We start from the raw sequence: 111,864 nt of genomic DNA on the forward strand, positions 1-111,864 counted from the left end.
CTGAAGGAAACCGAATACGAAGCGTTCTTCCGCGTGATCAGCTCGTGGGAACGCCGCCATCTGCTGCTGCACGTCTGAGCGCGCACAACCGAATACGGAATCACGGAGGAAACATGACTTACCGCAACGAATCTGCCTGGATCCAGCCGGCCGCGCCGGCCGCCGCGCCGCGCGCGACGCAGGCACGCTCGACCGCCGAATACCGCGCGCTCGACGCCGCGCACCACATCCACCCGTTCTCGGACATGGGCGCGCTGAACCGCGCGGGCAGCCGCGTGATCGTGAAGGCCGACGGCGTCTACCTGTGGGATTCGGACGGCAACAAGGTGATCGACGGAATGGCCGGTCTCTGGTGCGTGAACGTCGGCTACGGCCGCAAGGAACTCGCCGACGCCGCGTACCGCCAGCTGCAGGAACTGCCGTTCTACAACACGTTCTTCAAGACCACGCACCCGCCGGTGATCGAGCTGTCGGCGATGCTCGCGGAAGTGACGCCGGCCGGCTTCAACCACTTCTTCTATTGCAACAGCGGCTCGGAAGGCAACGACACCGTGCTGCGCCTCGTGCACCAGTACTGGCGCGTGCAGGGCAAGCCGCAGAAGAAGTACGTGATCTCGCGCAAGAACGGCTACCACGGCTCGACGATCGCGGGCGGCACGCTCGGCGGGATGGGCTACATGCACGAGCAGATGCCGTCGAAGGTCGAGCACATCGTGCACATCGACCAGCCGTATTTCTTCGGCGAAGCGCAGCCGGGCGAAACGCCGGAAGCGTTCGGTCTCGCGCGTGCGCAGCAGCTCGAAGCGAAGATTCTCGAACTCGGCGCGGAGAACGTTGCCGCATTCATCGGCGAGCCGTTCCAGGGCGCGGGCGGCGTGATCTTCCCGCCGTCGACCTACTGGCCGGAAATCCAGCGGATCTGCCGCAAGTACGACATCCTGCTCGTTGCCGACGAAGTGATCGGCGGCTTCGGCCGCACCGGCGAATGGTTCGCACACCAGCACTTCGGCTTCGAGCCGGACCTGATCACGATGGCGAAGGGCCTCACGTCGGGCTACGTGCCGATGGGGGCGGTCGGCATTCACGAGCGCGTCGCGCGGCCGATCATCGACAACGGCGAATTCAATCACGGTCTCACGTACTCGGGCCACCCGGTGGCGGCGGCCGTCGCGGTCGCGAACCTGAAGCTGCTGCGCGACGAAGGCATCGTCGAGCGCGTGAAGAACGACACGGGCCCGTACTTCCAGGCGTTGATGCGCGAGACCTTCGCGCGTCACCCGATCATCGGCGAGGTGCATGGCCACGGCCTCGTCGCGAGCCTGCAGCTCGCCGAATCGCCGGCCGATCGCCGCCGCTTCGCGAACGGTGGCGACGTCGGCACGATCTGCCGCGACTTCTGCTTCAACGGCAACCTGATCATGCGTGCCACCGGCGACCGGATGCTGCTGTCGCCGCCGCTCGTGATCACGCGCCAGGAAATCGATGAACTCGTGTCGAAGGCGAAGAAAGCCGTCGATGCAACCGCCCAGCAACTGGGTATTTCGTAACGGTTTTGCCTACAGGCGTGCGGCGGGCGCCGCACGCCGCCATAACCCAAGGGAATTCCACCATGCGTGCCTGCTTTCTTCGCCAAGCCTGTTCTGTTGCCGCCCTTGCCGCCGCGGCAGCGTTCACGTCGGTCGCCAGCCCGTCGGCGCATGCCGACGAGCTGAATGTCTACAACTGGTCCGATTACATCGCACCCGACACGATCCCGAACTTCCAGAAGCAGACGGGTATCCACGTCAAGTACGACAACTACGACAGCGACGACACGCTTCAGGCGAAGCTGCTTGCCGGCAGTTCGGGTTACGACATCGTCGTGCCGACGTCGAACTACATGGCCAAGCAGATCCAGGCCGGCGTGTACCAGAAGCTCGACAAGTCGAAGATTCCGAACCTCGCGAACCTCGACCCGCTGCTGATGAAGATGATCGCCGATGCCGATCCGGGCAACCAGTACGGCGTCCCCTGGGCCTACGGCACGGACGGCATCGGCTACAACGCGCAGGCAGTGAAGAAGGCGCTCGGCGACAAGGCGCCGGTCGACAGCTGGGCGCTGGTGTTCGACCCGGCCAACATGGAAAAGCTGAAGGGCTGCGGCGTGTCGTTCCTCGACCAGGCCGTCGACGTGTTCGCCGCGACGCTGCAATACATGGGCAAGAACCCGAACAGCACCAACCCCGGCGACTACCAGGCAGCATTCGAAGTCCTGAAGAAAGTCCGCCCGTACATTACCCAGTTCAACTCGTCCGGCTACATCAACGACCTCGCGAACAACGACGTGTGCGTTGCGCTCGGCTGGTCGGGTGACGTCGGCATCGCGCACCGCCGCTCGTCCGAAGCGAAGCGTTCGTACGACATCAAGTTCGCGAATCCGAAGGAAGGCGGCCTGCTCTGGTTCGACGTGATGGTGATCCCGAAGGATGCACCGCACCCGGAAGCCGCCATGAAATGGATCAACTACGTCTCCGATCCGAAGGTCAACGCGGCGATCACCAACACGGTGTTCTATCCGACCGCGAACAAGGCCGCGCACCCGTTCGTCACGCCGTCCGTCGCACAGGATCCGACCGTCTACCCGCCGGAAGACGTGCTGAAGAAGATGGTGCTGATGAAGCCGATGCCGGCCGACATCCTGCGCCTCGAGAACCGTCTGTGGGCCCAGCTGAAGACGGGCCACTGACCGTCATGCATCACGGCGGCGCAGGCATCGCGGTACGCCTGCCCGCCTGAGATCCGCGGACCTCCGTCCGCCCGCGCGCACCGCGCGCCCTGTTCCATCCGGCACGAGCCGTTGTCCGTGAGTCGCATTGCGCGCCTCGCGCGGGGACGCTCACGCCTGCAATCCGTGAAGAACGAATGGTGACTCCCATGCAATCGATACCCTCTTCCGCTGCTGCACGACAGACCCAACCGGCCGCCGTGGCCCGTCCGCAAAACGACGCGTTCGTACGCATCGAAAACGTCGTGAAGAAATTCGGCGACAGCACGGCCGTCGACAACGTGAACCTGACGATCGCGAAGAACGAACTGTTCGCGCTGCTCGGCAGCTCCGGCTGCGGCAAGTCCACGCTGCTGCGCATGCTCGCCGGGCTCGAAACGGCCACCTCAGGCAAGATCTTCGTCGACGGCGAAGACCTCGCGTCGCTGCCGCCGTACCGCCGCCCGGTGAACATGATGTTCCAGTCGTACGCGCTGTTCCCGCACATGACGGTCGAATCGAACGTCGCGTTCGGCCTGAAGCAGGAAGGCACGCCGAAGCATGAAATCAAGGAGCGCGTGGCCGATGCGCTCGCGCTCGTGCAGATGAGCAAGTACGCGCAGCGCAAGCCGCATCAGCTGTCCGGCGGCCAGCAGCAGCGCGTTGCGCTGGCCCGCTCGCTGGTCAAGCGTCCGAAGCTGTTGCTGCTCGACGAGCCGATGTCCGCGCTCGACAAGAAGATCCGCCAGAAGACCCAGCTCGAACTCGTGAACATCATCGAGAAAGTCGACGTGACCTGCGTGATGGTCACGCACGACCAGGAAGAGGCGATGACGATGGCCAGCCGCCTCGCGGTGATGAGCGAAGGCAAGATCGTGCAGATCGGCGCGCCGGGCGAGGTGTACGAATTTCCTAACAGCCGCTTCTCCGCCGAATTCATCGGCTCGACCAACCTGTTCGAAGGCCGCGTCGTCGAGGACGAGCCCGACCACATCTTCGTCGAGAGCGACGACCTCGAAGCGCGCATGTACGTGAGCCACGGCGTCACCGGCCCGCTCGGGATGCCGGTCGGCATCTCGGTGCGCCCGGAGCGCGTGCACGTGTCGCGCGAGAAGCCGGGTTCGAAGCACAACTGGGCGCGCGGCGTCGTGACCGATATCGCGTACATGGGCAGCTACTCGCTGTACCACGTGCGGCTGCCGAGCGGCAAGACGGTCGTGTCGAACCTGTCGAGCTCGCACCTGATGAGCGACAACGCGCCGGCGTGGAACGACGACGTGTTCGTGTCGTGGTCGCCGGCCAGCGGCGTCGTGCTGACGCAGTGAGGACGACACGATGAGAACCTCTGCTTCCACGCCTTCCGCGCCGGTGTCGACCGGCGCCGCGAGTACGGGCGCCGGCCGCGCCCGCCCGGGCCGCTTCGCCGCGCTGTCGCGCTTCCTGCCGTCGGGCCGCAGCGTCGCGATCGGCGTGCCGTTCCTGTGGCTTGCCGTGTTCTTCGCGCTGCCGTTCGTGCTGGTGCTGAAGATCAGCTTCGCCGACCAGGTGATGGGCATTCCGCCGTACACGTCGCTCGTCGAGATCAAGGACGGCGTCGTGCACTTCGCGCTGCAGCTGTCGCACTACGCGTTCCTGCTGCAGGACGACCTGTACATCGCGACCTACCTCAGCTCGCTGAAGATGGCCGCCGTGTCGACGGTGCTGTGCCTGCTGATCGGTTACCCGATGGCGTACTACATCGCGCGCTCGGAACCGAACCGACGCAACGTGCTGATGATGGCCGTGATGCTGCCGTTCTGGACCTCGTTCCTGATTCGCGTGTACGCATGGATCGGCATCCTGAAGGACGACGGCCTGCTGAACCACACGCTGATCGCGCTCGGCATCATCCACACGCCGCTGCGGCTGTACCACAGCGATGCGGGCGTCTACATCGGGATGGTCTATTCGTACCTGCCGTTCATGGTGATGCCGCTGTACGCGCACCTCGTGAAGATGGACCTGACGCTGCTCGAGGCCGCGTACGACCTGGGCGCGAAGCCGTGGGTCGCGTTCACGCGGATCACGCTGCCGCTGTCGAAGAACGGGATCATCGCCGGCAGCCTGCTGGTGTTCATCCCGGCGGTGGGCGAGTACGTGATTCCGGAGCTGCTCGGCGGCGCCGACACGCTGATGATCGGCCGGGTGATGTGGGATGAATTCTTCAACAACATGGACTGGCCGATGGCGTCCGCGGTGACGGTCGCGATGGTGCTGCTGTTGCTGGTTCCGATGGCGCTGTTCCAGTACTACCAGGTCAAGGAACTGGAGGAAGCGAAATGATCAAGCCGAGCAAACCGCTGTCGACGGGCGTTCTCGCCTTCGGCTTCCTGTTCCTGTACATCCCGATCATCAGCCTGATCGTGTACTCGTTCAACGAGTCGAAGCTGGTGACGGTGTGGTCGGGCTTCTCGCTGAAGTGGTACGCGGCGCTGCTGGAGGACGACGAGCTGCTGACGGCCGCGTGGCTGTCGCTGAAGATCGGCCTGCTGACGGCGACCGCGTCGGTCGTGATCGGCACGTGGGCGGGCTTCGTGCTCGCGCGCTTCGGCCGCTTCAAGGGCTTCACGCTGTACACGGGGATGATCAACGCGCCGCTGGTGATTCCGGAAGTGATCCAGGGCATCTCGCTGCTGCTGCTGTTCGTGGCGCTGGAGCAGATGTTCGGCTGGCCGAAGGGTCGCGGGATGGTGACGATCTGGATCGGTCACGTGATGCTGTGCGTGTCGTACGTGGCGATCATCGTGCAGTCGCGCGTGAAGGAGATGAACAAGTCGCTGGAGGAGGCCGCGCTGGATCTGGGTGCGACGCCGCTGAAGGTGTTCTTCGTGGTGACGCTGCCGCTGATCTCGCAGGCGCTGCTGTCGGGGTGGCTGCTGTCGTTCACGCTGTCGATCGACGATCTGGTGCTGTCGGCGTTCCTGTCGGGGCCGGGGTCGACGACGTTGCCGCTGGTGGTGTTCTCGCGCGTGCGGCTGGGGCTGAACCCGGAGATGAACGCGCTGGCGACGCTGTTCATCACGGCCGTGACGATCGGCGTGATCGTCGTGAACCGGATGATGATCGCGCGCGAGCGGCGCCGCATGGCCGACCTGAAGGCGGCGTTCGCGGCGGCGTGAGCACCGCCCTCCTGCTTCAAAGATAACAAGCACTGCAGACAAGCAAGACGCGCTGCCCCAGGGGGGGCGCGCGATTCGATCCCGATTTGACAGGCGCACGACAAGGAGAATCCGCAATGAAGAAGAAACTGATCTGCCTGCTGGTGGCCGGCGCGTTGCCGGGCATCGCGCTGGCCGGTTCCACATCCGCCGAGATCAAGGCGCTGCAGGCGCAGGTCGCGGCGCTGCAGAAGCAGATGAAGGCGATGCAGGCGCAGCTCGCCGCGAAGCCGGGCGGCGCGGCAGTCGCGACGTCCGGCGCGAGCGCCGGCACGGCGGGCGGCAGCAAGGCCGTCGCGGTGGCCGCCGACCCGGGCTCGCCGGATTACGGCAAGGCGCAGGCCGCGCTGACCAACGACGAAGTCAGCGAAATGAAGCAGCAGATCGCGAACCAGCAGCTGAAGGTCGATTCGCTGACCGACGCGGCCAACACGGGCCCGCTGGCCGGCCTGTCGGTCACGGGCTATATCGATCCGACCTACATGTACAACCGTGCGGCCGGCACGTCGTCGTTCCTGTTCGCGAACCACGAGAACGCGTACAACTACTTCAACAGCACGTTCGGCGACCTCTACCTCGACATCAAGAAGACGTTCGGCGTCGGCCCGATGGCGCCGTCTGCCGAGATCACGCTGATGCCGAACCGCGGCAACGGCATCACGCTGCTGCAGAACTCGCGCGGCTCGATCACCGACAACCTGCTGAACACGGCGGTCGTCAACGTGCCGATCACCGCCGAAACGACGCTGGTCGCCGGCCTGATCCCGAGCTTCGGCGGCTACGAGGTGCAGCAGTCGAACCAGATGCTCACGCTCACGCACAACCTGCTGTACGATTTCTCCGATCCGGGCAGCTACGTCGGTGTCGGCGCGAACTACACGAAGGGCAACTGGGCGTGGAAGTTCTTCCTCGGCAACGAGCAGTACCGCACGTACGGTTCGGTCACGACGACGGGCACGAACGCGCTCGGCGATCCGATCACCACCAGCAACAAGGTGCCGACCTTCACCGCGCGCGCGGACTACACGTGGTCGAGCGCGCTTGACCTCGGCGGCTCGTTCAACATCGGCCGCCAGACGCTGTCGAGCGCGATCGATGCGAACGGCGTCGTCCACTACGGTCCGGGCGGGGCGGCACCGAGCGGCTACGGTTCGTTCTTCTTCGGCGAACTCGATGCGACCTACACGCTCGCCGATATTCAGTACAACGCGGAAGTCGACTACGGCCGGCAACAGCATGCGGCGTTCAACGGCGGGCTCGCGCAGTGGTACGGCCTGTCGCTGCTCGCGCACCGCAAGTTCAACGCGCCGGTGGTCGGCCGCATGGGCGTGACGCTGCGCTATGACCTGCTCGCCAACTCGAAGAACGGCGGCGGCGGCGGCGGCATCGCGCTGAACGGCAACGGGATGGATCCGAGCAACGGCTTCGGCGTCGACGCGGACTGCCTCGCGCAGTCGAAGGCCGGCGGCGGCCTGGGCTTCGAGTGCAAGGGGGCGGTACGCCAGGATGTGGCGCTCGACCTGTTGTTCTATCCGACCCAGCAGATCACCGTGAAGGTCGAATACCGGCACGACTGGGCGAACAACAAGGTGTTCCTGCGCAACGACGGGTCGTACGGCAAGTCCAACGACCTGCTCGCCACGCAGTTCATCTATTCGTTCTGACGCAGCACACGCGGGACGCCGTGCCGCGCGCACGGCGTCCCGCGCCGTTTTCCGGGCGGCTGCGTGCAGGTTGCAGCCTTTTCGAGGGAGTCGTTTTCATGACGCAGTCTTTCACCCGCCGCGCCGATGCGCTCGCGCGCGACTCGTACTACGAAGCAACGGTCACGCGGCCCGATGTCGACGATCCCGCGGCCGGCGCGCCGGTGCTCGAAGCGGCCATCGACGTCGACGTCTGCGTGATCGGCGCCGGCTTCGCGGGCCTGTCGACGGCGCTCGACTGCCGCGCGCGCGGGCTGTCCGTCGCCGTGATCGATGCGCACCGGCCCGGCTGGGGCGCGTCGGGCCGCAACGGCGGCCAGGCGATCACGGGCTTCGCCAAAGACGAGGTGATCGAGCAGCAGCTCGGCGCCGACGGCGCGCGGGCCGCATGGTCGCTGTCGCTCGACGGCGTCGCGCTGATCGCCGAGCGCATCGCGCACTACGGAATCGACTGCGATTTCACGCGCGGCTACCTCACGGTCGCGACGAAACCGCGCCGCATCGACGACCTGCGCGCATGGATGAATGCCGCGACGTCGCGCTGGGGCCATCCGTCGCTCGAATGGCTCGACACCGGCGCGATCCAGGCGCGCATCGCATCGACGCGCTATCTCGCCGGCGTTCACGATCCGCTGTCGGGCCACCTGCATCCGCTCAAGTACTGCCTCGGCCTCGCCGACGCGGCGCGCCGCGAAGGCGTCGCGCTGTATGCGCACACGCCCGCGCTCGACGTCGTACGCGGCGCACGGCCCGTCGTACGCACGCCGTCGGGCGAGGTGCGCTGCCGCTACGTCGTGTCGTGCTGCAACGCGGGCCCCGGCGGCGTGCTGCCGGCCGCGACCGCCGCGCGCATCGCGCCGATCGCGTCGTACATCATCGCGACCGAGCCGCTCGGCCAGGCGCGTGCCGACGCGCTGATCGCGCGGCGCGAAGCCGTGTGCGACAACAACTTCTTCCTCGACTACTTCCGGCTGTCGGCCGACCACCGGATGCTGTTCGGCGGCCGCGCGAACTCGGCCGGCGCGTCGCCCGCCACGCTCGCCGAAGCGATCCGGCAGCGCATGGTCGGCGTGTTCCCGCAACTGGGCGACGTGCGCGTCGACCACGCGTGGGGCGGGTTCGTCGACGTCACGCGCAACCGCGCGCCGGACTTCGGCGCGCTCGATCCGAACTTCTTCTACGTCCAGGGCTTCAGCGGGCACGGCGTCGCGCTCACCGGCATCGCCGGACGCGCGGTCGCCGGTGCGATCGCGGGCGACACGCGCGCGTTCGACCTGTTCGCACGCATACGTCACCGGCGCTTTCCCGGCGGCGACGCGTGGCGGCAACCCGCGCTCGAACTCGGGATGCTGTACCACCGCGTGCGCGAGCTGTTCTGAACCCTCCTTTTCCGTTCTCCCGACCATGCAGACATTCGCCAACCAGCCGCACGTCGCGTCCTACTACGCGGCGACCGCCAACGATACGACCCGCTACGCGCCGCTCGCCGGCACGATCGACGCCGACGTGTGCGTGATCGGTGCGGGCCTCACGGGCCTGTCCGCCGCGCTCAATCTCGCCGAGCGCGGCCATTCGGTGACCGTGCTCGAAGCGTCGCGGGTCGGATGGGCGGCGAGCGGCCGCAACGGCGGCCAGCTGATCGGCGGCTTCGCGTGCGACATCGACACGTTCGGGCAATTCATGCCGGAAGGCGACGTGAAGCGCATCTGGGACATGGGGCTCGAAACGCTGTCGCTCGTGAAGTCGCGCATCGCGCGGCACGACATCGACTGCGCGCTGGTGCCCGGCTACCTGACCGCCGCCAACACCGAGCGCGACGCGGATGCCTTGAAACGCTGGCGCGACGAAGCCGCGAAACGCTTCGGCTATGACCGCTTCCATTTCGTCGACGCCGACGAACTCGGCGACTACGTGCAATCGGCCCGCTATTGCGGCGGCCTGTACGACCCGGACAGCGGCCACCTGCATCCGCTCAACTACACGCTCGGCCTCGCACGCGGGGCAATCGATGCAGGCGTGCGCATCCACGAGGACAGCTGCGTGACGCGCGTGCGCGACGTATCCGGCGGCCACGTCGTCGAGACGAGCGGCGGCAACGTGCGCGCGCGCTTCGTCGTGCTCGCATGCAACACCTACGTCGGCACGCTGGCGCCCGCGCTGGCGAAGAAGATCATGCCGGTCGGCACCTACGTGATCGCGACCGAGCCGCTCGGCGAAGCGCGCGCCGCCGCGCTGATGCCGGCACGCGCGGCGATCTGCGACAGCCGCTTCGTGCTCGACTATTTTCGGCCGGCGCCCGACACGCGGCTGGTGTGGGGCGGCAAGGTCAGCTATTCGACGCGGGAGCCGCGCGACCTCGCGGCGGCGATGCGTGCGGACATGCTGAAGACATTCCCGCAGCTCGCGGACGTGAAGGTCGACTATGCATGGGGCGGCTTCGTCGACATCACGATGAACCGCGCGCCGCACTTCGGCCGCATCACGCCGACGACGTACTTCGCGCAGGGGTTTTCGGGGCACGGCGTGAACACGACCGCGCTCGCGGGCAAGCTGATCGCCGAAGCGATCAACGGACAGGCGAGCCGCTTCGACCTGTTCGACAAGATCCGGCATCGCGACTTCCCGGGTGGCGAGGCACTGCGCACGCCGGCGCTGGTGCTCGCGATGAGCTGGTACCGGATGCTCGACGCGTTCGGCGTGCATTGAGCGGCGGGCACGCCAACGGGCCACGGCCGCGCCAGAACGCGGCCGTCCCTTCCCGCCGGTGCGCCGCTCCCGCTAGTCGGCCACCTTCTGCCGCATCGTCACGAACTCCTCGGCCGCGGTCGGATGAATGCCGATCGTGTCGTCGAACTGCGCCTTCGTCGCGCCCGCGCGAATCGCGATCGCGATGCCCTGGATGATTTCCCCCGCGTCGCGGCCGACCATGTGCGCGCCGACCACGCGCTGGCTGTCGCGCGCGACGACGAGCTTCATCATCGTGCGCTCGTCGCGCCCCGACAGCGTATGGCGCAGCGCCTTGAACGACGTGCGGTAGAGGTCGACCTCGCCGTGCGCGTGACGCGCATCGGCCTCGGTCAGGCCGACCGTCGCGACCTCGGGCTGGCTGAACACGGCCGACGGCACGTACGCGTGATCGGCCGCGACGCGCGACCCGCCGAACAGCGTGCGCGCGAGCAACCCGCCGTCGCGCGTCGCAACCGGCGTGAGCTGCGGCCGCGACGTGACGTCGCCGATCGCATGGATCGACGGCACCGACGTCGCCGAATACGCATCGACGGCAATCGCGCCGCGCGCGTCGAGCATCACGCCCGCCTGTTCGAGCCCGAGCCCGTCGACGTTCGGCACGCGGCCGGTCGCATAGAGCACCTGGTCGTACGGCCCGTGCCGCGCATCGCCGACGCGCACGCTCAGCGTGCCGTCGTCCGCGCGCTCGATCGACTCGACCACCGCACGCGCGTGGATCGCGACGCCCTGCTTCGTCATCTCGTCGGTCAGGAACTGGCGCACGTCGCCGTCGAAGCCGCGCAGGATCTGCTCGCCGCGATAGAACAGGTCGACATGGCTGCCGAAGCCGTTGAAGATGCCCGCGAACTCGACCGCGATATAACCGCCGCCAACCACCGCGATGCGCTTCGGGCACGCCGCGAGCGACAGCGCCTCGCGCGACGTGATCGCGTGCTCGATGCCGGGCCGCGACGGCAGCGACGGGCGCGAGCCGGTCGCGATCGCGATGTGGCGCGCGCGGATCGTGCGTGCGCCGATCGCGACCGTGTGCGCATCGACGAGCGTCGCGCGGCCCGCGTGCATGTCGACGCCCGATTGCCGCAGCAGGTTGATGTAGATGTCGCTGAGCCGGTTGATCTCGCGATCCTTCGCGGCGATCAGCGCGGGCCAGTCGAGCGTGCCGGCGCCGAAGGTCCAGCCGAAGCCTTTCGCGTCCTCGACTTCATGCGGGTAGTGCGACGCGTAGACGAGCAGTTTCTTCGGGATGCAGCCGCGCAGGACGCAGGTGCCGCCGATCTGCTCTTCTTCCGCTATGCCGACGCGTGCGCCGTATGACGCGGACATCCGCGCGAGCCTCACGCCGCCCGAGCCGGCGCCAATGACGAACAGGTCGTAGTCGAAATCCATCGCATTCCCTCATCGCAGTTCGGATGAAGGCACGATAGCAAGATTCGGGAATTCGTGCGGCGCACGGCGCGACGCGGGCGCGCCCCAATAAAAAACGGCGAGAGACGTGGCCTCTCGCCGGTCAAACCGACTGCCGGGTGTGCCATGCGTCACCGATCGACCGCATGCCCGACCTGCCGGCTGCGCGGCACCGGTCCGCCCGGGCGCGCGAAGGGCGCACCCGCGGCCGGACCAGCCGCCATGCTCATGCCTGCGACGTGTCGCTGCCGTCCGTCGCCTGCGTATCGTCCGCCTGCTGGGGCTGCTCTTCCTTCTTCTCGAGCATGCCTTCGATGGCTTCGGCGCCCTTGAAACCGGCGACGGCCGCGGCCGCCTTGGTCAGCAGGCCCGCATCCGGATCCAGCTTTTCCGCGCCTTCGACAGCTGCGACTGCGCCAGCGATTTCACCCACGGTGTTCAGGATACCCATCGTCATCCCCTTTCAAGAAAATCGTGAGCGCATCGTCCCACGAAAAAAACCGGCGAACCGCGATTGTCATCACCGGATACACAAGTTACGCACCAGGCCGGCCGCGCTCGCCGAGCGCCACCGGAACGACGCACGCGCGCGCCTCACGGCACGCAACGGGCGATGCACGCAGCGTAGCGGAAAGCCTTCGCGCGTACTGTAAAAGTATGTTCTGGAATGCCGACGGAACGCTTACGGCGCGGGACTTTCGCAATGGAGCGATTGCCGAATAGTCGGGCGCGCGTATGAAGGTCGCGTGACGAAAAAAAAGGCGCCTCGCGGCGCCTCTTCGATGCGCGCCGGGCGAATGCCGGCGCATGCGTTCCGACGTTCGTCAGAAGATATTGCGCAGACCGATCGCGATGCCCGTCTGGTTGCTGCGACCCGGCAGCTCGACGTTCGCCGCGCCGTTCGTCTTGTTGAAGTCGACGGTGCCGTAGACTTCGGTGCGCTTGCTCAGCGCGTACTCGGCGATACCGACGATCGCGTAACGGTTGCCGCTCGCGAGCGTGCCGTTGGTGGTCATCGCATTGCGCATGTGGTCGTAATAGAACGCACCCGTCAGCGTCAGCGGCGCGCTGACCTGCCAGCTCACGCCCGCGAACGGACCGTCGTCGATCCGGCCCGTGCCCTTCGCGACCGGAATCGTCTGCTGCGCGAGCAGGCTGTCGACGAAGCCGGTGTCGTCCTTCGAGCGCAGGTAGCCCGCGTAGATCTTCGCCTTGCTGAACGCGTACACGACGTTCGCGTGGTAGATCGTCTGCTTGCGTGCCGAGTTGTCGCTGTTCTGCTGCGCGCCGGCCGCGATGCTGAGCGGGCCCATCACGTACGACAGCGACACGCCCCACGCATTGCCCTTGCCGAGCGAGCCCGGGATCTGGCCCGAGAAGCCGCCGGCGCCGGTCGATTCGTAGTTGGTGCCGGTCGAGTACATCGCCTTCGCGGTCAGGCCTTCGAACTTGCCCGTGTACTTGATCTGGTTGTCCGCATACAGGCCGCCGCCGAGTGCGACCGGCAGCCACGCGTTTTCGAGGTAGTTGCCGACCGTCAGCGGATCGTAGGTATCCGACAGCAGGTCGAACAGCGGCGTCTTCTGGCGGCCGAGGGTCACCGTGCCGTACGGGCTCTGCAGGCCGACGTACGCTGCGCGGTTGAACAAGCGGCCGCTGTCGGCGAATGCGCCGTTCTGCAGGTTCACGCCGCTTTCGAGGTTGAACACGGCCTTCAGGCCGCCGCCGAGATCTTCCGTGCCGTAGATGCCGAAGCGGCTGTTCGTGATCGCGCCGTTGGTCATCGACAGCAGGCCGTCGTTCTTGGCGTTGGCGTTGGTGAGGTAACGAATGCTGGCGTCGGCGACGCCCCAGAGCGTGACCGAGCTTTGTGCGGCCGCGTACTGGCTGGCAAATGCGAGCGCGGCGCCCCCTGCGATGGCTGCGAGTCGGGTGGTCTGCTTCATGAGCTTTCCTTTTTGTAGGTGTCTCCATTCATGGCCGGCCGCGTGCGCAGCCGGGTGGCGATCGCTCACGTTCTTGGCGCGCGCGATGTGGCCTGAATCATATGACGAGTGCGATCGCTGAAAGAAATTGAAATGCGCGGCAACGGCGCGTTTGTCGTCCGGGAACAACGTTTCCCGCGCCAGGCCTGTCTCGCAAGGCGACGGGACAGGCGCGACGGCGCCGGCATGCGCGCGCGGCGCTGTAAGGATCGCCGAGGGTGCGGCGCGGGAACGTGGAGCGTGGAGCGTGGCGAAACAGCCGGCGCATTCGTTGCGACCGGCTACCGCGTGCGACGTGCCGCGTACCGTCAGGCCGTTTGCGCCGCCCCGTCGCCGCCGCCCTCGCCACCGTTCCCCGCGCGGCGCCACGCGCGCCGCACGATCTCCGCGAATGCGCCGACGAGCAGCAGCACCGCGCCCCACAGCGCGATGTCCGGTACGAGCCGCGTCACGAGGCCGCCGACCACCGCGCCGGCCAGGAAGCAGAAACTGATCGTCGCGAGCAGCGCCGAGTCGTGCAGCGCACCCGCGTCGTAGCGCGGGATCAGCCCGACGAACAGCTTCTGCGCGGCGCGCCGCAGGTTGCCGGTCGTCATCACCGACGTGTACGACAGTTCCTCGAGATGGGTGAACGACAGCGTCTGCAGCGTCGCGACGAACGAGATGCCCGGAATCAGCCACGCGCTCGATGCGCCGACGAGGCCGCTCGCGGCAACGCCGAGAAACGCAATCTCGACGATCAGGCTCGCGAACGCCGTATGCCGCATCCAGCCGCGTTGCGCGGCAAGACCGAGCAGGTGTGCGACGAACACCGCGATCACGAAGCCGACGAGCGGCGGCACGTGATGCAGCGCGGCCGCCCATTCGCCGGCCGACAGGTTGATGCCGAGCAGCGCGACGTTGCCGGTCATCGTGTTCGCGAACACGTGGCCGTGGCCGACGTACGTGTACGCGTCGAGGTAGCCGCCGGACAGCGTCAGCAAGGCGGCGACAGTGAGATTGCGGCTGGCGCCGTCGAGATCCATCGATCCTCCCGTGGTGCGCACCGCCGGGCCGCGTACGGCGGGCGATGCGAAATTCGGTCCTGCCGGCGGGCGCGAGCACCGCCGTCGGCGCCGCGCGGCCGGGCCTCGCCGCATGCCGCGCGCCAATATAATGCTCGTCGCAAGGGTACGGGCTCGCGCTGGATAGCGCAGCCGGCCTGAACGGGTCGACAGCGCGGGTTTCACCGCCGCAGGACCGGCCGAGTATACCGGGCCGACCGGACGCGACTGCAGCCTGGCCGCCCCCGCTTCTCTTCACCGAACCGTCGAATGACACTCGCGAAGTTCTTCCTGCGCTATACGGTCATCCCGTTCGCCGCGATCGTGCTGGTGGCCGTCTGGGCGTTCAACCGCGAATCGGGCGAGATCGATGCGCGCCAGTACGCGGCGCTGGTGGCCGCCTATCCGTCGTTCACGCCGAAGCTGAAGCACGAGGTGGCCGACGCGTTGCGCGACGGCCGGGTCGGGAAGGCCGATTACGGCACGCTCATGCGCGATGCGCTGGAGGCGGGTTTCGTGGTCGACTGGCCGACCGTGACGGACGACGTCGGCAGCGAGCGCGGCCGGCTGCTCGGCCTCGTGAACAGCGACCTGCCGGCATCGCGGTAGCCGGCTTGCCGCAGGCCGCTCACTGCCCGATGCCCGTGAGCCCGATCAGCGCGCCGCCGGCGAGCAGCCACAGCGGATGGATGCGCGTACGCCACGCGAGCACCGCGCACGCGGCCGTGATGCCCCACTGGATGGCCGTGCGGTTCGACGCCTCGGAGATCAGCACCGCGCTTGCCGCGACGAGCCCGGCCGTGACGGGCATCATCCCCTGCTGCACATAGCGGCGCCACGGCCGGTCGCGAAAGCGCTCCCACGCATGCAGCGCGAGCACGGTGACGATCGACGACGGCCCGAACTTCGCGAGCGACGCGACCAGCAGCCCCGCCCAGCCGGCCACATGCCAGCCGACCAGCGACACGATCATCATGTTCGGCCCGGGCGCCGCCTGGGCCAGCGCGAACAGCGCGGTGAACTCGTGCGCGCTCATCCAGTGATGCACGTCGACGACCTGCCGCTGCATCTCCGGCAGGATCGTGTTGCCGCCGCCGAATGCGAGCAGCGACAGCTGGCTGAAGATCGTCGCGATGGCGATCAGCGTATCGCTCATGGCCGCCCCCCCGGCTGCGTCTCCCGCGCGGCAGCCTGCGCCGGTTGCGGCGTGCCCGGATCGCGGCGACGCGACGCGAGCCATATGCTGACGGGCGTCAGCACGAGCATCGTCGTCAGCAGGGGCATGCGCAGCACCGCGATCGCGACGAATGCGAGCGCCGCGATGCCGGCCGTGGCGCGTGCGTGCCGCAGCGGCTTCGCGACCTTCACGGCCATCGCGACGAGCAGCCCGGCGGCCGCGGCGGCGAGCCCCGCGAACAGATGCTGCACGTGCGGATCGTTCTGCGTCTTCGCGTACAGCACGCCGAGCGCGACGACGACGAGCGTCGGGCCCGCGATCAGCCCGAGAATGCCGGCGAACGCGCCGGCCACGCCGCGAAAGCGCATGCCGACCGCGACCGACAGGTTGATCACGTTGCCGCCCGGCAGGAACTGGCACAGGCCGAGCAGATCGGTGAATTCATCGGCGGAGAGCCACTTGCGTTCGTCGACGATCGTGCGCCGCGCGAACGGCAGCGCGCCGCCGAACGACATCAGGCCGAGCGACAGGAAACCGGTGAACAGCTCGGCGAGGCCGACACTGCGGGGCGCCGCGGCAGACGGCGGGGATACGGATTGCATGGTGCGCCTCACTAAACGGTGAACCGAGGGTACCGCCGTTCCGGATTGTGGCAAAACGATTTTATCGGTGCGCCCTTGTGATCTAGAATCACAAGCATGGCACGCGACCTCCCGCCCTTTTCCGCGCTTCGGGCCTTTGAAGCCGCGGCACGTCATGAAAGCTTCAGCGCCGCCGGCGACGAGCTGCATGTGACTCACGGTGCCATCAGCCGACAGATTGCCGGGTTCGAGGCATGGCTCGGCAAGCCGGTGTTCCACCGCTACGGCAAGCGCGTGAAGCTCACCGACGAAGGCCGCCGCTACCTGGACACCGTGCGCGCGGCGTTCGACAGCATCGCGCATGCGACCGAGCAGTTGCGCAACACCGGCGCGGCGCGCGTGCTGCGCATCAATGCGCTGCCGACCTTCGCGATGAAATGGCTGCTGCCGCGCCTGTCGCGGTTCCAGCGCGACGTGCCGAACGTCGAGCTGAAGCTGTCCACGTCGAATGCGCCGCTCGACACGCTGAACGGTTTCGACGTCGCGATCCGCCGCGGCCCCGGCCACTGGCCGAACTGCACGAGCGGCCACTTCCTCGACGAAAGCGTGATCCCGGTCTGCAGCCCCGCGCTGCTCAAGCGTGCGCCGATCGCGCGCGCGGACGATCTCGCGCGGCACGTGCTGCTGCATTCGGATACGCGGCCGGAGGGCTGGCGCGACTGGTTCGCGGCGGCGGGCGTGACGATGAAGGGCCGCAAGCGGCAGTCGTTCGACCACTTCTACCTGGCGCTGCAGGCGGCCGTCGACGGGCTGGGTGTCGCGCTCGGCCCGTTGCCGCTGATCGACGACGAACTCGCGAGCGGCCGGCTCGTGATGCCGCTCGACGGGCCGCGCATCGCGACGCGCAGCTACTGGTGGATCGCGCCGCGCGCGCCGGCCGACGATCCGCTCGTCGCGCAGTTCTGCGCGTGGCTGCAGGCGCAGTCGAATACCGGCGCGTGAGGGCGCGCCGGCGGGCGGCGTTGCGCCGCCCGCACCCGGTCAGACCACCGGGCCCGGTTCCTTTTCCTTGCGCAGGATCGCGTACAGGATGATCGCGCCGAACGTCGCGGTGCCGATCCCGCCGAGGCCGAAGCCGCCGATCTTCAGCGAGAAGTCGCCGGCGCCGAGCACGAGCGTGACGGCCGCGACGATCAGGTTGCGGTTGTCGGAGAAGTCGACCTTGTTGACGACCCAGATCCGCGCGCCCGTCACCGCGATCAACCCGAACACGACGATCGACACGCCGCCGAGCACGGGGCCCGGGATCGTCTGGATCACCGCGCCGAACTTCGGCGAGAAGCCGAGCACGATCGCGATCACCGCGGCGACCGCGAACACGAGCGTCGAGTAGATCCGCGTGACGGCCATCACGCCGATGTTCTCCGCGTAGGTCGTCACGCCCGTGCCGCCGACGCTGCCCGACACGATCGTCGCGAGCCCGTCGCCGATGAACGCGCGGCCCACGTAGCGATCGAGGCTGGTGCCCGTCATCGCGCTGACGGCCTTGATGTGGCCGAGGTTCTCCGCGACCAGGATCACCGCGATCGGCGCCAGCATCAGCATCGCGTGCGGATCGAACACCGGCGCGCGGAAGCTCGGCACCCCGAACCAGGCCGCGTGCCCGACGATCGAGAAATCGACCGGCTTGCCGAGCCCCATCCCGTTGGTCGCGACCGCATAGATCGCGTAGGCGATCACCAGCCCGACGAGGATCAGCAGGCGCTGCACCATGCCGCGCGAGAACACCGCGACGCCGCCGACGCACAGCACCGTGACGAGCGCCATCACCGAGTCGAAGGTCGACGCCGACACGCCCTTCACCGCGATCGGCGCGAGGTTCAGCCCGATCACCGCGACGACCGCGCCGGTCACCACGGGCGGCATCAGCGTCTCGATCCAGCGCGTGCCGATCGCCTGCACCAGTGCGCCGAGCGCGACGTACACGACACCGCACGCGACGATCCCGCCGAGCGCGACCGGGATGTTCGGGTTCGGGCCGCTGCCGCCGTAGCCCGTCACCGCGATCACGAGGCCGATGAACGCAAAGCTCGAGCCGAGGTAGCTCGGCACGCGGCCGCCGACCAGCACGAAGAACAGCAGCGTGCCGATGCCCGACATGAAGATGCACAGGTTCGGGTCGAAGCCCATCAGCAGCGGCGCGAGCACGGTCGAGCCGAACATCGCGACAACGTGCTGCACGCCCATCGCGACCATCTGCGGCCAAGGCAGGCGCTCGTCGGTGCCGACCACGCGCGAGGCCGCGCCGGTCGATTGGACCCGCCAGCGCGGGAAATAGGAATCGGACATGGGGAAAGGGCTCCTGTCGGTCGCCGGCTGCCAAGGGTGCGCCGGTCTGGAATCTGGCGCGAGTTTACGGAGCGGAAATGGGGCTGGCAAGCGGACTGATACGGCGGGCCGTCATGCGCGGGGCGCGGCTTGCCGTGTGGGGAAACCGGTGCGCGACCGCGCGGCCCGGCGAAGCGCCCGTCCGCGCGCGATGCACGGCTGGCGGCTGGCGCCGGCGGCGAGGTAAGCATGCGCTCACATCGCCGCCGGCGCATCGTGCATCAGGGGTTGATGTACTGGAACAGCGACAGGTTCTGCAACTGCGCGTACGCCTTCTGCGAACCCGTCAGCGCGTTCTGCATCTGCAGGAACTGGCTGATCGTCGTCACCATGTTGGTGCTCGTCAGGTCGGCCAGGTTGCTGCTGACCTGCAGCGTGACGGTCTGGTTCACGGTCTGCATCGCCTTGATCTCCTGCTCGCGGCCGCCGACCGACGCCTGAACGGTGAGGACGTTCGTCATCATGTTGTTCAGCTTCGTCGTGCCGGTGGTCATCGCGTTCGCGAGCGCGGTCGCGGCAGTCGTGTTGCTGCTGATCGGCACCTTCAGTGCGGCGATCATCGTGTCGAGCGCGCCGAACACGTCGGTGCCGGCCTGCGGCGCCGGCGTGACCGTGTACGTGTCGCCCGGGGCCGGCTTGCCCGACACGGGCACCGACAGGCCGTTGCCGAGCGCGATCCCGGCGCCGTTCGAATACGGCTGCGCGGCGGTCGTGGTCGGCGGCACGACGGTATTGTCGGTGACCGTATAGGTCGGCGCGGCGGCGGTGCCGCCGAACGCGATCGTGAACTGGTGCGCATTGGTCGCGGCCGACGGGCTCGTGATCGTCACCCCGCCGATCGTGCCCGTGCCCGTGTTGCCCGCACCTGCGAGCGGTACCGGCTGGCTGCCGAGCATCGGCACCGACAGGAACACGTTCGCGCCGTTGTCGCCCTGCGAGATCGCGCGCGTGTCGGCGATCTGCACCTGGCGCACGCCCGTGTCGCCGCTGTAGGTCACGCCGCCGCCTGGCGCGTTCGAGAACGGCGGCGTGGCCGACTGGAAGCCCGAGAACAGGTAGTTGCCCGAGCCGTCGGTCGAGTTCGCGAGCGTCAGCAGCTGGTCGCGATAGCCCTGCAGCTGCGTCGACAGCGCGGAGCGATCGCTGTCGGACAGCGAGCCGTCGCCGGCCTGGATCACGACCGTGTGAATGCTGTTCAGCAGGTTGTTGACGCTGATGAGCGTCTGGTCTTCCTTCTGCAGCGACGACAGCGCGCTGTTCTGGTTCGACGCGTACTGCGACAGCGTCGCCGACGTCATCGACAGCTGCACGGCCTGCGCCGCGCCGAGCGGGTTGTCGGCAGCCGTCGCGAGGCTCACGCCGCTCGAGATCTGCTGGTACAGCTGCGAGAGCTGCGCCTGCTGATCGTTCATCTGCGCGACGTTCATCTGGTAGAACTGCGTGGTGGAAATCCGCATGGCTTCGATCCCCGAAATCAGTTGAACAGGCCGAGCACGGTCTGGAACAGCGTCGACGCCGTCTGGATCACCTTCGCGTTCGCCTGGTAGAGCTGCTGATACTGCATCAGGTTGGCCGCTTCCTCGTTCTGGTTCACGCCCGACACCGACTGCTGCGCCTGCGTGATCTGCCCGATCAGCGAAGTCTGCGCGGCGCTCGACGACTTCAGCTGGGACGTCGTGTTGCCGATGCCGTTCACGTAGTTCGCGTACGCGCCCGTCAGCGTGGTCGTGCCGTTGCCGAACGCCGTCGAATTGACGAGCTTCGACAGCGCGAGCGCGTTGCTGCCGTCGTTCGTGCCGCCCGTGTTCGGCGCGACCTTGAACGTGTCGCCAGCCGCCGGCGTGCCCGACACCGTCACCGTGACGCCGGCCGTCAGCGTGATCGGCGAACCGGACTGGTACGGCTGCGCGGCGCTGGTCGTCGGCGGCACGACCGTGTTGTCGGTGACCGTATAGGTCGGCGCGGCGGTGGTGCCGCCCATCGTGATCGTGTAGTTGTGCGCGTTGGCCGCGGCCGCCGGGTTCGTGACCGACAGCCCGCCGATCGTGCCGTTGCCCGTGTTGGTCGTGGCGGCCGACGGCACGTAAGGCGCGGCCGCCGCGATCGCGGAGCCGTTCGACGTCGTGAGGCCGAAGCCGTTCAGCGCGCCGCGCGTCGGCTGCACGGTGAACTTGTCGCCGGCGTTCATCGCGCCGGACGAGAACGAGAAGTTCAGCCCGCCGATCGATCCCGGCATCGACGTCGACGTGCCGACCACCGTGCCGCTCGCGCGGTCGGTCAGCGTGTATTTCGCGCCGTCGTACGCGAGCGTGTAGTCGCCCGTGGTCGGCTGCGACGCGTTCGCGAACGACACGGACAGCGCCGCGTTGCCGGTATTGCCCTGGTTCGCGTAGGTGATCGGCGCGCCGGTGGTGAACAGGTTGCCGCCGGGCTTGCCCGACAGGTCGACGCCGAGTGCGTTCTGCGCGTTGACCTGCGCGGCGAAGCTGGTCGCGATCGCGCCGAGCTGCGCTTCGGCCGGGTCGAGCGTCTGGCTGCGGAACGCGAGCAGGCCGCCGAGCGTGCCGCCCGACAGCGACGCGTCGGACAGGAACTGGTTCGGCCCCTGCGGGTTCGCGCCGGCGATGCCCTGCGACACGACGGTCAGCTCGCTCGGATCGGACGGCGACGCGACGGTCGCCAGCTGGTAGCTCTTGTTCGCGACGACGAGCGGCGTGCCGCCCGACATGAACACGCTGTAGCCGTCGCTGTTGCGCACCACCTGCACGCCCGCGAGGTTCGACAGGTTCGACACCGCGAGGTCGCGCTGGTCCATCAGCTGGTTCGGCGGCTGGCCCTGGCTGCTCGCGGACGCGATCTGCTGGTTCAGCTGCGCGATCTGCGCGGTGTACGCATTGATCTGCGTGACGGTGTTCGTCAGCTGCGTGTTCACGCTCTGGCGCAGCGCGTCGTACTGCTGGCCGGCCGCCGTGATCTGGTTCGCGAGCGTTTGCGCATTGCTCATCGCGGTCTGCCGCACCGACGAGTCGGACGCGCTGTTCGCGACGTTCTGCATCCCGGTGAAGAAGCTCGTGATCGCGGTCGAGATGCCGGCCGTCGGGCTGCCGATGTAGTTGTTCAGCTGCGTGACGAGCGAAAACCACGTCGACAGCGCGCCGCTCTGCGTCTGCGCGCCGTTCAACTGGTCGCTCAGGTACTGGCTGTACTGACGCTGCACGGTGACGGTGTTCACGCCCTGCGGCATGTAGCCGCTGCTCGTGTACTGGCCGCTTGCCTCGGCATAGACGGGCCGCTCGACCGAATAGCCCGGCGTCGCGGCGTTGCTGATGTTCTGGCCGGTCGTCGTGAGGCCCCAGAGCGCGGCATTCAGGCCGCTGACGCCGAGGTTCATGAGTGAATTGGACATGCGCGATCCTGATGAGCCGGCCGCACTGCGGCCGCCGGGTTGCGTGACTCCCGGTATAACGGCCGCGAATTGAAAAAATTGAGGAAAAAATGCGCGCGCGACGCACGCGCGTGCGTCGCCGGCCGAAGCGGCCGGCGGGAGGCGCCGGCGGCCGTGCGCGGGCGGCCCGTGCGGGGCCGGCCAACGCGTGCGCGTCAGGCCCGCGCGAGCGAGCGGCGCTTCATTTCGAGCTGCGTGATCAGCCGCTGCAGCGTGTTCTCCGCGCTGCCCGGCAGCGACATGTAACGGAAGCCCAGCTGGTAGCGCCGCGACCCGTTCGGCATCTGCGTCGAACGCTGCGACACGAGCTGCAGGTCGAGCGACAGCTTGCCGTGGCCGGTCAGCTCGAGCTCGACGTCCGGCAGCAGCGTGCCGACCTCGAGCGCCTCGACGCGCTCGTCGGCCGTGCGCAGCCCCACGCCGCCCAGCGACAGGTTGTGGACCTCGAACAGGAAGCTTTCGCCGTCCGGCAGCTTGCCGCGGCACAGGAACGGATCGACGATCGGCGCGTCGACGCGAAAATATTCACGGCGCTGGATGCAGACCAGCACGTCGGGGAAATCGGCGACGAACGCGGGCAGCCCCTCGTAGCGCGTCTCGCGCGGCGTGCCCGTGGTGAATTCGACCCGCACGCCCTCCGGCGCGGCCGCGAACGTGCAGTGCGACGCGCCGAGGATGCTGGCGTTCTGCTCGGACAACGCACCCCAGTCGAACGTGAAGGTCCGCGCGCCGACGTCGACCTCGAGCAGGCGCGTGACGAGCTGGCCGCCCGGATACTGGACGGTCAGGAAATCGCCGCGATTCACGAGGTTGCGCAACTGCACGCCGATTTCCAGTGGATTGCGGCGGGCATAGTCGGGCCCGGAGTGGCCTGCATCCAGGCTGGGGTCCGTCGACGTTTCGATATTCATGGCTAGCCGGTCTTTCTTGTCATGGGCGCCCGGGGCAACCGGGGCGCAGTAAAACCGGGCCAGAACGGGGGCCCGGTCGCAGGTCTCTCACACTTAGCGGCAGTGCTGACCGAAAGTTTAGATCGAATTGGCGATTTTTTTCGCGCAAACGTTGAAACCGCGCGCGGCGGGGTGCCGGGCGCGGTCCGAGAGAGCCATGAACCGGTTGCGGGCGGGCCCGTCAGCCGATCTGCTGCATGATCGAGATCAGCTTTTTCGCGTAGTTCGGGTCGGTCGCGTAACCGGCCTTCTGCATGCCGTGCGCAAACCCCTCGACGCTGCGGCTCGCGCTGAGCACGCCCGAGTAGCGCGGGTTGTTCTTCAGCAGGTTCGCGTAATCGGTCATCGCGTGCTCGTACGAGTCGTACGCGCGGAATTTCGCGACCACGCGGCGCGGCGTGCCGTTCACGTATTCGGTCGTCAGCGCCGATACCGTGCGGCCCGTCCAGCCCTTGCTCGCCTTGATGCCGAACACGTTGTAGCTGGTCGAACCGTCGGTCGCGCGGATCTCGCGCTTGCCCCAGCCCGATTCGAGCGCGGCCTGGCCGACGATGAAGCGCGCCGGAATGCCGGTCGTCGCGCTGGCCGCCTGCGCGGGGCCCGCGAGCCGGTCGACGAACGCGTCGGCGTCCTGCACGCCGCTCGCGCCCTTCAGCGGCGGCGTGAGCGCGCTGCCGGCCGAGTAGCCGCGCGCGCCGGCGAGCCCGCCGTTGTTCGACGCGTTGGCATACGCCTTCGCCATCGCGTTCATCGCGGCGAGGCTGCCTTCGTTGCCGGCCGTGCCGAGGCCGCCGGCACCCATGCCGCCCGCGCCGACGTCGGCCGCGGTGTCGCTGCCCGCGCCCACGCCCGCGTTGCGCATCAACTGCTTCATCAGCGCGTCGGCCACGCCGATCCCGTGCTTCGACATCTGCTGCGCGAGCTGCTGGTCGAGCATCGACGTGTACATCTTCGACGTGTGCGAATCGAGCAGCCCGCCGTCGGGCGTCGCGTCGCGCATGCTCTTGAGCATCATCTGCGTGAACATCGCGTCGAACTGGCCCGCGACCGCCTTCGCGCCGGCCTGCGGCGACTGCTTCGCCTGCGCGCGCAGCGCGTCGAAACCCTGCACATCGAGCGCGAAGCGCTGCGTGAGGTCGTTCGCGTTAGGAAGGTTCGCTGCCATTTAGATGACCTCCAGGTCGGCGCGCAACGCGCCGGCCGCCTTCATCGCCTGCAGGATCGACATCAGGTCCGCGGGCGTCGCGCCGAGCGTGTTCAGCGCCTTCACGACGTCGGCGAGGTTCGCGCCGGCCGTCACCATCTTCAGCGCGCCGTTGTCCTGCTTCAACTGGATCTGCGACTGCTGCGCCACCACCGTCTGCCCGTTCGAGAACGGCCCCGGCTGCGACACCACCGGCTGCGTGTTGACGACGACCGACAGGTTGCCGTGCGCGACCGCGCAGCTCTGCAGCGTGACCATCTGGTTCATCACGATCGAGCCGGTGCGCGCGTTCAGGATCACCTTCGCCGCGGCCTTGTCCGGGCTCACGTCGAGGTTCTGCAGCCGCGCCATGAACGCGACCTGCTGCGCCGAGTCGGCCGGCGCCGCGAGCTGGATCGTGCGGCCGTCGAGCGCCGTCGCGGTGCCCGGGCCGAAGCTCGAGTTGACCGCGGACACGATCCGCTGCGCGGTGCCGTAGTCCATGTCGTTCAGCTGCAGCTGCAGCACGCCGTTCATCTGCGCGATCGCGTTCGGCACCGAACGCTCGACGATCGCGCCGCCGACGATCCGGCCGGCCGCGAGCTGGTTCACCTGCACGCGGCTGCCGTTCGCGCTGGCGCCCGCGCCGCCGACCGCCATGTTGCCCTGCGAGAGCGCGTACACCTGCCCGTCCGCGCCCTTCAGCGGCGTGAGCAGCAGCGTGCCGCCGCGCAGGCTCTTCGCGTTGCCGAGCGACGATACCGTCACGTCGAGCGCTTCGCCCGGCCGCGCGAACGGCGGCAGCGTGGCCGTCACCATCACGGCCGCGACGTTCTTCAGCTGCATGTTGCTCAGCGACGACGGGCCGCCGTTCGCCGAACCGTTGTTGATCGAGATGCCGAGGTTCGCGAGCATGTTCGCGAGCGTCTGCGTCGTGAACGGCGTCTGCATCGTCTGGTCGCCCGTGCCGTCGAGACCGACGACGAGGCCATAGCCGATCAGCGGGTTATCGCGCACGCCCTGGATCTGCGCGAGGTCCTTCAGACGCTCCGCATGCGCGGGCGCCGCGCCGAGCACGCACGCGGCCGCCACGGCCGCGAACGCGACGGCGAGCCGCGCGGCGGCATGCACGCGGGCCGACGGGCGGTGGATCGGGGTCGTCTGCATCGTCATCACCACGGCGCGATGTTGAGGAAGAAGCGCTGCAGCCAGCCCATCGTCTCGGCTTCGTTGATGTAGCCCTTCGACGAGTATTCGATCTTCGCGTCGGCGACCTGCGTCGAGTAGACCGAGTTCGCGCCCGAGATCGTGTTCGGGTTGACGACGCCCGAGAAGCGCACGAATTCGTTGCCCTGGTTGATCAGCATCTGCTTCTCGCCGCTGACCACGAGGTTGCCGTTCGGCAGCACGTTGGTGACGGTCACCGTGATCGTGCCGTTGAACGTGTTCGCCGCGCTCGCGCCGCCCGTCGCCGCGAACTTGTTGTTGCCGGTGGCCGACAGGTTCGCCTTCGCGAACAGCCCGCCGAGGAAGCCGGCCGTCGGCACGTTGAAGTCGGTGTTGCCCTGCCGGTTCGTGTTCGCGCCCGACGACTTGGTCGCGTTGATGTTCTCCGCGATCATGATCGTCAGGATGTCGCCGATGTTGCGCGGCCGCTGATCCTCGAACAGCGGCCGCCCCGCGTAGCCGGGGTTGTAGATCGAGCCGGGCGCCTGCATCGACATCGGCGTCGGCGGCTGCGCCGTCATCGGCTGCTGGATGATCGGATCGCGCGGGATCTGCGCGCAACCGGCGAGCGCCGCCACCGCGACCGCGCACGCGGCGCGGACGGTGGCTGACGGGAGGAGGCGAACCTGCTTCATGGCGACGACGGGACTTTCCGGTTAGCTCTTCATCTGCGTGACGGTCTGCAGCATCTGGTCGGACGTCGTCACGGCCTTGCTGTTGATCTCGTAGGCACGCTGCGTCTGGATCATGTTGACGAGTTCCTGCACGACGTTCACGTTCGACGCTTCGACGTAGTTCTGGTTGAGCACGCCCGCGCCGTTCAGGCCCGGCTGCGACACGTTCGGCGCGCCCGACGAGGTCGTCTCGGAGAACAGGTTCTCGCCGCGCGCCTCGAGGCCGGCCGGGTTGATGAAGGTCGCGATCTGCAGCGAGCCGATCTGTACCGCGTTGCTCGAACCCGGCTGCGTGACCGACACGACGCCGTCCTTGCCGATCGTCAGCGACTGCGCGTTCTGCGGAATGGTGATCGCCGGCAGCACCTGGTAGCCGCTCGACGTGACGAGCTGGCCCTGCGCGTTGGTCTGGAACGAGCCGTCGCGCGTGTAGGCGTTCGTGCCGTCCGGCATCAGCACCTGGAAGAAGCCCGCGCCGTTGATCGCGACGTCCTTCGAGTTGCCGGTCTGCGTGAGGCCGCCTTGCGTGTACAGGCGCTCGGTCGCGACCTGCTGCACGCCGGTGCCGAGCTGCAGGCCCGACGGCAGCTCGGTCTGCTGCGTCGAGTTCGCGCCCGGCTGGCGGATGGTCTGGTACAGCAGATCCTCGAACACCGCGCGCGACGCCTTGAAGCCGTTCGTGCTGGTGTTCGCGAGGTTGTTCGAAATCACGTCCATCTGCGCTTGCTGCGCATTCATGCCGGTGGCGGCGATGTAGAGCGAACGGTTCACTTGTAAGGTCTCCTGCGTAGGCTGGCGCGGGCGCTCAGCTGAAGTTGAGCAGCTGGTTCGCCGACTGCTCGTTCTGGTCGGCCGTCTGGATCAGCTTCGACTGAAGCTGGAACGCGCGCGCGTTGTCGATCATCGCGACCATCGCGGTCACCGGGTTGACGTTGCTGCCTTCGAGCGAATTCGGCGTGACGACCACGTTCGGGTCGGCGTCGGCCGGATTGCCGTCGGCGGTACGGAACAACCCGTCGTTGCCGCGCGTGAGCGTGGCCGGATCGGGATTGACGAGCTTCATCTGGTCGACGATCGCGACCGCGGTCGGCGGGTCGCCCGGCATCAGCGCGGACACCGTGCCGTCCTTGCCGATCGTCACTTCCGCGTTCGGCGGCACCGAGATCGGGCCGCCGTTGCCGACCACCGGCAGGTTGCTCGCGTTGACGAGCTGGCCGTTCTCGTCGACGTGCAGGTTGCCGGCGCGCGTGTATGCCTCGCTGCCGTCGGCCGCCTGCACCGACAGCCAGCCGGCGCCCTGCACCGCGACGTCGAGCGGATTGCCGGTGCGCGTGATCGGACCCGGCGCGTAATCCGCGCCAGGCGTCGACGAGAGCACGTAGGTGCGCGTCGTCGTCGGGTCGATCTTGCTGCCGTCGCCGAAATTCATCGGCACCGCGCGATACGTCGCGAGCTGCGCGCGAAAGCCCGTCGTCGAGGCGTTCGCGAGGTTGTTCGCGACGACCGCCTGCTGGTCGAGCGACTGCGACGCGCCCGTCATCGCCGTATAGATCAGTCGGTCCATGGCTGCCGGTTATCCGCGCTTACAGGTTGATGAGCGTCTGGTCGACGGTCTGCTGCGTCTTGATCGTCTGCGCGTTCGCCTGGTAGTTGCGCTGCGCGGTGATCAGGTTGACGAGCTGCGACGTGAGGTCGACGTTCGAGTTCTCGAGCGCGCTGCCCTGCAGCGTGCCGTGGTTCGTGCTGCCCGGCGCCGAGACCTGCGGCACGCCCGACGCGGCGGACTCCGCATACTGGTTGCCGCCGAGATTCACCAGCCCGTTCGGGTTGTTGAAGTTCGCGAGCGCGATCTGGCCGAGCACGGCGGTCTGGCCGTTCGAGTAGTTGCCGGTCAGCTTGCCGTCGGTGCCGATCGTGTAAGTCGTCAGCGTGCCGCTCGCGTAGCCGTCCTGCGCGAGGTTGTTCACGCCGTCCTTGCCGCCGTACTGCGTCGTGCCGGTCAGATCGAGCGTGAGGCTCTGCGGCGTCGCCGAGCCGTCGGTGTTCGGCACCGTGAACTGGAACTGGCCGAGCGACGTGGTCGGCGTCGGCGGCGTGCCCGTCGTCGTGCTCTGGATGCCGCCCGACGAATTGAACGTGACCGTGCCGAGATCGGTCGTCGCGCCGCCCTGGACGCCCGCGTACGCTTCCCACGTACCGGCCGCCGACTTCACGAAGTACATGTTGACGGCCTGCGAGCCGCCGAGCGAGTCGTACACCTGGATCGACGTCGAGTAGTTGTACGTCGTGTTGTCGGTCGCGCTGAACGGCGTCTTGGCCGGCACTGTGTCCTGCGAGTTCAGGTTGAACTGGCCGACGATCTTGGTCGTCGCGGTCGGCGCGATGTTGTTGGTCGGCGCCTGCAGCGGCACGGTCTGCGCGGTGTTGATCACGCCGCCCGCGTTGGCCATGTAGCCCATCAGGTTACGGCCCTGCGAGTCGACGATGTAGCCGTTCTTGTCGCGCTGGAACGTGCCGTCGCGCGAGTACGTCGTCACGCCGTTGTTCGACATCTGGTAGAAGCCGTTGCCGTTGATCGCGACGTCGAGCGACGAGTTCGACGAATTGATCGTGCCCTGGCCGAAATTCTGTTCCACCGAGTTCAGCGCCGTGCCGATGCCGATCTGCGTGTTGACCGACGTCGCGACCGAGTTCGCGTACATGTCGGCGAACTGCGCGGTGCTCGACTTGAAGCCGACCGTGTTCGCGTTCGCGATGTTGTTGCCGATCACGTCGAGCGCGTTCGAGGCGCCGGCGAGGCCGCTCAGACCCTGTTGATAACCCATTTCGGTCTCCGTTTCGAGAAAGCTCGATCAGTTGGTGGTGGTGTCGCCGGACGAGGACGAAGATGCCGTGGACGACTTGATGTTCGGGAAGATCGACGCGACCTGGGTGAGGCCCACCGTCGTGCCGTTCGACAGCACGAGCCCCGCCGTGCCGTCCGCCTGCTTGACCACGCTCTGCACCTGTGCGGCCGCGAGCGTCGTGGCCACCTGCGGCGTGCCCTTGCTGTCGGTGTAGGTCGCGCTGACCGTGTACTTGCCGTCCGGCAGCGCATTGCCGGCCGTATCGGTCGGCGTCCAGTTGAACGGCACGGTGCCGGCCGACTGCGCGCCCGCGTTGATCGTGTTCACGACGGTGCCCGCCGAGTTCTTCACGGTGATCGTCAGGTTCGACACCGAGCTCGCGAGCGACACGCCGAACGGCGACGCCGCGCCGCTCTTCACCGCGACCGAATTGCCCGGCGCGAGCACGTTCGTGCCGATCAGCAGCGCAGCCTGCGTCTGCTGGCCGGCTGCGAGCTGCGTCGACAGCGACGTGAGCGACGTGTTCAGCTGCGCGATGCCGCTCACCGTGTTGATCTGCGCGAGCTGCGACGTCATCTGCGAGCTGTCGACCGGGCTGGTCGGATCCTGGTTCTGCAGCTGCGTGACGAGCAGCTTCAGGAACGTCGCCTGCAGGTCGCTCGCCGACGTGCCGTTGGTCGACGACACGTTGTTGGTGTTCATCGTGTCGGTCGGCAGGTTCGACACGTTGGTGCCGTTGCCGCCGATCGTCGTGTTGGAGGAAGTCATCCTGGGTGGCCTTCTGTCGGAACTGTCGAGTCTGTAAGGTCGGTCGGCGTGCGGCTTACGAGCCGATCGTCAGCGTCTTGAGCATCAGCGTCTTCGCGGTGTTCAGCGTCTCGACGTTGGCCTGGTACGAGCGCGACGCCGAGATCATGTTCACCATTTCCTGCACCGGATCGACGTTCGGCATCTGCACGTAGCCGTTCGCGTCGGCGGCCGGGTTCGCCGGGTCGTAGGTCGACTTCATCGGCGACGGGTCGTCCATCACCTTCGTCACGCGCACGCCGCCCACGCCCTGGCCGGACGCGGTGCGCGCGCCGCCGATCGGGTCGGTCGCGAACACGACCTGCTTGGCCTTGTACGGCTTGCCGTCGGGGCCGGTGGCGCTGTCGGCGTTCGCGAGGTTCGACGCGGTGACGTTCAGACGCTGCGATTGCGCGGACAACGCCGAACCGGCGACGCCGAAGATGTTCATCAACGAAGGCATGGTGGCTCCTGGTGCTTGTGCTCGGGTTCGGTGGCGCTTACGAGTTCGTCGAGATCGCGGCGATCATCGCCTTGATCTGCTGGGTCATCACGGTCATCCCGGTTTCGTAGTGCAGCGCGTTGTTCGCGAACTGCACGCGCTCGACGTCGAGATCGACCGTGTTGCCGTCGAGCGACGGCTGCAGCGGCATCCGGTACTGCGCGCGGCCGTAGTCGTCCGACGGGCCGCCCGTCGGGATCAGCTTCGCGGTGCCGGCCATGTGGCCCGCCGCCGTCGACACCATCGACATGCCGCTCGTCACGCCGGCCGGCTGCGCCATCGGCAGTTGCCCGGCGTTGCTCGGCGCCAGGCCGCCGCCCGTCTGCTTCAGCGAGCGCGCGAGCGTCGACGCGAAATCGACGTCGCGGGCCTGGTAGCCGGGCGTGTCGGCGTTCGCGATGTTCGACGACAGCAGTTCCTGCCGGTAGGCGCGCACGTCGAGCGCCTGGCGGCCGAACGCGAATTCCGCATCGAGTTTGTCCAGCATGTGTGCGTCTCTCCGTATGAAGCGCTGCACGCCCCTCGCGCCGGATGGCGACCCAAGAGGCTTTTTTCCATGACAGCGATGGTAGGCGCGGGACGCAACCGGCAATCGGGCGAATAACGCGGCAAAGGCCCCCTCTATTCATCGTTTGCGCGACGGCCCGGCTCCCTAGAATGCAAAGCGGATCAACGGATCGAGGACACGGCGATGACTGGCAGCGCACTTCGCGACAGGAACGGGCGGCTCGCGCACGTCCGGCGTGCGGTTGCGCTCGCCGCGGCGCTGTGGATCGCCGCCCCTGCGGTACAGGCGGACGACGGGATGATCGTGATTCCCGGACGCGGCGAGACGGCCGAAACCGCGCTCGCGCACGCCAATGCGGCGAATGGCGGACCGTTCGGCGGGAATGCGGGCGTGGCTTCGGGAGCGGGCATCGCGCCGGAAGCGGGTCGCGCGGCGTCGGGCGCAGGTGCCGCGGCCGGCGCGGCCGCCGCCGGTTACGCGGCGCAACCGGCCGGCGCGATGGTCGTGACGACCGTCCCGCCGCCGGCGCCAGCCCCCGCGTACGCAGCCGCCCGCGCGAACGCCGGCTATCGCGCGCAGCCGCGCGTGGCCGACCCCGCCGCAATCGCGACGGTCGTCGCCGGCACCGCCGAGCCCGCGTCGAACGTTCGGCCGGCACCACCGTCGGCAGCCGTCGCACGCGTGGTGGCGGCCCGCGCCGCGTCAGCCGCGCCGGCGCCGCGAGCAACGGCGGTTTCCGCGAACCCGGCTGCGGCGGCTTCCGCGGCCCAGCCCGCGACGCCGCCCGGCCAGCAGGATCCCGAGACGATCCGCCGCGCGGCCCTCGCATTCCTGCAGCAGCAGATCGCCGGCCTGCCCGGCAAGACCACCGCGACGGTCACGACCGCGTTTCCGCGCGGGCTCGTCGCGTGCACGACACTCGAGCCGTTCCTGCCGACCGGCGCGCGCCTGTGGGGCCGCACGACGGTCGGCGTGCGCTGCGCGGGCGAGCGGCCGTGGACCGTCTACCTGCAGGCGAAGGTCACCGTGCAGGCCACCTACTACGTCGCCGCGCGCCAGATCGCGCCCGGCGAGCCGCTCTCCGCGGCCGACCTGGTTGCCCGCGACGGCGACCTGACGGTCATGCCGCTCGCGGTGATCACCGATCCGGCGCAGGCGATCGGCTCGACCGCGCTCGCGCGCATCTCGGCCGGGCTGCCGCTGCGGCAGGACATGCTGAAGAGCGCGGCGTCGGTCTCGGCCGGCCAGACGGTGCGGGTCGTCGCGGCCGGGCCCGGTTTCACGATTTCAGCCGAGGGCAGCGTGCTCGCGAATGCGGCGCCGGGCCAGTCGGTAAGGGTGCGGATGGCGGCGGGCCAGATCGTCACGGCGATCGTCAAGGACGCCGGAACCGTGGAAATTCCGTTGTAGGGACGGATCACGCCGCAAGAATGTAAAGAATTGTTTATTCGGAGCATTTCGGGCTCGCGATGCTAAAGTTCGGGCCGACCCGGCCGTTATCTGGGTCAAACCGTACAGGAAACCCATCGTGAAGATCGATTCCACTCCGAACCCGAGCCCCCTTGCGCCGACCGGCAACGGCGCGACCCGTGCGCAATCCGGCACGGCCCAGTCGTCCGCACCGGCGGCCGACGCAGGATCGACCGGCGGCGACACGACCGTGAACCTGTCGGGTCTGTCCGGCCAGCTGCGTTCGATATCCGCGTCGGGCAACGCCGATATCGACACGGGCCTGGTCCAGTCGATCAAGGATGCGCTGAACAACGGCACGCTGACGATCGACGCGAACAAGATTGCCGACGGCGTATTGAACACCGCCCGCGAGCTGCTGCAGCAACAGCGCCCGCAGGGTAACTAAGCCGGCCTCGCGGCCGGTTCCACCGGTTTGCCGGCGCGCGCCACCGCGTGCACCGGCGCGACGAGCATGACGCGATGAGAGAAGAGCTGCTGGCCACGGTCAACGACGAACATGCGACGATCGAAGCGTTCGCGTCCCTGCTCGTCTACGAGGAAAAGGCGCTGACGACGGCCGAGCCGCTCGAGATGCTGCCCGGGATCGTCGAAAAGAAGAGCGAACTGATCGATCGGCTCGCGCAGCTCGAACGCACGCGCGACACGCAGCTCTCCGCGCTCGGTTTTCCGGCCGGCAAGAAAGGCATGGACCAGGCTGCCGAGCGCGATGCGCGCCTCGCCGGCCGCTGGCAACTGCTGCAACAGGCCGCCGAACGCGCGCGCCAGGCCAACGCGAACAACGGGATGCTGATCCGGATCCGGATGGACTACAACGAGCGCGCGCTCGCGGTACTGCGCTCGGCGCCCGCACCGGCCGGCGTCTACGGTCCGGACGGGCGCGTCTCGGCGCTGACGCGCTGACCGGCCGGCTCCGCCGCCACCGCACCAACCGCCTCCCGCCGCCGTTCGCGGCATTTCAGGTTTCGACAGACCGGGCCCGAGCCCGGCACTCACGGTCCCTTCCGATACACGGCCGCGCAGCCGCGCCGCCGTCCCGTCACAACAATCAGAAGAGGGCCGCATGTCTTGTTTCCGCATTCCGTTGTCATCCCGTGTCGTTGCCGTTTCCGCCGTCGCGGCGCTCGGCGCCGCACTGACGCTCCCCGCCGCCCATGCCGCCGGCTCCGCGCCGCTGCCCACGCCGACGGGCAACATGTCGTTGTCGCCGGCCGGCCCCGACGTCGCGCCGCCGGCCGCTTCGCGCGCGCCTGGCGCGTCACTGCGCGCAGCGCGACGCGGGTCCGACACCTACACGTACCTGCGCTGCTGGTACCGGATCGACGCGGATCCGCTGAAGCCCGCCGCGACCTACGAATGGGCGCGCGACCCCGCCGGCGGCGACTGGTATCGCGTGCCCGGCTACTGGTGGGCCGACGGCGTCACGCAGTGGAAGAACATGTTCTACAGCACGACGTCGCAGGACACGCTCGCCGACGTGTGCCGCAAGACGCTGGCGGCGAAAGGCATCCAGTCCGGCCTCACGCAGGCGGTCGCGGCCAACAACGCGCTGTCGTTCAACTACACGGTATGGACCATCGATGCCGCGCAGCAGGACGCGCGCGTCAACAAGCTGATCGTGTTCGGCGACAGCCTGTCCGACACCCAGAACATGTTCAACGCGAGCCAGTGGAAGCTGCCGAACGGCACGAGCTGGCATGCGGGGCGCTTCAGCAACGGCCCGGTGTGGGCCGAATATCTCGCGAACGCGCTGCGGCTGCCGTTCTACAACTGGGCGATCGGCGGTGCGGCAACCGACCAGCACCTCGTCGTGCCGGGCCTCGTGCAGCAGATCGACTCGTGGCGCGAATACATGGAGCGCGCACCGGACTACCGGCCGGCCAACACGCTGTTCGCGGTGTTCGCGGGCGGCAACGATCTCGTGAACTACGGGCGCTCGCCCGAGCAGGCGGCGAATGCGGTGCGCGACAGCCTCGAACGGCTCGCCGCGGCCGGCGCGACGCGGATCATGCTCGTCACGCTGCCCGACGTGTCGCGCGCGCCGGTGTTCGCGACCCGCGCCGACACGGCGAGCGTCGCCGCGCAGGTCAAGGACTACAACCGGCGCCTCGCCGACGCGGCCGCCGCGCTGCGCGCCCGCTACGGCGCGACGCTGCGGCTCGAGGTGTTCGACGCGTATGCGCTGTTCGACGACCTGCTGAGCCATCCTGCGACATTCGGCTTCGACGACGCGAAGCGCTCGTGCCTCGACATTCCGAAACCGTCGTCGCTCACCTACATGGCCGCACAGACGCCGCGTGCGGACTGTCGCGATCCGGCGCGCTTCGTGTTCTGGGACACGCTGCACCCGACGACGCGTACGCACGCGTGGCTCGCCGAGCAGATCGCGCCGTTCGTGCGTGCGCGCCTGCTGAACTGATCGACGCGGGCGGCTGCGCTTACAACAGCGGACACGCGGTGACCTGCGTGCCGCGCTCCACGCACAGCCGCTCGTAGTCGCGCAGGTACGCGCGCTCGCCATCGTCGAGCAGGTCGAGATCGATCAGGTCCCAGTCGTAGCCGACCGTCACGATGTTCTCGAACGTCACGGTGTCCGGCTGCGCGTCGTCCGGCCGGACGATCACGATGTTCTCGATCCGCACACCGCCCTTGCCCGCCAGGTAGATGCCCGGTTCGACCGAAATCACCGCATTCGGCACCAGCCCGTACTGCGCGCCCGGCGCGAACCGCACGCCGCCCTCGTGGACGTGAATCCCGACGCCGTGCCCGGTGCCGTGGCCGAAATCGTGGCCGTGGTCGCGGCACACCTGCCGCACGAGCGCATCGACGTCGCCGCCCTTCGCGGTGGCCGGAAAGCGCGTGACGAGCCCCTTGATGCAGGCCTTCAGCGCGACGGTGTAGATCTCGCGCTGCCACGGCTGCGCGACCGTCTCCGGATGCGTCCGGCGCAGCACGACACGCGTGCAGTCCGTCGCGAAACCGGCTTCGTAGTACGCGCCGCTGTCGAGCAGCACGAGTTCGCCTTCGGTCAGCTCGACGCTGGCGCTCGCCGCCGTGTAATGCGCGAAGGCGCTGTTCGCGCCGTTCGCCGCGATCGACGGGAACGTCAGCGCGACGGCCGAGCGCGCGCCATACGCGTCGTTGATCGTACGCGCGAGGTCGTATTCCGTGTGGCGCGCGCCCGGCTCGCCGGCCTTCGCCCAGCGCATCGTTTCGGCGATCGCCGCGGAACTGCGCGCAAACGCGTCGCGAAACCGGTCGAGCACCGCCGGCGTCTTGCTCGCCCGCATCGCCTCGACCGGGTTGAAATCGGCATGCCGCGCGTGCGGCCACACACGCCGCACCGCGTCGACGAGCGCGCAGTTCACCGATTCGAAGCCGTAGCACACGTGCTCGACCGCGAACGGCGCGAGAAAGCGCTCGAGCGCCGCCACATCGCGCCGGATCACGTGCAGCGCCGGATACGAATCAAGCGCGACCTCGCAGCGGTCGCAGCCTTCCGGCAGGAACAGCGCCACCTGCCCGCCGACCGCGAACAGGAAGCCGAGGTGCGACGACGCATTCGGGATGTGATAGCCGCGGCTGTTCAGCAGATACGCGAGATCGTCCGATGCGCACGAGAAGAACGCGGTCTTGCCGTCGGCCGCGCCGGTATGCGCGGCGAGCCGGCGGTTCAGCGTGTCGAGGTTCTGGGCGACGCTCAGGCCGGTCATCGCTTCCGGCACCTCGAAGATCGGCCGTTCGACGATCCAGCCCGGCAGCGCGATCGCGCGGTCGATCTCGCGACCGGCGAGGCTCGTCCAGTCGAGCGATGCGGCCTGCGTCTGCGCGAACAGCCGGTCGCGCTGCCCGGCGCTGATCCGCAGCGCGTCGTAGCCGACTCGCGCGAGCCGGCTCGCATGCGCGACCAGCCAGTCGGCCATCGCCTGCCAGATCGTCACGTTCATCCCGAGCTTCTCGATACGCACGCGCGCCGGATCGCACTGCTGCTCGGCCTGCAGGTGATAGCGGCCATCGACGAACAGCACGAACGGCGGCAGGTCCAGCGCCTGCGCGGTCGCCGCGCTCAGGAAGATCCCGCAGCCCGCCGAGCCGTCGAAGCCGGACACCGCGTAGCGCGGGTTGTTGCTGCGCGGCAGGTACTCGGTCACGTACTCGTCCTGCGACGTGACGACCACCGCGTCGAGCCGCGCAACGTCGAGCAGGCGCGACAGGCCGGCTTGCGTGTCGGCGACGGACGCGTCGTACGGGGGAAGGCCGGAGAAGCTGTATTTCAGTCGATCGATCATCGGATGCCCGTTATTCGTTGTAGTCGGCGGCTGGCGGCGTGTCGTGGCATGGCGCATGCCTGAAACGACACGCCGACGCGGCGCGGATGACGCCCGGCCCGGCGCGCGGCCGGGCTGCGGTGCCGTTCCGGCGGCAGGCCTTTGGGGGATTTTTGTCTCACTTAACTTTGTTTGATGCGCGACAGAATCTAGAGCACGCGGAAATTGAGGTCAAGCTGAAATTTTCGTAGGACTAAAATCGGCGTGATGCCTGCGCATCCGGGCACAACGTGAATTCGCCCGGCGGCACCGCGCGGTACAATGCGCGCGCCTCGTCGTCCCGGCGGCTGCACCGCCCTTCCGCCCGCGTCCCGACTCGTTGCCACGAAAGAGATTCATGGATTCAGACATCATGCGTATCGGCCAGCGCATTCGCCGCCTGCGCCGGGAAGCGAAGAAGACGCTGCTGGAAGTCGCGACCGAAGCGAAACTGTCGGTCGGGTTCCTGTCGCAGGTCGAGCGCCATCTCACGGGCATCTCGCTGTCGTCGCTCGTCAACGTCGCGAAGGCGCTGGGCGTGCCGCTCGGCGCGCTGATCGACCAGCCGCGCCAGGCGCAGCCCGATTCGCATGAAGGCAGCCGCGAGCCGTACGCGCTCGACGCCACGTCGCAGTGGTACGAGCGGCTCTCCACCACGTTCGACGGCAGTCAGATCAACGCGCTGAAGGTGCAGATGATGGAAGGCTACCGCTCGGAATGGGTGGCGCACGGCGGCGACGAATTCGTCTACGTGCTGGCCGGCCGCATCTGCTACACGGTCGGCAAGAAGGATTACCCGCTGACGCCCGGCGACTCGCTGCACTTCGACGCGCGCAAGCGGCATCGCGTGGCCAACGTCGGCGACGGGCCGGCCGAGCTGATCGCGGTCAGCACGCTGCCGCTGTTCGACGACAGTTGCGCAAAATTCTTGTCCGCGACGACGGAAATCCGGCAGTCGAAGCCCGGCGAGCCGCGTGTGAGCCGCCGCGCGCCGCTGCCCAAACAGGGCGATCGCGACGCGGATGCGGCACGGCCGGCCAAAGCCGGCGCGGCGGAAAAGAAGGCGTCGGCAAAGCCGCGCGCCGCCGCCGGCAAACACCCGGCCGCCGCCACCCCGTCACGCAAGAAGAAGTCGTAACGGCTCGCGGGCGCGCACGCCGCGCGCCCGTCCCGCGCCTATTCGCCGATCGCAAGCGCCTGCGCGACAGCCTGGATCCGCGCGCGATGCACGGCCTCCTTGATCTTCTCGGTATCGTTGCCGATGCCGCGCGCGATCGCGCCGGCGTCGACGCTGCGCGCGGCCGCGAGCGCGACGCGCAGCCGCTCGGCCTGCGGATACGGCTGCGCGTCGAGCCCGAGCCGCCCGCGCGCATCCGATTCGCATGCCTGCAGCAGCTCGGCGAAACGCGCCGGCTTGCGCAGCGCGTCGCTGCGCTCGAACAGCCGCACCAGCGCGGCCGCGCCCATCTCCATCACGCGATGCAGGTTGCCGTGCTCGCGCGCGACCACCAGCGCGAGATCGCGGCATTCGTTCGGCACCCGCAGCCGCTCGCACAACGGCTTGAGCAGATCGACGCTGCGCCCCTCGTGACCGACGTGGCGCGGCAGCACGTCGGCGGGCGTCGTCGCCTTGCCGAGATCGTGCGTGAGCGCCGCGAAGCGCACCGCCAGCGAATAGCCCTGCTTCGCCGCATAGTCGACGACCATCATCACGTGCACGCCGGTATCGACTTCCGGGTGGTAATCGGCGCGCTGCGGCACGCCCCACAGCGCGTCGACCTCGGGCAGGATGCGCGCGAGCGCGCCGCATTCGCGCAGCACCGCGAACATCCGCGACGGCTTCGCCTCCATCAGCCCGCGCGCGATTTCCTGCCACACGCGCTCGGGCACGAGCGCGTCGACTTCGCCCGCATCGGCCATCCGCCGCATCAGCGCGAGCGTTTCGTCCGCCACCGTGAAATCCGCGAACCGTGCGGCGAAACGCGCAATGCGCAGGATCCGCACCGGATCCTCGACGAACGCGTCGCTGACGTGCCGGAACACGCGCGCGCGCAGGTCGGCCTGCCCGTCGAACGGATCGATCACGGGCCCGACCAGCGCGCCTTCCGGGCTCACCTCGCGCGCCATCGCGTTGACCGTCAGGTCGCGCCGCGCGAGATCCTCGTCGAGCGTCACGTCCGGCGCGTAATGGAACTGGAACCCGTGATAGCCAGCCGCCGTCTTGCGCTCGGTGCGCGCCAGCGCGTACTCCTCCTGCGTCTGCGGATGCAGGAACACCGGGAAATCCTTGCCGACCGGCCGGAAGCCCTGCGCGGCCATCTGCTCGGGCGTCGCGCCGACCACCACGTAGTCGCGGTCCTGCACAGGCACGCCGAGCAATTCGTCGCGGATCGCGCCGCCTACTGCGTAGATATTCATGGCGTCGGCTCGTATTCGGCGATCACGTTCGTTTCGCGGCGCGCGGCGTCGATCCAGCGCTGCACGGCCGGCAGTGCCGTCACACGTGCCGCATAGCCGGCCGCGTCCGGTGACAGGCCCGGCGCGTACGTGTTGAAGCGCATGACGACAGGCGCGTACATCGCATCGGCGATCCCGAATTCGCCGAACAGGAACGGCCCGCCCGACGCCTCGAGGCACGCGCTCCACAGCGCATCGATGCGCGCGACATCGGCGAGCGCGTCCGGCGTCGCGCCGCGCCCCGGCATCGACGCGCGCACGTTCATGCCCATCTGCGTGCGCAGCGCCGCGAAGCCCGAATGCATCTCGGCCGACACGCAGCGGGCATGCGCGCGCTCGAGCGGATCGGCCGGCCACATCGGGAACTGCGGATAGCGCTCGGCGAGCGTCTCGGCGATCGCGAGCGAATCCCAGATCGCGATGCCGTGGTCGTCGATCAGGCACGGCACCTTGCCGGTCGGCGAGTATTCGCGGATACGCGCGGCCGTATCGTCGCGGCGCAGCTCGACCGCGATCTCGTCGAACGGGATACCGAAATGCGCGAGCAGCAGCCACGGCCGCATCGACCACGACGAGTAATTCTTGTCACCAATGACGAGTTTCATGACGGGGTTCCGGACAACGCGAAAAGGAAAGGGAAAGGGGCCGGACGGCGGCGCTCCGCGCGGGCGCTAGCGGCGCGAGCGGAACCAGTCGAACCGCGAGCGCTTCGTGGCTTCGCCGAGATACGCGGGTGCAATGCTTTCGAGACTCGCGGGCGAGATCCCGAGTTCCGGCGCGAGCGGCCCCGACAGCACGTTCGGCACTGACAACGTCGCGAGATTGTCGCGCGTGAGCACGGGCTCGCCCGGCAGGCATTCGAACACGCTCGCCTGCAGCCGCGCGAGCGCGTCGGGCAGCCGCACGATGCGTGCCTGCCGGCCGACCAGCGTGCCGCAATAGCGCACCAGCTGCTCGAGCGTATAGACGGTCGGGCCGCCGAGTTCGTAGGTCTTGCCGTGCGCGGCCGCGAGATCGAGCGTGTTCACGAACGCGCGTACGACGTCGCCGACGAACACCGGCTGGAAGCGCGCATCGGGCATCGCGAGCGGCAGCACGGGCACCGTGCGCTGCAGGTTCGCGAACGTGTTGAGGAACGCGTCGCCGGGGCCGAACACGACCGACGGGCGGAAGATCGTCAGCGCGAGCGAATCGGTCGCCGCGATCGCATGCAGCGCGGCCTCGCCGTCGCCCTTCGAGCGCTGGTACATGCTCGGGCCGTGCGAATCGGCGCCGAGCGCGCTCATGTGCAGCAGGCGCCGCACACCAACCTCGGTGCAGGCGCTCGCCAGCGCGGCCGGCAGCGCGACATGCGCGCGCTCGAAGCCGGGCCCGTACGGCGTACCGCGGCCGCCGTGCAGCACGCCGACCAGGTTGATCGCCGCCTGCGCGCCGGCGACGAAGCGCGCGAGCGTGCGCGTGTCGAGGGCGTCGAGTTCGACGATCTCGACCGGCAGCATCTGCAGGTGGCGCGCGTGGTCGCGCCGGCGCGTGGCGATCCGGACCTGCTTGCCGGCGTCGATCAGCGCATTGACGAGCCGGCTGCCGATGAAGCCGGTGCCGCCCAGCAGCGCGACGGTCTGGCGATCCATGTTCGGGACCTCAAAAGAACACTGCCGCGTCTCGCGCGGCAGTGTGAAGATTGCGTATCAGGGCGAGATCATGCCTAGGCGTTTCTTCAACGACTGCGGTTTGCCCTCGAAGAGCGCCGCGTAGTAGACGGTGTTCGACAGCACGTTCTTCACGTAGTCGCGCGTCTCGTTGAACGGAATCGTCTCCGCGAAGATCGCGCCTTCGACGGGCTGCGTCAACACCTGGCGCCACTGGCGCGGCCGGCCGGGGCCCGCGTTGTAGCCGGCGGTGGCGAGCACGGGCGAGCTGTCGAAGTTGTTGTAGATGTCCGCCAGATACCAGGTGCCGAGCTGGATGTTGGTATCGATGTCGTGCATCTGCGCGCGCGTGATCGTGCCCATGCCGAGCTTCTTCGCGACCATCTGGGCCGTTGCCGGCATCAGCTGCATCAGGCCGCCCGCGCCCACCGACGAACGCGCGCTGATGATGAAGCGCGATTCCTGGCGGATCAGCCCGTACGCCCATTCGACATCGAGGCCCGTCGATTGCGCATAGCGCTCGACGATATTGCGGTACGGCGACGGATAGCGCAGCGTGAAGTCGTGCTCGGCCTTCGTGCGGTCGGCCGTGTTGACCGTGCGGTCGAGCAGCTCGACGCGCTTGCCGTATTCGGCAGCCGCGAGCAGCTGGCGATCGGTCATGCCGCGCAGCGGCCAGTTCCATTCGCGGTTGCCTTCGAGGCGCAGGTTCAGCCCGTAGAAGCGCTGCGCGAGCGCGAAGCCCGGAATCTTGCCCATCGCGTCGATCTCGGCGTCGCTCACCTTCGTGCGCGGCGGGATCGACGTGCGCTGGCCAAGCTCTTCACCGGCAAGCTGCCCGTAGAAGTTGAACTGGCCGGCGACCTGCTCGAATTCCTGGTTCGCCTGCAGCGTGTCGCCGCTCTGCTTGAGCGCGCGCGCATGCCAGTAGATCCAGGCCGGATCGTTGCGCAGCGACGGCGGCATCTGCTCGATCGACCAGCGCACCATCGGCCAGTTGCCGGCGAGCAGCGCGGCGCGCGTGCGCCATTCGTAGCCCGGGTTCGACAGCGGCGCATTCGCGGATTTCGCGTACCAGACCGATGCGAGCGGCGAGCGCTTGATCGCGCCCTGGTAGCCGATCGCACCCCACGCGATCGCCTGTTCCGGCTTGGTCAGCGATGGCGCGACCGTCGTCAGCATGCCGGCGGCTGCATCCGGATCGTTGCGCGCCATGCGGCCGAGCGCGATCAGCGCGAGCTGGTGCGACGTCGCGTCGGCGCCGACGCCGCGCGCGAGGTACAGCGGCGGCGCGCTCGTCGCCTGGTCGAAGCCGACCGGGCGCGGGCCGAGCGCGTCGACGATCTTGCCGCCGAGCGTCGTGTAGTTCTGCTCGTACGCGAGGCGTGCCTGCTGCCACACGTCGTCGCTCGTGAACTGCTGGTTGACGGTCAACGCGGTGATCAGGTCGACGCATGCGTCGCCGTAGTTCTTCGGCTCGACGAGCAACGCTCGCGCCGCATCGGCGACGTTCTCGCCACGCGCCGCGCGCGATTCGAGCGCATAGCACTTGACCTGCGTGTCGTCGTCGAGCACGAAGCGCTTGTACTGGTCGTCGAAGTTGCGCCAGTCGTGGCGCGCGCCGAGCACGAGCAGGTAGTCGTTGCGCAGGCGGTCGGCGATCGCCTGGCCGTCGTAGCGCTGCAGGAACGACTGCACGGGCGCGTCCGGCGCATCGACGCGCGCACGGCCCGTCGAATCGAACAGCTGCGGCTTGATCTGGAAATACTCGACGTAGGACGGGACCGGATAATTCGGGATCATCGACGCAAGCTGCGCGGCTTTCGCGGCGTCGTTGCGGCGTGCGGCTTCGCGAAGCTGCACGAAGATCTGGTCATCCCCGGCGACCGTGTCGTCGCCCGGCGCGGCGCACGCGGCCGTACCCGCGACGAGCGCGGCGGCCGAAAGCGTCAGCGCGACCGCGCGATATACTCGGAAAAGGCTGTTCGACATCGTTTTGAATGGAGCACGAATTGAGCGAAAGCATAGCACGCAACCCTGTGCCGAACCCGAAGGTTGCGCTGCGCAAAACGCTGTCCGGCGCCCGTCGCGACGCCGCGTCGCAGCCCGCCGCGAACGCCGCGCTCGATGCGCGGCTGCGCGCGCTGCTCGACCGTCTGGCGCCGCGCACGGTCGGGTTCTACTGGCCGCTGCCGGGGGAATTCGATGCGCGCGATGCGGTGCTCGCGTGGTGCGCGGCGGGTGCCGGCCGGCACGCCGCGTTGCCGGTGATCGGCGAGCGTCACACGCCGCTCGCGTTCCATGCCTGGGACGCACACACGCCGATGCGCGAAGGTCATCACCGGATTCCGGAACCGGCGTCGGGAATCGTCGTCGTGCCCGACCTGTTGCTGATTCCCTGCGTGGGATTCGATCTGCAGCGCTACCGGCTCGGCTACGGCGGCGGCTACTACGACCGCACGCTCGCCGTGTGGCCGGGCGATGCGCTGCCCGTGACGGTCGGCATCGCGTATGACGCGTGCCGCGTCGATGCGCTGCCGGCCGAAGCGCACGATCTCGCGCTGCGCTGGATCGTGACCGACGCCGCGCTCTACCCGGCCGCCGGATGACGCGGCGCGGCGCGCCACGGTCGTCGCCGCTCGCCCGTCAGCGCCTGGCCGCGCGCAATGATTTCCGCAATCGTTTACAGCGACGCCGCCGCGCGTGCAGCCGTGTCGTAGAGGCCCGATGCGTGGCGCAGCAACTGCGCCGCGTCGCCGATCTGCTCGTTGGTGAGGCCGCTGTCCTTCAGCGTCTCGATCAGGCAGTGCTCGCGCACCTCGCGGTACTTCAGGCACAGGTCGCGGCCCGCGTCGGTCGCGAAAAAGAACACTTCCTTGCCGTTCTTCTCGCTCTTCACATAGCCGCGGGCGATCAGTTTTTTCAGCGCATAGGTCGCGACGTGCGTATCCTCGATATTGAGCACGAAGCAGATGTCGGCGAGCTTCTTCTTGCGTTCGCGATGGCTGACGTGATGCAGCAGCGATACCTCGACCGCCGTCATGTCCTTCGCGCCGGCCGCCGACATGCAGCGCACCATCCAGCGGTTGAATGCGTTGCCCGCCATGATGAGCCCGTATTCGAGCTCCGACAGCTCCGCGCTCGAATCGGAAACGAGGTGTTCGGATGACACGATCTTGGTCGCAGGACGCTTCATGGAAAGGCGGCGCAAGCCGGGTGACAGGGTGTGCCGAGTGTACGCCAGAAGCCCCGGCATACACGCTAGGCGAAAACGCTTATTGGGAAGTTGTCGATATTTTATTGACAATGTGCGCTAACATTGCCGTCCGAACCGTGCCAGTCCGATGACGCAACCCCGCATTTATCCGCTCGGCGATGCCGCCCTCGTCTGCGAGGTGCCGCCGCCCGCCACGCTCGATTGCCAGCGCCGCGTCTGGGCCGTTGCCGAGGCCGCGCGCGCGTGGCCCGACGTGATCGACGTCGTCCCCGGCATGAACAACCTCACCATCGTGTTCGACGCCCTCGCCACGACCGCCGAATCGCTCACGCCCGCGCTGCGCGACGCGTGGGAGACGGCCGACGTCGAGCACGCGGACGGCCGCGAGGTCGAGATCCCGGTCGAATACGGCGGTGCCGCCGGCCCCGACCTGGCAGCCGTTGCCGCGCATACGGGCCTGCCGGCCGACGAGGTCGTCGCGCGCCATGCGGCCGGCGAATACGTCGTGTTCTTCGTCGGTTTCCAGCCGGGCTTCGCGTATCTGGGCGGCCTCGCCCCATCGCTGCACACGCCGCGCCGCGCGGCGCCGCGCCTCGAGGTGCCGGCCGGCTCGGTCGGCATCGGCGGCGCGCAGACGGGCATCTACCCGGCCACGTCGCCGGGCGGCTGGCAGCTGATCGGCCGCACGTCGCACGTGCTGTTCGATCCGGCGCGGCCGCAGCCGACGCTGCTGCTGCCCGGCGACCGCGTGCGCTTCACCATTGCCGGAGTCGACGCACGATGACCCAGAGCAACGCACCGGGCACCATCGAGGTGGTGCGGGCCGGCCCGCTGTCTACCGTGCAGGATCTCGGGCGCCGCGGCGCGCGCCATCTCGGCGTCGCGCAAGGCGGCGCGCTCGACGGGCTCGCGCTCGAGGTCGGCAACCGGCTCGTCGGCAACCGCCCCGACGCGGCAGCCGTCGAGATCACGATCGGCCCCGCCACGTTCCGCTTCACGCGCGCGACGCGCATCGCGATCACCGGCACCGAATTCGGCGCGACGCTCGACGGCCAGCGCGTGTATTCGTGGTGGAGCCTGCCGGTCGAGGCCGGACAGACGCTCGTGCTGCCGGCCGCGAAACGCGGGATGCGCGGCTACCTGTGCATCGCGGGCGGCATCGACGTGCTGCCGATGCTCGGCTCGCGCAGTACCGATCTCGCATCGCGCTTCGGCGGCCTCGCCGGCCGCACGTTGCGCGACGGCGACCGGCTCCCGGTCGGCGTGCCGCCGTCCGGCGCCGGCTGCCTCGCGGCCGATGCGCCCGAATTCGGCGTGAAGGCGCCCGCGTGGTGCGCATTCGTGCGCGTCGACGAGCCGCCGCGCCGCCACCGCCCCGCGCATGCGCCATGGGCGATACCGGTGCGGGTGCTGCCGGGCCCCGACTACGCATCGTTCGCGGCCGATTCGCAGCAGGCGTTCTGGGACGAGGAATGGCTCGTCACCGCGAACAGCAACCGGATGGGCTATCGCCTCGCCGGCGCCGAGCTCGTGCGCGAGCAGCCGGTCGAGCTGCTGTCGCACGCGGTGCTGCCCGGCACGATCCAGGTGCCGCCCAACGGCCAGCCGATCGTGCTGATGCACGACGCGCAGACCACCGGCGGCTACCCGAAGATCGGCACGGTGATCCGCGCCGATCTGTGGAAACTCGCACAGGCGCGGCTCAACCTGCCGATCCGCTTCGTGCGCACGACACCCGACGCCGCGCGCGCCGCCCTCGCCGCAGAACGTGCCTATCTGCGGCAGATCGACGTTGCGATCGACATGCGAGAAGAAGCGCGCCGCCGCGCCCAATCGCGCGCAGCGTGACAATGGCCGAAGCAGTAACGAAAGACGCGCCACGCAACCAGTGGACGAGGAACATCATGGAAATCGATCTGAATGCCGATCTCGGCGAAGGATGCGGATCTGACGAGGCGCTGCTCGACCTCGTCACGTCGGCGAACATCGCGTGCGGCTGGCATGCAGGCGGCGCGAATGCGATGCGCGACTGCGTGCGCTGGGCCGTACAGAAAGGCGTGTCGATCGGCGCGCACCCGAGCTTTCACGATCCGGAAAATTTCGGCCGCAAGGAAATGCAGCTGCCGGCCGGCGACATCTACGCGGGCGTGCTGTACCAGCTCGGCGCGCTGTCGGCGATCGCGCAGGCCGAAGGCGGGCGCATCGCGCACGTGAAGCCGCACGGCGCGCTGTACAACCAGGCCGCGCGCGACCCGATGATCGCCGATGCGGTGGTGTCCGCGATCCACGACTTCGATCCGTCGCTCGCGGTGTTCGGGCTCGCGAACAGCGTGTTCGTCGCGGCCGCGCGGCACGCGGGGCTCGCCGCGGTGGAGGAAGTGTTCGCCGATCGCGGCTACCGCGCGGACGGCTCGCTCGTGCCGCGCAGCCAGCCCGGCGCATTGATCGACGATGAAGACGCGGTGCTCGCGCGCACGCTCGACATGGTGCGCAACCGGCAGGTGCGCGCGCTGAGCGGCGAATGGGTGCCGCTCAATGCGCAGACCGTCTGCCTGCACGGCGACGGCCCGCATGCCCTGGCGTTCGCGAAGCGGATTCGCGCGGCGCTCGAGGCGGCCGGCGTCGACGTCGTCGCGCCCGGCGCGCTGCAGGCCGACGAAGGCGCGTGACGCGAATTCATCCCGCGCGACACTCGTTGCGCATATCGGCCGCACAAAAGAAAAAAGCGCCCTCGTGGCGCTTTTCCGTTGGCGCAATCGCTGCGGCTTCGCCGTCTGTCGATTCGCCCCCCGAAACCGTCTTTCGACGGTGACCGGAAAAATCTTCCGGATTAAAAAACGTCCGCCGCCGCCCGATCACTGCATTCCCCGGTCAGACGACGGAACGTCGCTTATCTGCAAGTCGGCCTGCATGCATGTGTTATCCGACGATGATTGGCCCCGCCGTGCATGCAGACTCTCCGCGGCCGGCACGTGCTTCACGTGCCGGCGACGCTCACCCCGCGCTTTATTTCTGCTACCCCGTAGAACTTATCTATTCTTTTCATTTTTTCAACTTGTGGGGTGAAGAATAGAGATTGGCAGAACGGGATGTCAATCGTTTTAAACGCTATTTTCCGACAATTCAAGGGTTTTCCTTATCGATTTGCACCGTCGATCAAGTGCCTCACGCAGGGCGCGCGATGTCAATCAAACAGGGGAAGATCAGTGCGAGCCGCCGGGCGCGATCAGTTCGCGTCGACCCGGTACCCTTGCTGGCGCAACAATTCGAGCACGCCGCGCGGGCCGCCCAGATGCAGCGCGCCGATCGCGACGAACAGCGGCCGGTTCGGGGCGGCGATTGCGGTCATTCGTGCAACGAAGCGCCGGTTGCGCTCGTACACGATCTTGTTGTCGATCGACGCCGACAATGCCTTCGAACGCGCGAGCCGCTCGCTCTTCGCAACGGCCCACGCCGAGATCGCATCGGCGTCGCCAATTCGCCACAGACGGTGCAGCGCCTTGATGTCGTCGGCATTCTGCGCGGGGGTCTGCACCATGTCCTGCGCGAGCATCTCGCGCTGCTCGGCCAGCGTCAGCCCGGTGAACGCGCGCATCTGTTCGGCGAGCGTCTCGAGCCCGATCACGCGGCCGCCCTTCTTCTTCAGGAACACGTTCTGCAGTTGCGCTTCGGTGCCGTACTCGGTCTGCAGGCCGGCCGACAACGAATCGTAAGTCTCGACGACGAGCGCCGCGAGCCACGGCCGCATCTTGCGGATCTCGGCGAGCGCGGCCGGGTTGCCGCGCAGGCGCGCCGCGAGCCGCTGCCACAGCGGTTCGGGCAGCAGCCGCTGCAGGCACGGGTAGCGGCACACGCCGTACTTCGATACATCGTCCTGCGATTCGAGCAGGTCGTCCGGCGACAGCTCGAGCGCGAGCGTCGGCGACGCGGCGAGCGCCGCGAGGATGCGCGGCCGGAACGGCTGCGCGCTCGGGTAATCGGACGGATCGCCCGTGTGCAGCGTGCCGAGCACGTACAGCGTGACGTTGCCCTTGGTCGCGACGTAGAACGGCATGCGCGCGGGCTGCACGCGCACGGTGCCGCGCGACACGGTGCCGTCCGTTACGGACGGCGCGTGGAAGCCCGGCAGGCTCATGCCGGGCGGCGGGACTTGCGACGGATGGATCGGTGAAGTGGCCGGCGCGCGCCCTTCGGCGCGCGCGGATTCGACGGGAACCACGAGGCTGGCTGCCACGCACGCGCCGGCCAGCGCCGCGCCCGTGACGGTACGCACGCTCCAGCGCCGCGCGTAGCGGTACGCGCGCATCACGCGCGCCCCGCTGGCCCCCGCACGACGCGCGCCGGACACGCGCGCCGCCAACGCTTCAGGCATTCGCCTCCCCTACCTCCTCGGCGCGATGGCATGCCACCTGCCGGCCATCGACCTCGCGCAGCTGCGGCTCCTCCGCGCGGCACCGCTCGACCGCGTACGGGCAGCGCTGGTGGAACGCGCAGCCCGACGGCGGATTGAGCGGCGACGGCAGTTCGCCCTGCAGCTTGATCTGCACGCGGCGGTCTTCCTCGAAGATCGCCGGCGTCGCCGACATCAGCGCGCGCGTGTACGGATGGCGCGGCCGCGCGTAGATGGTCGCCTTGTCGCCGAGCTCGGCGACGCTGCCGAAGTACATCACCATCACGTCGTCCGCGACGTGCTCGACCACCGACAGGTTGTGCGAGATGAACACGTAGCTCGTCTTGAACTGCTCCTGCAGATCCATGAACAGGTTCAGGATCTGCGCCTGGATCGACACGTCGAGCGCGGACACCGGCTCGTCGGCGACGACGATGCGCGGATCGAGGATCATCGCGCGCGCGATCGCGACCCGCTGGCGCTGGCCGCCCGAGAACATGTGCGGATAGCGCTTCGCGTGCTCGGGCCGCAGGCCGACCGTGCGCATGATCTGCGCGATGCGCTGCGCGCGCTCGGCAGCCGTCAGGTTCGCGTTGATCTCGAGCGGCTCGGCGAGCGTCTGCTCGACGGTCTTGCGCGGGTTCAGCGACGCGAACGGGTTCTGGAACACCATCTGCACGCGGCGGCGCAGGTCGGCGACCGTCTCGCGGCTCGCGCCGGCCACGTTCTTGCCGTCGATCGTCAGGCTGCCCGACGTGGGCGTCTCGATCATCGTGAGCTGGCGCGCGAGCGTCGATTTCCCGCAGCCCGACTCGCCGACGACGGCGAGCGTCTTGCCGCGCTTCAGCGAGAACGACACGCCGTTCAGCGCCTTCACGGTGCCCTGGCCGAACATCCCGCGCTTCACCGAATAGTGCTTCGCGAGGCCGTCGGCCACCAGGACGGCTTCATCGTCGTGCGACGCGCGAGGCGTTTGATTGACTGCATTCATCGTGCGCCTCCCGTCAGGTCGAGGTTGGAAACATTGAGCGGCTTGATGCAGCGTGCGCGCATCGCATCGTTGCCGGACACCAGCGTGTCGAGCGCCGGCCGCGCCTTGCTGCAATCGTCGACGACGTACTTGCAGCGCGGCGCGAACAGGCACCCGGACGGGCGATCATCGCGGCCCGGCACCATGCCGGGCAATGCGGCAAGGCGACGCGCCCCCTTATTGTGCTCGGGAATCGCCGCGAGCAGCGCTTCGGTGTACGGATGATGCGGCGCACGGAAGATATCGGGCACGCTGTTGGTCTCGATGATCTCGCCCGCGTACATCACCGCGACGCGCTGCGCGACCTCCGACACCACGGCCAGGTCGTGCGAGATCAGCACGAGCGCCATCCCGCGTTCCTTCTGCAGCTTCACGAGCAGATCCATGATCTGCGCCTGGATCGTCACGTCGAGCGCGGTGGTCGGCTCGTCGGCGATCAGCAGCTTCGGGTTGCATGCGACGGCCATCGCGATCATCACGCGCTGGTTCATCCCGCCCGACATCTGGTGCGGGAACGACGTGATGCGGTTCTTCGCATCGGGAATGCCGACCTGGTCGAGCAGTTCGAGCGCGCGCCGGTTCAGCGCGTCGCCGCGCAGGCCTTCGTGCAGCTTCAACACCTCCTTGATCTGGTAGCCGACCGTGTAGCTCGGGTTCAGGCTCGTCAGCGCGTCCTGGAACACCATCGCGATGTCCTTGCCGACGATCTTGCGGCGCGCCTTCGGCGACGCCTTCAGCAGGTCGACGCCGTTGAACGTGACCTCGTCGGCCGTCACCTTGCCCGGCGCATCGATCAGGCCCATCAGCGCCATCATCGTCACGCTCTTGCCCGAGCCCGATTCGCCGACGACACCGACCACCTCGCCCGGCGCGATCGACATGTTGATCCGGTCGACAGCGGGCAGGCCGTTGAAGTTCACCGCGAGATTGCGGATGGTCAGAAGATTGCTCATGGTCATGCCATCCGTTTCAGTTTGGGATCGAGCGCGTCACGCAGCCCGTCGCCGAGCAGGTTGATCGCGAGCACCGAAATCAGGATCGACAGGCCCGGCATCGTCACGATCCACCACGCGTTGTCGATGTAGTCGCGCGCGGAAGCCAGCATCGCGCCCCACTCGGCGGTCGGCGGTTGCACGCCGAGGCCGAGGAAGCCGAGCGCGGCCGCGTCGAGGATCGCCGACGAGAAGCCGAGCGTTGCCTGCACGATCAGCGGCGCCGTGCAGTTGGGCAGCACCTGCGAGAACATCAGGCGCAGCGTGCCGGCACCGGCCACGCGCGACGCCGTCACGTATTCCTTCTGCAGCTCGCCGAGCGCCGACGCGCGCGTCAAGCGCACATAGGCCGGCAGCGCGACGATCGCGATCGCGAACATCGTGTTGGTGAGGCCCGGGCCGATGATCGCGACGACCGCGACCGCGAGCAGCAGCGACGGCAGCGCGAGCAGCACGTCCATGATGCGCATCACGGGCGTGTCGGCCCACTTCTGGAAGAACGCGGCGACGAGCCCGAGCACGATGCCGGGGATCAGCGCGAGCACGACCGACACGAAGCCGATCCAGAACGACATCCGCGCGCCGAACATCAGCCGCGAAAGAATGTCGCGGCCCGCTTCGTCGGTGCCGAGGATGAACTTCCAGTTGCCGCCGTCGAGCCAGGCGGGCGGGATCTTCACGAAGTCGCGGTATTGCTCGACCGGGCTGTGCGGCGCGAGCAGCGGCGCGAGCAGCGCGACGAAGATCAGCGCGAGCACGACGATGCCGGCGCCGACGGCGCCGCGGTTGCGCGAGAAGTTGGCCCAGAACTCGCGCAGCGCGAGCGCACGGCCGCCGGCCGGCGCGGATTCGGTCGGCAGGGTGTTTTGCAGATTGCTCATGGGATTACCTCGTGTGGCGGATGCGCGGATTCAGCACGCCGTACAGCAGGTCGACGACCAGGTTCACGACGATCACGAGCGTCGCGATCAACAGGATGCCGCCCTGGACGACCGGATAGTCGCGGCGGCCGATCGCATCGATCAGCCACTTGCCGACACCGGGCCACGAAAAGAGCGTCTCGGTCAGCACGGCGCCCGCGAGCAGCGTGCCGATCTGCAGGCCGATCACGGTGACGACCGGGATCAGCGCGTTGCGCAGCGCATGCACGACGACCACGCGCACGGGCGACAGCCCCTTCGCGCGTGCGGTGCGGATGTAGTCCTCGCGCAGCACTTCGAGCATCGACGAGCGCGTCATCCGCGCGATCACCGCGAGCGGGATCGTGCCGAGCACGATCGCGGGCAGGATCAGGTGGCTGACCGCCGACTTGAACGAGCCTTCGTCCGGCGCGAGCAGCGCGTCGATCAGCATGAAGCCCGTCGGGTGCGGGAAGTCGTATTCGACGGCGATGCGCCCCGACACGGGCGTCCAGCCGAGGTACGACGAAAACACCATGATGAGGATCAGCCCCCACCAGAAGATCGGCATCGAGTAGCCGGTGAGCGCGGTGCCCATCACGCCGTGGTCGACGACCGAGCCGCGCCGCAGCGCGGCGATCACGCCGGCCGGCAGCCCGACCGCGAGCGCGAACACGAGCGCGCACAGCGACAGCTCGACGGTCGCCGGGAAGCGCGCGAAGAATTCGCCCGCGACGCTCGTGTTGGTGATGATCGACGTGCCGAGATCGCCGTGCAGCGCACGGCCGATGTAGTGGAGGTACTGCATGGGCAGCGGCTGGTCGAGCCCGAGGCGTTTCATCGCCTCTGCATGCATCGCGGGATCGACGCCGCGCTCGCCCATCATCACTTCGATGGGGTCGCCCGGTATCAGGTGAATCAGCGCAAACGCCAGGATGGTGATGCCGATGAAGGTCGGGATCACCATGCCCACGCGGCGCAACACGAATCTGAACATGATGCGTCTCGTATTTTCTTGTGGGAAATGTGCGACCGGCGACGGGAAGCTTTTGGCCTCCCGCCGCCGGATGAGTTAGCCGGTCTTCGCGACAGCTTACGACAGGCGTGTTACTTCACGCTAACACCGTCGAAGCGGGCATAGCCGAGCGGTTCGATACGCATGTCGACCACGTTCTTGCGCGTCGGCTGGTAGACCGTCGAGTTCGCGACCGGCGAGAACGGCAGCTGTTGCGCGAAGATCTGCTGGGCCTGCATGTAGAGCTTCGTCCGCGCGTCCTGGCCCGTCGTCGTGCGGCCCTTCTGGACCAGCTCGTCGAACGGCTTGTAGCACCAGTGCGAGAAGTTGTTGCCCTTGATCGCTTCGCAGCCGAGCAGCGTGCCGAGCCAGTTGTCCGGATCGCCGTTGTCGCCGGTCCAGCCGATCAGCATCGTGTCCTGCTCGCCCGAGTGCGCGCGCTTGATGTACTCGCCCCACTCGTACGTGACGATCTTCGCCTTCACGCCGATCTTCGCCCAGTCGGCCTGGATCATCTCGGCCATCAGGCGGGCGTTCGGGTTGTACGCGCGCTGCACGGGCATCGCCCACAGCGTGATCTCGAAGCCGTTCGCATAGCCGGCCTTCGCGAGCAGCGCCTTCGCCTTCGCGGTGTCGTAGGCGGCCATCTTCAGGTTCTTGTCGTACGACCATTGGGTCGGCGGCATCGGCGCGGTCGCAGCCTGGCCGGCGCCCTGGTAGACGGACTCGAGGATCGCCTTCTTGTTGATCGCCATGTCGAGCGCCTGACGCACTTCGAGCTTGTCGACCGGCTTGTGCTCGACGTTGTACGCGAGGTAGCCGAGGTTGAAGCCGGCCTGCGACGGCATGTCGACGCCCGAGTCGGCCTTCAGCGTCGCGATGTCGGCCGGACGCGGATAGCTCATCACCTGGCATTCGTTGCGCTTGATCTTCTGCACGCGCACGCCCGGATCCGGCGTGATCGAGAAGATCAGCTTCGACAGCTTCACTTCGCCCTTCTTCCAGTAATCAGGATTGCCGTCGAAACGGATCGTCGCGTCCTTCGTGTAGCTGCGGAAGATGAACGGGCCCGTGCCGACCGGCTTCTGGTTGATGTCGGCGGCCTTGCCGGCCTTCATCAGCTGGTCGCCGTATTCGGCCGACAGGATCGACGCGAATTCCATCGCCATGTTCTGGATGAACGGCGCGTTCGGCTCGGCCAGCGTGAACTTCACGGTGTACGGATCGACCTTCTCGACCTTCGTGATCAGCTTGTCGAGGCCCATGTCGGTGAAGTACGGGAACGACACCGGGTATGCCTTGCGGAACGCCTGGTTCGGGTCGAGCATGCGCTGGAACGTGAACAGCACGTCGTCCGCGTTGAATTCACGCGTCGGCTTGAAGAAGTCGGTCGTGTGGAACTTCACGCCGTGGCGCAGGTGGAACGTGTACACCTTGCCGTCGGGCGACACGTCCCACTTCTCGGCGAGGCCCGGCTCGACCTTCGTGCCGCCGCGCTCGAATTCGACGAGACGGTTGTAGACGGTGAATGTGGCGGCGGTGAAATCGACGCCAGTCGTAAATTGCGCGGAATCAAAACCCGCCGGGCTGCCTTCTGAGCAGTAGACGAGCGTTTTGTTCGGGATCTGTGCGAATGCAGAGCCCGCGACGCCGAGCGATGCCGCTGCCACGCCTGCAATGGCGGTAACACGCAGGGTGTGCAACAGACGGTTGTATTCCATGTTTCCTCCAGGTCTCCAGATCGGAACCGATCCCCGCCAGGGGCCGGCGTACGCGGATATTACTTGAGCTAACGATGTGGCAACAAGCTGGAGAAAAAACTCTTCTAGATGTCCCGCGCGGGTTTTTGCCGATGTTTAGTGTGGGTAAAAAATGCGACAACGCGCGCGAGCGACAATTCCGTTCATCTCGCGCAAGTTTCGTTCGACGACTAAACAATTCGGGCGCGAACGCAACGGTTCGACGCACCGTTTTCCCGTGCTCTGCAGCACATCATTGCGTTTTGCGAAACGATCCGACGATCGTCTTCAAATCGTCATGTCGTCACGCCGGCGCATCGAGGTCGGCACTGCGCGCGGGCACGAACGCGACCGCGACGATCGACAGCGCGATCCCCGCCATCACGTAGTAGGTCGGCGCGAGCGGCGTGCCCGTGACCTTGATCAGCCACGTGACGATGAACTGCCCGAAGCCGCCGAACAGCATCACCGCGACGTTGTACGCGATCGACAGCCCGGTCGAGCGCACGTTGGCCGGGAACAGCTCGGCGATCATTGCGCCGAACGGCCCGTAGTAGCCCGCGAGCGTCACCGACAGCACGGCCTGCACCGCGATCAGCCGTCCGATGCTCGGCGCCGCGTCGAGCCACGCGAACAGCGGATACATCAGCGCGAGCGTCAGCACCAGCGACCACAGCGACAGCCCCTTGCGGCCGATGCGGTCCGACCATGCGCCCGCGACCGGCGACAGCACCATCAGCAGCAGGTTGCCGACGATCACCGCGTAGAACGATTCCGCGTACGGCAGCTTCAGCTGTTTCACCGCGAAGGTCGGCAGATAGCTGATCAGCACGTAGATCGTCACCGTCAGCGCGATCACCGAGCCAAGCCCGCACAGCACCTCGCGCGGGTGGCGCGTGAACACTTCGCCGAGCGTCGCACGGCGCGCGCTTTGCTGCGCATGCAGGAACGCCTCGGAATCGGCGAGATGGCGGCGGATGTAGAAGCCGATCGGGCCGATCACGAGCCCGAGGATGAACGGCACGCGCCAGCCCCAGCTGCGCAGCGCGTCGTGCGACAGCCCGCGCGTGACGGCCGCGCCGACGAGCGCGCCGATCAGCAGCGCGGCCGCCTGGCTCGCCATCTGCCAGCTGCCGTAGAAGCCGCGTTTCGAGAACGGCGCGGCTTCGATCAGCAGCGCCGTCGCACTGCCGAATTCGCCGCCCGCGGAGAAGCCCTGCAGCAGCCGGCCGAGCACGATCAGGATCGGGCCGCCGATGCCGATCGCCGCATAGGGCGGCGCGATCGCGAGCAGGAAGATGCCGGCCGTCATCAGCAGGATCACGAGCGACAGCGCGGCCTTGCGGCCCGCGCGGTCCGCATACAGCCCGAACACGATGCCGCCGATCGGGCGCATGAAGAACGCGACGCCGAACGTCGCGGTGGTCAGGAGCAGCGACGAGTATTCGCTGGTGGTCGGGAAGAACAGCTCGGCGATCACGACCGTCATGAAGCCGAACACCGTGAAGTCGTACCACTCGAGCGCGTTGCCGATCACGGCGGCCGCCACCGCGCGCCGGTTCAGCGCACGCTCGGGCCGGACCGTTTTCGTTGAATTCGCAATCGTCGCCATGCGTGCCTCGTCCTCGTGAATTCACCGTGTCGGGCGGCGCGGCGCGCGGGTGGGCCGCGGCGCGCAGGTTTGCAGCGAGTGTAGAAAGCGACGGAACCGTTTTCAAGCAATAAAAAACGCCCGCCATCTTTCGACGGCGGGCGTTTTGGGGTTTTCGCCACAATGCGGCATCGCACGATGCCGCACGGGACTCAACCCATCTTCGAGAAGGCGCTGCACCAGCCCTTCGCCGACACCTGCTTGCCGGGGAAGGCGCCGCACGGGCCCGAAGCCGAGCCCTTCTTGCCCTGGTACAGCATGCAGGCCGCACAATCCTGGCCCGCTGCATACTTCGGGTACTTCGTCTTGTCGACCTTCGTGGCATCGGCCTTGTAGCCAAGCGCCACGGCGGTCGGATCCGTTTCCGACAGCATCGGCGCATCGGCCAGCGCTTCGCGCGACAGCGCCAGCGCGGACACGGCACCAATGCTCGTAATCAGGAAACTCCGACGGGATGTTTTCATGGGGGACTCGCTCCAACGTTATCGGTTTGAAAGCTGTTCTGGCGACAGCCGTTCGACAGAATAACGCTCAAGCGAATAAATGTGCGCGCCGAAATTCCAGAGATAAGGAATTTCACACGGCCGTCACGCGCGCCGCGTCAGCGGTACGCGGTCATCTCGCCCACGCGCTGCGCGAGCGCGAGCGACGCGGTGAGCCCCGGCGACTCGATGCCGAACAGGTTCACGAGCCCGCGCACGCCATGCTGCGCGGCGCCCTGCACGATGAAATCGGCCGGCGGCTCGCCGGGCCCCGCGAGCTTCGGCCGGATGCCCGCGTACGCCGGCTGCAGCGCATCGTCGGGCAGGCCCGGCCAGAACGCGCGGATCGACGCGTAGAACGCGCCCGCGCGCGCCGGATCGACTTCGTAGCGCAGCGAGTCGCACCACTCGACGTCCGGGCCGAAGCGCGCCTGCCCGCCGAGATCGAGCGTCAGGTGCACGCCGAGCCCCGCGCGATCGGGCATCGGGTAGATCAGGTGCGAGAACGGCGCACGGCCCGACAGGCTGAAGTAATTGCCGCGCGCGAGATAGAGCGGCGGCACCCAGCGCGGATCGAGGCCGCGCGTGCGGCGCGCGAGCGCCTGCGCACCGAGGCCCGCGCTGTTGATCACGCACGCGGCGTCGATCTCGGCCGGCGCGTCGCCGCCCGTACGCACGATGAAGCGCCCGCCGCGCAGCACGTCGATCGATTCGACCGGGGATTTCAGCGCGCATACGGCGCCGTCGCGTTCCGCGTCGCCGAGCAGCGCGAGCATCAGCTGGTGGCTGTCGACGATGCCCGTGGACGGCGAGAACAGCGCCTCCACGCATTCGAGCTGGGGCTCGAGCGTCTGCGCTTCGGCACGCGTGAGCGGCATCAGGTCGAGCACGCCGTTTTCGGCCGCGCGCGCGGCGATCGCCTTCAACTGCTTCACCTGCGCGGCGCTCGTCGCGACGAGCAGCTTGCCTGCGCGCCGGTACGGCACGTGATGGGTCTCGCAGAATTCGTACAGCAGGTCGCGCCCGCGCACGCACGAGGTCGCCTTCAGCGACCCGCGCGGATAGTAGAGCCCCGCGTGGATGACTTCGCTGTTGCGCGAACTCGTGCCCGTGCCGATCGCCTCGGTCGCCTCGAGCACGATCGTTTCACGCCCGCGCGCGGCCAGTTCGCGCGCAATCGCCAGACCGACGACGCCTGCGCCGATCACGACACAATCCATCTGCTCCATGACTGTTCGCGCTGCTCGCGCGTCGAAGGGAGAGAAAGGAATTGTACGTCCCGGTTCACCCGTTTGCCGAACGCATGCGCATCGCGTCGCGACGACGCGGCCGGCGGCGCCACGCACGCCACGCTCAACCACGCGCGCACGCCGCAGCCGTGCGCGCGCGGGCCGCGTCAGAAGCCGATCGGCCGCCGCTTCGCGGCCCCCTCGTCGGCGCGAATGTCCTGCGGGCCGATCGCATCGCGGCCGTCGAGCCGCGCGGCGCCGAACGCGTGCAGCAGCGCACGGCGCATCGTGCGCGGCGGCGTCGCGGCCAGCACGTCGAGCGCATCGTCGCCGAGCGTATCGGGGAAGCGCCGCCCCCACGCATGCGACGTGCGGATCTCGTCGTAGATCGCCTGCGCGATCCGGCGCGCGCCGGCCGCATCGGGCGGCGCGATCTCGTACACGTTCATCCGGTTGAGCAGCGGCTCCGGAATCGCCTGCGCGTCATTCGCGGTCGCGATCCAGATCACGTTGCCCGCATCGATCGGCACTTCCGCGAATTCGTCGACGAACGCGCGCGCGGTGTCGTGCTCGAGCAACGCATACAGCGCACCGAGCGGATCGTATTGCGCATCGCTGCCGGCCTTGTCGATCTCGTCGACCGCGATCACCGGGTTCGCGTAGCTGCCGTTCACGAGCGCCTCGAACACCTTGCCGGGCTTCGCGTTCTTCCATTGCGACGACGCGCCCGACAGGATCCAGCCGGCCGTCAGCGAACTCATCGGCACGTAGTGGTACGCGGTGCCGAGCAGTTGCGCGAGCGCCTTCGCGAAATGCGTCTTGCCGATCCCGGGCGGCCCGAGCAGCAGGATCGGCATCAGCTCGAGCCGGTCGTCCGTCTCGAGGCACAGCGCGACCTGCTTGCGCACGTCGTCGAGCGGCTCGCCGAAATTCGGCAACGCTTCGCCGAGTTCATCGAACGACGGCATCCGGTTCGGCTTCACGCAGAAGCGCAGATTCCCCGTCTTGAGCATTCGCTCGTAGGTCGCGCGCAGTGCGTCGCTCGCGCTCTCGTTCAGGTCGCTCAGCGCGGTCTCGACCTGCTCGAGGTCGTACACCGTGCTGAAGGACGCCACCGCCAGTTCCTGTTTCACCATCGCCGTCGTCATACCAACCTCGCTGCACTTGCCGTCACACATCCATCAGACCCTTACGATTTCAGTGTAGCGGTCCCGCATCCCCGTGCAAGCAAGCAGCCGTGCGAGTCTGCTGCTAACACTCCGCGCGCGCTGCACGGCTGCGCGCCGCAGCGTATGATCGTTGGTTCCTCCACCCGCCGCGCCGGCCCTGACGACGGCGCCCGCGCGGCGCACGGCACGCCGCCCCGAAGGTACGCAGATGTCCGTCCCCACTGCTTCTCCGCGCGTCGATGCCGACGCGATCGGCGCCGTCGACGCGGCGCTCACGTCGCGCCGCGCAGTCCGCGCATTCCTGCCGACGCCCGTGCCGCGCGACACGCTCGAGGCGATCCTCGAAGCCGCGAGCCGCGCACCGTCGGGCACCAACATCCAGCCGTGGCGCGTGTACGTCGCGACGGGCGCGACGCGCGATGCGCTCGCCGCCGCGCTCACCGCGGCCCACGACGACCCTGCGCGCGACGAGAAATACGTCGCCGAATACGACTACTACCCGCGCGAATGGGTGTCGCCGTATATCGACCGGCGCCGCAAGGTCGGCTGGGACCTGTACGGGCTGTTGAACATCGGCCGCGACGAGAAGGCGCGCATGCACGCGCAGCACGCGCGCAACTTCCGTTTCTTCGACGCGCCGGTCGCGCTGTTCTTCACGCTCGACCGCATCATGACGCACGGGGCCTGGCTCGATTGCGGGATGTTCCTGCAAGGCGTGATGACGGCCGCGCGCGCCCGCGGGCTCGATACCTGCCCGCAGGCCGCGTTCGTGCCGTTTCACCGGATCGTCGCCGACCACCTCGGCATTCCGCCCCACGAACAATTCGTCTGCGGCATGTCGCTCGGCCATGCCGACCCGGACGCGATCGAGAACCGCCTCGTCACCGAGCGCGCGCCGGTGGCCGAGTTCGCGCGCTTTTTCGCTTGAAAACGCACGGCGCGGCCCTACCTTTCGAACAGGAACGCATCGTGCGGCGAACCTGTCGTGCCGCGTCCTGTCACATCGCGATCGAAATCGATCGGGCGTAAGATGTGCGTCCGTTCCCCGCTATCCCGCGTTTCCGGAGACGTTTCATGCTGAAACACGGCCTGGCCGTCCTGCTTGCGAGCGTCGCGCTCGCCGCTCATGCGCAGAGCCCCGCGCCGGCCGTCGTCGCGTGGGAAATCCAGGTGGTGCGCGACGGTCAGACGATCGACACGTTCCAGCAAAACACCACCGTGGGTCAGACCCGCACCGATACCCATCGCTATCCGTCCGCCGTGCCGGTCGGCTGCGGCAATGCCGCGCGCGTCGTGCCGACCGAGCGCTCGCGCTCGGTGACGGTCGCGCCGCTCACCGTCGATGCGAACGCGAACACCGTGTCGCTCGCGCTCGACGTGCAGGAAACGCTCGACGACGAAAACGCGACGCGCAGCGATCCGTGCGTGCCCGCGTCGCCGCGGCAGATCGTCGCGAGCCACCCCGGCCTGTCGGTCGGTGGCGACGCCTGGACCGACTGGACGCTCGTCGAGCAGCATCCGCATCTCGTGTACCGCGTGCGTGCGCACGTCGCGAAGGACTGAGCGTCATGTCCGCCGACGCCCTGTCCCTGCCGTTCGCCGAACCGCACGCCGCGCCCGACGAAATCACCGCCGTCAGCTGGAACCTGCACAAGGGCCGCTCGCCGCTCGGCTTCACCGCGTGGAACGCGATGCGCAACTGGATGCAGTCGACGCACGCCGACGTGTATTTCCTGCAGGAAGCGATGGCGCGCCGCATGCCGCGCCCCGTGCTCGCACCCGGCTTCGGTGCGCAGATGGACGACGCGGTCGACGACGTGTGGCATTGCCAGGCCACCGAGATCGCGCATGCGCTCGACTGGCAGATCGCGCTCGGGCCGAACGTCTTCAAGCCGTCGTGGCGGCACGGCAACGCGATCCTGTCGCCGCATCCGCTCGACCTCGGCGGCCGCTGGGACATCTCCGCACACCGCTTCGAGCGGCGCGGGCTGCTCGTCGCGCGTGCAACGCTCGCGGGCGCGCGCCCGGTCACGCTGCTGTGCGCGCACCTCGCGCTCACGCGCGCCGCGCGGCTGCGCCAGATGCACTGGATCGCGCACTGGATCGTGCGCAACGCGGGCGACGGCCCGCTGATGCTCGCCGGCGACTTCAACGACTGGCGCAACGATTCGGTCGCGCTGTTCGGCGAGATCGGGATGTCCGAAGTCGCGACGCTGCTCGGCGAATCGGGCCGCACGTTCCCCGCGTTCTCGCCGGCGCTCGCGCTCGACAAGATGTTCGTGCGCGGCCTGACGCCGCTCGAATGGCGCGCGCCGTCCGGCGAAGCCGCGTGGCTGTCGGACCACCTGCCCTACATCGCGCGGCTGCGCCTCGATCCGCAGTAACGCCCCGGGAATCCGGTCGCGCGCCACGGGAGCACGGTTGCGCGGCGCGCGCTACAGTAACGGCTTGCCCATTCCGCCAGCGCCACGCCGCCGGGCCGCGCCACCATGACCTACCTGCCGATCCTGCTGCAAATCGCCGTCGTCTACCTCGTCGCGGCAATCACGCCTGGCCCGAATTTCTTCATGATTTCGCAACTGTCGCTCGCCGGCCGGCGCAGCCTGGGCGCCGCATCGGCGCTCGGTGTCGGTACCGCGTCGGTCGCGTGGGCGACGCTCGCGATGCTCGGCCTCGCGGCCGTGCTGCACCAGGTCGAATGGCTGTACGAGGCGATCCGGATCGGCGGCGCCGTGTATCTCGTGTATTTCGGCTTCAAGCTGCTGCGCTCGGGCGTGCGCCGCGACGCGGCGCCGGCCGACGCGCCGGACACCACCGCGCCGCTGGCCGCACCGCACGCGCGAGACTACCTGCGCGCCTATCGCAGCGGCCTCTTCACGTGCCTGACGAACCCGAAATCGTGCGCGTTCTGGACCAGCGTGTTCGCGGCGATGCTGCCCGCGCACGTGCCGCTGTGGTTCAACGGCGCGGTGCTGGTGACGATCGGCGTGCTGTCGGCCGGCTGGTATTCGTGTGTCGCGTATCTGTTCGCGAGCCCGCGCGCGCAGCGCGGCTACCGTCGCGTGCGACGCCCGCTCGACGCGCTGTGCGGCGTCGCGCTCGTCGGTCTCGGCGCGAAACTCGCGGCCGATCGCTGAAAGCTCGTTGCAAGAATTTGTTGCGCCAAATCCGCGCAGCCGCGGGGGTCAAGCCCGCGATCCGCGTCAACAGGGTAAAATAACGAGTTCCTCAAACGTCTGTCATCGAGAAGGCGCGTGTCCGACGCGCCGGCCGGCCGATCCGTGATCGGGCCGTCGCACTCGGTTTTTTTGCCCGTTTTTGGGCCCGATACACGCGTTCGCTACGCGCGTCCGTTTTCAAAGCCATGAGCAAATACGACACCGCCACCGTCCAATCCGTCCATCACTGGACCGACACGCTGTTCAGCTTCACCTGCACCCGTGAGGCGAGCCTGCGCTTCAACAACGGCGAATTCACGATGGTCGGCCTCGAGGTCGACGGCAAGCCGCTCGCGCGCGCCTACTCGATCGTCAGCCCGAACTACGAAGAGCATCTCGAATTCTTCAGCATCAAGGTCCAGAACGGCCCGCTGACGTCGCGCCTGCAGCACCTGAAGGTCGGCGACACCGTGCTGATCGGCAAGAAGCCGACGGGCACGCTGGTCGCCGACAACCTGCTGCCGGGCAAGACGCTGTGGATGCTGTCGACGGGCACGGGCCTCGCGCCGTTCATGTCGATCATCCGCGATCCGGAGATCTACGACCGCTTCGACAAGGTGATCCTGACGCACACGTGCCGCCTGAAGGGCGAGCTCGCGTACATGGACTTCATCAAGCACGACCTGCCGGGCCACGAGTACCTGGGCGACATCATCAAGGAAAAGCTCGTCTACTACCCGACGGTCACGCGCGAAGCGTTCGACAACGAAGGCCGGATCACCGACCTGATCGCGACGGGCAAGCTGTTCACGGATCTCGACGTCCCGCCGTTCTCGCCGGAAAACGACCGCGTGATGCTGTGCGGCAGCACCGCGATGCTGAAGGACACGACCGACCTGCTGAAGCAGGCCGGCCTCGTCGAAGGCAAGAACAGCGCACCGGGCCACTACGTGATCGAGCGCGCCTTCGTGGACTGATCCGCCCCCGAAATTTGTGCCGCATCAAGAACCGGAGCAAAAGCTCCGGTTTTTTTTCATCCCTACTTGGCGAATTCGTAACAAACTGGGACCATCCCATCTCAAATAGTTACATTTGGATACGGCATCGTCCGGTGTTCGGGTGTCAGTGTTTTTCCTACAACAGGTTCATTCCGATTATTCACATTTACCCTTAAATGTCCGCCCGACATGACCTTTTCGGAAATTTTGAGATATTATTCGCCGCGCGTGGTTGCCGTTTGAATGAGAGTGGAAGGGTCGGATGCAAGTGTTACAAGACGTAACTTTTGTTACCTCGGCATGGAGCGATTCTCTGGCGGCAACCGTCGTCAAAACGGCAGCCGATCCACGCAGCCAGCCGGTGTCTGAACCGCTTTCTGACAGCAGGGAGAGTCATGGATACGTCGCTTAACGCGCCCTCGAGCGCCCACGCCCCGTTCCCGCCGCGGCAGCTCGTGCACAGCGGCGCCGTTACTCCGCCCATCGCCGGCGCAGCGTCGAAACGCGACGCCTCCGCCGCGCGGATCGCGGCACTTTCCGCCCAACTGCTCGCCGCCGACGAAGCGGCCCGCCGCCACCTGGCCGGCGAGCTGCACGACGGACTCGGCGCCGAATTGACCGCTGCGCGTTTCGCGCTCGCAAACGTTCAAACGTGGCTGCCGGCCGATGCGCCGGACGGCTGCCTGCGCGCGCTGGAGCTGGCGCAGCAGGCGCTCGACGCCGCCACCGACGCGAATCGCCGGCTCATCGACGAACGCGACACGCCGGCGCTCGACGCAGGCGTGATCGGCGCGCTGTCGTCGTGGATCGACACCCATGCGGCCCGCACGGGCCTGCGCACGAGCTTCGTGTGCGCAGCCGACGCGCGCCTGACGCAGATCGCCGGCGCCAGCGCGCTCGCGGTGTTCCGTGTCGCGCAGGAAGCGCTGTCGAACGTCGCGAAGCACGCACGCGCAACGTCGGTCGACGTACGGATCGTCACCGACGGCACGCATCTGTCACTGATTGTCGCCGACGATGGGACCGGTTTCTCCCGGAACCGCCGCAGCGGCTATGGCCTCGCGGGCATGCGCGCCCGCTGCGAGGCGTTCGGCGGCAGCTTCGACACGGCCACGCCGGATGCCGGCCACGGCACGCGCGTCACCGCGCGCTTCGCGTGGGATTCGCTGCTCGCGGTGCCCGTCGCGGCCCGCCGCGCGTCGCTTTCGTGAGGTCGCCATGAGCCTGAACATCCTGCTCGTGGACGATCACGCGATCGTCCGGCAAGGGATCCGCCAGTTGCTGATCGACCGCGGCGTCGCACGCGACGTGACCGAGGCCGAAACCGGCGGCGACGCAATGGCCGCCGTCGACAAGCAGGAATTCGACGTGATCCTGCTCGACATCTCGCTGCCCGACACGAACGGCATCGAGGTGCTCAAGCGCCTCAAGCGCAAGCTGTCGCGCACGCCGGTGCTGATGTTCTCGATGTACCGCGAGGACCAGTACGCGGTGCGCGCGCTGAAGGCCGGCGCGGCCGGCTACCTGTCGAAGACGGTCAACGCCGCGCAGATGATCGGCGCGATCCAGCAGGTCGCGGCCGGCCGCAAGTACGTGAGCCCCGCGATGGCCGAGGCGCTCGCCGAATACGTGTCGTTCGAGAACGAGCCGCTGCCGCACGAGAAGCTGTCCGACCGCGAATACCAGACGCTCTGCATGCTCGCGTCGGGCAAGCGGCTCACCGACATCGCGAACACGCTGTCGCTGTCCGTGAAGACGGTGAGCGTGTACCGGTCGCGGCTGCTCGAGAAGATGCGGCTGTCGAACAACGCGGAACTCACGTTCTACGTGATGAGCAACCGGCTCGTCGACATGGCGCCCACCGCCGGCGCCTGATCCGCCCGATCCGCCTGTTCCGCCGGATTCACCTGCTCCATCGGATTCGTCCGATTCCATGACGCGGCACACGCCGCGTCGCCTTCAACCGCCGCCCGTTTTTTGCGCGCAAGCGCTTGTTTTATCGGACGATTCCGCGGCGCGCCGCTGCGCCGCAGCGGGTCTTGTTCGTCAAATCGGCTAAAATTACGGGTTTTCACTCAGTCAGCGCCCCCGCGCCTGCGCGCGCTGGCGATTCATCCGCAATGTCTCTCTTCCGCAAGAAAAACGTCGATCGCATGATCGCCGGCGCGCACGCCGCCGGGCTCAAGAAAGCGCTCGGCGCGATCGACCTCACCTTCCTCGGCATCGGCGCGATCATCGGCACCGGCATCTTCGTGCTGACCGGCACCGGCGCCGTGCAAGCCGGCCCCGCCCTGATGCTGTCGTTCGTGATCGCCGCGATCGCATGCGGCCTCGCGGCGCTGTCGTACGCGGAATTCGCGTCGACGATCCCCGTTGCCGGCTCGATCTACACGTATTCGTACGCAACGCTCGGCGAGCTCGTCGCGTGGATCATCGGCTGGGACCTGATGCTCGAGTACGGCCTCGCGTCGTCGGCCGTGTCGGTCGGCTGGTCGGGCTACCTGCAGTCGCTGCTGCAGGGCTTCGGGCTGTCGCTGCCGACCGTGCTGACGGCCGCGCCCGGCGCGGTGCCGGGCGTCGTCACGTGGTTCAACCTGCCCGCGTTCCTCGTGATGATCGTGATCACGACGCTGCTGTCGATCGGCATCCGCGAATCGACCCGCATCAACAACATCATGGTGTTCATCAAGGTGTCGGTCGTGCTGCTCGTGATCGCGGTCGGCCTGTTCCACGTGACGCCCGCGAACTGGAAGCCGTTCATGCCGCACGGCTGGAACGGCGTGTTCGGCGCGGCGGCCGTGATGTTCTTCGCGTTCATCGGCTTCGACGCGGTGTCGTCGGCGGCCGAGGAAGTGAAGAACCCGAAACGCGATTTGCCGATCGGCATCATCGCGTCGCTCGCGGTGTGCGCGGTGCTGTACGTGACGGTCGCCGCAGTCGCGACCGGCATCGTGCCGGCAGCCCAGTACGCGAACATCTCGCACCCGATCTCGTACGCGCTGCAGGTGGCCGGCGAGAAGTGGGTCGCCGGTTTCATCGATCTCGGCGCCGTGCTCGGCATGCTGACCGTGATCCTCGTGATGAGCTACGGCCAGACCCGCGTGATCTTCGCGATGTCGCGCGACGGGCTGCTGCCGTCGATGCTGTCGCGCGTGCACCCGCGCTACGCGACGCCGTTCCTGACGACCTGGCTCGTCGGCCTGTTCTTCGGGCTGATCGCCGCGCTCGTGCCGCTCAACGTGCTCGCCGAGCTGATCAACATCGGCACGCTCGCGGCGTTCTCGATGGTGTCGATCGCGGTGCTCGTGTTGCGCCGCACGCACCCCGACCTGCCGCGCGCGTTCCGCTGCCCGGGCGTGCCCGTGGTGCCGATCCTCGCGGTCGCGGCGTGCCTGTTCCTGATGCTGAACCTGCAGCCCGTCACGTGGGCCGCATTCGGCATCTGGCTCGTGATCGGTCTCGTGATCTACTTCCTGTACTCGCGTCACCACTCGAAGCTCGCGCACGGTCACCACGACGCGCACTGAGCGCCGTCGCGGCGCGCGCAGGCCGCGCGTCGCGACGCCCACCGCACGGGGCCGCCACCGGCCCCGTGCGGCCCCCCCTCCCCCGAACCGGCCGCTGCGCCGCTCCCGCGAGCGCTCGCTATCCGATCGTCGCGATGTCTTGCCCGATCCTCCGGATTTGCCCGCACGCGCCACTGCACTGCCTGCACGCAAGCGCCGCGCGGTTCATAATCCCGCCATCGAACGACGGTCCCGGGCAGCGGGCCGTCCGGCAACAGGAAAAGATGATGGAAAGCGTCGATCTCGATGTACTGAAATCCAGCGCGCGCTGGCTCGAAGAAGGACGCCGCGTCCTGCTCGTGACGGTCGTGAAGACGTGGGGCTCGTCGCCGCGCCCCGAAGGCGCGATGCTCGCGGTGCGCGAGGACGGCCTGGTGGTCGGCTCCGTGTCCGGCGGCTGCATCGAGGACGACCTGATCGCCCGCGTGCACGCGAGCGGCATCGCGGCCGACGCGCGCCCGGAAGCGCTCAAGTACGGCGTGACGGCCGAGGAAGCGCACCGCTTCGGGCTGCCTTGCGGCGGCACGATCCAGCTCGTGCTTGAGCCGCTCACGCGCGACAGCGGGATTGCCGGGCTGTGCGCGGAAGTCGAGGCCGGCCGCCTCGTCACGCGCACGATGACGCTCGCGACCGGCCGTGCGTCGCTGTCGCCCGCGCAGGCGACCGACGGGCTCGCCTTCGACGGCGAACGGCTCGTGTCGATCCACGGGCCGCGCTACCGGATGCTCGTGATCGGCGCCGGCCAGCTGTCGCGCTATCTGTGCCAGATCGCGGTCGGGCTCGACTACCAGGTGACGGTGTGCGATCCGCGCGAGGAATACACGGATGCGTGGGACGTGCCGGGCACGCGCGTCGTGCGCACGATGCCCGACGATACGGTGCTCGACATGAAGCTCGACGCGCGTTCGGCGGTGATCGCGCTGACGCACGATCCGAAGCTCGACGATCTCGCGCTGATGGAGGCGCTGAAGACGCCCGCGTTCTACGTGGGCGCGCTCGGGTCGCGGCGCAACAACGCGGCGCGGCGCGAGCGGCTGCGCGAATTCGACCTGAACGAAGCGGAACTGGGCCGGCTGCACGGACCGGCCGGCATCTACATCGGCAGCCGGACGCCTCCGGAAATCGCGATCTCGATCCTTGCCGAGATCACCGCCGCGAAGAACCACGTGTCGCTGCCGACGATCCTGCAGGTCGAAGGCGCGAAGGCCGCGCGCGAAATCGCGGCAAACAACGGCGCGGCCTGCGGACTCTGAGCCACGGCGGCGCGCCGCCGATACGGTGCGCGCCGGTGACAGCCCGGCGCGATCGCCGATCCGATCCGGTCAGGTCAGGTCAGGTCAGGCCGGCAGCGAGCGCCGCGGCAACCGAACCGACCACCAGCACGACGCCAACCGTACGGCGCTTGTTCAGCTCGGTCCACAGCAGCACGCCCGTCAGCGACAGCAGGATCAGCGAGCCTGCGATCGTGTCCATCAGCAGCACCCAGCCGAGGTTCATCCCGACGCCGCGATGCAGGTTGTTCAGCGTCGTCAGGAACGTGTTGCCCGTGCGCTTCACCGACACGTAGCCGTTGCCGACCCAGTACTCGGCCTGCAGGTTCTGGTGCGGGCCGAATACGCCGAATTGCCAGTGCTCCGGCTGCATCACGCGTTGGTCGCCCCACGCGACGGCCTGCGCGGGCTCCTTGCGCATGCGCCCCGGCTTGCCGTCGAAGTGCAGCGCCTGCTGCAGCCACTTCGTCATCGCGGCGGGCGTCTTCGGCACCGGGCTCGGCAGCGCGATCTGCAGTTCCTCGACCTGCGGCTCGCCGGTCGAAATCTTCAGCGGCGGCGCGCGGTGGTTCAGCAGCACGCCCGTCACGCCGAACAACAGCCCGAGCACCGCGCCCCACAGCCCGACCCAGCCGTGCACCTTGCGCAGCCACTTGATGAAGGTTGCGCGGCGCGAGCGCTGGCGGCGCGCAGCCAGCTCGCCGTCGCTCAGCGGGCGGCCCGCCGGGTGCAGCACGGTGACGCCGGCGAGCGGCATGCCCGCCTTGGGCGGGTCGATCGTTTCGGGCGCGTTCACGCGAAAGTATCCATTCGTTCAAAACAACGGGCGGCGCGCAAGGCATGCGCGCCGCCCGATCAACATGAAAATGAGAATGGATATCATTACATAAATCTATTGCCGGCTCAATCCTGGCGGGTACGCGGCGCCAGGTTCGATGAGCAAAAAATCGCGGGAGAAGCGCCTGCGTTGCGGCACGATGCCGAACGATAGCCGGCAGATGCCAGCGAAATCATCCCGAAAGATCGAGACAGCATTTCGCAAGCAGCCGCGCGGCAGCAGGCCGTTCAGCGCAACGGCGGCAGCGGGAAACGCGGCGCGGCGTCGCCCGGCTCGGGCTCGGGCTCGGTGCGATCGAGCGCGTACAACCACGCGAGCAGGTCCGCGACGGCCTGGTAGAGCTGCGGCGGAATCCGGTCGTCGAGATCGACCTGCATCAGCAGCGACACCATCTCCGGTGCCGTATGCACGTACAGCCCGGCGTCGTGCGCACGCGCGACGATCATCTCCGCGAGCACGCCGTACCCCTTCGCGACCACGCGCGGCGCCGCATCGCCGCCTTTCGGGTCGTAGACGAGCGCGGCCGCGCGCTTGCGGGACGTCATGCTCATGGCAGCACCTCGTCATCGACGCCCGGCACTCGCGCATCCGGTCCGCCGGCCGCGCCGCGCGCATACGCGGCGGCCGCCGCCTGCGCGGCAAACAGGTCGAAGCCGTCCGGCCCGTCGTCGACCGCGCGGATCGACAGCCCGCCCACCTTGAGCCCCGACCCTTCGAGCCGCTGCCGCAGCGCGGCCTCGTTTCGCGTGAGGCGGTCCGCGCCCGCGTGGTTCGCACGCAGCCGCGCGACGAGCTGCGCGCCGTTCAGCACCAGCTCGGCATCGACCGTGCCGAGCGACGGCAGTGTCAACGTGAGGCGCGTGCGCCACGCGATGCCGTCGCCGGCGTCGTCACCGCCGCCGCGCGGCCCCCGGTTGCCCGGCTCGTCCGGCTCGATCGTCCAGTCGAGCCGCGCGCCGGGCCATGCCTCGCCGGCCCAGCGAAACTGGTCGGTCGCGAGCGCATCGAGCTGCTGCCGGACGAGCGGCACCGCGGCCGGATGCACGGTCGCGAGCGTCTGCGCCTGCGGATCGGACGACGCCGCCGCGAGTCCGGCACGCGCGGGCGTCCAGCGCGTATCGGCGTGCGTCCCCAGCGGATCGGCGCCGTCGGGCGGCAACGACGCGCCCTGCCGCGCGGCCGCCGGCATTGCCTGCGCGGGATCGCGTGCCGGCGCGCCGGCCTGGGCCGGCGTGCCCGGTTGCGCGGTGGTCCGCGCGGACGCCGGCAGCGGCGGGCGTTGTGCGAGCAGTTCGTCGAGCACGTCGGTCGAATCGTGCGACGCGGCATCCGGGTCGGCCGGCGCGAGTACGGCCGCCAGACGCGCCTGCGGTTCGCGCATCAGCGCGGCGAGCGGACGCTGGCCGGCCAGCCACTGCGCGAGATGGGATTCATAGAAGAGGCCGCTTTCGCTCACGGCCTGCGCAAGCGCCGCACGCAACGCCATAACCGGCGGCGGCGCGGCCGCATCGCGCGCAGCCGCGGCAGACGACGCCTCGGCGGAAGCCGGTGTGGACGGCGCCGCCGGACCGGAGGCGGCCGGCATGCGCGCCGGCACGGCCGTATCGGTCAGCAGCACGGTGGGATCGGCCAGCAACGGCACACGACCGGCGAGCGCCGGCGTCGCGTCGCCGCCCGAGCGCGAGATCGCGTCGAGCACGCGCCCGACATCGGACAGTGCGGTCTGCGTGGAAGCGGGTGGCGCGGCGGGCGGACTGCCGGCCGGCGGCGCGGACGACGCGCCGGCGCCCGGCGTGCCGACCTGCGAGGTCGCGCCGCCGCCGGCGGGCGCCGACACGGTGCCGGTCAGCAGGCTGTCGAGGCGGCTCGCCAGCAGCGCAGCCGCAACGGAATCGATACCGGTCATGATCGGAGCCTGCTCACCTTAGGGTCTGTTTGCAGATGGAACGCACATGCGTTGCCACGAGAACGGCCGTGCGCGACGCCGCGACTACCGGCGTATTCGCCAGGAGCGCAACGTGGCGAGCGGCCGTTCTCGTGGCAACCCCAAATCAGGAAATCATTCCACGGGAATGCCCGAAATCGCCCGCATGGCGGCGTCGCTCGCCTCTTGTTCGGCTCGGCCAAACGGCGCTCATCACTCCTTGCCCTGCGAGCGATTTCGGGCATTCGCATGTGCGCTCCATCTGCAAACAGACCCGACCCATCGTTGCGAATCCGGGCGCGGCACGCCGGTGCCGCCCGCGGGAACGGTGCGCGCCGCGTGCGGCAACGGGCCCGGGCGCGTCGCGCCCGTCTCCCCGGAAAACGGCCCTACCCGCGCGCGCGGTAGAGATCGGTCAATACCTTGGTCGAACGCCGTGCCTCGAACAGCGCGGACAGCCGCGCGACGTCCGGGCTCGCGAGATCGCGGATCGCGGCGTCGTCGGCCAGGATGCGGCGGATCAGGTCGAGCTTGCGGCCGAGATCCGATTCGTCGAGTGCGACGCCCGGATCGGCCTCCTTGAGCCCGTCGACGAGCTGCATGAATTCGGCCTGCAACCCCGGCAACGCGCTCCAGTCCGCGCCGCGCGCGGCGCACAGCATGCGGCCCGACACGGCGGCGAGCGCCTCGTAACGTGCGAAGTATTCGGCCTTGCGATTCATCGTGACGCTTCCACTGCCTGTTGCGCGGCCATCCGCGCGACTTCCGGGGCGATGCCCGTCCATGCTTCCTCGAGCGTGGCGAGCAGCCCGTCGACCTCGACCAGCATCGCGTCGCTCGCCTGCGCGTTCGCTTCCAGCAGACGCCGGCCGATATACGCATACAGCGCATCGAGCCGGTCCGCGATCTCGCCGCCCGCGTCGCGGTTCAGCGATGCCTGCAGCCCGCTCTCGACGATCCGGATCGCCTTGCCGATCGCTTCGCCGCGCCCGGACACGTTGTCCTGCTGCAAATGCATGCGGGCCAGCGCAATCGCCTGCCGCGCGCCCTGGTACAGCATCGCGATCAGCCGGTGCGGGGAGGCGCCCATCACCCCCGTCTCGACGCCGACACGCGCGTATGCATTGGCTCCAGCGTGTCCTGGGGAAAACATGCGCATCTCCTTGTTATGCCTTGGCTATACGGGAGCCGCCGCCGTGCATCGCACGACGCGGCCTTCACACCGGAGTTATCGGAAGGGAATTGAAAAGCTTTAGGTGCGCGGCGCGTGCCGCCGGGCAAGCGATACCGGCCTGCCGCCCCTGTCCGGGAGGCGGTCGGCCGCCCCTATGAACCGTCGCCGGATTCCCGTCGCCGGATAGCCTTCCCCGGATGCCCGTCGCGTCACACCGACATCTGCATGATGTCGTTGTAAGCGCTCACTAGCTTGTTGCGGACCTGAAGCCCGAACTGGAAGCCGATGTTGGCTTTCTGCATGTCGACCATCACGTCGTTCAGCGACACGTTCGGCGCGCCGACTTCGAACGCCTTCGCCTCGCCGAGCGCGTGCTGCTGGTCGCCGCTGATCTTGTCGAGCGACGCCTTCATCGCGCTCGCGAACGTGCCGGCCGTCGCCGCGCCCGAACCGGCAAGCGCTGCCGTCGGGCTCGTGACGCCGCCGGACGCCTGCGCGGCCATCGACTGCATCTGTTGCAACACCGAACCGATTCCGCTGACGTTCGCAGTCATGCTGTCCCCAGACTTAGAGAAGAGACCCGGACGGGCCGGGCGATCCGCCGGCGCCGCACCACGCGCACCATGCCGGATCGCGAAAAAGGATAGCAGCGCGCCGCGCGTCAAAGCCGAGAAAGTACGGGGGAAACCCCGCTCTTTTCGGTCGATCGGAGTACGGCCCGAATCACGATAATCGCATCGTGTCATTGTCCGCCCGCTCGTCCGAGCGAGCTCAGTCGTCCCGCTCCGGAGAAACTCGACGCATGGATTCGCAGGCCAACTCGCTGATCAACCCAGACGCCCGCGCGGGCCTCGCCAGCCCGGCGCCCGGCGCCGCCGCGGCCGCCGCGTTGCCGGGCGCGGGTGGCGCAGGCGCAGACTTCGGGCTGGGCGGCTTCGCGGAACGCATTCCCGGCATCTCGCGGATGAAGGGCAACCCGAAGCTGCCGTTCGTGATCGCCGTCGCGCTCGCGATCGCCGCGATCACCGCCCTCGTGCTGTGGAGCCGGGCGCCCGACTACCGCGTGCTGTACAGCAACCTGTCGGACCGCGACGGCGGCGCGATCATTGCCGCGCTCCAGCAGGCAAACGTTCCCTACAAGTTCGCCGATGCCGGCGGCGCGATCCTCGTGCCGTCGAACCAGGTGCATGAAACGCGCCTGAAGCTCGCCGCGATGGGGCTGCCGAAGGGCGGCTCGGTCGGCTTCGAGCTGATGGACAACCAGAAATTCGGCATCAGCCAGTTCGCCGAGCAGATCAATTACCAGCGTGCGCTCGAAGGCGAGCTGCAGCGCACCATCGAATCGATCAATGCCGTGCGCGGCGCGCGCGTGCATCTCGCGATCCCGAAGCCGTCGGTCTTCGTGCGCGACAAGGAAGCGCCGAGCGCGTCGGTGTTCGTCGACCTCTATCCGGGCCGCGTGCTCGACGAGGGCCAGGTCCAGGCGATCACGCGGATGGTGTCGTCCGGCGTGCCCGACATGCCCGCGAAGAACGTGACGATCGTCGACCAGGACGGCAACCTGCTGACCCAGACCGCGTCCGCCTCCGGCCTCGACGCGAGCCAGCTCAAATATGTGCAGCAGGTCGAGCACAACACGCAAAAGCGCATCGACGCGATCCTCGCGCCGATCTTCGGCACCGGCAACGCACGCTCGCAGGTCAGCGCGGACCTCGATTTTTCGAAGATCGAGCAGACCTCGGAAAGCTACGGCCCGAACGGCAATCCGCAGCAATCCGCGATCCGCAGCCAGCAGACCAGCAGCGCGACCGAACTCGCGCAGGGCGGCGCGTCGGGCGTGCCGGGCGCGCTGTCGAACACGCCGCCGCAGCCGGCGTCCGCGCCGGTCGTCGCCGGCAACGGCCAGAACGGGCCGCAGACGACGCCGGTCAGCGACCGCAAGGACCAGACGACCAACTACGAAGTCGACAAGACGATCCGCCACCTCGAACAGCCGATGGGCAGCGTGAAGCGGCTGTCGGTCGCGGTCGTCGTCAACTACCAGCCGGTCGCCGACGCGAAGGGCCACGTGACGATGCAGCCGCTGCCGCCCGCCAAGCTCGCGCAGGTCGAACAGCTCGTGAAGGACGCAATGGGCTACGACGAGAAGCGCGGCGACTCGGTGAACGTCGTGAACAGCGCGTTCTCGACCGTGAGCGACCCGTACGCCGACCTGCCGTGGTGGCGCCAGCCCGACATGATCGCGATGGCGAAGGAAGCCGCGAAGTGGCTCGGCATCGCGGCAGCCGCGGCAGCGCTCTACTTCATGTTCGTGCGCCCGGCGATGCGCCGCGCGTTCCCGCCGCCCGAGCCGGCCGCGCCGGCGCTCGCGGCGCCGGAAGATCCGGTCGCGCTCGACGGCCTGCCCGCGCCGGTCAAGACGGAGGAGCCCGACCCGATGCTGCTCGGCTTCGAAACCGAGAAGAACCGCTACGAACGCAACCTCGACTACGCACGCACGATCGCCCGCCAGGATCCGAAGATCGTCGCTACCGTCGTGAAGAACTGGGTGTCCGATGAACGCTGAAGGCTTGACCAAGAGCGCGCTGCTGCTGATGTCGATCGGCGAGGAAGAAGCCGCGCAGGTATTCAAGTTCCTCGCGCCGCGCGAGGTCCAGAAGATCGGCGCCGCGATGGCCGCGCTGAAGAACGTCACGCGCGAGCAGGTCGAGGACGTGCTGCAGGAGTTCGCGAAGGAAGCCGAGCAGCACACCGCGCTGTCGCTCGATTCGAGCGACTACATCCGCTCGGTGCTGACGAAGGCGCTCGGCGAGGACAAAGCCGGCGTGCTGATCGACCGCATCCTGCAGGGCAGCGACACGAGCGGCATCGAGGGCCTGAAGTGGATGGACTCGGGCGCCGTGGCCGAGCTGATCAAGAACGAGCATCCGCAGATCATCGCGACGATCCTCGTGCACCTCGACCGCGACCAGGCGTCGGAAATCGCCTCGTGCTTCACCGAACGGCTGCGTAACGACGTGATGCTGCGGATCGCGACGCTCGACGGCATCCAGCCGGCCGCGCTGCGCGAACTCGACGACGTGCTGACGGGCCTGCTGTCCGGCAGCGACAACCTGAAGCGCAGCCCGATGGGCGGCATCCGCACCGCGGCCGAGATCCTGAACTTCATGACGAGCGTGCACGAGGAAGGCGTGCTCGAAAGCGTGCGCCAGTACGACGCCGATCTCGCGCAGAAGATCGTCGACCAGATGTTCGTGTTCGAGAACCTGCTCGACCTCGAGGATCGCGCGATCCAGATGGTGCTCAAGGAAGTCGAGTCGGAAACGCTGATCATCGCGCTGAAGGGCGCGCCGCCCGCGCTGCGCCAGAAGTTCCTCGCGAACATGTCGCAACGCGCGGCCGAACTGCTCGCCGAGGATCTCGACGCGCGCGGCCCGGTGCGCGTGTCCGAAGTCGAGACGCAGCAGCGCCGCATCCTGCAGATCGTGCGCAACCTCGCCGAGAGCGGCCAGATCGCGATCGGCGGCAAGGCGGAAGACGCGTATGTCTGATTCGGCGAGCGATCGCGTGGGCACCCTCACCGCATACCAGCGGTGGGAGATGGCGTCGTTCGACCCGCCGCCGCCCCCGCCGCCGCCCGACGACGCGGCGGCCGCTGCCGCCGCGCTCGCCGAGGAACTGCAGCGCGTGCGCGATGCCGCGCACGCCGAAGGCCATGCGGCCGGCCACGTCGAAGGCCAGGCGCTCGGCTACCAGGCCGGTTTCGAGCAGGGCCGCGAACAGGGTTTCGAGGCCGGCCAGGCCGACGCACGCGAACAGGCTGCGCAGCTCGCGGCGCTCGCCGCGTCGTTCCGCGAAGCCGTATCGACCGTCGAACACGATCTCGCGTCCGACATCGCGCAACTCGCGCTCGACATCGCGCAGCAGGTCGTGCGCCAGCACGTGAAGCATGACCCGGCCGCGCTGGTCGCGGCCGTGCGCGACGTGCTCGCGGCCGAGCCCGCACTGTCCGGCGCACCGCATCTCGCGGTGAATCCGGCCGACCTGCCCGTCGTCGAAGCCTATTTGCAGGACGATCTCGATACGCTCGGCTGGAACGTGCGCACCGATGCGTCGATCGAGCGCGGCGGCTGCCGCGCGCACGCCGCGACCGGCGAGGTCGATGCGACGTTGTCCACGCGCTGGCAGCGCGTCGCCGCCGCGATCGGCAAGGTGAGCACGTGGTGACGCGGCCGCCCGAGGCGCTGGCGCACGACGGCATGACGCCGCTCGAACGTGAACTCGCGCTCGCGTCGTTCGGGCCGGCTGCCGCGCACGACGCCGCACACGACGCCACGCCGCACGCTGCGGTTGCGGCCGCCGATACCGCCGGCGCCACGCCGCGCGCACCGCACAACCCCCATCTCGCGCACTGGCGTTCGCACCTGAACGGGCTCGCCGCGCGCAGCCACCGCGCGCTGCCGCTGCGGCCGTGCGGGCGCCTCACGCGCGCGGCCGGCCTCGTGCTCGAGGCGATCGGGCTGCGCCTGTCGGTCGGTGCCGAATGCACGATCGAACTGCCGCCCGGCAGCACGCTGCCGCACGCGGAAGCCGAAGTCGTCGGCTTCGCCGGCGACCGCCTGTTCCTGATGCCGACCACCGACGTCGCGGGCGTGCTGCCCGGCGCGCGCGTGTGGCCGCTCGAAAGCGCGCCCATCACCGATCCGCTCGCGGGCGCGAAGCGGCTGCCGGTCGGCTGGGAGATGCTCGGGCGCGTCGTCGACGCGTCGGGCCGCCCGCTCGACGGCCTCGGCCCGCTGGCGTCCAAGGTCGATGCACCGCTGTCGGCGCCGTCGATCAACCCGCTCGAACGCGAACCGATCCACCACGTGCTCGATGTCGGCGTGCGCGCGATCAACGCGCTGCTCACCGTCGGCCGCGGGCAGCGGATGGGCCTGTTCGCGGGCTCCGGCGTCGGCAAGTCGGTGCTGCTCGGCACGATGGCGCGCTATACGAGCGCGGAAGTGATCGTGATCGGGCTGATCGGCGAACGCGGCCGCGAAGTGAAGGAATTCATCGAACAGATCCTCGGCGAGGACGGCCTCGCGCGCTCGGTCGTCGTCGCGGCGCCGGCCGACGTGTCGCCGCTGCTGCGGATGCAGGGCGCCGCCTACGCGACGTCGCTCGCCGAGTATTTCCGCGACCAGGGCAAGCATGTGCTGCTGCTGATGGATTCGCTGACGCGCTATGCGATGGCGCAGCGCGAGATCGCGCTGGCGATCGGCGAGCCGCCCGCGACGAAAGGCTATCCGCCGTCGGTGTTCGCGAAGCTGCCCGCGCTCGTCGAGCGCACCGGCAACGGGCCCGAAGGCGGCGGCTCGATCACCGCGTTCTACACGGTGCTGACCGAAGGCGACGACCAGCAGGACCCGATCGCCGATTCGGCGCGCGCGATCCTCGACGGCCACATCGTGCTGTCGCGCTCGCTCGCCGAGGCCGGCCACTACCCGGCGATCGACATCGAGGCATCGATCAGTCGCGCGATGACCGCGCTGATCGACGAAACGCATCTCGACCACGTGCGGCAGTTCAAGCAGATGCTGTCGCGCTACCAGCGCAACCGCGACCTGATCGCGGTCGGCGCGTACGCCCCCGGCCGCGACGCGCAGCTCGACCGCGCGATCGCGCTCTACCCGCGCATCGAGGCCTTCCTGCAGCAGGGCTTCCGCGAATGCGCGCCGTTCGCACCGAGCCTGACCGCGCTCGATGCACTGTTCGACGCTTACGGAGGCTGATCCCGATGGCACACGGCTTTCCCCTTCAGCTGCTGCTCGACCGTGCGCAGGAAGACCTCGACTCGGCCACGAAGCAGCTCGGCACCGCGCAGCGCGACCGCACCGCGGCGGCCGAACAGCTCGACGCGCTGCTGCACTACCGCGACGAATATCACGCCCGCTTCGCGCAATCCGCGCAAAGCGGGATGCCGGCCGGCAACTGGCGCAATTTCCAGGCGTTCATCGACACGCTCGACGCCGCGATCGCCCAGCAGCGCAACGTGCTCGCCGCGGCGGAGGTCCGCATCGACGAAGCCCGCCCGAACTGGCAGCAGAAGAAGCGCACCGTCGGCTCGTACGAAATCCTGCAGGCACGCGGCGTCGCGCAGGAAGCGACGCGCGAGGCCCGGCGCGAACAGCGCGACGCCGACGAACACGCCGCGAAGATCCTGCGCATGCGGGCCGACGCGGCCCGCTCGTCGTAACCGACCACCGCATTCGAACGAGAGAACCGTCATGCCACCCCTGCCCCTGCTCGGCGCGCTGATCGACACCGCCGGCGCCGCACTCAAGGCCGCCCGCGGCTCGGGTTCGTCCGCCGCCGGCAACGATGCGCCGGCGACCACGGCCGCCGTGCCGTTCGCGCAGACGCTGAAGCAAAGCGTCGTCACGCGTCGCGACGCGTCGAATCCCGCTACGCCCGATGCATCGACGACGCAGGCTGCGTCGAAACCGGCCGCCGGCACGAAGCCGTCCGGCACGGACGACGACAAGTCGACCGACGACGCGAACGCGACGACCAACCCCGACGCCGCCGCAGTCGCCGCCGCTGCCGCCGTGCAGGCGCAGTTGCAGGCGCGCACGGACAACGCGACGCCTGCCGGCGCCCCCGCTGCCGCTGTTGCGGCCGCGGCGCAAAAGACGGCCGTGTCCGGCCAGCCCGATGCCACGGCGACGCTGACCGGTCAGGCTGCCAAGGATGCGGCCGCCGAGCCGACCGGCCCGGCGTCGAGCCGCGACGCGTTGCAAGCCGCGCTCGCCAAGCTGACGGGCGGCGCCGGCGCGATCGCGATGCCCGCGGCCGGTACGTCCGCCGCCGCCCCGACCTCGGCGCCGGCAGCAACCGCATCGACCGCCGCCGCCGCCGCGCCGCTGACGCCGAAGGTGCCGACGTTCGACCGTACGCTCGCCGATGCGAAAGGCGCGCTCGCCCCCCAGCAGACGCCGACGCAGGCCACCGCGCAGGCGCTGCAGGCCGACGCGACCGCCCAGTCGGGTACGCAGCACGCACTCGCGGCAACCAGCAATGCGACGGATCCGGCCGCCAGCGCGACGCTCGCGGCCGGCGCGACGGCCGCCGCCGCGGCGCAGGCGAACCTGCAACTGTCGCCGGCCGCCGGTGCGATCGCCGCCGCCAACGCGCACGTGCTCGCCCCGCACGTCGGCACCGCCGACTGGACGGACGCGCTGAGCCAGAAGGTCGTGTTCCTGTCGAATGCACACCAGCAGAGCGCCGAGCTGACGCTCAATCCGCCCGATCTCGGGCCGCTGCAGGTCGTGCTGCGCGTCGCGGACAACCACGCGCACGCGCTGTTCGTGTCACAGCACGCGCAGGTGCGCGACGCGGTCGAAGCCGCGCTGCCGAAGCTGCGCGAAGCGATGGAAGCGGGCGGGCTCGGGCTCGGCAGCGCGACCGTCAGCGACGGCGGTTTCGCTTCGCAGCAGCAGAACCCGCAGCAGACCTTCGCCGGCGGCCAGTCGTCGCGGCGCGGGAACGGCGGATCGTCAGCCGTCGATGCACCGGCCGACGCTGCGCAATCCGCACCGGCCGCCGCGAGCGTGAGCCGCGCCGGCCTCGTCGATACGTTTGCCTGAGCATGGCCGCTGCCGTGCGCGCGCCGCGTTCAGCGGCCGTGCACCGCGGCAGCCGCCTCGCCGCGCGGCACACCGCCCTTGCGCGCCGCGACGATGAAATCCGCCGCGCGCTCGCCGATCATCACCGACGGCGCATTCGTGTTTCCGCCAACCAGCGTCGGCATCACCGACGCATCCACCACGCGCAGCCCTTCGACACCGCGCACGCGCAGTTGCGGATCCACGACCGCACGCGCATCCGAGCCCATCCGGCAGGTGCCGACCGGGTGATAGATCGTGTCGGCATGCGCGACGATCGTCGCGCGCAGCTCGGCTTCGCTCTGGTCCGCCCGCGTGTACAGCTCGCGCCCGCCCTGCGACGCGAGCGGCGCCTGCGACAGGATCCGGCGCATCGCCTGCGTGCCGCGCACGAGCAGGTCGAGATCGCGTGAATCGCTGAAGAAGCGCGGATCGATCAGCGGCGCGTCGCGCGCATCGCCGGTCGCGAGCGCGACCGTGCCGCGGCTGAACGGCCGCAGCGCGCACACGTGCAGCGAGTAGCCGAACCCCCAGTGCATCTTGCGGTTGTGGTCGTCGACGAGCGCCGTGCAAAAGTGCAGTTGCAGGTCGGGACGCTCGAGCGACGGATCGCTCTTGATGAAGCCGCCGGCCTCCGCGACGTTGCTCGTCATCATCCCCGTGCGGCTCGAGAAATAGCGCGCGAGCGCGGGCGTCATCTTCGCGATTCCGCGCAGGCACACGCCGACCAGCTCCGACGAATTCACGCGCGTGTTGATGATGAAGTCGATGTGGTCGATCAGGTTCGTGCCGACGTCCGGCGCATCCTGCACGACCGCGATCCCGTGCCGGCGCAGTTGTTCCGCCGGGCCGATCCCCGAACACATCAGCAGTTGCGGCGAATTGAACGCGCCGGCCGACAGGATCACTTCCGCGCGCGCGCCGAGCGTCTCGACGCGGCCGTTGCGCGATACCGCGACGCCGACCGCGCGCTTGCCGTCGAAGCCGACGCGCAGCACCGTCGCGTCGGTGATCACGTGCAGGTTCGGACGGTTGCGGCCGTAGATGTATGCGCGCGCCACGCTGCAGCGCGACCCGTCGCGGTGCGTGACCTGATAGAAGCCGACGCCTTCCTGCGTCGCGCCGTTGAAGTCGTCGTTCAGCGGATAGCCGGCTGCGTGCGCGGCCTGGATGAATCGTTCGGAGAACGGATTGCGAAAGCGCAGATCCGACACCGACAGCGGACCGTCCGCGCCGTGCCACGCGTCGGCGCCGCGTTGGTTGCCTTCCGCGCGGCGGAAATACGGCAGCACGTCCTGCCAGCCCCAGCCCGTCGCGCCGAGCTGCGCCCACTCGTCGTAGTCGCCCGGGTGGCCGCGCGTGTAGATCATCGCGTTGATCGCACTCGAGCCGCCCATCCCGCGCCCGCGCGGCTGGTAGCCGCGCCGCCCGCCGAGGCCCGGCTGCGGCACCGTCTCGTAGCCGTAGTTCGTGCCGAGCTTGTACGGCACCAGCGCCGCGATGCCGACCGGCATGTTGACCAGCAGGTTGCGCTCCGTATGCGAGCCGGCCTCGATCAGCGCGATCGTCGCATCGGGGCAGGCATCGGCGAGACGGCCTGCCAGGCTCGACCCGCCCGAACCGCCGCCGACGATGATGTAGTCGTATTGCATGTCACGTCTCCGTCGTGTCATGGAAGGCGCCCGGCACCGCCGCGCGACCGCGTCCCCTCTTGTAATGTTCGGGCATTGTAGGAATGGCCGCCGCGCACGCGGCGCGCGGATTCAAGAGCGATTCCTCTAAACGCCCGCGTGAACTAAATTTAAGATGTATCGATTCGCTTCGCACGATGCGTCGGCCACGAGAAGCCGATCCGTCGCGAAACGGGACGGACGACGATGCAGCGCCAGGTTCTGCAGGCCGCGTGCCGACCGGGTAATCCAGATGCCATGCGCGCGGCCCGCATTTCATTTCAAACGGCTGCGTGCCCGGCGATGCTCGGCATCATGCGCGCAGTCGATCGAAATCGAACGGCACGCCTTGTCGCCGACCGTTTGGACGGTGGGTCGCCGCAGCGGCTCGACGCGCTGCGGCACGGATTGGCGAACCCGTCGCGCCGCCCTGCTTCGGTGCACCGGCACGCGATCGCGCAACCGTGTCGCGCGCCCGGTCGTCGTCGCATGAAGGCGTGCGCCCATGCCGTGCGGCACGACCTTCGGACGCGGGCACCGTCGCGCGGATACGACGCCTGCCGCGCGCGGCAACCGGTTTTCGAGCACACGTCGCATCCGGCCCCGCGCCGCGCGACCCGCATCACCCGATCCGCGTCGCCGCGCTCGCCGAGCGTGCGCGTGCGGCGTGACGGCCGGCCGACCAGCCAGGCCCAACTGGAGGAGACGACATGAAGAACGACCTGCCCGAACTGGCCCCGCAAGCACCGCCGTCGGTCGATGCGCTGACGTCGCTGCTGCACGACCAGCGCGCGGCGTATCTGCGCGCGCCGTACCCTGCGTGGGAGACCCGCGTGCAGCACCTGCGCGCGCTGCGCACGATGCTGATCGACCACTCGGATGCGCTCGCCGAAGCGATCAGCGCCGATTTCGGCCATCGCGCGAAGCAGGAAGTGCTGCTGTCGGAAATCTGGATGGCGAAGGAAGAGATCGACGACGCGCTGAAGCACGGCAAGCGCTGGATGAAGCCGATCCGCAAGCCGATGAACAAGTGGCTGCGACCGGCGCGCGCGAAGGTGATTCCGCAGCCGCTCGGCGTGGTCGGCATCGTCGTGCCGTGGAACTACCCGATACTGCTCGCGGCCGGCCCGCTGATCTGCGCGCTCGCGGCCGGCAACCGCGCGATCATCAAGATGTCCGAACTGACGCCGCGCACGTCGGCGCTGTTCGAGCAGCTCATCGGCAAGACCTTCACGCGCGACCACGTCGCGGTCGTGAACGGCGATGCGGAAGTCGGCGCGGCATTCAGCGGGCTGCCGTTCGATCATCTGCTGTTCACCGGCTCGACGCACGTCGGCCGCCACGTGATGCGTGCGGCCGCCGACAACCTCACGCCCGTCACGCTCGAGCTCGGCGGCAAGTCGCCGGCGATCGTCGGCCCGAATGCGCGCTTCGACGCGGCCGTCGATGCCATCGTCGCCGGCAAGACGCTGAACGCCGGCCAGACCTGCATCGCGCCCGACTACGTGCTGCTGCCGCGCGGGATGGAAGCCGCCTTCATCGAGCGCGCGCGGGCACGCTTCGCGAAGATGTATCCGGACCTGTCTGCGAACGGCGACTACACGACGATCGTGTCGCCGCGTCACTACGCGCGGCTGCAGCAACTCGCGAGCGATGCGCAGGCGGCCGGCGCGCAACTGCATCCGCTGTCCGACGCGCAGTCGGATCCCGCGTCGCGCCGCTTCGTGCCGTGCGCGGTCACGCAGGTGCCGGCCGCGTCGCAACTGATGCAGGAGGAAATCTTCGGGCCGCTGCTGCCGCTCGTGCCGTACGAGCGGCTCGACGAAGCGATCGCGTACGTCAATGCGCGCCCGCGTCCGCTCGCGCTGTACCTGTTCGACGAGGACAGCGGCACGGTCGACCGCGTCATGCGCGAAACGATCTCGGGCGGCGTATCGATCAACGAAACGCTGATGCACATCGCGTGCGGCAGCTTGCCGTTCGGCGGTGTCGGTGCGAGCGGCATGGGCGCGTACCACGGCTACGACGGCTTCGTGACGTTCTCGAAGATGAAGCCCGTGCTCACGCAGGCGCGCCTGAACGCGCGCAACCTGCTCGCGCCGCCGTACGGCAAGCGCTTCGCCGCGCTGATCAAGCTGATGCTGAAGTTCTGAGGTAGCCGCACCCGACGGGCCGCGCGCATCGCGCCGCGGCCCTTGCAAGCCTGCCGCGCGGCGTGGCTGCCGCGCACGCCGTCACACGGGCCAGAGCGGCCCTTCCTGCATCGCGCCGATCTGCTCGCGCAACTCGAGCACGCGCGCTTCCCAGTAACGATGCGTGTTGAACCACGGGAAGGCGGCCGGAAACGCGGGGTCGTCCCAACGCCGCGCGAGCCATGCCGCGTAGTGGATCAGCCGCAGCGTGCGCAGCGCTTCGACCAGATGCAGCTCGCGCGGCTCGAATTCGCAGAAATCCTCGTAGCCGGCGAGCAGGTCCGCCAGCGCGCGCGACGCCCCTTCGCGATCGCCCGGCAGCAGCAGCCACAGATCCTGGATCGCCGGCGCCATCCGGCTGTCGTCGAAGTCGACGAAATGCGGGCCTGCATCGGTCCACAGCACGTTGCTCGGATGACAGTCGCCGTGCGTGCGCAGCAGGCGGATGTCGCCCGCGCGCTCGAATGCGGCCTCGACGCCTTCGAGCGCGAGCGCGGCCGCCGTCTCGTAGGCCGGCCGTACGTCATCCGGAATGAAATCGTGCGCGAGCAGGAAGTCGCGCGGCTCGTAGCCGAACGTGTTGAGGTCGAGCACGGGACGCGCGGCATACGGCTCGGTCGCGCCGACCGCATGGATCCGGCCGATGAAGCGGCCGAGCCATTCGAGCGTGTCGCTGCGGTCGAGATCGGGGGCACGTCCGCCGCGCCGCTCGAAGATCGAGAAGCGGAAGCCGTCGAACGCGTGCAGCGTGCGGCCGTCGAACGCGCGCGCGGGCACCGCCGGGATCTCGCGCGCGGCGAGTTCGGCGACGAACGCATGCTCTTCGAGAATCGCGTCGTCCGACCAGCGCGCCGGGCGATAGAACTTCGCGACGACCGGCGGGCCGTCTTCGATACCGGCCTGGTAGACGCGGTTTTCGTAGCTGTTGAGGGCGAGCAGGCGCCCGTCGGTGCGCAGGCCGGCCGGCATCAGCACGCTGTCGAGCGCATCGAGTACGCACTCGGGCGTGAGGCCGGCGAACGGCGGGCCGGCGGGAGAAGCGGGAGCGGAAGTGACGTCTTTCATGCCCCGCATTGTGCCGTCAGCGGAGCCGAAAGACGAGCATCCGGCACCGCGTGCGCTCAGTGAAGCGCCGCGCCGGCCGGCAGCACGGATTCGCCGGTGTCGATCAGGTCCTCGAGAAAGAACGGCTCGGTGTTGAGTTCTTTCGACTCACCCGGCACGCCCGCGTACCAGGTCACCATGGCCATGTCGCCCAGGATGCGCTGGACGATGCCGCGCGCGCCCTTCGGCACCGCGATATGGGTAGTGCAGACAATCGACCCGACATGCATGATGGTTCCCCACTCTTGAATCTTGAAACCCGGCCCGCTGGCGAGCCGGCAAATGCGCGATCCGCGCCGCCCTCGACGGAGCGTTGCGCGTAATCCCATTGTTCACGGTTTATCGAAGCGCGAAAAGAAGAAGAAGCAGGCGAAGCGCCGCGAATTCGTCGAATGTCTCCAATCAACCACTGCACCGGGCACGTACTTGCCCACCCGGTTACCCCCATCATACCCTGTCGAATGTGACTGCCCGCCGAAACCGCCCGGCACCGTCTCGCCCGCGCGATCGACGCAACGCACGTATCGCGGGTCCGGTGTCCGGTCGCCCGGCGATTTCGTCTGACAGGGCCGCCGCCGAAACCCGGTCACGCGCCTCGCCTGCCCCCTGGATCGAACGCTTGCGCGCGCAGCGATCGGCGCGCCCGCGCCGCCGGCATCGCTGCAACACGTCGCACGCGATGCAAAGCGGCCGACAGTTGTTGCGCTCGATCCCTGCCTTGCGGTACCTTTTGCTTTCATTCGCGTTCAACCGCATTCCGACACGATGCATCCGCTCACGTCCGCCCTCGCAAAATCCCGGCCGCAGTTCGACTCGCGGCCGCAGGCGTGCGCACATCCGTCGGTCCTTCCTCCTCCTGTCGCACCGCCGCTCGTCTGCGCCGCGCCGCCGCCTCCGGCGGCACGCGCCGGCTGACCAGCCGGCATCCGTTTCGTCTTTCATTCGCTCCCGTTGGCTGCCGTTCGTGCGTCGTGACGCACGGCGTGTCGCTGCGCGTGCGGATGGAACGCTCCGATCCGTTCGACAGGTGGATTCACATGATTTCGTTCAAACGCGCGCTTGCCGCGCATGGCGCAACGTCGCTCTTCGTGCTGCTGTGGAGCAGCGGCGCGATCTTCTCTGAACTCGGTCTGCGTCACGCGTCCGCGTTCGCCTTTCTCACCGCACGTTTCGCACTCGCGTCGCTCGTGCTGCTCGCGCTGGCCGTGATGCGCAAACGCTGGCTGCCGCCGCGCGGCGAGCGGCGCATGGCCGCGCTGACCGGCCTGCTGATGATGGGCGGCTACTCGATCTTCTACCTGCTCGCACTCGAGCGCGGCATCGCGCCCGGCGTGCTCGCAACGATCCTCGGCGTGCAGCCGATCCTCACGCTCGCAATCGTCGAGCGGCGCTGGCAGCCCATGCGCGTCGCGGGGCTTGCGCTGTCGCTGGCCGGGCTCGCGCTCGTCGTGTGCCGTGGCGCGAGCGGCGGTGCGGGCGGCCTGTCGGCGGCCGGCATCGCGTGTGCGCTCACCGCACTCGTCGCGCTGACTGCCGGCTCGCTGCTGCAAAAGCGCGTACGCGCGGCGCCCGCGGACGTGCTGCCGCTGCAGAATGCGATCGGCCTCGCGCTGTGCGTGGCGATCGTGCCGTTCCGGCCGGTGTCGTTCGAGACCAGCTGGGCGTTCGTCGTGCCGCTGCTGTGGCTCGGCATCGTGATTTCGGTGATCGCGCAGTTGCTGTTCTACCGCTTGATGCAGCGCGGCGATCTCGTCAACGTGACGAGCCTGTTCTATCTCGTGCCCGTCGTCACCACGCTGATGGATGCCGTGTGGCTCGGCAACCGGCCGGAGCCGCTCGCGCTCGCCGGCATGGGCGCGATCATCGCGGGACTCGCGCTCGTGTTCCGCGTGTCGGCCGCCCGCGCGCAACCCGGGCGCGCATAAGCAGACGGGCCGCCGCGCCTGCGGGTGCGGCGCCCGGCATCGACACATGCGACCCTTCCGCGCAAATCGAAAGGAACGGGAAAGATGCGTGCAAGGCGTTCGTCGAACTTGCGGGAAAAATGTGCGATTCCCGCGGCTTTCCGCTGATTTTTAATGGTTCGGATAGCGAAAAGCGCCGCCGGTTGCCTATACTCGAATTGACCGCCCCGCTCGCAAACGGGTCGGACCAACACTAGAAACACCCGGCATGGGGCCGGAGTCGGCGCGGGTGCGCCGACTCCGGTCAACACCTGGAGACACGCATGACGACCTATTTCACGATCGGCGACTTCATCCTGTTGATTCCGATGGCGCTGGCCGGAGCGCTATTTCTCGGCGCGGTACCGTGCGCAACCGAATTCCGTCACAACCTGCTACGCGTGCTCGGCGTCATCCTTGGCGTCGGCGTCGCGGTGCTGCTCGTTGAAGGCCTGCCTGCGCTGATCTAGCGCGACTGCCCGCGTATCGCGCGCATCGCATCGCTGCACCGCAGCGATGCGATGTGTTGCGCGCAAGCCCGTGATACGGCACGCGATGTTGTTTCGCATGCCGTATCGACTATCGATCAGATCGCCTGATCGGTGGACGGCTTTTCCCACAGATTGATGCCGCCTTCTGTCGCGTAACGATCGATCTCCGCGAGTTCTTCCGCCGAGAATTCGAGGTTCTTCAGCGCGCCGACGTTTTCGCGCACCTGCTCCGCGCGGCTTGCGCCGATCAGCGCGGACGTCACGCGGCCATTGCGCAGCACCCACGCCAGCGCCATCTGCGCGAGGCTCTGCCCGCGCCGTTCGGCGATCGCGTTGAGCTTGCGCACGTGCTCGAGGTTGTCCGTGCTCAGGTGATCCTGCTTCAGCGAGCCGCCGCCCGGCTTGTTCACGCGCGCATCGGCCGGCACGCCGTTCAGGTACTTCGACGTGAGCAGGCCCTGCGCGAGCGGCGTGAACGCAATGCTGCCCGCGCCGACGTCGTCGAGCGTGCCGAGCAGCTCGCTCTCGATCCAGCGGTTCAGCATGTTGTACGACGGCTGGTGGATCAGCAGCGGCACGCGGTACTGCGCGAGCAGCTCGGCCATCTCGCGCGTCTTCGCGGCCGAATACGACGAGATGCCGATGTAGAGCGCCTTGCCCTGCTGCACGGCCGATGCGAGCGCGCCCGCCGTTTCCTCGAGCGGCGTGTGCGCATCGAAGCGGTGCGAGTAGAAGATGTCGACGTAGTCGAGCCCCATCCGCTGCAGGCTCTGGTCGAGGCTCGCGAGCACGTACTTGCGCGACCCGCCGCCGCTGCCGTACGGTCCCGGCCACATGTCCCAGCCGGCCTTCGACGAGATCAGCAGCTCGTCGCGATACGGCCGGAAATCTTCCTTCAGCAGCCGGCCGAAGTTGGTTTCGGCGCTGCCGTACGGCGGCCCGTAGTTGTTCGCGAGGTCGAAGTGGTTGATGCCGAGGTCGAACGCGGTGCGCAGGATCTCGCGCTGCGTCGAGATCGGCGTCGAGTCGCCGAAGTTGTGCCACAGGCCGAGCGACAGGGCGGGCAGTTTGAGCCCGGATTTGCCGCAGGTGCGGTATTGCATGTCGGCATAACGTTCGGAAGCTGCTTCGTAGGCCATGAGTATTTCCCGTCGGGACGTCGGAGGGAGGGGCGCGCACCGGCCGCGCGGATCACGCGGCGGCGGCGAAGAAAACGCACGACGGCTATGGTAACGAAGGCGACCGATGCGCGCACGGCGATGGACGCAACCGCGGTCGTCGCCTACACTGCGGCGTCTCGAATCACCGTTTCAGCGAGGTTGGTATGTCCCGGGTCATCTCGGTTGCACTGCTCGTCGGCGGCGTCGTGCTGCTGTACTTCGGCGGCCAGTCGTTCCATTCGATCAACGACAACGTGTCGCGCTTCTTCACCGGTTCGCCCGCGACGAAGACGATCCTGCTGATCGTCGGCGGCGCCGTCGCGTCGTTCGTCGGCCTGATCGGCCTCGCGATGCCGGGCGGCAAGCGCTGATCGCGCCTTCGCGCGACGCACGCACGGCCCGCGTCACGCGCGCGGGCCGCACCAAACGAAACGGGCGGCCAGGCCGCCCGTTGCTTCATTCGCCGACGATGCGCCGCATCGCCCGAGCCTCGCGGCGTCACCGCGCCGCCCGATCCGAACCTAGAACTGCACTTCCGGCTTCGACGCCGAGCGCGTGCCGGGCACCGGCCGGTTGCTCGCGCCGTGATACGTGTACACGAGCGAGAACTTCACCTGGTCGGAGCGGTTCTGCCCGGCCGAATGCAGCGTGTTGCTGTGGAAGAACACGACGTCGCCCGTCTGCAGCGACGGGCACGTGGCCGCGTCGATCATCTTGCGGTTCTCCGGCAGGTCGCTGCGGAAGAACTTCGCGTCGTCGAATGCTTCTGGCCCGAATTCGGCCGTATGCGAACCCGGCACGAGCCACAAAGCGCCGTTCTCGTTCGTTTCCGGCCCGAGCGCGAGCCACACCGACACCATGTCGGGACGCGCGAACGACCAGTAGCGAAAATCGCGATGCCAGCCGGTCAGGCTGCCGTAGGCGGGGTGCTTCGTCATCATGCAGTTGTGATGCGCGCGCGACAGCACGGGCTCTTCACCGAAATACTCGTGCATCCACGCGCCGATTTCGGGCGCGATCGCGCGTTCGGCGAACGCCGGATCGCGCGAGTACGCATCGAGCAGCCGCCGCACCGTGTGCCCGCCCGGCGCATGCTTCGACTCGGGTGCGCCCGGGTAGCGCAGGTCCGCCTCGAATTCGATCGGCTCGGCAGCCTCCCGCAACTGGCGCTCCGCGATCTGCCTGAGCGCCGCGCACTGCTGCTCGCCGACCAGGCCACGCGCGACGACAAAGCCGCGCTCGCGCAATTCCGCGACTTGCGCGCGGATCGATTCCGACTGCAATGGAGACGACATGGGATGCCAGACGTTTATTGTGTGAATGTGACGATTGTAAATCGGCGCCGGATGCCGCGAACAGCACCATTGTCGTGCGCAGGGGCATGCCAATCGCGGATTTGATCCGGCTCAAGGGAACTGTACGTCGCGGCACCTGCCTCACCGACAGGCGGTATGCGGCACACGCCTTGTGGCACAAGGGTTTATCGCGACTTTTGCCCGTCATGAATCCCCTGTAGCCTGTCGCGGCCTGTCAAATCTGGCGGGCGCGGCGCGCAACGAGTTTCGGTAAGATCCGTTGCGCCATCCGAGGCCGTTCATACCAGTGCGCTCTCAAGGGCGCCATCCATACAAGCGAAGCATCGTTCACATGCCATTCCGTCTGACTTCCCGTCTCAGCCGCGCTGCGAAGCGCGTCGTGCCGTCGGCCCCTGCCCGCTCGCTGCGCCATCACCGCGCCCGCACGCAGGCACTGGCCGAGCGTACGCATGCACACAGCCGGCTGGACGGCATCCGTGCGTGGTTCCACGCGTTTTTCTCGATGATGAGCGCGCAGGCGTTCGCACGCCGCGCCGGCCTGCGCTCGCTGCTGCAGAAGCCGTCGTCGCTGCGCGCGCTCGCGCTGCGCCGCACGCTCGGCCCGCAGCGCCGCGTCAACCGCCCGCGCCGGCTTGCCGCCAGCAACGGCTGGTTCGGGTTCGGCGCACGCTGAACGCGCATCGGCGGGCCCGGCCCGCGACGATCGCCGCCGTTGCGCCGGCGATCGAAACCCATAAAAAAACCCCGGCTAGCCGGGGTTTTTCATTTGGCGCGAACGACGCTTACGCGACGCGTGCCGTCGGCTCGACGCCGGCCGCTTCGGCCAGGGCGAGCGCCTTGTCGGTCGCTTCCCACGAGAATTCCGGCTCTTCGCGGCCGAAGTGGCCGTAGGCGGCGGTCTTCTCGTAGATCGGACGCAGCAGGTCGAGCATCTTGATGATGCCCTTCGGACGCAGGTCGAAATGCTCGCGCACGAGCTTCGTGATCACCGCGTCCGACACGCGGCCCGTGCCGAACGTGTTGACCATCACCGAGGTCGGCTCGGCGACGCCGATCGCGTACGACACCTGGATCAGCGCGCGCGACGCGAGGCCGGCGGCGACGATGTTCTTCGCGACGTAGCGGCCTGCGTACGCAGCCGAACGGTCGACCTTCGACGGATCCTTGCCCGAGAACGCGCCGCCGCCGTGCGGTGCGGCACCGCCGTACGTGTCGACGATGATCTTGCGGCCGGTCAGGCCGCAATCGCCCTGCGGGCCGCCGATCACGAACCGGCCGGTCGGGTTCACGAGGAACTTGATGTCGCCCTTGATCAGGTCGGCCGGCAGCGTCGGCTTGATGATTTCCTCGATCACGGCTTCGCGCAGCGCCGGCAGTTCGATGTCCGGTGCGTGCTGCGTCGACAGCACGACGGTGTCGATCGAATCGGGCTTGCCGTCGACGTAGCGGACCGTCACCTGCGATTTCGCGTCCGGACGCAGCCATTGCAGGCGGCCGTCGCGGCGCAGGCTGGCCTGGCGCTCGACGAGGCGGTGCGACAGGTAGATCGGCAGCGGCATCAGTTCCGGCGTTTCGTCGCACGCATAGCCGAACATCAGGCCCTGGTCGCCCGCGCCCTGATCCAGGTTGTCGTCGTGTGCACGATCGACACCCTGCGCGATGTCCGGCGACTGCTTGTCGTACGCGACGAGCACCGCGCAGCCCTTGTAGTCGATGCCGTAGTCGGTGTTGTCGTAGCCGATGCGCTTGATGGTGTCGCGCGCGATCTGGATGTAATCGATGTTGGCCGTCGTGGTGATTTCACCGGCCAGAACGACGAGACCCGTGTTGCACAGCGTTTCGGCCGCAACGCGGGAATATTTGTCCTGCTCGAGGATGGCGTCGAGAATCGCGTCCGAGATTTGGTCCGCGACTTTGTCCGGATGGCCTTCGGAGACGGATTCGGACGTGAAGAGATAATCGTTTGCCACTTTTTCAGGCTCCTGTGTGGTTACGGGTGGTTTCACGTAGCCAGCTTCGTTGGGCCTGAAGCGGCGACGCTTTAGCGGAATACCAGGACCGGGCAGTGCGTGTGGCACCAACCGGCTTCGCCCCGCAAGTTGTCAGTTAACTCGGCGAAGCCCGTATTATAGCGGCTTTCCTGAATTGTCACAGAGCGCCGCCCGTGCTGCATCTTCCGCTGTTTTACCACCCTGTTCTCGACATGCCGGCCAGCCGGTCCCATGGAGGTTTCGCATGCTAGGTCGTCTAGCCACGCACCTCGCCATCGGCTTGCTGAAACTGCTCGCCCTGCTGCCGTACGGCCTGACCGCACGGTTCGGCGATGGTCTCGGCTGGCTGCTGTACCAGATCCCCAGCCGGCGAAAACGCATCGTACACACCAATCTGAAACTCTGCTTCCCGGACTGGAGCGACGCGCGGCGCGAGGAAGTGGCGGGGAAACATTTCCGCCATGCGATCCGCAGCTACGTCGAACGCAGCTACCAGTGGTTCGCGTCGGAAGCGGCCTATCGCAAGCTGTTTACGGTCGAGAGCGAGATCGACCTCACCGATCCGGACATGCCGCCGACGCTGCTGCTCGGTTTCCATTTCGTCGGCATCGAGGCCGGTTCGATGGCGATCAATCTCGCGCTCGACCGGCCGTGCGGCTCGCTCTACACGCCGATGAAGAGCCCGGAAATCGAAGCCGCCGCCAAAGCCGGCCGCAGCCGTTTCGGCGCGGAACTCGCGAGCCGGGCCGACAACGCGCGTACCGTGCTGCGCTGGCTGCGCGACCGCAAGCCGGTGATGCTCGGCGCCGACATGGACTACGGGTTGCGCAACTCGACGTTCGTGCCCTTCTTCGGCGTGCCGGCCTGCACGCTGACGGCCGTCGGCCGGTTCGCCAAGACGGGCCACGCGCAGGTCGTGCCGTTCATCGGCGAGGTGCTGCCGAACTACAAGGGCTACCGTCTGAAGGTATTCAAGCCGTGGGATAACTACCCGACCGGCGACGACGATCTCGACGCGCGGCGGATGAACGCATTCCTCGAGGAACAGATCCCGCTGATACCCGAGCAGTACTACTGGGTTCACAAGCGCTTCAAGACGCGCCCGCCCGGCGAGCCGAGCCTGTACTGACCCTGCCGCGAGACGTTCGCAGGCGCGCCGTCAGGTGCGCGCCTGCGCTCTCGCCACCTTCGGCGCGCCTTTCGCGCGCGCCCGCCACAGATCGTGGGCCGACTGCTGCGCGAGCCACAGATCGGCCCGTCCCCCGTTTTCCTCGCCGAGCCACGCTTCGAGGCGCAGCGCCATTTCCGGCGAAATGCCGGCATGGCCGTGCAGGATCCGCGACAGCGCGGCGCGTGTCACGCCGAGCTGCGATGCGGCCTCGGTGACAGTCAGGCCAAGCGCCGGCAGCACGTCGTCGCGCAGCGTTTCGCCCGGATGGGGCGGATTGAAGATGCGGGTCATGGCTTGAATCACCTCAGTGGCAGTCCTGGTAATCGACCAGAACGACGTCGGGGCCCTCGAACCGGAATGTCAGCCGCCAGTTGCCGTTGACGCCGACTGCGTCATATCCGTCCAACCCGCCCGCGAGACCGTGAAAACGCCAGCCGGGCACGTTCATGTCGTGCGGCATGCCGGCGGCATCGAGACGCGCCAGCATGCGCCGCAGCCTGGGCGCGTGATCGGGCCGAATGCCCGCCTGGCTCCCGGTAACGAAAAACGCTTCCAGTCCCTTGTGTACCCATGACTTGATCATGGACCTCCGACACTCGAGCGCGATGTCGACAGCATGGCCCGAATGTGTATAGCCAGACGATACGAATCGCCGGATTTCCTTGTCAATTTGACCGGTACGAAAACACACGTCCGGGTCGCCCAACCCTGCGTCGTGCATCGGGCACGCATCGCCAGCCCCGCCTCCGCTGCGGCTGCGCCCGCTGCACCACGCCAATTTGTCCGCTCGCCACGTCCCCGACCAGTCGACCGATCGACAGATGCCGCCCGCCCGGCCTGCCGGGGCAACCCGAAGCATCGCCCCCCGCGCAGGACGCCCCTGTCGGCTGCATGTATCATTTGCGGTTGAGATCTGCACGACGAACGAAGCCGCCCGGCATGGCCGCCGGCCGTTCACGCCGTGCCGACCGCCTTGTTCGTCATGGAATTCCGGACCCAGTGAAACTCTCGTTCACCAAGATGCACGGCGCGGGCAACGACTTCGTCGTGCTCGACGGCTATTCGCGCGCGTTGCCGCCGCTCACCGCAGCGCAGGTGCGCGCACTCGCCAACCGCCACTTCGGCATCGGCGCCGACCAGCTGCTGCTCGTCGAAAAACCGACCGTCGACGGTGCGGATTTCAAGTACCGGATCTTCAATTGCGACGGCGGCGAGGTCGAGCACTGCGGCAACGGCGCGCGCTGCTTCGTGAAATTCGTCAGCGACCGCGGCCTGACCGACAAGCGCAGCGTGCGCGTGCAGGTCATGAAGGGCCTGATCACACTGACGCTGCAGGACAACGGCGAAGTCGTCGTCGACATGGGTGCGCCCGTGTTCGCGCCGGCGCAGGTGCCGTTCGACGCGTCGGGCCTCGACGGCCGCACGGAGGGCCGCGACACGCTGTGGCCGCTCGACGTCGGCGGCGCGACGCGCTGGATCTCGACGGTGTCGATGGGCAATCCGCACGCGGTGCAGGTCGTCGACGATGCCGAAGCGTATCCGGTGCTGGAAGAAGGCCCGCGGATCGAACGCCATGCCCGCTTCCCGCAGCGCGTGAACGCCGGCTTCATGCAGATCGTGTCGCGCAACGAAGTGAAGCTGCGCGTGTACGAACGCGGCGCGGGCGAAACGCTCGCGTGCGGCACCGGTGCATGCGCGGCGGTCGCCGCCGGCATCCGGCGCGGCCTGCTCGATTCGCCCGTGACCGTGCACACGCACGGCGGCACGCTGACGATCGGCTGGGACGGCGCGCGCGACGAAGCCGCCGCGCTGATGATGGCCGGCCCCGCCGCGACCGTGTTCGAAGGCGAGATCGACCTGAACGCCTGACCCTGCAACGTCCTTGATAACTGAACGCGCCAGCCACATGAACGATCGCGAAGTCGCCGACTACCTGCTCGCCAATCCCGAATTCTTCGCGCAGCACGCCGAACTGCTCGCGACGATCCGTCTCGCGAACCCGCACGGCAAGGCCGCGATCTCGCTGCAGGAGCGGCAGATGGAGATGCTGCGCGACAAGAACAAGCATCTCGAGCGCCGGCTCGCCGAGCTCGTGCGCTACGGCCACGAGAACGACAGCCTGTCCGCGAAGTTCAGCCGCTGGACCGCACGCGTGATCGCGGAGCGCGATCCGTACGCGCTGCCGCGCACGATCGCCGACGGCATCGCCGACGTGTTCGACGTGCCGCAGACGGCGCTGCGCGTGTGGGACGTCGCCGACACCTACGCGCAAGCCGACTTCGCCCGCCAGGTCGGCGAGGAAGTGCGCCTGTTCACGAACGGGCTGTCGACGCCGTATTGCGGCGCGAACACGGGCTTCGAAGCCGCGCAGTGGCTCGCGCCCGCGGTTGCCGCACCGGCCGCGAATGCGGCGGAAGGCGCCGAAGCCGCACCGGCCGGCGACGGCTCGGCCACGTCGGTCGCGCTGCTCGCGCTGCGTGCGCCGCTCGCCGGCACCGATGCGCCGGCGTTCGGCCTGCTGGTACTCGGCTCGCCCGATCCGCGCCGCTTCCACGACGGGATGGCCACCGACTTCCTCGCGCAGATCGCGACGCTCGCGAGCGCCGCGCTCACGCGCCTGCTGCCGCACTGATCCGCCGCACGCGATGACAGACGATCCGATCGCCGCCTACCTGTCGAACCTGAAGCACATCAGGCAGCTGTCGGAACACACGCTGCGCGCGTACACGCACGAACTCGACGAGCTGAAGAAGCTCGCGGCCGGCCGGCCGCTCGACACGCTGACCGCAGCCGACATGCGCGGCGCGGTCGCGCGCGCGCATGCGGGCGGACTGTCCGCGCGGTCGATCTCGCACCGGCTGTCCGCGTGGCGCGCGTTCTACCGCTGGCTCGCGCAGCGCATCGAAATGCCCGCGAACCCGGTGGCCGCGGTGCGCGCACCGAAACGCCCGAAGACCTTGCCGAAGGCGCTGTCGGTCGACGATGCGTCCGCGCTGATGGACGCGCCGCTCGCCGGCACGACCGAAAGCCTCCGCGATCACGCGATCCTCGAGCTGTTCTATTCCTCGGGGCTGCGCCTCGCCGAGCTGATCGGCCTCGACGTGATGTACACGCAGGCCGACGGCTACCGGTCGGCCGGCTGGCTCGATCTCGCCGAAGCCGAAGTCACCGTGCGCGGCAAGGGCAACAAGGAGCGCAAGGTGCCGGTCGGCCGCAAGGCGATCGACGCGCTGAACGCGTGGCTCGCGGTGCGCGGCGAATTCGTGAAGCACGACCCGCATCCGTTGTTCGTGTCGGTGCGCGGCAACCGGATGTCGCCGGGCGTCGTACGCGAGCGCGTGAAGCGCGCGGCGCTCGCCGCGGGCATTCCCGCCAACGTCCATCCGCACGTGCTGCGCCACTCGTTCGCAACGCACGTGCTGCAGTCGAGCGGCGACCTGCGCGCGGTGCAGGAACTGCTCGGCCACGCGAGCGTCGCCGCGACGCAGGTCTATACGTCGCTCGACTTCCAGCATCTCGCGAAGATTTACGACAGCGCGCATCCGCGCGCGAAGAAGCGCGACTGACGCGCCTCCCGTGTTACCCGCCGCGTGCGGCGGCCGGCAACGGCCGGCGTCGCGCACGGCCCATTTCGATCTCATCATGCAAACCGTCACCCTCAAGCCGTCCAAGGAAAAATCGCTGCTGCGCCGCCACCCGTGGGTCTATGCGAACGCGATCGACCGTGTCGACGGCAAGCCCGCGCCCGGCGCGACCGTGCTCGTGCGCGCGCACGACGGCCGCTTCCTCGCGCGCGGCGCGTACAGCCCGCAGTCGCAGATCCGCGTGCGCGTGTGGAGCTTCGACGAGAACGAGCCGATCGATCACGCGTTCTTCAAGCGCCGCGTGCAGCGCGCGGTCGCGCACCGCACGACGATGGTGTCGGGCACGGGCGCGGTGCGGCTCGTGTTCGGCGAAGCCGACGGGCTGCCGGGCCTGATCGTCGACTACTACGTCGCCGATACCGCCGAAGCCGGCGCCGCGCCGCGCGGCCAGCTCGTCTGCCAGTTCATGGCCGCGGGCGTCGAAGCGTGGAAAGACGCGATCGTCGCGGCGCTCACCGGCGCGACCGGCTGCCCGAACGTGTACGAGCGCTCGGACGTGTCGATCCGCGACAAGGAAGGGCTCGAACAGACGACCGGCGTGCTGGCCGGCGACGCGCCGCCCGCGACGCTGATCTCGAACGAAAACGGCGTGCGCTATCACGTCGACGTGCCGAACGGCCACAAGACGGGCTTCTACGTCGACCAGCGCGACAACCGCGCGCTCGTCGCGCAGTACGCGGCCGACCGCGACGTGCTGAACTGCTTCTGCTACACGGGCGGCTTCTCGCTCGCGGCGCTCAAGGGCGGCGCAAAACGCGTCGTGTCGATCGACTCGTCGGGCGATGCGCTCGCGCTCGCGCAGCAGAACGTCGTCGCCAACGGCTTCGACGCCGAACGCGCAACCTGGCTCGACGCCGATGCGTTCAAGACGCTGCGCCGACTCGTCGACGAAGGCGAGCGTTTCGACCTGATCGTGCTCGATCCGCCGAAGTTCGCACCGACCCGCGACAGCGTCGATCGCGCGGCGCGCGCGTACAAGGACATCAACCTGAGCGGCTTCAAGCTGCTGCGTCCGGGCGGCCTGCTGTTCACGTACTCGTGTTCGGGCGCGATCGACATGGACCTGTTCCAGAAGATCGTCGCGGGCGCGGCCGCCGACGCGAAAGTCGACGCGCGCATCCTGAAGCGGCTCGGCGCGGGCGTCGATCACCCGCTGCTCGCCGCGTTCCCGGAAGGCGAATATCTGAAGGGCCTGCTGTTGCAAATCGTCTGATCGCCCCGATCTTGGCGGACACCCCTGTCCGCCGGCCCCGCCTGTCGGGCCCGCGCTTTCGCCTGTCGTTCGGACGACGGGCGGGGGCTTGACAGGTATGTTTCAATGAATGGTTGTGCGCCCCGGCTCGCAGCGCGAGGGCGCGACGCACATCCTGGTTTTGACCCCGATTCACGAACCACAGGCGACCGACATGGCCACTCCCGTCACCATCCTTACCGGCTTCCTCGGCAGCGGCAAGACGACGCTGCTCAAGCGCATCCTGAACGAACAGCACGGCATGAAGATCGCCGTGATCGAGAACGAGTTCGGCGAAGAGAACATCGACAACGAAATCCTCGTGCAGGATTCGAACGAGCAGATCATCCAGATGAGCAACGGCTGCATCTGCTGCACGATCCGCGGCGATCTGGCCCGCGCGCTCGGCGATCTCGCCGCGAAGAAGCGCGAAGGCAAGCTCGACTTCGACCGCATCGTGATCGAGACGACCGGCCTCGCGAACCCGGGTCCCGTCGCGCAAACCTTCTTCATCGACAGCGAAATCGCCGACGATTTCCTGCTCGACGCGGTCATCACGCTCGTCGACGCAAAGCACGCGAACGCGCAGCTCGACGAACACGAAGTCGTGCAGCGCCAGGTCGGCTTCGCCGACCGCCTGTTCATCACGAAGTCGGACCTCGTCGACGACCAGACCGTCGCCGGCCTCAAGCACCGCCTGATGCACATGAACCCGAAGGCCGTGATCAAGGTCGTGAACTTCGGTGAAGCCGACATCAAGGAAATCTTCGACCTGCGCGGCTTCAACCTGAACGCGAAGCTCGAGATCGACCCCGACTTCCTCGCCGAAGACGACCACGCGCACCACCACCACGATCACGACCATGATCACGATCACGCCGATTGCGACCACGATCACGGTCAATGCGCGCACGATCACGACCATGGCCACCACCATCACCACCACGCGCACCACGACGACAAGATCAAGTCGTTCGTGTACCGCAACGACCGCCCGTTCGATCCGAACAAGCTGGAAGACTTCCTCGGCGGCATCCTGCAGATCTACGGCGAGCGGATGCTGCGCTACAAGGGCGTGCTGTACATGAAGGGCGTCGACCGCAAGGTCGTGTTCCAGGGCGTGCACCAGATGATGGGCAGCGACCTCGCCGCGAAGTGGCTGCCGGTCGAAAAGAAGACCAACAAGATGGTGTTCATCGGCGTCGACCTGCCGCAGGACCTGATCACCGACGGCCTCGACGCCTGCCTCGCCTGACGCGCACGGGCACCCGCCGCGCACGGCGTCGCCCGGCCGCCTTTCCCGGCGGCTGAGGCATCTGCGCGGCGCCCTTTTCGGGCAGGGTTTCGCCGTCATCGCTTTTTCGCGATTTGCGCGTTATATTTTCTAGATATTGGCGCAGCCGACGGGGATCGACCCGATACGGCGCCCGCTTGCGATTCAGTTACAATACGTGCCCGCTGGAGTACGGCAACAAACAGGCCCGGTTCTTGCTGAACCAGTTTTCCGGGCATCGCAACCGCGCCGGATCGCCAATCCGCCTCCCGGCCGCGGCCGATGCGATGTGCCGCGCAGCACACCGGTTCGCAGCGCGCACAACTCCGCGCCAGGCCTATCCTGGTATTTGAGAACCGGTTTTCCAGAGGCTTTCGGCCCCGCGGCGGCAAATCGCAAATGATTGCAAGCGCGGTTGCGGGTAATCCCAAAGTGCAGGCAATATCTCTCGATTTGCCGCACATTGAAGAAGCAAGCAGATGACGAAGAAACTCTTGACCGAAGCCGAAATCCTGAAGATGAGCGACAAGGATTACATGAATGAGGATCAGCTCGCCTTCTTCAAAAATCGGCTCGAACAGTTGCAGGCGGACATCCTCAAGAATGCAGGCCAGACGACCGAGAACCTGCGCGAGACGGTGATCGTGCCCGATCCCGCCGATCGCGCGACGATCGAGGAAGAGCACGCGCTCGAGCTGCGTACGCGCGACCGCGAACGCAAGCTCCTCAAGAAGGTTCAGCAGTCGCTCGCCCGCATCGACTCCGGCGATTACGGCTGGTGCGAGGAAACCGGCGAGCCGATCGGCATTCCGCGGCTGCTCGCCCGTCCGACCGCCACGCTGTCGCTCGAAGCGCAGGAGCGCCGCGAGTTGCGCCAGAAGCTGTTCGGCGACTGATCGAGCGGCGTTCCGCTCAGACACGCTGCTTCCCGAAAGCGCGCGGCCTGCCGCGCGCTTTTTGTTTTTCCGGCACCGGTTCCCGGCGTGCCGATTTGCCCCCCGCCTCTTGATATCCCGGCGCCCGCCCTAAAATGAAACGGACGCGCGCCGGGCCGCTCCCCGGCGCACTGCGGATTCACGCGGCGGCGCCTCGCGCCGCCCGACTCTTCCCCGTTTTTCTCAAGGAACGCAGATGGAGCAATTTCACGGCACGACCATCGTTTCGGTCCGGCGCGGCGACAAGGTCGCGCTCGGCGGCGACGGCCAGGTAACCCTCGGCAACATCGTCATGAAGGGTGGCGCGCGGAAAGTGCGGCGGATCTACAACAACCAGGTTCTGGTCGGATTCGCGGGCGGCACCGCCGATGCGTTCTCGCTGCTCGACCGCTTCGAGGCGAAGCTCGAGAAGCACCAGGGCAACCTGACCCGTGCGGCCGTCGAGCTCGCGAAGGACTGGCGCACCGACCGGATGCTGCGCCGCCTCGAGGCGATGCTGATCACGGCCGATGCCACCACCACGCTCGTGATCACCGGCAACGGCGACGTGCTCGACCCCGAAGGCGGCATCTGCGCGATCGGCTCGGGCGGCGCCTACGCGCAGGCTGCGGCCCGCGCGCTCGTCGAGAACACCGAGCTGTCGCCGCGCGAGATCGTCGAGAAGTCGCTCGGGATCGCCGGCGACATGTGCATCTACACGAACCACAATCGCATCATCGAAACGATCGAGTAAGGACCGCACCATGAGCACCATGACCCCTGCCGAGATCGTCTCGGAACTCGACAAGCACATCATCGGCCAGGCGAAGGCGAAGAAGGCCGTCGCCGTCGCACTGCGCAACCGCTGGCGCCGCCAGCAGGTCGCCGACCCGCTGCGCCAGGAAATCACGCCGAAGAACATCCTGATGATCGGGCCGACGGGCGTCGGCAAGACCGAAATCGCGCGCCGCCTCGCGAAGCTCGCCGATGCGCCGTTCATCAAGATCGAAGCGACCAAGTTCACCGAAGTCGGCTACGTCGGCCGCGACGTCGACAGCATCGTGCGCGACCTGATCGAGATTTCGGTCAAGCAGACCCGTGAAACCGAGATGCGCAAGGTGCGCAGCAAGGCGACCGACCAGGCGGAAGACCGCATCCTCGACATCCTGCTGCCGCAACCGCGCGCGGTGGGCTTCGGCAGCGATGCCGAACACGCGAACGACGACAACAACGCGACGCGCCAGACGTTCCGCAAGCGCCTGCGCGAAGGCCAGCTCGACGACAAGGAAATCGAGCTCGACCTCGAGCAGCCGTCGGCCGGCATGGACATCATGGCGCCGCCGGGGATGGAAGAGATGACCGAGCAGATCCGCTCGATGTTCTCGAACCTCGGCAGCGGCAAGAAGCAGCGCCGCAAGGTGAAGATCAAGGAAGCGCTGAAGCTGCTGACCGACGAGGAAGCGGCGAAGATGCTGAACGAAGAGGAAGTGAAGACGAAGGCCGTGCAGAACGTCGAGCAGAACGGCATCGTGTTCCTCGACGAGATCGACAAGATCACGTCGCGCAACAACGAAGGCAGCGGCGGCGAAGTGTCGCGCCAGGGCGTGCAGCGCGACCTGCTGCCGCTCGTCGAAGGCACGACGGTCAACACGAAGTACGGGATGGTGAAGACCGATCACATCCTGTTCATCGCGAGCGGCGCATTCCACCTCGCGAAGCCGAGCGACCTGATCCCCGAACTGCAGGGCCGCTTCCCGATCCGCGTCGAGCTCGATTCGCTGTCCGTGAACGATTTCGAAGCGATCCTCGTCGCGACCGACGCAAGCCTCGTCAAGCAGTACCAGGCGCTGCTCGCGACCGAAGACGTGCAGCTCGAATTCGCCGAAGACGGCATCCGCCGCCTCGCGGAAATCGCGTTCGCGGTCAACGAGAAGACCGAGAACATCGGCGCGCGCCGACTGTACACGGTGATCGAGAAGCTGCTCGAGGAAGTGTCGTTCTCGGCCGGCAACCACACCGGCGAGCGCGTGACGATCGACGCGAAGTATGTCGATCGCGCACTCGGCGAAGTGTCGCAGGACGAAGATCTGTCGCGCTACGTGCTGTAACGCGCGCGGCGCCGGACGAAAAACGGGCGGCCCCTTTCCGGGGTCGCCCGTTTTTTCATGGCGATGCGATGTGGCGCACGTGCCTGCCCCTGGAACGCGGCTGATGGCCGGCGCGCTCGTGCGTCCCTATAATCGGGATTCCTCAGACCACGAACAGACGCATTCGTCACCGCATTCGAATGACCATCTACCCGTCCATCGCCGGCCGGTTCGTGCCGGCCCTGCTCGCGCTCACGCGCGCCGACATCCTGTCGCTCATGCGCCGGATCAGGCGAGATTCGCTGCGGCGCTACAACGTCGCGCTCGTACTCGCGTGGCTGGGCACGCTGGCGGGTATCGCACTCGCCAGCGTCGCGATCAGCATCGGCATCCAGCGCCTCGCGAGTGGCGTATCGACAACGCCGTGGCCGATGGCCATTCCGATCGTGATCGGCGGGTTCGCGCCGTTTCTCGCGAATATCGTCTACTCGGCGCTGATCACGCTCCTGCTGAAACGCGAGATCGTCGCCTGCCTGCCGCGAACGTCAGGCTTGCCCGGCTGACGCGCCCCGCTTACTGCCGCACCGGCTTCTTCGCCAGCTTGCGCTGCAGCGTACGGCGGTGCATGTTCAACGCGCGGGCGGTTGCCGAGATGTTGTTGTTGTTCTCGGCCAGCACGCGCTGGATGTGCTCCCATTCGAGCCGGTCGACCGACAGCACGACCGGGTTCTCGAGCGCCTCGTCGGCCTGCACTTCGGTCGCGTTGGTCTGCAGCGCGGCCAGGATCGACTCGACGTTCGCCGGCTTCGCGAGATAGTTGTCCGCGCCTTCCTTCACTGCCTGCACGGCTGTCGCGATGCTCGCGTAGCCGGTCAGCACCAGGATCCGCGCGTCGGGCTGCAGGTCGCACAGCGGCGCGATCAGGCTCAGGCCCGAATCCTCGCCGAGATGCAGGTCGACGGTGATGAACTGGAACTTGCTGCCGGCGGCGAGCCGGAGCGCCGCCTCCTTGTCGTGCGCCTGCTGGACCGCGTAACCGCGGCGCTCGAGGCCGCGCGCGAGCGTGCCCGCGAACACCTCGTTGTCGTCGATCACCAGGAAATTGTTCTCGCTCATGTGGTTTCTCCGTCTACGTGTTGGTTGAGGCGGCCGGCGCCGCGACGCGCACGACCGGCAGGCGCAGCACGGCCCGCGTGCCGCGCGCGGCGGTCGCACCGGCCGGGCGGCTGTCCGGCATGCCGGCCGTCCGTTCGGCCGCACGTTCACCCGTGCGCTGGCCCGCGCGGGGGCCCGATACGGCTGCGGCGTGGCCATTTGCCGCACCGCCGGCCCGCCCGTTGCCGCCCGCCGCGCGCGGCACGACATCGGACAGTTCGATCTCGCCGCCAAGCCGCGCGGCCGCACTGAACGCGAGATACAGGCCGACCCCGTGCCCGCCCTGCGTGCTGTCGACCGGCATCGCGCCGAGCGATTCGCGCAGCGAGGCCGGAATGCCGGGCCCGTCGTCGCATACCTCGAATTCAATTTCGTCGACCGTGCCGCCGTGCGCGACCTTCGCGGCCAGCGTCACGCGCTGCGGGCTCGCCCGCGCGGCGTTGTCGAGCAGGATCGTCAGGATCTGGCCGGCCGCGACCGTATCGTCGAGCGCGACGCCCGCCGGACGCGCGCCGAGCGATTCGAACTGCACGTGCGGATGCCGCAGGCGCCAGTGCTCGACGAACGTGTCGAGCCAGTCGTCCACCGGCTGGCGGCTTGCCGGCGCGCTCGCGCGGCTGCGCAGGCGCGCGAGCGCCGACGTGCAGAGCGTCATCTGTTCCTCGAGCACCTTCAGGTCGGCCTCGTAGCGCGCGAGCCCCGGATCGGCGCGCGCGGCGTCGCGCAGCTCTTCGGCGAGCATCGCGATCGTCGACAGCGGCGTGCCCATCTCGTGCGCGACGGTGGCAGCCTGCACGCCGAGCGCAACGGCCCGCTCGTCGCGCAGCAGATGCTGCTGCGCTTCGCCGAGCGCCGAATCGCGCTGGCGCAGCGCATTCGACATGCGCGCGACGAACCACGCGATCAGCCCGACGCTCACCATGAAGTTCGCCCACATGCCGGTACGGTAGTAGTCGAACAGGTTCGCCGGGTTGTCCATGTTGAGCGGCACCGAATCGAAGCCGAGTGCCGCATAGCACGCGACCGCGAACGCCGCGAGCCAGATCATCAGGTGCCACGGCAGCACGGCCGCCGCGATCGCGAGCGACGGCAGGTACAGCGACACGAACGGGTTGGTCGTGCCGCCCGACAGGAACAGCAGCGCGGACAGCGCGCCGAGGTCGACCCACAGCTGGCCGAGCAGCTCGAAATTGGTCTCGGGCCGGGCGCGCAGCACGCGCACCCAGGTCAGCGCGTTGAAAACGATTTCGAGCGCGATGACCATCAGCATTGCCGGTAACGGCAGGTGCACGCCGAAATAGGTCTGCACGACGCCGATCGTCACGAGCTGGCCGATGATCGCGAGGTTGCGAAGCCAGAACAGGTGACTGAGGTTGACGCGCCCGGTGGTGGTGATTCGTTGCATCCGAGCAGTTTACCCGTTTAGCGGGCGGCGCCTCTAGCGGGGCCGGATCGGATCGCGCGGGCGGGGTGCGCCGCGGGCACGGCGGCCGCCGTCAGCCGGTCGCGCCGGCCATGCGTTGCGCGATCTCGTCGGCCAGGCACTCGGGGCACCGGCAGCGCGTGCCGGCCGCAGGCAGCGTGCCGCCGGGCACCACCGGCATCGACGCGCACCAGCAGTCGAACGGCTGCGTATGCGCGCCACAGTCGAAGCCGCGCCCGCAATGCGGGCAGCGCGCGCGGCGCGGTGCGGAGCGGGCGGCGGCGGCGGCGGCGGCGGCAGGATCGGTCATGGCGCAATCGCGGAAGCGGGCGGGAAATCGCCCCACGCGACAAGCATAGCGCGGCGCACGGATTTTGCACGCCGGCCATCCGGCCGAGGCCCTTCGCAAACACGCGCGCGCCAGCCCGCCGGCGACACCCGCGCGCCGCGGCCGGAATCGCGCCGCGCCATAGCCGGCGGGCCGCCGCGCGCCGTGCCCGCCTCGCGCCGCCGGTGTTCCGGCCCGCCCAAAAACCCGATGCTGCGCTGCGCCACTCCTGTACAATTCGCCGTGTTTCAACTGTTCCCAGCCAGAGCCGCCGCCATGTCCGAGCCCATCGACCTCTCGCAGATCGCCCCCACGCTGAAAGCAGAAATCCTCGCCGAGGCGCTGCCGTACATCCGTCGTTACCACGGCAAGACCGTGGTCATCAAATACGGCGGCAACGCGATGACGGAAGAGCGGCTCAAGCAGGGCTTCGCGCGCGACGTGATCCTGCTGAAACTGGTCGGCATCAACCCGGTGATCGTCCACGGCGGCGGTCCGCAGATCGATCACGCGCTGAAGAAGATCGGCAAGGCCGGCACCTTCATCCAGGGCATGCGCGTCACCGACGAAGAGACGATGGAAGTCGTCGAGTGGGTGCTGGGCGGCGAAGTGCAGCAAGACATCGTGATGCTGATCAACCACTTCGGCGGCCACGCGGTGGGCCTGACGGGCAAGGACGGCGGCCTGATCCACGCACGCAAGCTGCTGATGCCGGACCGCGACAACCCGGGCCAGTACATCGACATCGGCCAGGTCGGCGAAGTCGAGGCGATCAACCCGGCGGTCGTGAAGGCGCTGCAGGACGACGCGTTCATCCCGGTGATTTCTCCGATCGGCTTCGGCGAAGACGGCCTCTCGTACAACATCAATGCGGACCTCGTCGCGGGCAAGCTCGCGACCGTGCTGAACGCCGAGAAGCTGCTGATGATGACCAACATCCCGGGCGTGATGGACAAGGACGGCAACCTGCTGACCGACCTGTCGGCGCGCGAGATCGACGCGCTGTTCGAGGACGGCACGATCTCCGGCGGCATGCTGCCGAAGATCTCGTCGGCGCTCGACGCCGCGAAGAGCGGCGTGAAGTCGGTGCACATCGTCGACGGCCGGATCGAGCATTCGGTGCTGCTGGAAATCCTGACCGAGCAACCGTTCGGCACGATGATCCGCTCGCATTGAGCGCGCGCCGCCAGCCAGTCAGCCCCGACCTTCCGGCCCCGCTGCGGCGCCGGCGCATCTCGCGCAGCCGGCCGCGCGCCGGCGCGCCCGTCTGGCTGTTCGACCTCGACAACACGCTGCACCACGCATCGCACGCGATCTTTCCCGAGATCAACCGTGCGATGACGCAATACATCATCGATACGCTGCAGGTCGAGCGCGCCGAAGCCGACCGCCTGCGCAACGACTACACCGAGCGCTACGGCGCCGCGCTGCTCGGCCTCACGCGCCACCATCCGATCGACCCGCACGACTTCCTGCGCGTGGTCCACACGTTTTCCGACCTGCCCGCAATGATCCGCGCCGAGCGCGGCCTCGCGCGCATCGTCGCCGCGCTGCCGGGCCGCAAGCTGATCCTGACCAACGCGCCGGAGAACTATGCGCGCGCGGTGCTGCGCGAGCTGCGCATCGAGCGGCTGTTCGAGCGCGTGATCGCGATCGAGCACATGCGCGACCGCCGCACGTGGCGCGCGAAGCCCGATCACACGATGCTGCGCCGGACGCTGCGCGCCGCCCATGCGCGCCTGTCCGACGCGATTCTCGTCGAAGATACGCGCGGCCACCTGAAGCGCTACAAGCGTCTCGGCATCGGCACGGTATGGATCACCGGCCACCTGCCGGGCCATCTGCCGGTTACCGGGCGTCCCCACTATGTCGACCAGCGCATTCGTTCGTTAAAATCGCTCCGACTGGGCACACGATCGGGGCGACAAAAATGCAGCCGACTTACCCGCAGGACCAAGCCGTAACGGACGATCAGGCATCACCCACCCGCACCCGTACGCGCCTGAAGCCGGGCGAGCGTCGCGTGCACATCCTGCAGACGCTCGCAACGATGCTCGAGGCGCCGAAGCGCGAGAAGATCACGACGGCGTCGCTGGCGGCGCGGCTCGACGTGTCCGAAGCCGCGCTGTACCGCCATTTCCCCAGCAAGGCGAAGATGTACGAAGGGCTGATCGAGTTCATCGAGCAGTCGCTGTTCGGCCTCGTCAACCAGATCGTCGAGAAGGAACCGAACGGCGTGCTGCAGGCCCGCACGATCGCGCTGACGATGCTCAGTTTCGCCGCGAAGAACCCCGGGATGACGCGCGTGCTGACCGGAGAGGCGCTGGTCGGCGAGGACGAGCGGCTGACCGAGCGCGTGAACCAGCTGCTCGACCGCATCGAAGCCACCGTCAAGCAGTGCCTGCGGGTCGCGCGCACGGAGGCGAATGCGCCCGGCGGCGCCGCGCCGTTCGCGCTGCCGGCCGATTACGACCCGGCCGCGCGGGCGAGCCTGCTCGTCAGCTACGTGATCGGCCGCTGGCACCGCTTCGCGAAAGGCGGATTCCAGAAACCGCCCGGCGAGCAGGCCGATGCGCATCTGCGGCTGATCCTGCAGTGAGGGGACGCTGACGGCACGCCGCGCCACCCGCGCCGGAATCCGCCTCCCGCAAATTCCGCTATACTTTGCCGACTTGCCGCCCCTCGGGTGGCAGGTCGGAAGCGCGCCGATTTGCTGACTCGATTGCGGGCGCGCGAACCGGCCGGGGCGTTGATGGTGTCTTTGTCCCGGCGGTTCACTACAAATGCGGCTAAAGAGGTCGTCAGCCGCGCACCTCCGACTCCGCGCATCGCCGACACCATTTAGCTGCCCAGTCATAAGGCGGAACGAATGGAATCGATCGGCATCGTCGCTCCACAGACCATGCACTTCGCCGAACCGCTGCGCTTGCAAAGCGGCAGCGTGATCGGCAACTATCAGCTCGTCGTCGAGACGTACGGCGAACTCAACGCCGCGCGCTCGAACGCGGTGCTCGTCTGCCACGCGCTCAACGCGTCGCACCACGTCGCCGGCGTCTACGCGGACGATCCGCGCAGCACCGGCTGGTGGGACAACATGGTCGGGCCGGGCAAGCCGCTCGACACCAACCGCTTCTTCGTGATCGGCGTGAACAACCTCGGCTCGTGTTTCGGCTCGACCGGCCCGATGAGCGTCGATCCGTCGACCGGCAAGCCATACGGTGCGCGCTATCCGGTCGTCACCGTCGAGGACTGGGTCCACGCGCAGGCGCGGGTTGCCGACGCGTTCGGCATCGAGCGCTTCGCCGCGGTGATGGGCGGCAGCCTCGGCGGCATGCAGGCGCTCGCGTGGAGCCTGATGTATCCGGAGCGCGTCGCGCACTGCATCGACATCGCGTCGACGCCGAAGCTGTCCGCGCAGAACATCGCGTTCAACGAGGTCGCGCGCTCGGCGATCCTGTCCGATCCCGATTTCCACGGCGGCGACTACTACGCGCACGGCGTGAAACCGAAACGCGGCCTGCGCGTCGCGCGGATGATCGGCCACATCACGTACCTGTCCGACGACGACATGGCCGAGAAATTCGGCCGCGCGCTGCGCCGCGCCGACGGCGCGCTCGACGCGTACAACTTCAGCTTCGACGTGGAATTCGAGGTCGAGTCGTACCTGCGCTACCAGGGCGACAAGTTCGCCGACTACTTCGACGCGAACACCTACCTCCTGATCACGCGCGCGCTCGACTACTTCGACCCGGCGAAGGCGTTCGACGGCAACCTGACGGCCGCGCTCGCGCACACGCAGGCGAAGTACCTGATCGCGAGCTTCTCGACCGACTGGCGCTTCGCGCCCGCACGTTCGCGCGAAATCGTGAAGGCGCTGCTCGACAACAAGCGCACGGTCACCTACGCGGAAATCGACGCGCCGCACGGCCACGACGCGTTCCTGCTCGACGACGCGCGCTATCACAACCTGATCCGCGCGTATTACGAACGAATCGCCAACGAGGTGGGTGCATGAACCAGCAAGCGCTGAATTCCCTGTCCGCGCGCGCGGACTTCCGCACGATCGCCCGCTGGGTCGAGCCGCGCTCGACCGTTCTCGACCTCGGCTGCGGCGACGGCTCGCTGTTGTCGCTGCTGATGGAAGAACTGGACGTCACCGGTTACGGGATCGAACTGAACGACGCGGGCGTGCTCGCGAGCACGAAGAACGGCATCAACGTGATCCAGCAGAACCTCGAGGACGGCCTGCGCCTGTTCGAGGACCACAGCTTCGACATCGCGATCCTGTCGCAAACGCTGCAGACGATCCACCAGACGGCCGCGATCCTGCGCGAAACGGCGCGCGTCGGCCGCGAGTGCATCGTGTCGTTCCCGAACTTCGGTTACTGGTCGCACCGCCTGTCGGTGCTGCACGGCCGGATGCCCGTGTCGAAATCGCTGCCGTACCAGTGGCACAACACGCCGAACGTGCGGGTGCTGACGATCAAGGATTTCGAGGCGCTCGCGCCCGAAGTCGGCGTCACGATCCTCGATCGCGTCGTGCTGCACGAAGGCCAGCCGATTCGATGGGGAGCGAACTGGCGTGGTAGTCTTGCTGTCTACCGCGTCAAGCGCAGCTGAGCCAGGGGGCCGTTGACGGACGCCGACGGCCCGCACGCTCGTGCGGCCGCGCTCCTGTGCCACCCGCGCCGCCGCCTGCGCTGCCGCCGCAATCAGTCAACGCTACCCAGTTCCAGTCCATGTCGAAAACGCCACACGAGGCGCCCGCACTCACCGCTCACGAGGAGCACCCCGGCTGGCGAGCCTATCTGAACACGCACATGCTGATCTGCGTGTTCCTCGGCTTCACGTCAGGTCTGCCCCTCTTCACGCTCGTCTACCTCGTGCAGGCATGGCTGCGCTCCGAGGGCGTGAACCTGAAGGAAATCGGCCTGTTCGCGCTGATCCAGTTCCCGTATACGTGGAAGTTCCTGTGGGCGCCGCTGATGGACCGCTACATCCCGCGCCTGCCCGGCTGGCGGCCGGGCCGCCGGCGCGGCTGGATGCTGCTCACGCAGGTGCTGGTCGCGGGTGCGATCGCCGCGCTCGGCTTCGTGTCGCCGCGCGACTCGATCTGGACGGTGGCCGCGCTCACGACGCTCGTCGCGTTCTTCGGCGCGAGCTCCGACATCGTGATCGACGCGTACCGCCGCGAGCTGCTGCGCGATACCGAGCAGGGCCTCGGCAACGCGGTGCACGTGAACGCATACAAGCTCGCCGCGCTGATTCCCGGCTCGCTGGCGCTGATCCTGTCCGACCACATGCCGTGGGACGCCGTGTTCGCACTCACCGGCGCGTTCATGCTGCCGGGCATCCTGATGACGCTGCTCGTGCGCGAGCCGGAAGTGGTCGGCGTGCCGCCGCGCAACCTGCGCGACGCGATCGTGCTGCCGTTCCGCGAATTCATCCAGCGCGACGGCTGGGCCGGCGCGCTGCTCGTGATCGCGTTCATCTTCCTGTTCAAGATCGGCGACACGATGGCGACCACGCTGTCGACGTCGTTCTTCCTCGACATCGGCTTCACGCGCACCGAAATCGGCATCGTCGCGAAAACCACCGCGCTCGTCGCGAGCGTCGCCGGCGGCATCATCGGCGGCATCTGGCTCGTGAAGATCGGCATCGGCCGCGGGCTGTGGATCTTCGGCGCGCTGCAGATGGTGTCGACGCTCGGCTTCGCGTGGCTCGCGCAGCTCGGCCCCGGCTCGCCGGCGCTCGCGATGCTCTACGACTTCACCGTCTCGACGAGCCACGCGATCGCATCGGCACTGTCGGTGTTCGGCATCGCCGTCACGCCGCAATTCAGCCCGATGACGGTCGCGCTCGCAATCGTCTACGGTTTCGAAACCTTCACGACGGGCCTGACGATGGCCGCGTTCGTCGCGTATATCGCGAGCACGACCGACCCGCGCTACACGGCCACGCAGTTCGCGCTGTTCACGAGCCTCGCGTCGGTGCCGCGCACGCTCGCGTCGGCTGCGAGCGGTTTCGTCGTCGCGAAGATCGGCTGGTTCGACTACTTCATCGTGTGTACCGCGCTCGCGATTCCCGGCATGCTGCTGCTGTTCAAGATCGCGCCGTGGAACGGTACCGCACGCAACGGCGAGGCCAGCCGTGCGCAGTGACCGCCTGCACCGCGTCGCGCGCGTTGCGGCCTCGTTGAGCATCGGCGCCGCGGCACTCGCTGCGACGTTCGCGCACGCGTCCGACACCGCTGCGCCTGGCGCGGGCACCACGCCGGCTGCCGCACCCGCCACGCCAACCGCGCCCGCAACGTCCACCGCACCCGTCGCGCCGTCCGCCGCCGAAGCCGCGCAGCCGACCGGCGCCGCGGTGCCGGCAAAGGCCTATACGCCGACGCCGCAGCAGGTGCGCTACGGCAACGCGATCGCGTTCCGTACGCTGATCCCGTCGCCGCTGCTCGAACAGCTCACCGCGAACGAATACGCGCAGATCGTGCAGGCCGCCGCCGACAGCAACCGGCTGCTGCCCGCGAACCAGCCGCGCGTGAAGCGCCTGCGCGCGATCGTCGCGAAGCTCGCGCCGTATTCGGTGAAGTGGAACGATCGCGTGAAGAGCTGGAACTGGGACGTCAACGCGATCCGCTCGCGCGACATCCGCCTGACCTGCCTGCCGGGCGGCAAGGTGCTCGTGTACGGCGGCATGCTCGACCGCGTCCGCCTGAACGACGACGAGCTCGGCGTGCTGCTCGCGCACGGCATCGCGCATGCGCTGCGCGAACACGCGCGCAGCAACTTCAGCACGGCCTCGCAGACGTCGCTGCGCGCCGCCGCGCTGCCGCCGCTGTTTGGCGTCGGCGATCCGCTGCCGCAGGCGCTGAACCTCGGCGAGCGCCTGCAGGCGCTCCACTACGACCCGACCGACGAGACCGAAGCCGACGTGATCGGCGGCGACATCGCCGCCCGCGCAGGCTTCGATCCGCGCGCCGCGATCACGCTGTGGGACAAGCTCGCGGTTGCGACGCGCGCGAACAAGGCCACCGGCTTCATCTACACGCACCCGTACAGCACCGCGCGGCGCCAGGATCTGCTGAACCGGCTGCCGGACCTGATGCCGCTGTACGCGAAGGCGACCGGCAAGCGCGTCGACACGCTGCCCGACTACGCCGGCATCAGCGCGCAGCGGCGCAAGGTCGTGCGGCGCTGAGCGCCGCCGCGTGACATCGAACGCTAAGCGTCCACCGCGGCCGCGATCGGACGAACGCCGCTTTCGCGCATCCAGCGCACCTCGTCACCCGGGCTGCGGCCGAACAGCCGCTTGAATTCGCGACTGAACTGCGACGCGCTCGCATAGCCGACGCGCGCGGCCGCCGTACCGGCGCCCACCCCGTCCTGCACCATCATCAACCGCGCC

Annotated in this window: 110 protein-coding genes and 2 pseudogenes (2 of these 112 running past the window's edge); 58 read left to right on the plus strand and 54 right to left on the minus strand. The window is 68.1% G+C overall.

The genetic code is table 11. The features are described from left to right. From ACWMMN_RS15905 to ACWMMN_RS15945, 9 genes are all read left to right on the plus strand, one after another. Positions 1-78: the 3' end of a glutamine synthetase family protein gene (locus ACWMMN_RS15905; RefSeq protein ID WP_059233004.1), read on the plus strand. 1,260 nt of this gene lie to the left of the window's left edge; the window shows 78 of its 1,338 coding nt (coding positions 1,261-1,338); its start codon lies off the left edge, out of view; its stop codon occupies positions 76-78. Between the two features lie 35 nt (positions 79-113). Continuing rightward, entirely contained in the window at positions 114-1,547 is a 1,434-nt protein-coding gene (locus ACWMMN_RS15910; RefSeq protein ID WP_059233003.1) for an aspartate aminotransferase family protein, read from the plus strand. 62 nt (positions 1,548-1,609) lie between these two features. Further along, positions 1,610-2,725, plus strand: coding sequence for a polyamine ABC transporter substrate-binding protein (locus ACWMMN_RS15915; RefSeq protein WP_059233002.1), 1,116 nt, complete (start codon positions 1,610-1,612; stop codon positions 2,723-2,725). Between the two features lie 188 nt (positions 2,726-2,913). After that, a complete protein-coding gene (locus ACWMMN_RS15920) occupies positions 2,914-4,068 on the plus strand; it encodes an ABC transporter ATP-binding protein (protein WP_059233001.1) in 1,155 nt (384 codons plus the stop codon). Between the two features lie 10 nt (positions 4,069-4,078). Beyond that, positions 4,079-5,065: an ABC transporter permease subunit gene (locus tag ACWMMN_RS15925; RefSeq protein WP_059237804.1), complete on the plus strand. Its 987-nt coding sequence runs from the start codon at positions 4,079-4,081 to the stop codon at positions 5,063-5,065. Beyond that, a complete protein-coding gene (locus ACWMMN_RS15930; protein WP_059232999.1) occupies positions 5,062-5,901 on the plus strand; it encodes an ABC transporter permease subunit in 840 nt (279 codons plus the stop codon). The genes ACWMMN_RS15925 and ACWMMN_RS15930 overlap by 4 nt, the downstream gene beginning before the upstream one ends. Positions 5,902-6,017: 116 nt before the next feature. Beyond that, complete coding sequence (locus ACWMMN_RS15935) at positions 6,018-7,604, plus strand: DUF3138 family protein (protein WP_059232998.1); 1,587 nt, start codon at positions 6,018-6,020, stop codon at positions 7,602-7,604. Between the two features lie 98 nt (positions 7,605-7,702). Next, positions 7,703-9,022, plus strand: coding sequence for an NAD(P)/FAD-dependent oxidoreductase (locus tag ACWMMN_RS15940; protein ID WP_174994700.1), 1,320 nt, complete (start codon positions 7,703-7,705; stop codon positions 9,020-9,022). Between the two features lie 25 nt (positions 9,023-9,047). After that, complete coding sequence (locus ACWMMN_RS15945) at positions 9,048-10,349, plus strand: NAD(P)/FAD-dependent oxidoreductase (RefSeq protein ID WP_059232996.1); 1,302 nt, start codon at positions 9,048-9,050, stop codon at positions 10,347-10,349. 72 nt (positions 10,350-10,421) lie between these two features. Here the strand turns inward: ACWMMN_RS15945 and gor are convergent, their stop codons facing one another. The 4 genes from gor to ACWMMN_RS15965 form a co-directional block, all read right to left on the minus strand. Continuing rightward, positions 10,422-11,777 carry a glutathione-disulfide reductase gene (gor, locus tag ACWMMN_RS15950; protein WP_340624531.1) on the minus strand — a complete coding sequence of 452 codons (1,356 nt, stop codon included), beginning with the start codon at positions 11,775-11,777 and terminating at the stop codon, positions 10,422-10,424. Positions 11,778-12,021: 244 nt separating this feature from the next. Beyond that, positions 12,022-12,246, minus strand: a complete 225-nt coding sequence (locus tag ACWMMN_RS15955; RefSeq protein ID WP_043185162.1) for a hypothetical protein — start codon at positions 12,244-12,246, stop codon at positions 12,022-12,024. A gap of 373 nt (positions 12,247-12,619) precedes the next feature. Further along, a complete protein-coding gene (locus ACWMMN_RS15960) occupies positions 12,620-13,741 on the minus strand; it encodes a porin (RefSeq protein ID WP_039369128.1) in 1,122 nt (373 codons plus the stop codon). A 347-nt stretch (positions 13,742-14,088) separates the two neighbouring features. Beyond that, on the minus strand, positions 14,089-14,805 hold the full coding sequence (locus ACWMMN_RS15965) for a YoaK family protein (protein WP_059232994.1): 717 nt from the start codon (positions 14,803-14,805) through the stop codon (positions 14,089-14,091). Between the two features lie 288 nt (positions 14,806-15,093). On the opposite strand from ACWMMN_RS15965, the gene ACWMMN_RS15970 reads away from it, so the two are divergent. Next, positions 15,094-15,432 carry a hypothetical protein gene (locus ACWMMN_RS15970; RefSeq protein ID WP_486422841.1) on the plus strand — a complete coding sequence of 113 codons (339 nt, stop codon included), beginning with the start codon at positions 15,094-15,096 and terminating at the stop codon, positions 15,430-15,432. A 19-nt stretch (positions 15,433-15,451) separates the two neighbouring features. On the opposite strand, the gene ACWMMN_RS15975 is transcribed toward ACWMMN_RS15970, so the two are convergent. Together ACWMMN_RS15975 and ACWMMN_RS15980 are read right to left on the minus strand one after the other, a co-directional pair. Continuing rightward, on the minus strand, positions 15,452-15,979 hold the full coding sequence (locus ACWMMN_RS15975; protein WP_006477572.1) for a chromate transporter: 528 nt from the start codon (positions 15,977-15,979) through the stop codon (positions 15,452-15,454). After that, positions 15,976-16,602 carry a chromate transporter gene (locus tag ACWMMN_RS15980; protein ID WP_486422842.1) on the minus strand — a complete coding sequence of 209 codons (627 nt, stop codon included), beginning with the start codon at positions 16,600-16,602 and terminating at the stop codon, positions 15,976-15,978. Before ACWMMN_RS15980 ends, ACWMMN_RS15975 begins: the two co-directional genes overlap by 4 nt. A gap of 96 nt (positions 16,603-16,698) precedes the next feature. On the opposite strand from ACWMMN_RS15980, the gene ACWMMN_RS15985 reads away from it, so the two are divergent. After that, entirely contained in the window at positions 16,699-17,583 is an 885-nt protein-coding gene (locus ACWMMN_RS15985) for a transcriptional regulator GcvA (protein ID WP_059232991.1), read from the plus strand. Between the two features lie 39 nt (positions 17,584-17,622). Here the strand turns inward: ACWMMN_RS15985 and ACWMMN_RS15990 are convergent, their stop codons facing one another. From ACWMMN_RS15990 to flgB, 14 genes and pseudogenes are all read right to left on the minus strand, one after another. Then, positions 17,623-18,930 carry a solute carrier family 23 protein gene (locus ACWMMN_RS15990; RefSeq protein WP_059232990.1) on the minus strand — a complete coding sequence of 436 codons (1,308 nt, stop codon included), beginning with the start codon at positions 18,928-18,930 and terminating at the stop codon, positions 17,623-17,625. 260 nt (positions 18,931-19,190) lie between these two features. Further along, on the minus strand, positions 19,191-20,426 hold the full coding sequence (gene flgL, locus ACWMMN_RS15995; protein WP_059232989.1) for a flagellar hook-associated protein FlgL: 1,236 nt from the start codon (positions 20,424-20,426) through the stop codon (positions 19,191-19,193). Positions 20,427-20,443: 17 nt separating this feature from the next. After that, positions 20,444-20,836 (minus strand): annotated as a pseudogene (locus tag ACWMMN_RS16000) (flagellar basal body rod C-terminal domain-containing protein); the annotation flags it as partial. A 174-nt stretch (positions 20,837-21,010) separates the two neighbouring features. Beyond that, positions 21,011-22,375: pseudogene (flgK, locus tag ACWMMN_RS16005) on the minus strand (flagellar hook-associated protein FlgK); the annotation flags it as partial. 194 nt (positions 22,376-22,569) lie between these two features. Continuing rightward, positions 22,570-23,325, minus strand: coding sequence for a flagellar brake protein (locus tag ACWMMN_RS16010; protein WP_059232987.1), 756 nt, complete (start codon positions 23,323-23,325; stop codon positions 22,570-22,572). A gap of 220 nt (positions 23,326-23,545) precedes the next feature. Beyond that, a complete protein-coding gene (gene flgJ, locus ACWMMN_RS16015) occupies positions 23,546-24,529 on the minus strand; it encodes a flagellar assembly peptidoglycan hydrolase FlgJ (RefSeq protein WP_059232986.1) in 984 nt (327 codons plus the stop codon). Further along, positions 24,530-25,714, minus strand: a complete 1,185-nt coding sequence (locus tag ACWMMN_RS16020; protein ID WP_059236582.1) for a flagellar basal body P-ring protein FlgI — start codon at positions 25,712-25,714, stop codon at positions 24,530-24,532. A gap of 5 nt (positions 25,715-25,719) precedes the next feature. After that, positions 25,720-26,409 (minus strand): flagellar basal body L-ring protein FlgH, encoded by a 690-nt coding sequence (gene flgH / locus ACWMMN_RS16025; RefSeq protein WP_059232985.1) that lies wholly within the window; start codon positions 26,407-26,409, stop codon positions 25,720-25,722. Positions 26,410-26,430: 21 nt separating this feature from the next. Beyond that, a complete protein-coding gene (gene flgG / locus ACWMMN_RS16030) occupies positions 26,431-27,219 on the minus strand; it encodes a flagellar basal-body rod protein FlgG (protein WP_059232984.1) in 789 nt (262 codons plus the stop codon). A 34-nt stretch (positions 27,220-27,253) separates the two neighbouring features. Next, on the minus strand, positions 27,254-28,012 hold the full coding sequence (flgF, locus tag ACWMMN_RS16035) for a flagellar basal-body rod protein FlgF (RefSeq protein WP_059232983.1): 759 nt from the start codon (positions 28,010-28,012) through the stop codon (positions 27,254-27,256). A 19-nt stretch (positions 28,013-28,031) separates the two neighbouring features. Further along, complete coding sequence (gene flgE, locus ACWMMN_RS16040; RefSeq protein ID WP_059232982.1) at positions 28,032-29,273, minus strand: flagellar hook protein FlgE; 1,242 nt, start codon at positions 29,271-29,273, stop codon at positions 28,032-28,034. Positions 29,274-29,300: 27 nt separating this feature from the next. Then, entirely contained in the window at positions 29,301-30,062 is a 762-nt protein-coding gene (locus ACWMMN_RS16045) for a flagellar hook assembly protein FlgD (protein WP_059232981.1), read from the minus strand. A gap of 55 nt (positions 30,063-30,117) precedes the next feature. Then, positions 30,118-30,543 carry a flagellar basal body rod protein FlgC gene (gene flgC, locus ACWMMN_RS16050; protein WP_034190310.1) on the minus strand — a complete coding sequence of 142 codons (426 nt, stop codon included), beginning with the start codon at positions 30,541-30,543 and terminating at the stop codon, positions 30,118-30,120. 37 nt (positions 30,544-30,580) lie between these two features. Next, positions 30,581-31,069 carry a flagellar basal body rod protein FlgB gene (flgB, locus tag ACWMMN_RS16055; RefSeq protein ID WP_059232980.1) on the minus strand — a complete coding sequence of 163 codons (489 nt, stop codon included), beginning with the start codon at positions 31,067-31,069 and terminating at the stop codon, positions 30,581-30,583. A 204-nt stretch (positions 31,070-31,273) separates the two neighbouring features. On the opposite strand from flgB, the gene flgA reads away from it, so the two are divergent. The 4 genes from flgA (at position 31,274) to ACWMMN_RS16075 (ending at position 34,979) form a co-directional block, all read left to right on the plus strand. Beyond that, positions 31,274-32,500, plus strand: a complete 1,227-nt coding sequence (gene flgA, locus ACWMMN_RS16060) for a flagellar basal body P-ring formation chaperone FlgA (RefSeq protein ID WP_342703078.1) — start codon at positions 31,274-31,276, stop codon at positions 32,498-32,500. Between the two features lie 118 nt (positions 32,501-32,618). After that, the gene (gene flgM / locus ACWMMN_RS16065) at positions 32,619-32,948 is read left to right on the plus strand and encodes a flagellar biosynthesis anti-sigma factor FlgM (RefSeq protein ID WP_059232978.1); all 330 of its coding nucleotides are present in this window, start codon (positions 32,619-32,621) and stop codon (positions 32,946-32,948) included. Positions 32,949-33,022: 74 nt separating this feature from the next. Then, positions 33,023-33,463: a flagella synthesis protein FlgN gene (locus ACWMMN_RS16070; protein WP_059236580.1), complete on the plus strand. Its 441-nt coding sequence runs from the start codon at positions 33,023-33,025 to the stop codon at positions 33,461-33,463. Between the two features lie 160 nt (positions 33,464-33,623). Then, a complete protein-coding gene (locus ACWMMN_RS16075) occupies positions 33,624-34,979 on the plus strand; it encodes an SGNH/GDSL hydrolase family protein (protein WP_486422843.1) in 1,356 nt (451 codons plus the stop codon). 19 nt (positions 34,980-34,998) lie between these two features. Here ACWMMN_RS16075 and ACWMMN_RS16080 read toward each other — a convergent pair whose 3' ends face one another. Next, a complete protein-coding gene (locus tag ACWMMN_RS16080) occupies positions 34,999-36,849 on the minus strand; it encodes a M24 family metallopeptidase (RefSeq protein WP_486422844.1) in 1,851 nt (616 codons plus the stop codon). A 376-nt stretch (positions 36,850-37,225) separates the two neighbouring features. On the opposite strand from ACWMMN_RS16080, the gene ACWMMN_RS16085 reads away from it, so the two are divergent. Continuing rightward, positions 37,226-38,005: a helix-turn-helix domain-containing protein gene (locus ACWMMN_RS16085; RefSeq protein ID WP_486422845.1), complete on the plus strand. Its 780-nt coding sequence runs from the start codon at positions 37,226-37,228 to the stop codon at positions 38,003-38,005. A 38-nt stretch (positions 38,006-38,043) separates the two neighbouring features. Here ACWMMN_RS16085 and ACWMMN_RS16090 read toward each other — a convergent pair whose 3' ends face one another. From ACWMMN_RS16090 to ACWMMN_RS16105, 4 genes are all read right to left on the minus strand, one after another. Then, entirely contained in the window at positions 38,044-39,285 is a 1,242-nt protein-coding gene (locus tag ACWMMN_RS16090; RefSeq protein WP_059232974.1) for a multifunctional CCA addition/repair protein, read from the minus strand. After that, a complete protein-coding gene (locus ACWMMN_RS16095) occupies positions 39,282-39,929 on the minus strand; it encodes a glutathione S-transferase family protein (RefSeq protein ID WP_059232973.1) in 648 nt (215 codons plus the stop codon). Before ACWMMN_RS16095 ends, ACWMMN_RS16090 begins: the two co-directional genes overlap by 4 nt. A 66-nt stretch (positions 39,930-39,995) precedes the next feature. Then, positions 39,996-40,955 (minus strand): complex I NDUFA9 subunit family protein, encoded by a 960-nt coding sequence (locus ACWMMN_RS16100; protein WP_174994168.1) that lies wholly within the window; start codon positions 40,953-40,955, stop codon positions 39,996-39,998. Between the two features lie 57 nt (positions 40,956-41,012). Further along, positions 41,013-42,965 (minus strand): lytic transglycosylase domain-containing protein, encoded by a 1,953-nt coding sequence (locus ACWMMN_RS16105; protein ID WP_256085341.1) that lies wholly within the window; start codon positions 42,963-42,965, stop codon positions 41,013-41,015. Positions 42,966-42,973: 8 nt separating this feature from the next. Between ACWMMN_RS16105 and ACWMMN_RS16110 the strand changes: the two genes are divergently transcribed. Continuing rightward, positions 42,974-43,582 (plus strand): 5-formyltetrahydrofolate cyclo-ligase, encoded by a 609-nt coding sequence (locus tag ACWMMN_RS16110; protein WP_059232970.1) that lies wholly within the window; start codon positions 42,974-42,976, stop codon positions 43,580-43,582. Between the two features lie 74 nt (positions 43,583-43,656). Here the strand turns inward: ACWMMN_RS16110 and ACWMMN_RS16115 are convergent, their stop codons facing one another. Then, entirely contained in the window at positions 43,657-44,169 is a 513-nt protein-coding gene (locus tag ACWMMN_RS16115) for a winged helix DNA-binding protein (RefSeq protein WP_006483173.1), read from the minus strand. A 148-nt stretch (positions 44,170-44,317) separates the two neighbouring features. Between ACWMMN_RS16115 and pxpB the strand changes: the two genes are divergently transcribed. Genes pxpB through pxpA form a run of 3 tightly spaced genes read left to right on the plus strand, consistent with a single transcriptional unit; the run spans position 44,318 to position 46,859 of the window. Next, on the plus strand, positions 44,318-44,974 hold the full coding sequence (pxpB, locus tag ACWMMN_RS16120) for a 5-oxoprolinase subunit PxpB (protein WP_256085342.1): 657 nt from the start codon (positions 44,318-44,320) through the stop codon (positions 44,972-44,974). Beyond that, a complete protein-coding gene (locus tag ACWMMN_RS16125) occupies positions 44,971-46,038 on the plus strand; it encodes a 5-oxoprolinase subunit C family protein (protein ID WP_486422846.1) in 1,068 nt (355 codons plus the stop codon). Before pxpB ends, ACWMMN_RS16125 begins: the two co-directional genes overlap by 4 nt. Positions 46,039-46,094: 56 nt before the next feature. After that, positions 46,095-46,859, plus strand: coding sequence for a 5-oxoprolinase subunit PxpA (gene pxpA / locus ACWMMN_RS16130; protein WP_034190296.1), 765 nt, complete (start codon positions 46,095-46,097; stop codon positions 46,857-46,859). Between the two features lie 557 nt (positions 46,860-47,416). Here pxpA and ACWMMN_RS16135 read toward each other — a convergent pair. From ACWMMN_RS16135 to ACWMMN_RS16180, 10 genes are all read right to left on the minus strand, one after another. Next, positions 47,417-48,562 carry a TraB/GumN family protein gene (locus ACWMMN_RS16135; RefSeq protein WP_174994166.1) on the minus strand — a complete coding sequence of 382 codons (1,146 nt, stop codon included), beginning with the start codon at positions 48,560-48,562 and terminating at the stop codon, positions 47,417-47,419. Continuing rightward, entirely contained in the window at positions 48,555-49,571 is a 1,017-nt protein-coding gene (locus ACWMMN_RS16140) for a peptide ABC transporter ATP-binding protein (protein ID WP_059232966.1), read from the minus strand. Before ACWMMN_RS16140 ends, ACWMMN_RS16135 begins: the two co-directional genes overlap by 8 nt. After that, positions 49,568-50,563, minus strand: a complete 996-nt coding sequence (locus tag ACWMMN_RS16145) for an ABC transporter ATP-binding protein (RefSeq protein WP_174994165.1) — start codon at positions 50,561-50,563, stop codon at positions 49,568-49,570. The genes ACWMMN_RS16140 and ACWMMN_RS16145 overlap by 4 nt, the downstream gene beginning before the upstream one ends. A gap of 2 nt (positions 50,564-50,565) precedes the next feature. Then, positions 50,566-51,483 (minus strand): ABC transporter permease subunit, encoded by a 918-nt coding sequence (locus tag ACWMMN_RS16150; protein WP_059232964.1) that lies wholly within the window; start codon positions 51,481-51,483, stop codon positions 50,566-50,568. Between the two features lie 4 nt (positions 51,484-51,487). Continuing rightward, positions 51,488-52,498: an ABC transporter permease subunit gene (locus ACWMMN_RS16155; RefSeq protein ID WP_059232963.1), complete on the minus strand. Its 1,011-nt coding sequence runs from the start codon at positions 52,496-52,498 to the stop codon at positions 51,488-51,490. Positions 52,499-52,608: 110 nt separating this feature from the next. Then, positions 52,609-54,237, minus strand: a complete 1,629-nt coding sequence (locus ACWMMN_RS16160; RefSeq protein WP_059232962.1) for an ABC transporter substrate-binding protein — start codon at positions 54,235-54,237, stop codon at positions 52,609-52,611. Positions 54,238-54,559: 322 nt separating this feature from the next. After that, positions 54,560-55,867 carry an MFS transporter gene (locus ACWMMN_RS16165; protein WP_486422847.1) on the minus strand — a complete coding sequence of 436 codons (1,308 nt, stop codon included), beginning with the start codon at positions 55,865-55,867 and terminating at the stop codon, positions 54,560-54,562. Between the two features lie 191 nt (positions 55,868-56,058). After that, positions 56,059-56,370, minus strand: a complete 312-nt coding sequence (locus tag ACWMMN_RS16170) for a high-potential iron-sulfur protein (protein WP_021163765.1) — start codon at positions 56,368-56,370, stop codon at positions 56,059-56,061. 137 nt (positions 56,371-56,507) lie between these two features. After that, on the minus strand, positions 56,508-57,617 hold the full coding sequence (locus tag ACWMMN_RS16175; RefSeq protein WP_486422848.1) for an NAD(P)/FAD-dependent oxidoreductase: 1,110 nt from the start codon (positions 57,615-57,617) through the stop codon (positions 56,508-56,510). A gap of 167 nt (positions 57,618-57,784) precedes the next feature. Beyond that, positions 57,785-58,765 carry an AAA family ATPase gene (locus ACWMMN_RS16180; protein WP_059232959.1) on the minus strand — a complete coding sequence of 327 codons (981 nt, stop codon included), beginning with the start codon at positions 58,763-58,765 and terminating at the stop codon, positions 57,785-57,787. Positions 58,766-58,994: 229 nt separating this feature from the next. Here ACWMMN_RS16180 and ACWMMN_RS16185 point away from each other — a divergent pair, with 229 nt between their 5' ends. The 9 genes from ACWMMN_RS16185 (at position 58,995) to ACWMMN_RS16225 (ending at position 67,761) form a co-directional block, all read left to right on the plus strand. Beyond that, entirely contained in the window at positions 58,995-59,714 is a 720-nt protein-coding gene (locus tag ACWMMN_RS16185) for a nitroreductase (RefSeq protein ID WP_059232958.1), read from the plus strand. A gap of 146 nt (positions 59,715-59,860) precedes the next feature. Continuing rightward, positions 59,861-60,349, plus strand: coding sequence for a hypothetical protein (locus ACWMMN_RS16190; protein WP_256085344.1), 489 nt, complete (start codon positions 59,861-59,863; stop codon positions 60,347-60,349). Positions 60,350-60,354: 5 nt separating this feature from the next. Further along, positions 60,355-61,170 (plus strand): endonuclease/exonuclease/phosphatase family protein, encoded by an 816-nt coding sequence (locus ACWMMN_RS16195; RefSeq protein WP_034190285.1) that lies wholly within the window; start codon positions 60,355-60,357, stop codon positions 61,168-61,170. A gap of 105 nt (positions 61,171-61,275) precedes the next feature. After that, positions 61,276-61,923 carry a LysE family translocator gene (locus tag ACWMMN_RS16200; RefSeq protein ID WP_059232956.1) on the plus strand — a complete coding sequence of 216 codons (648 nt, stop codon included), beginning with the start codon at positions 61,276-61,278 and terminating at the stop codon, positions 61,921-61,923. 227 nt (positions 61,924-62,150) lie between these two features. Further along, the gene (locus ACWMMN_RS16205) at positions 62,151-62,921 is read left to right on the plus strand and encodes a ferredoxin--NADP reductase (RefSeq protein WP_059232955.1); all 771 of its coding nucleotides are present in this window, start codon (positions 62,151-62,153) and stop codon (positions 62,919-62,921) included. Positions 62,922-63,337: 416 nt separating this feature from the next. Then, positions 63,338-64,153, plus strand: coding sequence for a quorum system sensor histidine kinase RqpS (gene rqpS / locus ACWMMN_RS16210; protein WP_059232954.1), 816 nt, complete (start codon positions 63,338-63,340; stop codon positions 64,151-64,153). Positions 64,154-64,160: 7 nt separating this feature from the next. Continuing rightward, complete coding sequence (rqpR, locus tag ACWMMN_RS16215; RefSeq protein ID WP_059232953.1) at positions 64,161-64,817, plus strand: response regulator transcription factor RqpR; 657 nt, start codon at positions 64,161-64,163, stop codon at positions 64,815-64,817. A gap of 245 nt (positions 64,818-65,062) precedes the next feature. Beyond that, the gene (gene bcaP / locus ACWMMN_RS16220) at positions 65,063-66,469 is read left to right on the plus strand and encodes a branched-chain amino acid transporter BcaP (protein WP_059232952.1); all 1,407 of its coding nucleotides are present in this window, start codon (positions 65,063-65,065) and stop codon (positions 66,467-66,469) included. 266 nt (positions 66,470-66,735) lie between these two features. Next, entirely contained in the window at positions 66,736-67,761 is a 1,026-nt protein-coding gene (locus ACWMMN_RS16225) for an XdhC family protein (protein WP_486422849.1), read from the plus strand. A 79-nt stretch (positions 67,762-67,840) separates the two neighbouring features. Here ACWMMN_RS16225 and ACWMMN_RS16230 read toward each other — a convergent pair whose 3' ends face one another. From ACWMMN_RS16230 to fliE, 6 genes are all read right to left on the minus strand, one after another. Beyond that, on the minus strand, positions 67,841-68,575 hold the full coding sequence (locus ACWMMN_RS16230) for a PepSY-associated TM helix domain-containing protein (RefSeq protein WP_059232950.1): 735 nt from the start codon (positions 68,573-68,575) through the stop codon (positions 67,841-67,843). A gap of 269 nt (positions 68,576-68,844) precedes the next feature. Continuing rightward, positions 68,845-69,168, minus strand: coding sequence for an EscU/YscU/HrcU family type III secretion system export apparatus switch protein (locus tag ACWMMN_RS16235; protein WP_059232949.1), 324 nt, complete (start codon positions 69,166-69,168; stop codon positions 68,845-68,847). Next, on the minus strand, positions 69,165-70,523 hold the full coding sequence (gene fliK / locus ACWMMN_RS16240; protein ID WP_059232948.1) for a flagellar hook-length control protein FliK: 1,359 nt from the start codon (positions 70,521-70,523) through the stop codon (positions 69,165-69,167). The genes ACWMMN_RS16235 and fliK overlap by 4 nt, the downstream gene beginning before the upstream one ends. A 407-nt stretch (positions 70,524-70,930) precedes the next feature. Continuing rightward, positions 70,931-71,263, minus strand: coding sequence for a flagellar protein FliT (locus tag ACWMMN_RS16245; RefSeq protein ID WP_048252007.1), 333 nt, complete (start codon positions 71,261-71,263; stop codon positions 70,931-70,933). Beyond that, entirely contained in the window at positions 71,260-71,694 is a 435-nt protein-coding gene (gene fliS, locus ACWMMN_RS16250; RefSeq protein ID WP_059232947.1) for a flagellar export chaperone FliS, read from the minus strand. The genes ACWMMN_RS16245 and fliS overlap by 4 nt, the downstream gene beginning before the upstream one ends. Positions 71,695-71,924: 230 nt before the next feature. Then, positions 71,925-72,269 carry a flagellar hook-basal body complex protein FliE gene (gene fliE / locus ACWMMN_RS16255; RefSeq protein WP_486422850.1) on the minus strand — a complete coding sequence of 115 codons (345 nt, stop codon included), beginning with the start codon at positions 72,267-72,269 and terminating at the stop codon, positions 71,925-71,927. A 248-nt stretch (positions 72,270-72,517) separates the two neighbouring features. On the opposite strand from fliE, the gene fliF reads away from it, so the two are divergent. From fliF to ACWMMN_RS16285, 6 genes are read left to right on the plus strand one after another with little or no spacing between them, the layout of a single operon-like run. Next, positions 72,518-74,281 carry a flagellar basal-body MS-ring/collar protein FliF gene (fliF, locus tag ACWMMN_RS16260; protein ID WP_059232945.1) on the plus strand — a complete coding sequence of 588 codons (1,764 nt, stop codon included), beginning with the start codon at positions 72,518-72,520 and terminating at the stop codon, positions 74,279-74,281. Then, positions 74,271-75,266 (plus strand): flagellar motor switch protein FliG, encoded by a 996-nt coding sequence (fliG, locus tag ACWMMN_RS16265; RefSeq protein ID WP_059232944.1) that lies wholly within the window; start codon positions 74,271-74,273, stop codon positions 75,264-75,266. The genes fliF and fliG overlap by 11 nt, the downstream gene beginning before the upstream one ends. Beyond that, on the plus strand, positions 75,259-75,942 hold the full coding sequence (fliH, locus tag ACWMMN_RS16270) for a flagellar assembly protein FliH (RefSeq protein ID WP_059232943.1): 684 nt from the start codon (positions 75,259-75,261) through the stop codon (positions 75,940-75,942). Before fliG ends, fliH begins: the two co-directional genes overlap by 8 nt. Before the next feature lie 32 nt (positions 75,943-75,974). Continuing rightward, positions 75,975-77,489: a flagellar protein export ATPase FliI gene (fliI, locus tag ACWMMN_RS16275; protein WP_420874377.1), complete on the plus strand. Its 1,515-nt coding sequence runs from the start codon at positions 75,975-75,977 to the stop codon at positions 77,487-77,489. A 5-nt stretch (positions 77,490-77,494) separates the two neighbouring features. Beyond that, positions 77,495-77,953: a flagellar export protein FliJ gene (gene fliJ, locus ACWMMN_RS16280; protein WP_174994156.1), complete on the plus strand. Its 459-nt coding sequence runs from the start codon at positions 77,495-77,497 to the stop codon at positions 77,951-77,953. A 31-nt stretch (positions 77,954-77,984) separates the two neighbouring features. Beyond that, entirely contained in the window at positions 77,985-79,343 is a 1,359-nt protein-coding gene (locus ACWMMN_RS16285) for a flagellar hook-length control protein FliK (protein WP_486422851.1), read from the plus strand. Positions 79,344-79,372: 29 nt separating this feature from the next. Here ACWMMN_RS16285 and ACWMMN_RS16290 read toward each other — a convergent pair whose 3' ends face one another. Further along, positions 79,373-81,013: a GMC family oxidoreductase gene (locus tag ACWMMN_RS16290; protein ID WP_059232939.1), complete on the minus strand. Its 1,641-nt coding sequence runs from the start codon at positions 81,011-81,013 to the stop codon at positions 79,373-79,375. A gap of 225 nt (positions 81,014-81,238) precedes the next feature. Between ACWMMN_RS16290 and ACWMMN_RS16295 the strand changes: the two genes are divergently transcribed. Together ACWMMN_RS16295 and ACWMMN_RS16300 are read left to right on the plus strand one after the other, a co-directional pair. Further along, a complete protein-coding gene (locus ACWMMN_RS16295) occupies positions 81,239-81,745 on the plus strand; it encodes a hypothetical protein (RefSeq protein ID WP_256085351.1) in 507 nt (168 codons plus the stop codon). After that, entirely contained in the window at positions 81,742-83,184 is a 1,443-nt protein-coding gene (locus ACWMMN_RS16300; RefSeq protein WP_059232938.1) for a coniferyl aldehyde dehydrogenase, read from the plus strand. The genes ACWMMN_RS16295 and ACWMMN_RS16300 overlap by 4 nt, the downstream gene beginning before the upstream one ends. Before the next feature lie 81 nt (positions 83,185-83,265). Here the strand turns inward: ACWMMN_RS16300 and ACWMMN_RS16305 are convergent, their stop codons facing one another. Both ACWMMN_RS16305 and ACWMMN_RS16310 read right to left on the minus strand, forming a co-directional pair. Then, positions 83,266-84,288 (minus strand): serine/threonine protein kinase, encoded by a 1,023-nt coding sequence (locus ACWMMN_RS16305; RefSeq protein WP_404823620.1) that lies wholly within the window; start codon positions 84,286-84,288, stop codon positions 83,266-83,268. 56 nt (positions 84,289-84,344) lie between these two features. Further along, positions 84,345-84,557 (minus strand): hypothetical protein, encoded by a 213-nt coding sequence (locus ACWMMN_RS16310; protein ID WP_004198969.1) that lies wholly within the window; start codon positions 84,555-84,557, stop codon positions 84,345-84,347. Between the two features lie 807 nt (positions 84,558-85,364). Here ACWMMN_RS16310 and ACWMMN_RS16315 point away from each other — a divergent pair. Next, positions 85,365-86,252, plus strand: coding sequence for a DMT family transporter (locus ACWMMN_RS16315; RefSeq protein ID WP_059236578.1), 888 nt, complete (start codon positions 85,365-85,367; stop codon positions 86,250-86,252). A 302-nt stretch (positions 86,253-86,554) separates the two neighbouring features. Continuing rightward, the gene (locus ACWMMN_RS16320; RefSeq protein WP_011353526.1) at positions 86,555-86,740 is read left to right on the plus strand and encodes a hypothetical protein; all 186 of its coding nucleotides are present in this window, start codon (positions 86,555-86,557) and stop codon (positions 86,738-86,740) included. A 116-nt stretch (positions 86,741-86,856) separates the two neighbouring features. Here the strand turns inward: ACWMMN_RS16320 and mgrA are convergent, their stop codons facing one another. After that, on the minus strand, positions 86,857-87,900 hold the full coding sequence (mgrA, locus tag ACWMMN_RS16325; protein WP_059232936.1) for an L-glyceraldehyde 3-phosphate reductase: 1,044 nt from the start codon (positions 87,898-87,900) through the stop codon (positions 86,857-86,859). A gap of 185 nt (positions 87,901-88,085) precedes the next feature. Here mgrA and ACWMMN_RS16330 point away from each other — a divergent pair, with 185 nt between their 5' ends. Then, complete coding sequence (locus ACWMMN_RS16330) at positions 88,086-88,292, plus strand: DUF3185 family protein (protein WP_006477510.1); 207 nt, start codon at positions 88,086-88,088, stop codon at positions 88,290-88,292. Positions 88,293-88,442: 150 nt separating this feature from the next. On the opposite strand, the gene ACWMMN_RS16335 is transcribed toward ACWMMN_RS16330, so the two are convergent. Further along, positions 88,443-89,216 (minus strand): phytanoyl-CoA dioxygenase family protein, encoded by a 774-nt coding sequence (locus ACWMMN_RS16335; protein ID WP_059232935.1) that lies wholly within the window; start codon positions 89,214-89,216, stop codon positions 88,443-88,445. Between the two features lie 352 nt (positions 89,217-89,568). Between ACWMMN_RS16335 and ACWMMN_RS16340 the strand changes: the two genes are divergently transcribed. Further along, on the plus strand, positions 89,569-89,910 hold the full coding sequence (locus ACWMMN_RS16340) for a hypothetical protein (protein ID WP_059232934.1): 342 nt from the start codon (positions 89,569-89,571) through the stop codon (positions 89,908-89,910). A gap of 109 nt (positions 89,911-90,019) precedes the next feature. Here ACWMMN_RS16340 and metK read toward each other — a convergent pair whose 3' ends face one another. Beyond that, positions 90,020-91,207 (minus strand): methionine adenosyltransferase, encoded by a 1,188-nt coding sequence (gene metK / locus ACWMMN_RS16345; RefSeq protein ID WP_006482984.1) that lies wholly within the window; start codon positions 91,205-91,207, stop codon positions 90,020-90,022. Positions 91,208-91,472: 265 nt separating this feature from the next. Between metK and ACWMMN_RS16350 the strand changes: the two genes are divergently transcribed. Next, positions 91,473-92,357, plus strand: a complete 885-nt coding sequence (locus tag ACWMMN_RS16350) for a lipid A biosynthesis lauroyl acyltransferase (protein ID WP_059232933.1) — start codon at positions 91,473-91,475, stop codon at positions 92,355-92,357. A 30-nt stretch (positions 92,358-92,387) separates the two neighbouring features. On the opposite strand, the gene ACWMMN_RS16355 is transcribed toward ACWMMN_RS16350, so the two are convergent. Together ACWMMN_RS16355 and ACWMMN_RS16360 are read right to left on the minus strand one after the other, a co-directional pair. Further along, positions 92,388-92,690 carry a HigA family addiction module antitoxin gene (locus ACWMMN_RS16355; RefSeq protein WP_059232932.1) on the minus strand — a complete coding sequence of 101 codons (303 nt, stop codon included), beginning with the start codon at positions 92,688-92,690 and terminating at the stop codon, positions 92,388-92,390. Positions 92,691-92,703: 13 nt separating this feature from the next. After that, on the minus strand, positions 92,704-92,982 hold the full coding sequence (locus tag ACWMMN_RS16360; RefSeq protein WP_256085353.1) for a type II toxin-antitoxin system RelE/ParE family toxin: 279 nt from the start codon (positions 92,980-92,982) through the stop codon (positions 92,704-92,706). A 416-nt stretch (positions 92,983-93,398) separates the two neighbouring features. Between ACWMMN_RS16360 and dapF the strand changes: the two genes are divergently transcribed. The 9 genes from dapF to ACWMMN_RS16405 all read left to right on the plus strand — a co-directional run bounded on the left by dapF (position 93,399) and on the right by ACWMMN_RS16405 (position 102,111). Continuing rightward, positions 93,399-94,268: a diaminopimelate epimerase gene (dapF, locus tag ACWMMN_RS16365; protein WP_059232930.1), complete on the plus strand. Its 870-nt coding sequence runs from the start codon at positions 93,399-93,401 to the stop codon at positions 94,266-94,268. A gap of 37 nt (positions 94,269-94,305) precedes the next feature. After that, on the plus strand, positions 94,306-95,031 hold the full coding sequence (locus ACWMMN_RS16370; RefSeq protein WP_059232929.1) for a DUF484 family protein: 726 nt from the start codon (positions 94,306-94,308) through the stop codon (positions 95,029-95,031). Positions 95,032-95,044: 13 nt separating this feature from the next. Then, positions 95,045-95,965, plus strand: coding sequence for a tyrosine recombinase XerC (xerC, locus tag ACWMMN_RS16375; protein WP_059232928.1), 921 nt, complete (start codon positions 95,045-95,047; stop codon positions 95,963-95,965). A 76-nt stretch (positions 95,966-96,041) separates the two neighbouring features. Next, the gene (locus ACWMMN_RS16380) at positions 96,042-97,256 is read left to right on the plus strand and encodes a class I SAM-dependent rRNA methyltransferase (RefSeq protein ID WP_059236576.1); all 1,215 of its coding nucleotides are present in this window, start codon (positions 96,042-96,044) and stop codon (positions 97,254-97,256) included. 193 nt (positions 97,257-97,449) lie between these two features. After that, positions 97,450-98,529 (plus strand): CobW family GTP-binding protein, encoded by a 1,080-nt coding sequence (locus tag ACWMMN_RS16385; protein WP_059236574.1) that lies wholly within the window; start codon positions 97,450-97,452, stop codon positions 98,527-98,529. 497 nt (positions 98,530-99,026) lie between these two features. After that, complete coding sequence (dksA, locus tag ACWMMN_RS16390; RefSeq protein WP_006477498.1) at positions 99,027-99,443, plus strand: RNA polymerase-binding protein DksA; 417 nt, start codon at positions 99,027-99,029, stop codon at positions 99,441-99,443. A gap of 235 nt (positions 99,444-99,678) precedes the next feature. After that, positions 99,679-100,215, plus strand: coding sequence for an ATP-dependent protease subunit HslV (gene hslV, locus ACWMMN_RS16395; protein ID WP_006477497.1), 537 nt, complete (start codon positions 99,679-99,681; stop codon positions 100,213-100,215). 10 nt (positions 100,216-100,225) lie between these two features. After that, on the plus strand, positions 100,226-101,569 hold the full coding sequence (gene hslU, locus ACWMMN_RS16400) for an ATP-dependent protease ATPase subunit HslU (protein WP_059232927.1): 1,344 nt from the start codon (positions 100,226-100,228) through the stop codon (positions 101,567-101,569). 179 nt (positions 101,570-101,748) lie between these two features. Next, positions 101,749-102,111 carry a hypothetical protein gene (locus ACWMMN_RS16405; protein ID WP_059232926.1) on the plus strand — a complete coding sequence of 121 codons (363 nt, stop codon included), beginning with the start codon at positions 101,749-101,751 and terminating at the stop codon, positions 102,109-102,111. Between the two features lie 10 nt (positions 102,112-102,121). Here ACWMMN_RS16405 and ACWMMN_RS16410 read toward each other — a convergent pair whose 3' ends face one another. The 3 genes from ACWMMN_RS16410 to ACWMMN_RS16420 all read right to left on the minus strand — a co-directional run bounded on the left by ACWMMN_RS16410 (position 102,122) and on the right by ACWMMN_RS16420 (position 104,436). After that, positions 102,122-102,664, minus strand: a complete 543-nt coding sequence (locus tag ACWMMN_RS16410) for a response regulator transcription factor (RefSeq protein WP_043184707.1) — start codon at positions 102,662-102,664, stop codon at positions 102,122-102,124. 13 nt (positions 102,665-102,677) lie between these two features. After that, positions 102,678-104,108: an ATP-binding protein gene (locus ACWMMN_RS16415; protein ID WP_340624546.1), complete on the minus strand. Its 1,431-nt coding sequence runs from the start codon at positions 104,106-104,108 to the stop codon at positions 102,678-102,680. A gap of 91 nt (positions 104,109-104,199) precedes the next feature. Further along, on the minus strand, positions 104,200-104,436 hold the full coding sequence (locus ACWMMN_RS16420) for a cysteine-rich CWC family protein (RefSeq protein WP_486422852.1): 237 nt from the start codon (positions 104,434-104,436) through the stop codon (positions 104,200-104,202). A gap of 294 nt (positions 104,437-104,730) precedes the next feature. Between ACWMMN_RS16420 and argB the strand changes: the two genes are divergently transcribed. The 7 genes from argB to ACWMMN_RS16455 all read left to right on the plus strand — a co-directional run bounded on the left by argB (position 104,731) and on the right by ACWMMN_RS16455 (position 111,657). Continuing rightward, complete coding sequence (argB, locus tag ACWMMN_RS16425) at positions 104,731-105,630, plus strand: acetylglutamate kinase (RefSeq protein ID WP_006490510.1); 900 nt, start codon at positions 104,731-104,733, stop codon at positions 105,628-105,630. Then, positions 105,627-106,418, plus strand: coding sequence for a pyrimidine 5'-nucleotidase (locus tag ACWMMN_RS16430; protein ID WP_059232923.1), 792 nt, complete (start codon positions 105,627-105,629; stop codon positions 106,416-106,418). The genes argB and ACWMMN_RS16430 overlap by 4 nt, the downstream gene beginning before the upstream one ends. Beyond that, positions 106,385-107,053, plus strand: coding sequence for a nucleoid occlusion factor SlmA (gene slmA, locus ACWMMN_RS16435; RefSeq protein ID WP_059232922.1), 669 nt, complete (start codon positions 106,385-106,387; stop codon positions 107,051-107,053). Before ACWMMN_RS16430 ends, slmA begins: the two co-directional genes overlap by 34 nt. A 270-nt stretch (positions 107,054-107,323) precedes the next feature. Next, a complete protein-coding gene (metX, locus tag ACWMMN_RS16440; RefSeq protein WP_059232921.1) occupies positions 107,324-108,469 on the plus strand; it encodes a homoserine O-succinyltransferase MetX in 1,146 nt (381 codons plus the stop codon). Then, positions 108,466-109,074 carry a methionine biosynthesis protein MetW gene (gene metW, locus ACWMMN_RS16445; RefSeq protein ID WP_059232920.1) on the plus strand — a complete coding sequence of 203 codons (609 nt, stop codon included), beginning with the start codon at positions 108,466-108,468 and terminating at the stop codon, positions 109,072-109,074. Before metX ends, metW begins: the two co-directional genes overlap by 4 nt. A 119-nt stretch (positions 109,075-109,193) precedes the next feature. After that, entirely contained in the window at positions 109,194-110,615 is a 1,422-nt protein-coding gene (locus ACWMMN_RS16450; RefSeq protein ID WP_174994147.1) for an AmpG family muropeptide MFS transporter, read from the plus strand. Next, positions 110,605-111,657: a M48 family metallopeptidase gene (locus tag ACWMMN_RS16455; RefSeq protein WP_256085356.1), complete on the plus strand. Its 1,053-nt coding sequence runs from the start codon at positions 110,605-110,607 to the stop codon at positions 111,655-111,657. The genes ACWMMN_RS16450 and ACWMMN_RS16455 overlap by 11 nt, the downstream gene beginning before the upstream one ends. Positions 111,658-111,680: 23 nt before the next feature. Here ACWMMN_RS16455 and ACWMMN_RS16460 read toward each other — a convergent pair whose 3' ends face one another. After that, positions 111,681-111,864 carry the end of an AraC family transcriptional regulator gene (locus ACWMMN_RS16460; RefSeq protein WP_059232917.1) on the minus strand. It continues 761 nt past the right edge of the window, so 184 of the gene's 945 nt are visible here — the last part of the coding sequence; its start codon lies beyond the right edge, outside the window; its stop codon occupies positions 111,681-111,683.

This window comes from Burkholderia cepacia complex sp. TUM26381 (assembly GCF_057439935.1).

Excerpts from the sequence above, each read along its gene's own strand:
- argB (WP_006490510.1), top strand. The coding sequence starts at position 104,731 with ATGTCCGAGCCCATCGACCTCTCGCAGATCGCCCCCACGCTGAAAGCA.
- ACWMMN_RS16320 (WP_011353526.1), top strand. The coding sequence starts at position 86,555 with ATGACGACCTATTTCACGATCGGCGACTTCATCCTGTTGATTCCGATG.
- ACWMMN_RS16285 (WP_486422851.1), top strand. The coding sequence starts at position 77,985 with ATGCCACCCCTGCCCCTGCTCGGCGCGCTGATCGACACCGCCGGCGCC.
- ACWMMN_RS16155 (WP_059232963.1), bottom strand. The coding sequence starts at position 52,498 with ATGTTCAGATTCGTGTTGCGCCGCGTGGGCATGGTGATCCCGACCTTC.
- ACWMMN_RS16085 (WP_486422845.1), top strand. The coding sequence starts at position 37,226 with ATGGATTCAGACATCATGCGTATCGGCCAGCGCATTCGCCGCCTGCGC.
- ACWMMN_RS15965 (WP_059232994.1), bottom strand. The coding sequence starts at position 14,805 with ATGGATCTCGACGGCGCCAGCCGCAATCTCACTGTCGCCGCCTTGCTG.
- ACWMMN_RS15940 (WP_174994700.1), top strand. The coding sequence starts at position 7,703 with ATGACGCAGTCTTTCACCCGCCGCGCCGATGCGCTCGCGCGCGACTCG.
- metW (WP_059232920.1), top strand. The coding sequence starts at position 108,466 with ATGAACCAGCAAGCGCTGAATTCCCTGTCCGCGCGCGCGGACTTCCGC.
- rqpS (WP_059232954.1), top strand. The coding sequence starts at position 63,338 with ATGGATACGTCGCTTAACGCGCCCTCGAGCGCCCACGCCCCGTTCCCG.
- ACWMMN_RS15925 (WP_059237804.1), top strand. The coding sequence starts at position 4,079 with ATGAGAACCTCTGCTTCCACGCCTTCCGCGCCGGTGTCGACCGGCGCC.
- flgJ (WP_059232986.1), bottom strand. The coding sequence starts at position 24,529 with ATGGCAGCGAACCTTCCTAACGCGAACGACCTCACGCAGCGCTTCGCG.
- ACWMMN_RS16190 (WP_256085344.1), top strand. The coding sequence starts at position 59,861 with ATGCTGAAACACGGCCTGGCCGTCCTGCTTGCGAGCGTCGCGCTCGCC.
- slmA (WP_059232922.1), top strand. The coding sequence starts at position 106,385 with ATGCAGCCGACTTACCCGCAGGACCAAGCCGTAACGGACGATCAGGCA.
- fliF (WP_059232945.1), top strand. The coding sequence starts at position 72,518 with ATGGATTCGCAGGCCAACTCGCTGATCAACCCAGACGCCCGCGCGGGC.
- ACWMMN_RS16415 (WP_340624546.1), bottom strand. The coding sequence starts at position 104,108 with ATGCAACGAATCACCACCACCGGGCGCGTCAACCTCAGTCACCTGTTC.
- ACWMMN_RS16070 (WP_059236580.1), top strand. The coding sequence starts at position 33,023 with ATGAGAGAAGAGCTGCTGGCCACGGTCAACGACGAACATGCGACGATC.
- ACWMMN_RS16075 (WP_486422843.1), top strand. The coding sequence starts at position 33,624 with ATGTCTTGTTTCCGCATTCCGTTGTCATCCCGTGTCGTTGCCGTTTCC.
- ACWMMN_RS16225 (WP_486422849.1), top strand. The coding sequence starts at position 66,736 with ATGGAAAGCGTCGATCTCGATGTACTGAAATCCAGCGCGCGCTGGCTC.
- ACWMMN_RS16180 (WP_059232959.1), bottom strand. The coding sequence starts at position 58,765 with ATGACGACGGCGATGGTGAAACAGGAACTGGCGGTGGCGTCCTTCAGC.
- ACWMMN_RS16300 (WP_059232938.1), top strand. The coding sequence starts at position 81,742 with ATGAAGAACGACCTGCCCGAACTGGCCCCGCAAGCACCGCCGTCGGTC.
- ACWMMN_RS16380 (WP_059236576.1), top strand. The coding sequence starts at position 96,042 with ATGCAAACCGTCACCCTCAAGCCGTCCAAGGAAAAATCGCTGCTGCGC.
- flgC (WP_034190310.1), bottom strand. The coding sequence starts at position 30,543 with ATGCCTTCGTTGATGAACATCTTCGGCGTCGCCGGTTCGGCGTTGTCC.
- ACWMMN_RS16110 (WP_059232970.1), top strand. The coding sequence starts at position 42,974 with ATGGAGCACGAATTGAGCGAAAGCATAGCACGCAACCCTGTGCCGAAC.
- rqpR (WP_059232953.1), top strand. The coding sequence starts at position 64,161 with ATGAGCCTGAACATCCTGCTCGTGGACGATCACGCGATCGTCCGGCAA.
- ACWMMN_RS16100 (WP_174994168.1), bottom strand. The coding sequence starts at position 40,955 with ATGGATCGCCAGACCGTCGCGCTGCTGGGCGGCACCGGCTTCATCGGC.
- ACWMMN_RS16145 (WP_174994165.1), bottom strand. The coding sequence starts at position 50,563 with ATGAGCAATCTTCTGACCATCCGCAATCTCGCGGTGAACTTCAACGGC.
- bcaP (WP_059232952.1), top strand. The coding sequence starts at position 65,063 with ATGTCTCTCTTCCGCAAGAAAAACGTCGATCGCATGATCGCCGGCGCG.
- ACWMMN_RS16310 (WP_004198969.1), bottom strand. The coding sequence starts at position 84,557 with ATGCATGTCGGGTCGATTGTCTGCACTACCCATATCGCGGTGCCGAAG.
- fliK (WP_059232948.1), bottom strand. The coding sequence starts at position 70,523 with ATGACCGGTATCGATTCCGTTGCGGCTGCGCTGCTGGCGAGCCGCCTC.
- xerC (WP_059232928.1), top strand. The coding sequence starts at position 95,045 with ATGACAGACGATCCGATCGCCGCCTACCTGTCGAACCTGAAGCACATC.
- ACWMMN_RS16185 (WP_059232958.1), top strand. The coding sequence starts at position 58,995 with ATGTCCGTCCCCACTGCTTCTCCGCGCGTCGATGCCGACGCGATCGGC.
- ACWMMN_RS15975 (WP_006477572.1), bottom strand. The coding sequence starts at position 15,979 with ATGAGCGATACGCTGATCGCCATCGCGACGATCTTCAGCCAGCTGTCG.
- ACWMMN_RS16235 (WP_059232949.1), bottom strand. The coding sequence starts at position 69,168 with ATGAGCATGACGTCCCGCAAGCGCGCGGCCGCGCTCGTCTACGACCCG.
- ACWMMN_RS15915 (WP_059233002.1), top strand. The coding sequence starts at position 1,610 with ATGCGTGCCTGCTTTCTTCGCCAAGCCTGTTCTGTTGCCGCCCTTGCC.
- ACWMMN_RS16420 (WP_486422852.1), bottom strand. The coding sequence starts at position 104,436 with ATGACCGATCCTGCCGCCGCCGCCGCCGCCGCCGCCCGCTCCGCACCG.
- ACWMMN_RS16105 (WP_256085341.1), bottom strand. The coding sequence starts at position 42,965 with ATGTCGAACAGCCTTTTCCGAGTATATCGCGCGGTCGCGCTGACGCTT.
- ACWMMN_RS16170 (WP_021163765.1), bottom strand. The coding sequence starts at position 56,370 with ATGAAAACATCCCGTCGGAGTTTCCTGATTACGAGCATTGGTGCCGTG.
- ACWMMN_RS16165 (WP_486422847.1), bottom strand. The coding sequence starts at position 55,867 with ATGGCGACGATTGCGAATTCAACGAAAACGGTCCGGCCCGAGCGTGCG.
- ACWMMN_RS16095 (WP_059232973.1), bottom strand. The coding sequence starts at position 39,929 with ATGAAACTCGTCATTGGTGACAAGAATTACTCGTCGTGGTCGATGCGG.
- ACWMMN_RS16140 (WP_059232966.1), bottom strand. The coding sequence starts at position 49,571 with ATGAATGCAGTCAATCAAACGCCTCGCGCGTCGCACGACGATGAAGCC.
- ACWMMN_RS16355 (WP_059232932.1), bottom strand. The coding sequence starts at position 92,690 with ATGACCCGCATCTTCAATCCGCCCCATCCGGGCGAAACGCTGCGCGAC.
- fliG (WP_059232944.1), top strand. The coding sequence starts at position 74,271 with ATGAACGCTGAAGGCTTGACCAAGAGCGCGCTGCTGCTGATGTCGATC.
- ACWMMN_RS15930 (WP_059232999.1), top strand. The coding sequence starts at position 5,062 with ATGATCAAGCCGAGCAAACCGCTGTCGACGGGCGTTCTCGCCTTCGGC.
- ACWMMN_RS15970 (WP_486422841.1), top strand. The coding sequence starts at position 15,094 with ATGACACTCGCGAAGTTCTTCCTGCGCTATACGGTCATCCCGTTCGCC.
- mgrA (WP_059232936.1), bottom strand. The coding sequence starts at position 87,900 with ATGGCCTACGAAGCAGCTTCCGAACGTTATGCCGACATGCAATACCGC.
- ACWMMN_RS15910 (WP_059233003.1), top strand. The coding sequence starts at position 114 with ATGACTTACCGCAACGAATCTGCCTGGATCCAGCCGGCCGCGCCGGCC.
- flgB (WP_059232980.1), bottom strand. The coding sequence starts at position 31,069 with ATGCTGGACAAACTCGATGCGGAATTCGCGTTCGGCCGCCAGGCGCTC.
- ACWMMN_RS15920 (WP_059233001.1), top strand. The coding sequence starts at position 2,914 with ATGCAATCGATACCCTCTTCCGCTGCTGCACGACAGACCCAACCGGCC.
- ACWMMN_RS16385 (WP_059236574.1), top strand. The coding sequence starts at position 97,450 with ATGGCCACTCCCGTCACCATCCTTACCGGCTTCCTCGGCAGCGGCAAG.
- ACWMMN_RS16335 (WP_059232935.1), bottom strand. The coding sequence starts at position 89,216 with ATGTCGTCTCCATTGCAGTCGGAATCGATCCGCGCGCAAGTCGCGGAA.
- ACWMMN_RS15985 (WP_059232991.1), top strand. The coding sequence starts at position 16,699 with ATGGCACGCGACCTCCCGCCCTTTTCCGCGCTTCGGGCCTTTGAAGCC.
- ACWMMN_RS16290 (WP_059232939.1), bottom strand. The coding sequence starts at position 81,013 with ATGCAATACGACTACATCATCGTCGGCGGCGGTTCGGGCGGGTCGAGC.
- flgH (WP_059232985.1), bottom strand. The coding sequence starts at position 26,409 with ATGAAGCAGGTTCGCCTCCTCCCGTCAGCCACCGTCCGCGCCGCGTGC.
- ACWMMN_RS16330 (WP_006477510.1), top strand. The coding sequence starts at position 88,086 with ATGTCCCGGGTCATCTCGGTTGCACTGCTCGTCGGCGGCGTCGTGCTG.
- ACWMMN_RS16020 (WP_059236582.1), bottom strand. The coding sequence starts at position 25,714 with ATGCAGACGACCCCGATCCACCGCCCGTCGGCCCGCGTGCATGCCGCC.
- hslU (WP_059232927.1), top strand. The coding sequence starts at position 100,226 with ATGAGCACCATGACCCCTGCCGAGATCGTCTCGGAACTCGACAAGCAC.
- ACWMMN_RS16450 (WP_174994147.1), top strand. The coding sequence starts at position 109,194 with ATGTCGAAAACGCCACACGAGGCGCCCGCACTCACCGCTCACGAGGAG.
- ACWMMN_RS15990 (WP_059232990.1), bottom strand. The coding sequence starts at position 18,930 with ATGTCCGATTCCTATTTCCCGCGCTGGCGGGTCCAATCGACCGGCGCG.
- ACWMMN_RS16305 (WP_404823620.1), bottom strand. The coding sequence starts at position 84,288 with ATGAAAGACGTCACTTCCGCTCCCGCTTCTCCCGCCGGCCCGCCGTTC.
- ACWMMN_RS15935 (WP_059232998.1), top strand. The coding sequence starts at position 6,018 with ATGAAGAAGAAACTGATCTGCCTGCTGGTGGCCGGCGCGTTGCCGGGC.
- gor (WP_340624531.1), bottom strand. The coding sequence starts at position 11,777 with ATGGATTTCGACTACGACCTGTTCGTCATTGGCGCCGGCTCGGGCGGC.
- flgL (WP_059232989.1), bottom strand. The coding sequence starts at position 20,426 with ATGCGGATTTCCACCACGCAGTTCTACCAGATGAACGTCGCGCAGATG.
- ACWMMN_RS16160 (WP_059232962.1), bottom strand. The coding sequence starts at position 54,237 with ATGGAATACAACCGTCTGTTGCACACCCTGCGTGTTACCGCCATTGCA.
- ACWMMN_RS16195 (WP_034190285.1), top strand. The coding sequence starts at position 60,355 with ATGTCCGCCGACGCCCTGTCCCTGCCGTTCGCCGAACCGCACGCCGCG.
- ACWMMN_RS15945 (WP_059232996.1), top strand. The coding sequence starts at position 9,048 with ATGCAGACATTCGCCAACCAGCCGCACGTCGCGTCCTACTACGCGGCG.
- ACWMMN_RS15960 (WP_039369128.1), bottom strand. The coding sequence starts at position 13,741 with ATGAAGCAGACCACCCGACTCGCAGCCATCGCAGGGGGCGCCGCGCTC.
- flgF (WP_059232983.1), bottom strand. The coding sequence starts at position 28,012 with ATGGACCGACTGATCTATACGGCGATGACGGGCGCGTCGCAGTCGCTC.
- flgA (WP_342703078.1), top strand. The coding sequence starts at position 31,274 with ATGACTGGCAGCGCACTTCGCGACAGGAACGGGCGGCTCGCGCACGTC.
- ACWMMN_RS16205 (WP_059232955.1), top strand. The coding sequence starts at position 62,151 with ATGAGCAAATACGACACCGCCACCGTCCAATCCGTCCATCACTGGACC.
- ACWMMN_RS16410 (WP_043184707.1), bottom strand. The coding sequence starts at position 102,664 with ATGAGCGAGAACAATTTCCTGGTGATCGACGACAACGAGGTGTTCGCG.
- ACWMMN_RS16360 (WP_256085353.1), bottom strand. The coding sequence starts at position 92,982 with ATGATCAAGTCATGGGTACACAAGGGACTGGAAGCGTTTTTCGTTACC.
- ACWMMN_RS16370 (WP_059232929.1), top strand. The coding sequence starts at position 94,306 with ATGAACGATCGCGAAGTCGCCGACTACCTGCTCGCCAATCCCGAATTC.
- ACWMMN_RS16340 (WP_059232934.1), top strand. The coding sequence starts at position 89,569 with ATGCCATTCCGTCTGACTTCCCGTCTCAGCCGCGCTGCGAAGCGCGTC.
- pxpB (WP_256085342.1), top strand. The coding sequence starts at position 44,318 with ATGACGCAACCCCGCATTTATCCGCTCGGCGATGCCGCCCTCGTCTGC.
- ACWMMN_RS16350 (WP_059232933.1), top strand. The coding sequence starts at position 91,473 with ATGCTAGGTCGTCTAGCCACGCACCTCGCCATCGGCTTGCTGAAACTG.
- ACWMMN_RS16295 (WP_256085351.1), top strand. The coding sequence starts at position 81,239 with ATGCAGCGCCAGGTTCTGCAGGCCGCGTGCCGACCGGGTAATCCAGAT.
- pxpA (WP_034190296.1), top strand. The coding sequence starts at position 46,095 with ATGGAAATCGATCTGAATGCCGATCTCGGCGAAGGATGCGGATCTGAC.
- fliH (WP_059232943.1), top strand. The coding sequence starts at position 75,259 with ATGTCTGATTCGGCGAGCGATCGCGTGGGCACCCTCACCGCATACCAG.
- flgE (WP_059232982.1), bottom strand. The coding sequence starts at position 29,273 with ATGGGTTATCAACAGGGTCTGAGCGGCCTCGCCGGCGCCTCGAACGCG.
- ACWMMN_RS16080 (WP_486422844.1), bottom strand. The coding sequence starts at position 36,849 with ATGATCGATCGACTGAAATACAGCTTCTCCGGCCTTCCCCCGTACGAC.
- metX (WP_059232921.1), top strand. The coding sequence starts at position 107,324 with ATGGAATCGATCGGCATCGTCGCTCCACAGACCATGCACTTCGCCGAA.
- ACWMMN_RS16405 (WP_059232926.1), top strand. The coding sequence starts at position 101,749 with ATGACCATCTACCCGTCCATCGCCGGCCGGTTCGTGCCGGCCCTGCTC.
- ACWMMN_RS16315 (WP_059236578.1), top strand. The coding sequence starts at position 85,365 with ATGATTTCGTTCAAACGCGCGCTTGCCGCGCATGGCGCAACGTCGCTC.
- ACWMMN_RS15980 (WP_486422842.1), bottom strand. The coding sequence starts at position 16,602 with ATGCAATCCGTATCCCCGCCGTCTGCCGCGGCGCCCCGCAGTGTCGGC.
- ACWMMN_RS16090 (WP_059232974.1), bottom strand. The coding sequence starts at position 39,285 with ATGAATATCTACGCAGTAGGCGGCGCGATCCGCGACGAATTGCTCGGC.
- dksA (WP_006477498.1), top strand. The coding sequence starts at position 99,027 with ATGACGAAGAAACTCTTGACCGAAGCCGAAATCCTGAAGATGAGCGAC.
- ACWMMN_RS15955 (WP_043185162.1), bottom strand. The coding sequence starts at position 12,246 with ATGGGTATCCTGAACACCGTGGGTGAAATCGCTGGCGCAGTCGCAGCT.
- fliJ (WP_174994156.1), top strand. The coding sequence starts at position 77,495 with ATGGCACACGGCTTTCCCCTTCAGCTGCTGCTCGACCGTGCGCAGGAA.
- ACWMMN_RS16175 (WP_486422848.1), bottom strand. The coding sequence starts at position 57,617 with ATGGAGCAGATGGATTGTGTCGTGATCGGCGCAGGCGTCGTCGGTCTG.
- ACWMMN_RS16115 (WP_006483173.1), bottom strand. The coding sequence starts at position 44,169 with ATGAAGCGTCCTGCGACCAAGATCGTGTCATCCGAACACCTCGTTTCC.
- ACWMMN_RS16245 (WP_048252007.1), bottom strand. The coding sequence starts at position 71,263 with ATGAATCGCAAGGCCGAATACTTCGCACGTTACGAGGCGCTCGCCGCC.
- ACWMMN_RS16045 (WP_059232981.1), bottom strand. The coding sequence starts at position 30,062 with ATGACTTCCTCCAACACGACGATCGGCGGCAACGGCACCAACGTGTCG.
- ACWMMN_RS16135 (WP_174994166.1), bottom strand. The coding sequence starts at position 48,562 with ATGCCTGAAGCGTTGGCGGCGCGCGTGTCCGGCGCGCGTCGTGCGGGG.
- ACWMMN_RS16200 (WP_059232956.1), top strand. The coding sequence starts at position 61,276 with ATGACCTACCTGCCGATCCTGCTGCAAATCGCCGTCGTCTACCTCGTC.
- ACWMMN_RS16150 (WP_059232964.1), bottom strand. The coding sequence starts at position 51,483 with ATGAGCAATCTGCAAAACACCCTGCCGACCGAATCCGCGCCGGCCGGC.
- fliE (WP_486422850.1), bottom strand. The coding sequence starts at position 72,269 with ATGACTGCGAACGTCAGCGGAATCGGTTCGGTGTTGCAACAGATGCAG.
- ACWMMN_RS16125 (WP_486422846.1), top strand. The coding sequence starts at position 44,971 with ATGACCCAGAGCAACGCACCGGGCACCATCGAGGTGGTGCGGGCCGGC.
- hslV (WP_006477497.1), top strand. The coding sequence starts at position 99,679 with ATGGAGCAATTTCACGGCACGACCATCGTTTCGGTCCGGCGCGGCGAC.
- fliI (WP_420874377.1), top strand. The coding sequence starts at position 75,975 with ATGACGCCGCTCGAACGTGAACTCGCGCTCGCGTCGTTCGGGCCGGCT.
- ACWMMN_RS16010 (WP_059232987.1), bottom strand. The coding sequence starts at position 23,325 with ATGAATATCGAAACGTCGACGGACCCCAGCCTGGATGCAGGCCACTCC.
- fliS (WP_059232947.1), bottom strand. The coding sequence starts at position 71,694 with ATGTTTTCCCCAGGACACGCTGGAGCCAATGCATACGCGCGTGTCGGC.